Origin of the sequence: Castellaniella sp. (assembly GCF_034674885.1) — a bacterium.
Classification (GTDB): Bacteria; Pseudomonadota; Gammaproteobacteria; order Burkholderiales; family Burkholderiaceae_B; genus Castellaniella.
Window position 1 is genome coordinate 1 of the sequence record NZ_JAUCDS010000007.1, and the last position, 113,248, is coordinate 113,248.

A 113,248-nucleotide genomic window follows, 5' to 3' on the forward strand; every position below is an offset into this window, starting at 1 on the left:
GTTAACCCTAAGTGCCCTGCGGCGAAGAGACCGAACTATAGCACAGCTTTTTTGCGCCGCGCAAGTCGGGCAGAAAATAAATTTCAGGCTGATCGATCCGCCTGGACTCCGCCTCTATATAGCGATGCCTTATGTCCATATAAGGGACCGCCACGGCCCCAACTACATCAGGGGCTCGTCCGTCAGGGCGACGGGCAGTTCGGTGGTTTCCTTGATCGAGCGCAGGGCGAAACTGCTGCGGATGTCGACCACGGCCGGGTGGCGCATCAGGATATCCATTGCGAACCGCGAAAAGGCGGACAAGTCGGACACCTGCACGCGCAACAGATAATCCATATCGCCGGACATGGCATAGCACTGCGTGACTTCGGGCCAGCCCTGCACGTCCTGCGCGAAACCAGTGATTGCGCTGTGTTCTGCCCGCTGGGACTTGTCCAGGCGCACCGAGATATATGCCAGCAGGCCCAAGCCCAGACGCGCCGGCTCGACCAGCGCCACATAGCGGCGGATATAGCCCTGTTCTTCCAGGCGTTTGACACGGCGCAGGCAGGGGCTGGGCGACAGGTCGACCCGCTGGGCGAGCTCTTGGTTGCTGATGCGGCCATCCTGCTGCAGATACATCAGGAGGAGTCGATCGGTCTGGTCCAGGTCCTCGGGCGTCATGGGCTTCCGGTATGAATCAAGAATCGATGAGGTCCTCAGAATAGAGGCAGGAGGCCCGCTCTGGCAAACCGGGCCGATCCCGGGATGGACGCTTCTCTCCGGCGCACACGCGCGCCGCTTACAATTCCAGCATCTACCGGCGCACAGACCGGACCCACGGACCGATGCTCTTTCCCGCTGCGTCATGATTCTTCATTACCTGAACACCATCCGCCAGCGCAGCACACGCATGTTCATGACGATCGCCCGCATCATGGTGCCCGTCATGGTCATCGTCTATGTGGCGGACCGATTCGGCCTGGTACGGCTGGCCGGTGAAGCCCTGGCGCCGGTAATGGCGCTGCTGGGACTGCCACCGCAGGCGGGCATCATCTGGGCCACCACCATCATCACCAACATCTATGGCGGCATGGCGTCGATGGCTGCGCTGTCCGACAGCCTGCAGATGAACGTCGCCCAGGTCAGCGCGCTGGGCGCCATGATGCTGTTTGCTCACAATGTGCCGACCGAGCAATCCGTGGTGCGCCGCGCAGGCGCCAGCGCCCTGGTGACGGGCGGGCTGCGGGTGGCGGTCGGCCTGCTGTACGGCACCGCCGTCACCTGGATCTGCCAAGCCATGGGCTGGCTGCAGGATCCCGTCTCGTTTGCCTGGATGAGCCAGGATGCCGGGCTGACCCAGGGGCCGCCGGATGTCGCGACCTGGTTGCTGTCCACTGTTCAATCCCTGCTGCTGGTGCTGGTCGTGATCATCGGCATGGTGATTCTGCTGGACCTGCTGGAGCGTCTGAGAATCACGCGCCTGGTGACGCGCCTGCTGACCCCTGTGCTGCGGCTGTCGGGACTGGAAGAACGCGCGGCGCCGCTGACCACGGTAGGGGTGCTGCTGGGCCTGGCATACGGTGGCGCCCTGATCATCGAGGCTGCGGAACGCGAAGGCTTCAGTCCGCGCACGCGCCTGCTGGCCCTGTCCTGGCTGTCGCTGTGTCACGCATTGATCGAAGACACTCTGTTGATCCTGGCGCTGGGCGCCAACATCTGGGTGATCCTGGTCTGGCGCGGGCTGCTGACCCTGGGCATTCTGGCGGTGATCGCAGCGCTGACGCAGCCGCACACGCGCTGGGGCAGGCATCTGGCGGCCCGCGCGGCCAGCCCATCGCCTCCGACGGACTGATGCCGCCCCGAACATTCTTCCTGCCAAGTTTGCCCTAAACCCCTGCCTATGATGTAATCGCATGCTGATTGCCCGCACCCCTTGACAAGGAGCGCAAGGCCGGAATGGCTTTCCGATCTCGCTGCATCATCGGGACGGCGCATCGCATTCGAGGTCATCATGAACGCTGCCAATCCCGCCCGAAACCCTGATTCCATGATCCCCGTCACCGTGCTGACGGGGTTCCTGGGCGCGGGCAAAACCACGCTGCTGCGCCGCATCCTTACAGAATTCCACGGCCAGCGCATCGCCGTCATCGAAAACGAATTCGGCGAGGAAAACATCGACAACGACCTGCTGGTGCAGGACCGCGACGAGCAGATCGTCGAACTGAGCAACGGCTGCGTCTGCTGCACGGTGCGCGGCGACCTGATCCGCACCCTGAACGACCTGGCTGCCCGCCGCAAGGCCGGCGGCCCGCAGTTCGACCGCGTCATCATCGAAACCACCGGCATGGCCAACCCCGGTCCGGTGTGCCAGACCTTCTTCATGGACGACGACATTGCCGAGACCTACCGGCTGGACGCCGTCATCACCGTGGTCGACGCCAAGCACGGCATGGCCACGCTGGACCGCCAGGAAGAAGCCCAGCGTCAGGTCGGTTTCGCCGACCGCATCCTGATTTCCAAGAAAGACCTGGTCAATGAGGCCGACTACGAGGCCCTGCGCGCCCGCCTGGTGCGCATCAACCCCCGCGCCTCGATCACGCCGGTGCATTTCGGCGAAACCGACCTGAATACCCTGCTGGACGTCAGCGGCTTCGACCTGGACGCCATCCTGGACATCGACCCCGCCTTCCTGGCGGAAGAAGACGCCCATGATCATGACCATGGTCACGACCACGACCACGACCACGATCACGACCACGATCACGACGAGGACGGCCACGCCTGCGGGGCGGGCTGCACCCACGACCACCACGATCACCACCACGCCCACCACAGCGACGACATCGGCGCCTTCGTGTTCCGCTCCAACAAGGCGTTCGACCCGGAACGCCTGGAAGACTTTCTGGGCGGCATCGTCCAGGTCTACGGACCGGACCTGCTGCGCTACAAAGGCATCCTGTACATCAAGGGCATCAACCGCCGCATGGTGTTCCAGGGCGTGCACATGATGATGGGCGCCGAACCCGGTTCGCCGTGGAAAGCCAGTGAAAAACCGAATACCCGGCTGGTATTCATCGGCCGTAAACTGCCTCAAGACATCTTTACTCAGGGGCTCGAACAATGCCTGGCCTGACCGCCCACCCCACGCTGCCCCGCTGTACTTTCGGGATGCGGACGACAGGCCCCGGCACATAATAAGGAAGGACACAACATGGCTAGCAAATCCAGCACCAAATCGGCAGCCAAGACCCTGACCGAAAAGGAACTGTTGGCGATGCCTGAACGGGACTACATGAACGATGCCCAGCTCGCCTTCTTTCGGGATCGCCTGCATCAGCTCGAACATGAAATCCTGACCAATGCAGGCGCCACCACGGAAAACCTGCGCGAAACCCAGTACGTGCCGGACCCGGCCGACCGGGCCACGATCGAGGAAGAACACGCGCTGGAACTGCGTACCCGCGACCGCGAACGCAAGCTGCTGAAAAAGGTTCAGCAATCCATCGCCCGGATCGACTCCGGCGAATATGGCTGGTGCGAAGAAACCGGCGAACCCATCGGCATTCCCCGCCTGCTGGCGCGCCCCACGGCCACCTTGTCCCTGGAAGCCCAGGAACGCCGCGAAATGCGCCAGAAGCTCTACGGCGACTGACCCCGGGCGCCAGTGCGCGCCCGACACGACGGCTCCAGCCCTTACCGGCACAGGAGCCGTTTTTCTTTCATGCCCTCATCGCGCGTTGCACGCCCCTGCCTGAAAGGCGAGGCTTGAATTCCGCCGCCGCCATCCCCATCTGCAAGATCTTGGACCAAGAGACTGCCATGGAACAATTTCACGCCACCACCATCGTCTGCGTTCGCCGCGGCAATGACGTCGCCCTGGGCGGCGACGGCCAGGTCACGCTGGGCAACATCGTCATCAAGGGCACAGCCCGCAAGATCCGCCGCCTGTATCACGACAAGGTGCTGGCCGGTTTCGCCGGCGCCACGGCCGATGCCTTCACGCTGCAGGAACGCTTCGAGGCCAAGCTGGAAAAACACCAGGGCCACCTGATGCGCGCAGCCGTCGAGCTGACCCGCGACTGGCGCACCGACCGGGTGCTGCGCAGGCTGGAAGCCATGCTGATCGTCGCGGATCACGAACACACCCTGATCCTGACCGGCAACGGCGACGTCCTGGAACCGGAACACGGCATCGCCGCCATCGGTTCCGGGGGTGCCTATGCGCAATCCGCCGCCCGCGCCCTGCTGGACGCCACCGAGATGACACCGGCCGAGATCGTCAAGAAATCCCTGGAAATCGCCGGGGACCTGTGCATCTACACCAACCAGAACCACATCGTCGAAACCCTATAAGGCCCGCCATGTCCGCCACACCCATGACCCCCCGGGAAATCGTCTCGGAACTGGACAAGAACATCGTCGGCCAGGACAAGGCCAAGCGCTCCGTCGCAGTGGCCCTGCGCAACCGCTGGCGCCGCCAGCAGGTCGCCGAGCCCCTGCGCCACGAGATCGTCCCCAAGAACATCCTGATGATCGGCCCGACCGGCGTTGGCAAGACCGAAATCGCCCGCCGCCTGGCCCGCCTGGCCAACGCGCCCTTCATCAAGATCGAGGCCACGAAATTCACGGAGGTCGGCTATGTGGGCCGCGACGTGGACACCATCGTGCGCGATCTGGTGGACGTCGCCATCAAGCAGGTGCGCGAAACCGAAACGCGCCGCGTGCGCACCCAGGCCGAGGACGCCGCCGAAGACCGCATCCTGGACGCCCTGCTGCCCCCGTCGCGCAACGCCCAGGGCGAGCCCGAACGCGAGGAAACCAACACCCGCCAGGTGTTCCGCAAACGCCTGCGCGAAGGCAAGCTGGACGAGACCCAGATCGACATCGAGATCGCCCAGACGCCAGCGCACATGGAAATCATGGCGCCGCCGGGCATGGAGGAAATGACCGAGCAGCTGCGCGGCATGTTCGCCGGCATGTCGCAGGGCAAGACCAAGACCCGCAAGCTGTCAGTCAAGGAAGCATTCCGCCTGCTGACCGAAGAGGAAGCCGCCCGCCGAATCAACGAGGAAGACCTGCGCACGCAGGCCGTCACGCTGGCCGAGCAGCACGGCATCGTCTTTCTGGACGAAATCGACAAGATCGCCACGCGCCAGGAGGCCGGCGGATCCGATGTATCCCGCCAGGGCGTGCAGCGCGATCTGCTGCCGCTGGTCGAAGGCACATCCGTGAACACCAAATACGGCATGGTCCACACCGACCACATCCTGTTCATCGCCTCGGGCGCCTTTCACCTGTCGCGGCCGTCAGACCTGATCCCGGAACTGCAGGGGCGCTTTCCGATCCGGGTGGAACTGGATTCCCTGAGCACGGACGATTTCGTGCGCATCCTGAGCGCCACCGACGCATCCCTGACCAAACAATACAGCGCCCTGATGGCCACGGAAGACGTCACCCTGGAATTCACCGAGGACGGCATCCGCCGGATGGCCGAGCTGGCCTTCGAAGTCAACGAGCGTACGGAAAACATCGGCGCCCGCCGCCTGTACACCATCATGGAAAAGCTGCTGGAAGACCTGTCGTTCGAGGCGGCCAGCCCAGGATCGCAATCCGTGGTGATCGACGCCGACTACGTCAACGACAAGCTGTCGGAAACCGCCGGCAGCCAGGACCTGGCCCGCTACGTGCTGTAGCCGCCGCAGCCTTCGATCTGGCTGGCTCCGGCCCGACCACCCCGCCACGGGCTGCGCGCCCCGGCGGGGTTTTTCATTTCTTTTTCAGCGCAGTGATCTGGTATTGGCCGCTGGCGCGCTGCGCCGTGAAGTCCACTGTGTCACCCGCCGCAATACCCCGCAGCAGGGCGGGATCCAGGTGATAGACCAGGGTCATGGCGGGCAGGTCCAGTTTGCTGATCGCCCCGTGGCGGATGGCGATCTTGCCGGCGGCGGCATCGACGCGCACGACCTGGCCGCTGGCCTGGGCCTGCACCGGCTGGGCCTGGGCCGCCGCCAGGGGCGGCCAGGCCAGCGCGGCCGGCAGCACGAGGGCGCACAGGGCCGCACAGGGGCCGGCCCAGCGCAAGGCGGCCAGAAGATTCAGGATGCGCAAGGCACGAAAACGCATGGGCTACACTCCCGTTTGTTGATTCAAGCATACCGCGAAACAGAGTTCATCTTGCCCATCCCCGTCCCCGGCTACATCCTTCGGCCCGCCACCGAGTCCGACATCCCGGCCATCCACGCCCTGATGCTCGAAATGGCTGTCTTCGAGAAACTGACCGATATCTTCAAGGCCAGCCACGACAGCCTGCGCGCCAGCTTCTTTGGCCCCGAGCCCGCTGCGCGGTGCCTGGTGATCACGACGGAATCCGCCCCGGACACGGCGATCGCCTACATCATGTGGTTTCACAACTATTCCAGTTTCCTGGATCGGCGCGGCCTGTATCTGGAAGATGTCTACATCTCGCCAGCCCATCGGGGGCAAGGCCTGGGCGGCTGGGTGTTGAAGCACCTGGCGGCCATGGCGGTGGAACTGGGCTGCGGCCGATTCGAATGGGTGGTGCTGGACTGGAACCAGAACGCCATCGATTTCTACAAGCATCACGGCGGCGAGATCCTGGACGACTGGCGCGTCGTGCGCGTGACCGGCGAGGCCCTGCAGCGCCTGGCGGCGCAAGACTGAAACCAACCCAATCTTCTTGCAGGAGCCCAGCATGTCGATTCGCGTCTCCATCGTATCCACCCGCACCGGCGATGACGGCACCACCGGGCTGGGCGACAAGACCCGCGTGCCCAAGGATGCCCCGCGCATCACCGCGCTGGGCGACGTGGACGAACTGAACAGCGCCATCGGGCTGTGGCGCACCACCGGCTTGCCGGAGGACGTCGATGCCTTGCTGGGTCGCATCCAGCACGACCTGTTCGATCTGGGCGGCGAACTGTGCATCCCCGGCTGGACCGCCCTGAAGGACGAGCACGTCCTGCGCCTGGACCAGGCCCTCGCCCATTACAACGAGGCCCTGGGACCGCTGAAGGAATTCATCCTGCCTGGCGGCTGCCCCGCCGCAGCCCATGCGCACATGGCGCGCACCATCGCCCGCCGCGCGGAACGGTCCGTCGTGACGCTATCCCGTCAGGACACCGTGAACCCGCCGGTGCTGCATTACCTGAACCGCCTGTCGGACCTGTGCTTCGTGCTGGCCCGCTGGCTGAACCGCGCAACAGACATCCCAGACACGCTATGGATGAGACAGGACACGAATCAGTCCCCTGCGGACTGATTCGCGCCTGTCGAATCGGAGCGGCTTGCAAGCCGCGAGGTGGGCGATACGCCAACACGTACGGCTTGCAAGCCGCGAGGTGGACGATACGCCAACACGTACGGCTTGCAGGCCGCGAGGTGGGCGATGCGATCAACGTTGATCGTCGGAATGCACCTGCAGGGCTTCCAGAAAGCGCGACACCATGTTGTAGGCGGCGATCGTCGCCGTCAATTCCACCAATTCGGAATCCGGAAAGTGCGCCCGGACGGCATCAAAGACGGCGTCGGGCACCTGCACCGAACGCGTCATGGCATCCGCATAGGCCAGCACGGCGGCCTGGCGATCATCGAACAGGCCTGCCGGCCATTCGGTCTGCCCCAGGACATCCAGCTGATCCTGGCGCAGACCCTCGCGCAAGGCGATGGGCGCATGCTGGTCGGCCTCGTAAGGCGCGCGGTTCAAATGGGCAATGCGCATGATCACCAGTTCGCGCACAGATCCATCCAGCCCTGACTTCTGGCGGATCGCCGTCAGGTAGCCCAGCCAGCCTTCGGCTACCGGGGGACTGTGCAGCAGCATCTGGTACAGGTGCAGCACGCTGCCGCGTTCAGCGATGATGCGCTGGGCAAGGCCGGCGGCAGCGCCCTGCTGCAGGTCCGCATAAGACAATCGGGCCATGGAGGTCTCCGTGAAAATGCCGGGCACGCGGCCCGGATAGGGTAAGGTTCAGACCGGCAGGACCTGGCGCACCGTGCGGTCCAGGCGATCCACGATCTGGCCGATATCGGCCACCGTGCAGATGAAGGGCGGCGCCAACAGGACATGATCGCCGTGCACGCCGTCGATCGTGCCGCCCATGGGATACATCATCAGGCCGTTGTCCATGGCCTGCTTCTTCAGCCTGGCATGCGTTTTCAGCGCGGGATCCAGCGCGGCCTTGCTGTCCCGATCCCGCACGAATTCCACCCCGACGAACAACCCCCGGCCCCGGATGTCGCCCACGTTGGGGTGATCGGCGAAGACCTCGCGCAGCCTCGCCCGCAATTGTTCGCCCCGGGCGCGCACATTGGCCAGAAGATCGTCGCGTTCGATCACCCGCTGCACCGCCAGGGCAGCGGCGCAAGCCGTGGCGTGGCCCATGTAGGTGTGGCCGTGCTGGAAGAAGCCGCTGCCCTGCACGATGGTGTCGTATATGCGGCGGCTGGCCAGCAGGGCGCCGATGGGCTGATACCCTGCCCCCAGGCCCTTGGCGATGGTCAGGATGTCCGGCGCCACGCCATCTTCCGCGCAGGCGAACAGATGACCGGTGCGCCCCATGCCGGACATGACTTCGTCCAGAATCAGCAGCACCCCATGCCGGTCGCAGACCTGACGGATGCGTTGCAGGTAGGTCCGCACGGGCGGCACGGCGCCCGCCGTGGCCCCCACCACCGTTTCCGCCACGAAGGCCGCCACCCGCCCCGGCCCGATCTCGAGGATCATCGCGTCCAGTTCGTCGGCCAGGCGCTGGGCGTAGGCTTCTTCGGTCTCGTCGGCCCGCTGGTCGCGGTAGGCATAGCACGGCGACACGTGATGGGCCGGCGTCAGCAGCGGCAGGAACGGCTGGCGCCGCCAGGCATTGCCGCCAATGGCCAGGGCCCCCAGGGTATTGCCGTGATAGCTCTGGCGCCGCGCGATGAACTGGCTGCGATCGGTTTCTCCTCTTTCGACGAAATACTGTCGGGCCAGTTTCAAGGCGGCCTCGATCGATTCGGACCCGCCCGACACGAAATAGACGTGATCCAGATCTCCGGGCGCCCGCTGCGCGAGGAAATCCGCCAGGTCTTCGCACACCTGCGTCGTGAAGAACGAGGAATGGGCATAGGCGACCTGATCCAGCTGGGCCTTGATGGCGGCGATGATGTCCGGGTGACCATGCCCCAGGCAGGATACGGCTGCCCCGCCAGAGGCGTCCAGATAGGCGTGGCCGTCCCCGTCAAACAGGGAAACCCCCTGGCCGCGCACGGCGTGTTTCAGCGTATGCTGAGGATTCCGATGGAATACATGAGTCATATGAGGGTCTCGCGGCCCCGCAGGACCAGGCACGAAATAGATGGAATCAACAAATGTTTCTTATATCATATATCATGAAACATTCGTATGAAACCCAGGACCACTTTCCGTTGTGGATCACATCATGACTGCTCCCCATTCCCCCGACGAGCTGATCCAGCATATCCAATCGCAATTTTCGGCGCTCAGTCCCCAGTTCCAGACCGGCGCCCGTTACCTGATCGACCATCCGGCCCAGGTATCGACCCTGTCGGCGCGCAAGCTGGCCACGCTGGCAGGCGTGCAGCCCGCCACGCTGGTCCGCCTGGCCCAGCACCTGGGCTACACCGGCTGGGACGCCCTGAAATCCGTGTTCACCCGCGACCTGCAGCAACGCCCCGGCAGCTATACGGCACGCGCCCAGTCGCTGGTCGACCACCCGGAAGCCGAACTCACTGCCTGGCACAATGCCAGCCAGCAGCAATCCCGCAACCTGATGTCCCTGGAACCCGTCAACCGCAAGGCGATGGTCCAGGCCGTGGCGCAGCTGGCGCGCGCGCCCCGCATCGTGATCGCCGGCTACCGCTCGTCCTATCCGCCGGCATTCAGCCTGTGCTACCTGTGCAGCCTGTTTCGCCCGGACGTCCAGCTGCTGCACAACGCCGGCGGCACCATGAGCCTGGACCTGCACCATCTGCAGCCCACCGACGTGGTCATCCTCATCAGCTACGCGCCCTATTCGCGCGAGATCCTGCAGGTCGCCCAGGTTGCCCAGGCCTCGCACTGCACGGTGCTGGCCCTGTGCGACAGCCAGGTGGCCCCCATCGCACTGCAGGCAGACCATGTGCTGACTTTTCCGACCCAGGGGCATTCCTTCTTCCCCTCGACCGTCGCCTTGCAGGCCCTGGTCGAAATGCTGGCCCAGCAACTGCTGATCCACAGTGGCGAACGCGCCATCGCCGCCCTGTCTCAGGCTGAAGACCAGCTGCATGCCATCGGCGCCTACATCTGAACTGCCATGACATCTGATCATTCCCCGCTTTCCTGGCTGGAGGCGCACGGCTCGCACCACGAGATCGGCCTGGTCCTGGGCCGCTGGGGCGCCCGCGCCTGCCACAGCCACCTGATCCATTCCGACGCCTGGGCTCAGATCATGAGTCATCGCAACGACCCCGGGATCCCGGCGCTGCGCGCGCTGCTGCACCAGCATTTCCCCTGGATCGAACAGGAACTGGCCGGCCTGTCGCAAGGCCTGGAACTGCCGCCTGAAGACGTGTTTCTCTGGAATTGCCGGGGCGACCTCTGGGCCATGGCGCCGGACGGCTGCACCACGGTGCTGGCCCCCCAACGGCTCAGCCACAACGAAGACGGCGATCCGGGGTTTGCCGGCGCCTGCGGCCTGGCCAGGGTCCGACCCATCGACGCGCCCGCTTTCATCTCATTCCTGTACCCAGGCTCGCTGCCCGGGCATACCTTTGCCGTCAACCGCACGGGGCTGGCCATCACCGTGAACAACATCCGCGCCCGGAAAGCCCGGGCGGCGGGGCTGCCGCGCATGATGCTGACCCGCGCGCTGCTGGCCACCCAATCACCGTCTCAGGCCATCGCGCTGCTGCAGGCCCAGCCCCGCATGGGGGCCTTTCACCTGGGCATCGGCCAGGCGGGCGAGGCCGCGACATTCAGCGTGGAATTCAGCCAGGCGGCGGTGTCCGTGCGGCCCATCCGACAGGACCGGCGCCTGCATGCCAACCACGCTCTGCACGAGGCCCAGCAGGATCTGCCCCAGGTCGTTACGTCATCATCGGCCCGCCGCCAGTCGCGGGGCGAAACACTGCTGGACCAGCAGGCCGGTGCGCTGGACATCCTGCGCGACACCCAGGACGGCGCGGAACCCATTCTGCGCCTGTCCCTGGCCGACACCGACCAGGAAAACACCCTGGCAACGGCGGATATCGATCTGTCCGGAGAACAACCCCGCTGGGCCGTCTACTGCCCTGGGGGCCGGCATCCGGACTACCGATTCAATGGCCTGCGCCCGGCCGAGAGCTGACGATTACTGGACGCGGCTGACCATGTATTCGACGGCGGCGCGCAGCGCGGCGTCGTCGGCCTTGGTGCCGCCACGAGCCGGCATCGCGCCCTTGCCGTTGGTGGCTACCGTCATGATTTCGTCCATGCCGCGCGCAAGAATGGGCGCCCAGGCCTGCTTGTTGCCCAGTTTCGGCGCATTGGCCGCGCCCGTGCTGTGGCACGCGATACACGCCGTCTTGTAGAGCTTTTCACCCTGCTTCAGGGTGCCGGCATCGCTAGCCAGGGCCAGTGCGGGAAGCAGAGCCAGACTCAGGGTTGCGATACTCAGGGTCTTCAACATGTTCATCTCCGTTATTCGTTCGTCGACCGGGCCGGGCGGCCCGGCCCGTACTTCAGACAACTCTTACTTGATCGGGCTGGGAGCCTGGACCTGTTTCATCAGGTCGTCGTTCCACTTGCCTTCCACCTTCACGTGCCCCGCCGCACCCAGCTCGAAGGCTTCGATCAGGTTGTGGTTCACGTAGGCGTACACGCCCGGCTGCTTGAAGGTGTAGAGCGCTGCTCCGGCCGTACCACCCGGGATGAACCAGGTTTCCAGATTGCGTTCCGGCTTGTTGATGAACTTGCCCGTGGCCCAGACGTAGTCGCCATGGCCGCCGATCAGGTGCGGACGCGTGTCGCGGTTGGCGGACGAGTGGATGAACAGCACCGACTCGCCGACCTTGGCCTTCAGGGCGCCTTCGCCCATCAGCGCGCCGACCTTGCCGTTGAACACGATATGGCTGGGCACCAGCTTGCGCATGACTTCCACCGTATCGCCGTAGCTTTCCAGCGGCGTGTCGTAGGACTTGTACTGGCCGTTCTCATCCTTGGGGATGTACAGATCGAATTCACCGATCGTGTAGGCCTTGTCATAGGTCAGCTTCTTGCCGTTGCCATCGCTCAGGCCTTCGCGCGGCAGCACCATCAGCGTGCCGCTCATGCCGGACACGACGTGCCAGGGCACCATGCCTTCCGGGGCGCAGTGATAGATGAAGGCGCCAGTCCGATCCGCTTTGAAGCGCAGCACCGTCTGTTCGCCCGGCTTGATCTTGGTCAGCGCACCGCCGCCCAACGCCCCCGTCGACGCGTGGAAGTCGATGTTGTGTTCCAGCGTGCTTGAGGTCGGGTTGATCAGGGTCAACTGCACGTAGTCGCCTTCATGCACCACCATGGTCGGTCCCGGCATCGTGCCGTTGAAGGTCATGGCCTGCAGGGTCGTACCGTTTTCTTCATCGATGACGATTTTCTTTTCTTCGATCGTCATGGTGAATTCGACGACGCGCGGCTTGGCCGTGGTGGCCTGCTCGTGCTTCATCACGTTGGGCGGTGCGACCAGCATGGGGCGGATGTGCTCCAGCTTATCGGCAGGGTCTGCAAGCGCCACACCGCCCGCCAGCAAGGACGCCAGAGCCGTGGCTGTCATACACAGACGAAATACCTTCATATACAACTCCCTTTTTGATGTTGTCGTCTTTTTCGACGGTTCCATCTTGTCACGCTATGGGTTAACCCTTATTGCGCTGGATCAATATCGTTCAGGGAAAATTCAGGTGTCTGCAAAAAGCATTGATCTGACGCAAAAGCCGCTGCCCGGTCGGTGGCTGCCTGTCGCAGGAATGCAACAGCAACTGCCGCCGCGCCATGAGGCCTCAGAGAGCCCGGACCAGTCGGAATCCCAGATTCGCCGGCGGCAGGCCGATCGAGCAGGCGCCGTTGCGCGGGTCGCGAATGAAATCGGCCATGGCCGCGATATGCGCCCCTGCCAGGATGCGCACGCCGCAGTTCTCGCGCGGCGCCAGCGGCAGCGTGCCGACGCTGTGGCTGGCGAAACAGGTGGCCGTCCATTCCCAGACGTTGCCGCCCATGTCGTGAATGCCCAGGGCATTGGTGCCAAAATGCCCGAAGGGCTGGGCAGGCTTGACGCGACCCCGGCTGCGGGCGATCTCGCGGTCATATTCAGCCAGCCAGCGCACGGCCGGATTTTCCGGGTCCGAGGGCAAGGCGCCTTCTTCGCGGTAGCGGTCGGCGGCGGCGCGCACCCATTCGGTGTAGTCCGGCAGGCGCCAGGCCTGCCCGGTTTCCCGCGACAGCCAGGCGGCGTAGTCGCTGGCATCGGCCCAACTGACCCCGACGGCGGGCTTGTCGGCGGCATCAAGATCGCGAAAGCCCTTGTCCAGCCGCTTGCAGGCGCCGGCCTGGACGCACCGCCGGTAGTCGGCCTGACTGACCTGCCGGCGCATGATGACCTGGCCGGCCCGCACGGTGCCCTGGACGCGGGGCGCGTCCACAGGCCGGCCCTGATTCAGGAATTCCCCAGCGGCCTGATAAGTGAAGGTGCCGGCAGGGATGGGAACGACGTCGATGGCGGGCACGGCCGCCGCTGCGGCCTGCGTCAGGCCCAGCAGCGCGACACACAGGGCGGCCGGGACGCGGGCAAGGATCGGAGCTTTCGGTTTCATGGGGGCCTCTTCTGTACCCCTCTATTGGACGCGGAAGCCAGCGGGTGCGTCTTGAGGCGGATCAAGCGCGGTCCGTTTCTGCGGGAAGCAAGCTGTCCTACTTACCCCGAAACTGCGCAGGCCGCTTCTGCATGAACGCGTCAATCCCTTCGGATACGTCGTCCGTCAGCATGTTCTCTGCCATCACCCCCGCCGCGTACTCGTATGCCTGCGGCAGCGGCATACCCAGCTGCCGGTACACCATCGCCTTGCCGATACGCACCGCCAGCGGGCTCTTGGCCACAATCGCATCCACCAGCCCCGACACCGCCTGATCCAGTTGATCGTCGGGCACCGCATGGTTCACCAGCCCGCGTTCCACCGCCTGCGCCGCGCTGATGAACTGCCCCGTCACCAGCATCTCGAACGCGTTCTTCAGTGACACATTGCGCGTCAACGCCACCGCCGGCGTCGAACAGAACAAGCCTACATTGATCCCCGACACCGCGAATCTGGCCGTATCCGCCGCCACGGCCAGATCGCAGCTGGCCACCAGTTGGCAGCCGGCTGCCGTCGCCGTCCCGTGCACCCGGGCAATCACAGGCACTGGACAACCCACGATCGACTGCATCAGCCGCCCGCAGCGCGCAAACAGATCCCGGTAGTAGTCCGCATCGCCTTCGTGGGTGCGCATCTGCTTCAGATCGTGCCCCGCACAGAACGCCCGCCCCCGCGCCGCCAGCACCACGACCCGCAGCCCCGTGTCGTCTCGGCAGCCGTCGAACTGCGCCTGCAGCGCGTCCAGCATCGCCTCGGACAGCGCATTGAACTGGTCTGGCCGGTTCAGCGTCAGCGTCAGCACATCGCCGTGGCGCTCCGCCAGCACCAGCACATCAGAGGGTTCCTGCATGTTCAGTCTCCTTGGGGATGGGCCGCCTGCCAGGCCGCCGTGAACTGCCGGGCCAGGCGCTCGCCGACGTCTGTCAGATTCGCATGGATCCCGCAGGACCGCAAATCCACGGTCTGCAGCCCTGCGTAGCCGCAGGGATTGATGCCCAGGAACGGATCCAGATCCATGTCTACGTTCAGGGCGACGCCGTGATAGGCGCAACCCCGGCGGACCTTGATGCCCAGCGCGGCGATCTTGGCCAGCGCATCGCCTTGCGGATGGGTCAGCGTCGCCGGCGGGACATAGATGCCCGGGGCTCCGGGCTTGCGGCAGGCCTGCGGCAGGCCCAGGTCCGCCAGCACGTCCAGCACGGACTGTTCCAGCAAGGTCACGAATTCACGCACGAACGTCCCGCGCCGGCGCAGATCGACCAGCGTATACAGCACCACCTGTCCCGGCCCGTGGTAGGTGACCTGCCCGCCGCGATTGCAATGCACGACCGGAATCCCGTGAGGATTCAGGATATGGGATTCCAGCCCGGCCTGCCCCAGGGTATAGACGGGGGCGTGTTCCACCAGCCAGAGTTCATCGGGCGTGTCAGCCTGGCGGCTTTCGGTGAAGTCCTGCATGGACTGCCAGATCGGCACATAGGGGGCGGGACGATCCAGCCAACGCACGCGCATGCTGCTGCCTACAGGACCACCGACACCAGTTCGTGCCCGTGCAGGGCGCGGTACAGATTGTCGAGCTGTTCGCGCGAATGCACCCTCACCGTCAGGGTCAGCCCCAGGTAATTGCCGCTGGAACTGGGGCGGACTTCGATGGAGGCCGGATCGAAATCCGGATCGAAGCCCCGAACCACATCGGCCATGGCGGGCAGAAAGGCATCCAGCGCCCGCCCCATGACCTTGATCGGAAAGTCACAGGGATACTGGATCGGGGAGTCTTCCGGAGGAATGGTCGCCATGCTGCGCCCTACTGGAACATCAGGCGGACCTTGTCCACCAGGCGGCCGAAGAAGCCGGCCTCGGGCACCGAATGCATCACCAGCAGCGGCACCTGCTTCAGGGGCTTGCCGTCCAGGGACACCGCCAGGGTGCCGGCCTGATCGCCTTCGGTCAGCGGCGCCATCAGCGGCTGGGTGTAGCGGGCCTCGGTCTTGATCTGATCGGCCTGGCCGCGCGGCACAGTGACCCACAGCGGCTGGTTCACCCCCAGATCGGCGGTTTCGGTAGCGCCTTCCCAGACGCGGGCGGACACGGCCGGTTTGGTCTTGTCCAGCAGTTTGACCGTGTCGAAGTTCTTGAAGCTCCAGTTGAGCAGTTTCAGGCTGCTTTCGGTGCGGGCGGCATCGCTGGCTGCCCCCACCAGCACGGACACCACCCGACGCCCGTCGCGCAGCGCCGTCGCCACCAGGCAATAGCCCGCCGACTGGGTATGGCCGGTCTTCAGGCCATCGACGGTCGAGTCGGCCCACAGCAGGCGGTTGCGGTTGCTCTGCTTGATGTTGTTGTAGGTGAATTCCTTTTGGCTGTCGTAGTGCCGGTACTGCGGGAAACGCTGCACCAGGGCGCGCGCCAGCACGGCCAGGTCTTCGACCGTGGTCATGTGATCGGGGTCTGGCAGGCCGGTGGAATTGACGAAATGGGTATGCGTCATGCCCAGGGCCTTGGCCTGCTGGTTCATCAGCGCGGCAAACGCCGATTCGCTGCCGGCCACGGCCTCGGCCAACGCCACGGTGGCGTCATTTCCCGATTGCACCAGCATGCCCTGCAACAGGTCATCCACCGCAACGTCCGTGTTCGGGTTGATGAACATGCGGGAGCCTTCGGTTTTCCAGGCCTTTTCGGAAATATGGATTTTCTGGTCGAGCTTCAGACGGCCGGTTTCCAGCGCCTCGAAAATGACGTAGGCGGACATCAGCTTGGTCAGCGAGGCGGGCTCGACGGCGGCCTGGGGGTTCTGGGCGGCGATGATCTGTCCGCTGGTCGCGTCCAGGGTCAGCCAGGCCTTGGCGCCCAGGGCCGGTGCCGGAATGTTCGACAGCGCGCTGACGCCTTCGGCCGGCGCCGCTGCGGGCGCCTCGGTGGTTGTCGCGGCCGGCGCGGCACTCGCGGCCGACCAGGCGGCCCCCGGCACCAGCAGCGCGCAACTGAGCGCCAGCGGCGCCAGACGGAAACGGCGAAGGGTCGGCAACAGGGCAAGTGTCATGGGCATCATCGGAAAAAGGATCAAGAAAACGTGAGGCCCATTATAGGCAGCGCGCCTGACGGCTTCATGGACCGCCTCGGCGGAAATCGAGACAAAACGCAAGCAACTGAAACGTAAGCGCTCGAACCAGGGGTGCGGACAGGACCGTCAGGGCTGCGGATCGGCCAGGCCCAGCAGGCTGTCGAGCACGATCTGGCGCAGGATCAGCAGTTTGCCATGAAAGAAATGCCCGGCATCGGGCACCAGCGTCAGCGGCAACTGATGCGCGCGGGCAAAATCCATGCCCTCGGACAAGGGCACGACCTCGTCGTGTTCGCCGTGGATCATCAGGGTCGAGGCCGGCACGGCCAAGGGCCTGTAGCGAAAGCGTTCGACCGCGCATCCGATCAGCATCAGCCGCGCGGGCAACGGCAGATCCCGATCCGCCAGTTCCGCATACAATTGAGCCGCCACGGCCGAACCGAAGGAAAACCCGGCCAGCACCCACGGCCCCTGGGCCGCCTGCGGCCAATCCTGGAATACCTGTTCGACGCACGCCACCATGTCGGCGGTTTCGCCGACAGCGTGGTCGAATTCACCCTGCGAGCCGCCGACCCCTCGAAAATTCGGCCGGATCGCCAGCAGGCCCTGCTGCACGCAGGCCCGCGACACCGTGGTGACGACCTTGTTGTCGCGCGTGCCGCCATGCAGGGGGTGCGGGTGCAGGATCAGGGCCCAGCCGACAGGTGACTGTTCCGGATGGTCCACGGTATATTCAACCGTTCCCGATGCCCCTCGGAAAATCGATTGTTCCGTACGCAAACTCATGATGAACTGGTCTCTCGATCGGTGTGACTCACGCCTCATTCTACCCATATGACCGGCATATCCTCTGATTCCGCCATTCTCCTGCCAGCGCCCGACCAGATGACCAGAAAGCTGCGGGCGGCGCTGCCGTGCTTTCACCGGGTCGACTGGCTGGCGGACACCGGGTCGACCAATGCCGACCTGCTGGTGCGCGCACGCCAGGACCAGGGCTGGGTTGCACGTCCCTGGCTGCTGGGCACGCACCTGCAGACCCAGGGGCGCGGGCGCGCAGGCCGCACCTGGCAGAACAGAGTGGGCGCCAATCTGATGTTTTCCTGCGCCTTCGACGTCTTCCTGCCCGCACGGCAACTGCCTACCCTGGCGCCCCTGATCGGGCTGGCGACCTGCCAGGCGCTGCGCCGCCACCTGGGCCCCGAACACCAGGCCAGGCTGAACATGAAATGGCCCAATGACCTGCAATGGGACAACGCCAAACTGGCCGGTATCCTGATCGAATCCACCCGTTCGGGCACCGCGCAGGTCGCCGACCACCACCTGATCATCATCGGCATGGGCCTGAACCTGCTCGATGCCCGCGCCCTGTCGCAATCCCTGGACCGCAACGTGGCGGACTGGTCGGGCCTGGCGGCCCTGGACCCGCTGGCGGCCCAGGCCTCTGCGGCAACGCTGGCCGCCTGTGCCGCCCAGGCCTGGTACGAGGCCCTGAACCAGACCACGGCGCACGGTTTCGCCGACCTGCCCGCCCGCTACGCCGAGGTCGACGGCCTGGTGGGCCAGCCGCTGGACGTCATCGACAACGGCAAACTGCGGCAGACCGGCATCGCCTGCGGCATCGACACGCAAGGCCGCCTGCTGCTGCGCAGCGCCGAAGGCACCCAGGCCGTCTCGGTGGGCGAGATCTCCGTGCGGCTGCGGCGATGAAGCTGCTGATCGACGCCGGCAACACCCGAGCCAAGATCGCCTGGATGACACCCGGAGATCCCGCCGGCCGCAGCCCGGCCGCACCCCTGGATTACGCGCAACTGCCGGAACTGGCTGCCTGCCTGCCGCACCGGCCGCAACACATTCTGGGATCGAACGTCGCCGGCCCGGATATCCGCCGACGGCTGGATCAGGCCTGCCAAACGGCCTGGGGTCTGGCGATACGCTGGTGCGATGCCCACGATGGCCAGGATCTGCTGGGCAACCCCTACGCCGACGTCACCCGCCTGGGGGCGGACCGCTGGCTGGGGCTGCTGGGATTGCTGGGCACGCTGTCGACCGACCCCGGCTGGCGCTCGGGCCACCCTGCGCTGCTGGCCAGCTTCGGTACCGCCACCACCATCGACACGATCACACCGGGCATCAACACGGCACGGCCCGCCTTTCTGGGGGGGCTGATCCTGCCGGGGCCTTCGCTGATGGCCCACAGCCTGGCCCAGGGCACAGCCCAGTTGCCCCTGGGAGAAGGCCGGTGCGTGGATTTCCCGCAGGACACGCAAGACGCCATCGCCAGCGGCATCGCCGCTGCGCAGGCCGGTGCGCTGCTGCGCCAATGGCATCTGGCCCGCGACCAGGCCCAAGGCCGGGCACCGCAGGTCTTCGTCTGCGGTGGCGGCTGGCCCACGATCGGTGCGACGGTCCAGGCAGGGCTGATGCGTGCGCAGGACGGGCTGCAACTACCGCATCGCCCGCCCCGGGTGCTGGACGGCCCCGTGCTGGACGGCCTGGCCTGCCTGGCTGCAGCGCCCCGGGCGTCTGCCGCCTGACGGTTCCTGCGACACGCACCGACTCGGCGGGGGCCGGCGGGGGCCGTCCAATTGATATACTGGCCGCTGCATCGCCCGCACGGCGCCATTCCGGTCCGTCTGCCCGGCCGATGAGACCCGACCTGCTTCGAATCATGCGCTTTCTGCTGACCCTCGCCGTCGTTGCCAACCTGGCCTTGCTGGCTTACGGCCAGGGCTTTTTCGGTCCGCCGCCGGCCGAACAGGGCCGCACGCCGCGCCCCCTGTCGCAACGCGGCCAGCAAGCGCTGGTGCCCAGCGCCCCGATTCCCCCTGAATTCACACCACGATGAAACCTATCCGCAAAGCTGTCTTCCCGGTCGCTGGCCTGGGCACCCGGTTCCTGCCCGCCACCAAGGCCATGCCCAAGGAAATGCTGCCCATCGTCGACAAGCCGCTGATCCAGTACGCCGTCGAAGAAGCCCTGGCTGCCGGCATCACTGAACTGATCTTCGTCACCGGACGCAACAAGCGCGCCATCGAGGACCATTTCGACCGCGCCCCCGAACTGGAAGCGGAACTGGAAACCAAGGGCAAACAGGCGCTGCTGGACACGATCCGCACCATCCTGCCCGACCACGTGCACTGCATCTACACCCGCCAGGCACAGCCGCTGGGCCTGGGCCACGCGGTGTTGTGCGCCGCGCCCATCGTCGGCAACGAGCCCTTTGCCGTGCTGCTGGCCGACGACCTGCTGGACGCCGACACCGCCGTCACGCGCCAACTGGTGGACGCAGCCCACCAGCACGATGGCAGCGTGCTGGCCATCCAGGAAATCGACCCGCAGGACACGCGCAAATACGGCATCATCGCCGGCTCCGCCGTCGACGCCCGCAATACCCGGGTGGAACACATCGTCGAAAAACCCGCGCCGCAGGATGCACCGTCCAACCAGGCCGTGGTCGGGCGCTACGTGCTGGAACCGGAAATCTTCGATTTCCTGCGCCAGACCCAAGCCGGCGTGGGCCAGGAAATCCAGTTGACCGACGCGATTTCCGCCATGCTGCGCCATCGCCGAGTATTCGGCCACCGCTACGTTGGCGAACGCTACGACTGCGGCAGCAAGGAAGGTTTCTTCAAGGCCACGATCGCCTTGGGGGAAAAATATCACGGCCTGCGCCCATAGGGGGCTTGCCCGATCTACGCGGCGCGCTGCGCCAGCATATCCTCGATCCCGTTGATCACCCGAGCCACGGCGCCGGCATGCTGGCGCACCCAGTCACGCCCGGCCTGTCCCACCTGGGCGGCGGCCGCCGGATCATCCAGCCACTGCAGCGCCTGGCGCAGCGCCTGATCGGCGTCAGCCACCTGGGCAATGGCCCCGGCGGCCTGCGCATCCGCCACGGCCTGCTGGAAATGCGCCGTATGCGGCCCTACGATGACCGGGCAGCCCAGGGCGCTGGCCTCGATGAAATTCTGCCCGCCCAGCGGCGCGAAGCTGCCGCCCACGATCGCCACCCGGCTGCCAGCGTAATACCAGGGCATTTCGCCCAGGGTGTCACCCAGCAGCACCGTCGCCTGGCGGCAGGCCGCCAGCGCGGAACTGCCGCCGTCGCCCAGATCCAGCAGTTGCGTGCGCCGCACAAACGGCAGGCCCGCCGCCTGCAGCTGGGCGGCCGCCGAATCGAAGCGCTGGGGATGACGCGGAATCAGCAGAAACAGCAGCGGCGCGGCGGATTCTTCCCCTGTCGCGGCCGCCCGACCGAGCACCCGGCGGATCGCCTGGATGAAGGCCTGATCCTCGCCCTCGCGTGTGCTGGCGATGGCAATCACCCGGCTGCCCAGCTGAGTGGAAAACGCCCGCCCGCGCGAGGCCTTGTCCTGGTCCAGCTGAACGTCGAACTTGAAGTTGCCGGAGACACTGACCTGCCGCGCGCCGGCGCGTTCCAGACGCTGTGCATCCACCCATGATTGGGCGTAGGTGCGAGCGACTCCGCCATAGGCGCGACGCATCAGCCCGCCCAGACGCCGGGTGCGACGCAAGGCAGCGTCGGACATGCGGGCGCTGGCCAGCACCAGGGGCACGCCGGCCCCTTGGGCAGCGTGGATCAGATTGGGCCAGAGTTCGCGTTCGATCAGCACGCCCAGGGCGGGTCGATACTGCTGCATGAACCGGCGCGTGGCGCCCGGAAAATCGTAAGGCAGCCAGGCTTGCTGTAAAACGCCGCGTTCCAGTTCAGCCGCATACACGCGCTGGCCTTCCGCCCGCCCGGTGGCAGTCAGGTGTGTCAGCAGCACCCGATGGCCGCGATCCAGCAGCGCCCGGATCAGCGGCTGGGCCGCCCGCGTCTCGCCCAGGCTGACGGCATGGACCCAGATCGGCCCGGCCGCCGGCTGCGGCGCCCGGTAGCGGCCAAAGCGCGTGCCGTCGAGCACGTCCCAGCGCCCCCCCGCACGGCGTGCCCGCAATCCCATCCACGTCAGCAGCAGCGGCGACAGCAACATCAGCAGCAGGGAATAGATCCAGCGGCTCATTGCGCCGGGACCGTCCGACCCGCATCCAGGGCGGCATCGATTGCCGCCAGCACCTGCCCGGCGTCGGGTTCCTGGCCCCGCTCGCCCAGGCTGGCGGTATAGGCCGCCCCCTGCAGCGGCGTGCGCACCGGAGTGGACGCCTTGTAGATGCCGATGGTTGGGCGCCCCAGACCGGCGCTCAGGTGCGTCAGACCGCTGTCCAGGCCCACCATGATGCGCGCCCGCGCCAGCTGATCAGCCACCTGGCGCAGCCCCAGGCGCGGCAGGACCTCGGCCCCGCCGCGCCCCTGGATCAGTTCCCGGGCCCGGGCCTGTTCGGCGTCGTTGCCCGCCAGCAGGCGCAGGCCCAGGCCTTGCGCCTGCAGATGATCGAAGACCTGGCGCCAATGGCTGGCCGGCCAGAGCTTGTCGTCGCGGCTGGCCGACGGCATGATCAGGGCGACCGGGTCGATCGCCACGCCATCGGTGATGGCCTGCAGGCCGAAATCCGGCGGCCCGTCGCTGACATAGCCGAAAGTCGCCGCCGCCAACGCGCGCTGGCGGATGATGGCCGGCTGCCAGAATTCAACCCGGTGTTTGACGTCGTAGAACAGGGATGCCAGGGGTTCGCGGGCGGATTTCCAGTCCAGCCCGTGGCGCTGACCACGTGCCTGGCGCACCAGCCAGACCGACTTCAGCAGGGACTGCATGTCCAGGATGATGTCGTAGCGCCGCGATGCCAGGTCAGCCCTCAAGGCTGCCCGTTCGCGGCGCGTCTGCGCATTCCACCAATGTTTGCGCCAACGCCGATGGGCCACGGCAATGACCTCGTGCACGGCTGGATGCCAGGCAGGGATCTGGGCAAAGGATTCCTCGGCGATCCAATCGATCTGCGCGCCGGGCACGTGCCGAGCGATGTCGGAGATGGCCGGCAGCATGTGCACCAGATCCCCCAGCGAGGAGGTGCGAACGATCAGGATACGAGTTGTCATGGCGCGATTATAGGCGGCCCGCCCTGCGAATTCGCGGGCTACCCCCTGGGCATGCGGGGCTGTTATCCTTGTTGACATCCAGCCACATGGTCCCGATCCGGAGCCCCGACCCATGACCTGTTACGCCCTGGGGGATATCACCCCGCACATCGATTCTTCCGCCTTCATCGCCGCCGAGGCCACCGTGATCGGCGCCGCCACGCTGCAGGCGGGCACCAGCGTCTGGGCAGGCGCCGTGATCCGCGCCGACAACGAACCCATCACTATCGGCGAACAATCCAACATCCAGGAAGGCGCAGTGCTGCACGTCGATACCGGCAAGCCGCTGACCATCGGCCGGCAGGTCACGGTCGGCCACCAGGCCATGCTGCACGGCTGCACCATCGAAGACGGTTCCCTGATCGGCATCCAGGCCGTCGTGCTGAACGGCGCGGTCATCGGTCGCCACAGCCTGGTGGGCGCCGGGGCCCTCGTCACCGAAGGCAAGGTCTTTCCGGAACGATCCCTGATCCTGGGCGCGCCGGCGAAGGTCGCCCGCACCCTGTCGGACGAGGAAGTCGCGGCCCTGCAGCGCAGCGCGGCCGACTACGCCGCCCGCGCCGCCCGCTACAAAGAAGCCCTGCGGCCCTTGTAGGTCTTTTCTAGGCGGGCAGCAGGCGGCCATACAGCTGCTGATAGGCAGCCACCATGGCCGGGACCGAATACGCCTGCGCCACGTGGTCCCGCGCCCGCTGCGCCATGGCCTGCGCGGCATCGGCATGATCCAGCACCCAGGCGATGCGTCTGGCCAGACCGGCATCGTCGCCGGCCGGCACCAGCAGGCCACGGTCAGGATCCAGGATCTCCCGGTGGCCGCCGACATCCGTCGCGACCACGGGCAGCCCCGCCAGGCAGGCATCCAGCACGCTGGTGCCCAGGGCCTCGAATCGGGAACTGCTGACGTAGATGTCGGCCAACGCCAGGCAATCGCCCACCCGCGCCTGAAAGCCGGCGAACCGATAATGGTCCTGCAGGCCCAGTTCCTGCACCCGGGCGCGCGCCGCGTCAGCCGCCGCGCCGTCGGCGCCGCAATGCAGGCAGACGATGTCGGCATGATCCTGCCTCAGCCGGTTGACTGCTTCGATCAGCGTCAGGGGGTCTTTTTCCGGGCTGAGCGCCGCCGCCGTCACCAGGACCCGGCGCCCTTCCAGGCCGAACTGCCGGCGCAAGGCCTCGACTCCGGCCGGATCTGCATGCTGGGCTTCCACCGCGCTGGGAATCGTGACGACCGCCAACCCCAGCGCCCGGGGCGCCGCAGCGGCAGCCTGGCTGATGGCCACCAGCGCATCGGCCCGACGCCATTTCCAGCGCTGGCGCCGGGCCTTGTCCGGCGCATCGAAAGCCGTGCGCCGGGTAAAGACCAGCGCCGCGCGCAAGACAGGCCGCAAAACGGCCAACAGGCTCATGGCCTGGGCCGTCTGGGCATGGATCACGTCATAGGAACGGCGCTGCGCCAGCAGCAGCCTCACCAGCGCCAGGCTGCCGGCGCAGGGAAAGACCTGAACGCCCGCCGCCTGGGCGCGCTGCGCCAGCGGCCCACCGGCACGCGCCGCCACGGCCACCTGATGGCCGGCGGCCTGCAAGCCCTGCAGGGTGAACAGCGTCTGGCGTTCGCCGCCGCGCCAGCCTTTTTCCAGATTCAGGTGCAGGATGCGCATGAAGCGGCCCGAATCAGGCGAGCAAGCCCGGACGGCGCAGGACGCGGGTCGTCACGTCAGGCCTTGCGCACCGGCCGCTTCCAGCCCGGCACAGTCGTCTGGCGAGGCCGCGACAGCGTCAGTTGGTCGGCGGGCGCGTCACGCGTCAGCGTGGTGCCCGCGCCCAGCGTCGCACCCCGGCCAACCCGCACCGGAGCGACCAGCTGGGTGTCCGAGCCGATGAAGGCGTCGTCCTCGATGATCGTCTGGAATTTATTCACCCCGTCGTAGTTGCAGGTGATGGTGCCCGCCCCCACGTTGACCCGGTCGCCGATCACGGCATCCCCCAGGTAGGCCAGGTGATTGGCCTTGGACCCCCGCCCCAGGCGGGTTTTCTTCAGTTCGACGAAATTGCCGACGTGGGCCTCGGGGCCGACGTCGGCCCCCGGTCGCAGCCGGGCATAGGGGCCGATGCGGGCGGATTCGCCCACCTGGGCGCCTTCGATGTGGCTGTAGGCATCCAGCAGGGTCCCGGCGCCGATGTCGGCATCGCGGATCACGCAATGCGGCCCCACGCGCACCCCGTCGGCCAGCCGCACGCGGCCTTCGAAGACGCAGCCGACGTCGATGAAGACATCGCGCCCGCATACGAGTTCGCCTCGCAGGTCGAAGCGGGCCGGGTCCGCCAGGGTGACCCCCTGTTCCAGCAGGCGGCGGGCCTGTTCGCCCTGCCAGATGCGTTCCAGCTGGGCCTGCTGCACGCGGCTGTTCACACCCAGGGTTTCCCAGTGCGCGGCCGGCTGGGCATGCGCCACCGGCATGCCTTCGGCCACCGCCAGCCCGACGATGTCGGTCAGATAGTATTCGCCCTGCGCATTGCGGTTGTCGATCTGCCCCAGCCAGCGCCGCAAGGCGGCCGTGGGGGCTGCCAGGATGCCGGTATTGACCTCGGTGATGGCGCGCTCGGCGTCACTGGCGTCCTTGTGTTCGACGATGCGCTGCACGCGCCCCTGGGCGTCCCGCACGATACGCCCGTAGCCGCTGGGGTCGGCCAGCGTTTCCGTCAGCAGCGCCAGGCCCTCGCCGCGTGCCTGCAGCAAGGCCTGCAAGGTGGCCGCCTGCACCAGGGGCACGTCGCCATACAGCACCAGGCAGGTGTCGCCGGCATCGCCTTCCAGGAGATGCGGCACGGCCTGCATGACGGCATGGCCGGTGCCTTGCTGCGGCTGCTGCAGCGCGAACGTCAGGTTCTGGCCGGCATACGCCGCCTGCACGCGATCGGCGCCGTGGCCTACCACGACCACCACCCGATCGGGGTTCAGGGTGTGGGCGGCATCCAGCACGTGGCTGAGCATGGGTTGCCCGGCAATCGGGTGCAGGACTTTCGGCAGGTCGGACTGCATGCGCTTGCCCAGGCCTGCGGCCAGAATGATGATGTTCAACATAGACGGGGAATCGAAAATTGACGATGGGATTCAGGCGCCAGGCGCCATCCGGATCGGAACCGGCGGGCGCCTGGCAGGCTGGGGAATCAGGCGCGAGGCTTGCGGGTGGCCCTGCCGGCAGCCTTGCCGGCGGCCTTGCTGGTCTTGCCCGGCGATGCTGCGGAAGCGGCTGCTTTCCTGGCCGTGGCGCGGGCTGGCTTTTTGGCCGCTGCAGCCGAAGCGGCGTCGGCGGCCTCGGCCATGCTGCCCAGGCTGGCGGTGGTGGCCTCGCGCAGCTGCTCGAACTGCTGCTGCACCATATTCCACCAATCACCGGCGGCCTGCGCATAGGCCTGGCCCGCCTCATCGGCCTGGGCGCCTGCTGCAGTCTGCGCCGATTTGGCCGAGCCGGCGGATTTGGCCGATTTGGCGGCCGCGCCGGGGAATACCCCGCCGGCAAACGACTGCAGCGTCTTCAGCGTGCTGCGCTGGATCTCCATCCCCTGGATGGTATTGGCCAGCATCGTGGCATTGAGCTGCAGCCAGTTCTGCACCGTCTGCAATTCACGAATGCGGCGGTCCAGGTCTTCCAGGGACATGGCCGGCATGGCCGGGGTGTCCATGCGGCCGGCCAGGTTCTGCCAGGCCTGGCGCATCATGTCCAGGCCGGCGAACAAGGGATTGCCTGCGGCTTCGCCCTGCTGGCCGAACCCGGGCAACACAAAGGGATTGGGGGATTCCTGCGCCATGGTGGTTTACCTCCGCCGGATCGGACCGGCATCAATCAAGGGGTCAAGCATGCGGCGCGGTCAGGCGCTGCCGCAGTGAGTCCAGAATGCACAATTCGGCTTCCAGGGTAAAGGCGCCGTGCGTGATCATGTCCCAGAGTTCGGCCATGTCGACGCAGCGGAATGCCAGAACCTCGCCATCGAGATTGGCCGGCGCTGCGGCGGCATGCAGCACGCAGTCGCTGAGACACACGGTCTCGACCTGATAGCCATCGGGCAGGCGGCGATGCATGCGCAGCACGGTACGCACGGGACTGTGCCCGGCCAGCTCGGTCGGCACCAGGCCGGCTTCTTCGTGGGATTCGCGCAACAGCGCCAGCGCCGGGTCTTCGCCTGCGGCCACCAGGCCGCCGGACAACGTATCCCAGAGCCCGGGATCCGTGGATTTATCGAGTGCGCGGCGCGCCACCCACAGCCGCCCGTCCGGCGCCCAGCCGTTCAGATGCACGGCCTGCGTCAGCAGCCCCAGCGGGCGCACGGCGCCGCGTTCGATGCGCCCCAGCAGGCGGCCTTCGGCCACCACGTCCAGCAATTCGTCACGCCAGCTGCGGATGCAGCCTGCATCGCGCAACGCCAGAGCCAGACCGCGCAGCACGCCGTCCAGGCCCAGCCGGGCCGCCGGGGCCGCCGTCAGATGGGCGGCTTCGGCCTCGATGTGAACCCCGGGATGGCCGGCGATGGCGGCCAGCGCCGCAGGCCCGATCCAGCCGGCCACCCGCCCCGCGACCGTGACCGGCCGGGCGCCGATCGGCGGCAATTGCTGCGCGCGACGCACCAGCCGCGCACTGCGTGCCGACACGTCGTCCAGGGTAAATACCGCAGAGGAGGAATCCATCGAAACATTGTAGTGGAAGCTCGGAAGGGATAGGTGGAAACCCGTGGAAAGCCGCGAAAACCCATGAATCCAGACGCCCCCAGCCTGTACAAGCGGGTTCGCTTCGCTATAATCCCTTCAAGCTTATAAGGACATCGCAGGCCGCCGCAGCAACCGCTTCCAGGCCTGACGATCCGATCATGTGTGCAGGGCCCGTTCCCCCTCGTGTGTCTTTGACGAAGGTCAACCCGCCCCGAAGAACACACACAAACCAGAGGGACAACATGAAGATGGTCAGAGGGTTGTTGGGCATGATCGCGCTGTCGTGGATGACAGTCGCAACCGCGCGGGTTCAGGACATACCGGGAGGACCGGCGGTCGATCAGCTGAACGTCACTCCGGGGGTCACGCCGATCTCCCAGGAAATACACGAATTGCACTGGATGATCATGATCGTCTGTACGATCATTTTCATTGGCGTTTTTGGCGTAATGCTGTATTCCATCGTCAAACACCGGAAATCCAAAGGCTACAAGGCCGCCAAATTCGATGAAAACCTGTCCATCGAACTCACCTGGACCGTCATTCCCTTCCTGATCATCGTCGGCATGGCCATTCCGGCCACCCGCACGGTCGTCGCCATGAAGGACACCACAGGCGCCGACCTCACCATCAAGGCCACCGGCTACCAATGGAAATGGGGCTACGAATACCTCGATGGCCCGGCCACCGGCGTGCACTTCCTGTCCAATCTGTCCACGCCCCAGGACCAGATCGACGGCAAGGCCCCCAAAAGCAACACCTACCTGCTGGAAGTCGACCGCCCGCTGGTGGTGCCGGTCGACAAGAAAGTCCGCGTCGTCCTGACGGCCTCCGACGTCATCCACTCCTGGATGGTGCCCGACTTCGGCGTCAAACAGGACGCGGTGCCCGGCTATCTGCGCGACACCTGGTTCCGCGCCGAAAAGACCGGCACCTATCGCGGCCAGTGCGCCGAACTGTGCGGCAAGAACCACGCCTACATGCCCATCGTGGTCGAGGTCAAATCCGCCGAAGACTACGCCCAGTGGGTCAAGGACCAAAAGGCCGCAATGACGGCCGCCACCGAAGACCCCAACAAGACCTGGACCAAGGACGAACTCGTCGCAAAGGGCAAGGAAGTCTTCGCCGCCAACTGCGTGGCCTGCCACCAGGCCAACGGCCAGGGCATTCCGGGCACCTTCCCGGCCCTGAACGGCGACACGAAATTCGTCCTGGCCCCCATGAAGGACCAGATCCTCACCGAACTCAATGGCCATCCGGGCACCGCCATGGCGGCATTCCGCGACCAGCTCAATGATGTTCAACTGGCTGCCGTCATCACCTATACCCGTAACGCCTGGGACAACGCCGGAAAAGGCCCCGACCCTGTCGTGCAACCATCCGACGTCAAGGCCCTGCGCTGATATCCATCGCGCAACGGCATTCTCCCGAACCCTATTTTTCCGCGCCGCCCTGCGTGCGGCGCGCCCTCGAAGGAGGCATTCATGAGCAGCGTCACCGCAGACCACATCCCGCCCAGCGCGGGTCATGACGAACACGCGCACCACCACGTCCCCACCGGCTGGCGACGCTGGGTCTTCGCCACGAACCACAAAGACATCGGGACGATGTACCTGATCTTTTCGTTCTGCATGCTGCTCGAAGGCGGCACGCTGGCGCTATTGCTGCGCACGGAACTCTTCGAACCCGGCATCCAGTTCTTCCAGCCCGAACTGTTCAACCAGTTCACCACCATGCACGGGCTGATCATGATCTTCGGCGCGATCATGCCGGCCTTCGTGGGCTTCGCCAACTGGATGATCCCGCTGCAGATCGGCGCGTCCGACATGGCTTTCGCGCGCATGAACAACTTCAGCTTCTGGCTGCTGCCGGTCGGCGCCATCCTGCTGACCTCGTCGTTCTTCGTGCCGGGCGGCGCCAACGCATCCGGCTGGACCATGTACGCACCGCTGTCCCTGCAGATGGGCCCGGGCATGGACTTCGCCATCTTTGCCGTGCACATCCTGGGCGCCTCGTCCATCATGGGGGCGATCAACATCATCGTCACCATCCTGAACATGCGCGCCCCCGGCATGACGTTGATGAAGATGCCGATGTTCTGCTGGTCCTGGCTGGTCACGGCCTACCTGCTGCTGGCCGTGATGCCGGTGCTGGCCGCCGCCGTCACCATGCTGCTCACCGACCGCCACTTCGGCACCCACTTCTTCAACGCCGCCGGCGGCGGCGACCCGGTGCTGTACCAGCACGTGTTCTGGTTCTTCGGACACCCCGAGGTCTACATCATGATCCTGCCGGCCTTCGGCATCGTGTCGCAGATCATCCCCACCTTCGCCCGCAAGCGCCTGTTCGGCTATGCCTCCATGGTCTACGCCATCTGCGCCATCGCCATCCTGTCCTTCCTGGTGTGGGCGCACCACATGTTCACCACCGGCATGCCGGTCACGGCCCAGCTGTTCTTCATGTACGGCACCATGCTGATTTCCATCCCAACCGGGGTCAAGGTCTTCAACTGGACGGCCACCATGTGGCGCGGCTCCATGACCTTCGAGACCCCGATGCTGTTCGCCATCGGCTTCATCTTCGTGTTCACCATCGGCGGCTTCACCGGCCTGGTGGTGGCGGTCGCGCCGATCGACATCCAGGTCCAGGACACCTACTACGTGGTGGCGCACTTCCACTACGTGCTGGTGGCCGGATCGCTGTTCGCCCTGTTCGGCGCCGCCTATTACTGGCTGCCCAAATGGTGCGGCCACATGTACGACGAAAAACTGGGCAAGCTCCACTTCTGGAGCAGCATGATCTCGTTCAACATCGCGTTCTTCCCCATGCACTTCCTGGGGCTGGCCGGCATGCCGCGCCGCTACGCCGACTACGCCGCGCAGTTCACGACCTTCCACCAGGTGTCCACCATCGGCGCCTTCTGGTTCGGCCTGTCGCAACTGATCTTCATCTACGTGGTGGTCAAGGCCGTGCGCAGCACCGGTCCCACCGTGCCTGCCTGCCCCTGGGAAACCGCCGAAGGCCTGGAATGGACCGTGCCCTCACCGGCGCCCCATCACACCTTCGTCACCCCGCCCCAGTATGAAGGCTGACCCCCTGCCAACCACAAAACACCCGGAAATTCGCATGACCCCTGAACAACGTCGCCGCAATCGTCGCACCGGATGGCTCCTGGCCCTGTTTGCCGTCGCCATCCTGGTCTGGACCTTTGTCCGCGCCAACCTGTACGGGGTCGTCGATTGAATGGTCCGGGTAATTTTCTACGGTCAGTGCGCACCATTGCCTGGGCTTTCCTGGGTCTGCGCAAACGCTCCGGGCACGATGACGACCTGAACCGCATCGGCCCGGCGCACCTGATCGTGGCAGGCCTGCTGGGCGGGCTGATATTCGTATTGCTGCTGTTACTGGCCGTCAGGCTGGTCACGGCCTAGAGAACAACCAGAAAGAGGAGAACAACATGACAGCAGTTGCACAGACAGCGCATAGCGGCGAGGCTCCTTACTACTATGTCCCGCCTCAATCGGCCCACCCCATCCGAGGCAGCCTCTGCATGCTGGCCACGCTGGTGGGCGCGGCCCTTTGGGTCAACGGCTACGCCCTGGGCCCCTGGCTATGCGGCGCAGGCATCCTGTGCATGTTCATGGTGCTGTTCGGCTGGTTCGGCGACGCCATCCGCGAATCCGAAGGCGGGCTGAACAGCAAACGCATCGACCATTCCTACCGCTGGAGCATGACCTGGTTCATCTTTTCCGAGGTCATGTTCTTTTCCGCATTCTTCGGATCGCTGTGGTACACCCGCGACGTGTCCACCCCCTGGCTGAGCACGCTGGATTCCCAGACCTGGCTGTGGCCGCACTTCGCAGGCACCTGGCCGAACTTCGGCCCGGCCGGCACCGTGGCGCCGTTCGAATCCGTGGGCCCGTTCTGGCTGCCCACCATCAACACGGCCCTGCTGCTGACGTCCGCCGTGACCCTGACCATCGCCCACCACGCGCTGCGCGCCGCGCATCGCCAAAAAGCGATCTTCTGGCTGGCCGTCACCGTCATCCTGGGCTTTACCTTCGTCGGCTGCCAGGCCTATGAATACCACCACGCCTACACCGAACTGAACTTGCGCTTCACGTCGGGTGCCTTCGGCGCGCTGTTCTACATGCTGACGGGCTTCCACGGCTTTCACGTGATCCTGGGCGCCACCATGCTGACCGTCATCTGGTTCCGGCTGGTGCGCGGGCACTTCACCCCCGACAATCACTTCGGCTTCGAGGGCGCGGCCTGGTACTGGCACTTCGTGGACGTGGTCTGGCTGGGCCTGTACATCTTCGTCTACTGGGTCTGATCCCTGGTGGTCGGCGCCGCCGGTTTACCTCACGGTGACCGGCACGCCAGCAGGGTCGATCCACCCCAGGGCATGAGCCAGCAACAGAAACAGGAACAACAGGATCGACAGGCCCACCCGCCAGGTCAGGGCCCAGGCCATGCGGCTGCTGCGGCCGTGATCCTGCATCAGAAACACCAGCGCCGAGCCCAGGCTGGCCACAATGGCTAAAAACAGGAAGACAATCAGCACTTTCATGGATGGATCCTAGCCTTTCTATCCGTCACACTGAACCGCCACGCTCGGTGGCACAATTTTCAAACCGCCAGTCTATCTGATCCAAAGAGCCTGTTTTCGATGTTGTCGCGCCCATGATCCAGCAACGCCCCGCCTCTCGAAGAAAAACCCTGGCGACCGTCGTTTTGCTGATCCTGCTGGCCGCCGCATGCATCGCTGCCGGCCGCTGGCAGCTAAGCCGCGCCCATGATCGGGAAGCCCTCCGCGCCGCCCGCCTGGCAGGACAACAAGCCCCGGCCCTGAGGCTCACGGCCGACGCCCCCGACGGCCCGGACTGGCACCGCGCCACGGTCCAGGGACACTGGCTCAACCCTTTAACTGTACTCCTGGACAATCGCAACCTCAAAGGTCAACCCGGCCTCTGGGTCGCCACGCCGCTGGCCTTGCTGAATGCGCCCGGCACCGCCGTGCTGGTCTTGCGCGGCTGGGTCGCCCGACCACTGCCGCCGGCATCCCTGCCCGACCTGACCGCCGCCGATGGCCCCGTGGAAGTCCACGGCACGCTGTTGCACCGGGTGCCCCGCCTGTTCGACCTGGGCAGCCTGACCGGCCAGCCGAATACCGCCCTGCCGCAACCCTTCCCCGCCCCGGACGGCACGCTGCCCCGGGTGCAGAACCTGGCCCTGGACACCCTGGCCGCCGCGTCGGGCCTGACATTGCTGCCCGTGGTGCTGGAACAGGCCCCCGCCAAGGACGCCGGTCTGATCCAGGAATGGCCCGGGCCATCTGAAAACGCCAGCCAGAACTACAACTATGCCGGACAATGGTTCAGTTTCTCCGCCATTGCCCTGATCGCCGCCGCCGTCTTGCTGTGGCGCTCCCGACGGCGTTCCGCCGCCCCTCCGAAACCTGACTCCACCCACACATGACGACCGCCCCTGCCCGCCCTCGTTCCCTCACCCCGCTCATCGCGATCTTTTTGGTCGCCCTGGCGCCCGTCGTCTTTGCCCTGCTGGCCTACTATGTGCCCGCGCTGGGCCTGCGGCCTGCGGTCCAGACCCAGTACGGCCAACTGGTGGAACCCCAGCGCCCGATCCCCGCCCTGAACCTGCGCGACAGCCAGGGCCAGGCCTACGATCTGAACCAGCTCAAGGGCCAATGGCTGCTGATCAGCGTCGGGACGGGCGCCTGCCCCGAATCCTGCGTGCGCGGCCTGTTCGTGCTGCGCAATTCCCACGCCAGCCAGGGCAAGAACGTAGACCGGCTGGAACGCATCCTGTTCGTGACCGATGACGCGCCCATCGCCCCGGTGGTGGGCGAGGCCTACGTCGGCACCCACGTGCTGCGGGCCGACCCGGCCCAGCTGGCCGCATGGCTGGCCCCCGGCGCCGCCGACCCCGCAGCCGCCCTGGCCAAGGGCCTGTGGATCGTGGACCCCCTGGGCCACCTGATGATGCAGTTCCCGGACGGCGAAGACCCCGAAGGCGTGCGCGACGACATCCGCGCCCTGCTGAAAAATTCCCGGATCGGCTGAGCCCCGCGCATGCGCACCGCATCCGACCCGCCCATGCCCAGCGCCAGCGCGCCCGCGCCCCGCCGGATCCTGACCTACCGGCGTCTGGTCTTCCTGGCCTGGTTCCTGACCCTGGACCTGATCATGTTCGGCGCCTTCGTGCGCCTGACCGACTCGGGCCTGGGCTGCCCCGACTGGCCAGGCTGCTACGGCCATTTCAGCCCGCTGGGGGCCAGCGAATCCATCCAGCAGGCACTACAGGCCATGCCGTACGGTCCTGTCAGCGCCTTCCAGGCCTGGGTCGAGATGATCCACCGCTACGCCGGGGCCTTTCTGGGCATGCTGATCATCGGCTTTACCTTTCTGGCCTGGCGGCTGCGCCGGCAGCTGGCGCACAGCCCGGCGCTGTCCACCGCCGTCCTGGGCCTGGTCTGCCTGCAGGGCGCCTTCGGCGCCTGGACCGTCACCCATCGCCTGATGCCGCTGGTGGTCACCACCCACCTGGTCCTGGGCATGAGCCTGCTGGCCGTGATGACCTGGCTGGCCGCCCGCGAAAAGGCCCACGACCCGGTTCCCGCTGCGCTGGCCAGCGGGCGGCCCTGGATGGCGCTGGGGCTGGCGGTGCTGTTCCTGCAGCTCGCCCTGGGCGGCTGGGTCAGCACCAACTACGCCGCCCTGGCGTGCATGGATTTCCCCACCTGCCACGGGGCCTGGATACCGTCCATGGACTTCCAGGGCGGGTTTTCGGTGTTGCGCGGCCTGGGCAAACAGGCCAGCGGCGACCTGATTTCGCAAGACGCCCTGACCGCCATCCACTGGACTCACCGCAATTTCGCGCTGGTGGTGCTGGCCCTGCTGGGCTGCCTGGCCTGGCGCTGGCGCCAGGTCCCCGGTCTGCGCGGGCCGTCCCGTCTGCTGCTGGCGCTGCTGGCGCTGCAGCTGCTCACCGGCCTGACCACGATTTTCTTCCAATGGCCGCTGCTGATCGCCGTGATGCACAACGGCGGCGCCGCCGGCCTGGTGCTGGTCAGCGTGACCCTGCTGTGGCGCCTGGCCCAGGCAGGGAAACCCCCTAGCGGCAAGCGCCTCCAGGACGCCTAGAATTGATCCCATGACGACCGCTGCTGCTGCCCATCACCCATCCCTGCTGCGCCAATACCTGGTGCTGACCAAACCCCGAGTCACCCAACTGGCGGTCTTCTGTGCCGTCATCGGCATGTTCCTGGCCGTGCCCGGCCTGCCCGACCTGGGCCGGGTGGCCGCCGCCACGCTGGGCATCTGGCTGCTGGCCGCCGCCGCGTTTTCCGTCAATTGCCTGATCGAACGCGAAACCGACGCCCGCATGCGCCGCACAGCGCGGCGCGGCACGGCCTCGGGCCAGATCACCCCGCCCCAGGTGCTGCTGATGGCCGGGGTGCTGGGCGGGGCCGGCATGGTCATCCTGAACACCTGGGTCAACGCCCTGACCATGTGGCTGACCTTCGCCACATTCGTCGGCTACGCCCTGATCTACACCGCCATCCTGAAACCCCTGACGCCCCAGAACATCGTCATCGGCGGGTTCTCCGGCGCCATGCCGCCCGCCCTGGGCTGGGCCGCCATGGCCGACGCCGTCCCGGCCGAGGCCTGGATCCTGGTGCTGATCATCTTCATCTGGACCCCACCGCACTTCTGGGCGCTGGCCCTGTACCGCCACCACGACTACGAGGAATCCGGCCTGCCCATGCTGCCGGTCACGCACGGCCAGAACTTCACCCAGCTGCACGTGCTGCTCTACAGCATCGCCCTGTTCGCCGCATCGCTGCTGCCCTACGTGATCCGCATGAGCGGCCCGGCCTACCTGGCGGCGGCCACCGTGCTCAGCGGCTACTTCGTGTGGCAATCCTTTGTCCTATATCGAAACTATTCCGACGCACGAGCGCGTAAACTGTTCTGGTATTCGATTCTGTATCTGGCTCTGCTGTTCGCAGCGCTGTTGCTGGATCACTGGGTTGGCCTGGCATTGGGCAGCAACTGATCCGTCCCCGGAACACACGCAGCACGCATGTCAGGCGCCTACCCCCTGACCCTGTAGGAATAGCATGTCCATTTCGTTTTCCGCCGCCCGCCGCACCCTGTTGACGGGGGCCATCGCCGCCCTGCCCCTGGCCCTGATGGGCTGCAACTCCAAAGCCGCCGGCCCCCTGCCCTTCGAGGGCAACGACATCAGCGGCACCCACCTGGGGCGGGACCTGTCCATGGTCGACACCACCGGCGCCACCCGCACCCTGGCCGACTACAAGGGCAAGGTCCTGCTGGTGTTCTTCGGCTACACCCAATGCCCCGACGTCTGCCCGACCGCCATGGCGCAGGCCGCCCAGGCCCTGCAACTGCTGGGCGACCAGGCCGCGAAGGTCCAGGTCATCATGATTTCCGTCGATCCGGCCCGCGACACGCCGGCCATCCTGGGCGCCTATGTGCATGCCTTCGATCCGTCCTTCATCGGTCTGACGGGCACTCCGGAACAGCTGGACAAGACCGCGCGCTCGTTCAAGGCCTTCTACGCCAAAGAAGCCGGTCCCACGCCCGAGCAATACGCCATGAACCATTCGGCAGCGTTCTACCTGATGGACCAGGCCGGCGAGGCCCGCGCCCTGCTGGGGCCCGCGCTGACCCCCGAAGACATGGCCCACGACATCAAGCTTTTGCTGTAGTCCCATCGGCCTCATCGAGGCCCGCTTCCTGATCGGCATCCCGACCGACATCCTGACCCTCGGCGGTTGCCTCGGGTGCTGCTGGGGCCGCCGCCACAGGCGCATGCAGGTCGGGCAGCGGTTCGTGCTGCCGTTCACCCGATTCGAACTGCTGCCAGACTTCCACCGCCCGCAGGCGCTGGCGCACGATGGCGTCGATTTTCTCGCGCAAGTCGGGCAGGCGCGCCAGCAGCTTCTTGAAATCCCTTTCCTGCAGCATCAACAGGCGGCTGTAGCCCAGCGACCGCACGCGCGCCTGGAAGTCATGGTTCAAGGCCAGCGCCATTTCGCCGAAGATCTGGCCGCTGCCCAGTTCAGCCGTCGTGCCGTCCGGCAGATCCAGCACCACCGCGCCGGATGCCACGAAATACATGGCGCGACTGCGTCCGATGCGGGTGGGGATCTCCTGTCCGGGCACCACCAGCCGGGGTTTCAGCACTTTGCAGATCGCTGCCATGGTGGCCGCGTCCAGCCCCTCGAACAGGCTGACCCGCTCTACCATGGCGGCAGCACTTAGGGCGATGTCCAGGCCGTGGTGCCTTTCCAGGGCTCCCCAGCGCGTCTCCACCTGCTGGATCAGGTCGGAATAGGTCTCGCCGCTGATCAGGTTCTGCGCCAGCATGTCGCGATAACGCATGCGTTCCAGCGACCGCGCCATCCGCGCCAGGTAGGCTTCCTGCAGATGCTGCGCGTAGCTGGGGTACTGCAGCGCCATGGCCTGCAAGGCACCTTCCAGCAGGGTCAGGCGGCGCTGGTGGGCGGCGATGATGATATCCGCGACCTCGGGTCCCAGCAAGGGCTGCACGTCGGTGCGCGCGAACTGGATCAGGCGGCGCGCCACGGCCCATTTGCACATCAGGTTGGTGAAACGCTGCGCCAGTTCGCGCGCCAGCCAGAACGGCTTTCCCGTCAGGTGGTGCAGGCGCAGGGCCAGCCGCAGGGAATTGGCATAGCGCAGATCGCCTTCGATGGCAGATTCGAAACCGGCCAGACCGCCGACCCGCACCGCATCGCCCAGGCGCTCGGCGCGGGCCAACAGGGATTCTGCCGTACGCCAGTCCACCACCTGGGCCTTCAGGGTCTCGAAGAACATTTCTTCTTCCCGGCCCGCCAGGATGCCCATGCCCACGGCGACCTTCTGGTCCATGGACAACTGATGCACCTGCGCCGCATCCACGCTGGCCTGGCTGGCATCGAAGACGGCGTTCAGGCGATCCAGCACTTCCTGGCCGATATGTTCATGGCGGGCGATTTCCTCGATGCGCAGCCGCAGGGATTCCAGTTCCACCACCTGGGCCTGGTCGCGCAGCGCACGGTCCACCGGCGACAGCTGATTCAGGCCCAGCCGGGCGATCAGGGGACGCAGGGTCAGGCCGTTGACGAACAGCGTCATCAGCACGAAGCCCGTGGTCGCCACCGCGATGAACTGGCGGGCCTCGTGCGGCACGGCCGGCTGTTCCGTGACGGCCAGGGCCAGGGCCAGCGACACCGCGCCGCGCAGGCCGCCCAGCAGCATCACCGCCCGATACGAGGGGCTGACCCGGGTGCTCAGCCGCAGCCGCCCCAGCACGGGCAGCAGGCCGTAGACCATGACCGCCCGCGCGGCCAGGGTGACGATGAAGACCACCAGGATCAGGAAGACTTCCATCCAGGTGATTTCCGCCATCATGCGAGGGATCAGCATGGCGGCAAACAGGAAGATCAGGGAATTGGCCCAGAAGCCGAACTGCGCCCAGGCGCCTTCCAGCTGTTCGAAAGTCGTGGGCGACATGCGGGTGCGGCCGTTGGACCCCACGACCAGGCCGGCAATCACCGTCGCCACCACGCCGGACACGCCCAGATAGTGTTCGGCCACGTAAAAGGTCAGGTAGGCCAGGGCCACGGTCAGGGTGACTTCGGCCGCCGGCCAGCCACGCAGCCAGCGAAACAGCGCCGTTGCCAGCCGGCCCATGGCCAGGCCGGCCAGGCCGCCGCCGATGAAGCTGAGCAGGAAGCTGCCGATGACGGTGGACATGGCCAGTTCCCCGCCGCTGAACAACACGCTGAGCAGCACGGAATACAGGGCGATCGACGCCGCATCGTTGAACAGGGATTCGCCTTCGACCAGGGTGGTCAGGCGGCGCGGCGCCCCGACCTCGCGGAAGATCCCGACCACGGCCACCGGGTCCGTGGTGGCGACGATGGCCCCCAGCATCAGGCAGACCACCAGGCCATAGGGCGAAATCGCGGCCAGGGAAAAGCCCACCGCCACCGTGCACACCACCACGGCCACGATGGCCATCACCAGGATCGGGCTGATGTCGTCGAGCAACCGGCGGATGTTCATCGCCAATGCCGTCTCGAACAGCAGCACCGGCAGGAAGACGAACAGGAAGGTCTCGGAGGAGATCTCGAAGTGCTGCAGCGAATCCAGGAAATCCGCCACCACGCCCGGCGCCCAGCCGTGCACGTGGATGACCACGCCCAGCACGAAACCGACGATGGCCAGCAGTACGGAATACGGCAGGCGCAGGCGGCCTGCCAAGGGCGGCATGAAGGAAATCAGAGCCAGCAGCCCGGCCAGGCCAAAGACCAAGAGGCCTATTTTCATGGTCAAAACACATCACAATAGTCGCGTCGCCTATTATGTTACAGGCGGGCCGGACGTGTCTGAAAGAATATGTGGCCCCCACGCTGCGCCTGCGGCTTGCTGTCCACCTCGCGGCCTGCATGCCGCTCGGATTCACCAGGCACAGGCCAGTCCTCAGGACTGTCCTGTGTCCGGGCTTATCCCCCAAGGGGGCGCTTTCTGCCTTGGGGCGGCCCAGCGGCAAAAAGGCGCGCACAAAAAAAGGGATGTCATTGGAGACATCCCTTGAACATCCGCTTCGATAGGGAGGGGAAGAGGAGAAGCAGAAGCGGACGACAAGACGACGCGACCCGAAGGCCGGACGTTCGTCCATGTCATGTTAGTCCGGCGGTTCCGTCGAAAGTTCAGCCCTCGGCAGGCCTAAATCGTAACAAATGCTATCTGCGTCAGGCAGCCAGGAAATCCGGCCGCTGATCCGCCAGGGCAATCTTCAGTTTCTTCAGGGCAGCGGATTCGATCTGACGGACGCGTTCGGCCGAAATGCCGTATTCAGCGGCCAGTTCGTGCAAGGTGGCGCCGCCATCGTCGGCCAGCCAGCGGGCCTGCACGATGTGCCGAGAGCGATCGTCCAGCGCGTCCAGGGCATCGGCCAGGCCCTGGCTTTGCAGGGCATCCATGCTGCGGCGGGCCAATACCTGGGCCGGTTCCTGACTATCGTCAGCCAGCCAGGCGATGGGCGCGAAGCGGTCTTCGTCATCGGCCTGCGCATCCAGGGCGCAATCCCCGCCCGACAGGCGGACTTCCATTTCGGAGACGTCTTCCGGGCGCACGCCGAGTTCGCGGGCGATATCGGAGACCTGGTCCGGCGCCAGCGTGCGGCCGTCCGGGCGCATGCGCCGCAGATTGAAGAACAGCTTGCGCTGGGCCTTGGTGGTGGCGATTTTCACCAGACGCCAGTTGCGCACCACGTATTCATGAATTTCGGCGCGGATCCAGTGCACGGCAAAGGACACCAGGCGCACCCCGCGATCGGGGTCGAAGCGGCGCACGGCCTTCATCAGGCCGATATTGCCTTCCTGGATCAGGTCGGCGTGCGCCAGCCCGTAGCCCAGGTACTGGCGCGCGACGGACACCACCAGCCGCAGGTGGGACAGAATCAGTTCGCGGGCGGCTTCCAGGTCGTTGTCGTCGCGCAGACGGCGGCCCAGGCTGGATTCCTGGTCGATCGTCAGCATGGGCAGGCGATTGACCGCCCCGATGTAGGCATCGATGGTGCCCAGGGCCCCCGGGTTGGAAATGGCCTGCGCAAGCTGGGCCGGCGCCAACACCAGGGAAGACGAAGTGTGGCTCATGGCAAAATCCTTGGGATCATACCCAGTGATCTTAGCACTCTATGTGCCAGAGTGCTAATTTTCAGGTAACAGGGTTTAGACGGACGCCGGTCGGGAAAGTTCCCTGCGCCGGCAGCCCCGTCCTACGGCAGTTCCAGATCCGCCACCAGCGGGGCGTGATCCGAGATTTTCTTCCAGGGCGCGCCATGCAGCACCCGCGCGCGGCGCACGGCAAAGCCGCGCTGGTAGATGCGGTCCAGGCGCAGCCAGGGAAAGACCGAAGGAAAGGTTCTCGGTGGCGGTGTCAGGCGCGCGCCATGGCCCATCATCGACAGCGCGGGCGCCGATCCCACCCGCTGCCCCGGCAGCCAGAACATGCGCCGGCGCAGCTGCGCCACCCGATGGCGCAGGCGATAGATCTCATCCATCCCCTGGGGGGCGGCGGCAAAGACCTCTACCAGCCCCAATTGTTCGACGAACAGAGGGGCCAGGCGGTTGGTCCAGTCATTGAAGTCGCCGGCGATCAGCAGCGGTTCGGAATCCGGCACCAGCCGGCGGATGCGCTCGACCAGGGCCTGCACCTGGCGCGAACGGCCGCTGGCCAACAGCCCCAGATGCACCACCAGACAATGCACCGGCGTGCCTTCGACCTGCACGATCCCGTGCAGCAGACCGCGCTGTTCCAGGCGGTGATCGGAAATATCCTGGTTCTCGTGGTACAGGATGGGATAACGCGACAACAGGGCGTTGCCGTGGTCGGTCGCTATCCGCACGGCATTGCAGCCGTAGGCGGCCTGCATGTGCATGGCCGCCGCCAGGGATTCGTGCTGCGCATCCAGGCTGCCGTGGCGCTGGTTGCGCCCCTGGACTTCCTGCAGGAACAGCAGATCAGGGCGCAGGCCATAGAGCCCCAGCCGCAGGTCCGCCAGCGATTCCCGCCCACCGCTGGCCGAACGGCCCTTGTGGATGTTGTAGCTGACGACCCGCACGACTGACATGCCCCGGCCCTCCGGTGTTAGTTGGCCTCGGTCTGGCGCAGGCGGATGTGCAGTTCGCGCAGCTGCTTCTCGTCCACCGGCGACGGCGCCTGCACCAGAAGATCCTGGGCGCGCTGGGTCTTGGGGAAGGCGATCACGTCGCGGATGGATTCCGCACCCGCCATCAACGTCACCAGACGGTCCAGGCCGAAGGCCAGGCCGCCATGCGGCGGCGCGCCAAACTGCAGCGCATCGAGCAGGAAGCCGAATTTGTCGCGGGCTTCTTCTTCGTCGATCTTCAGGGCCTTGAAGACTTTGGTCTGCACGTCGGCACGGTGGATACGTTCGGACCCACCGCCCACTTCCCAGCCATTCATGACCATGTCATAGGCGCGCGCCAGGGCGCTGCCGGGATCGGTTTCCAGCAGGTCCTCGTGGCCGGCCTTGGGGCAGGTGAAGGGGTGGTGCGCCGCCGTGTAGCGGTTCTCACCCTCGTCGTATTCGAACATCGGGAAATCCACCACCCACAGCGGCTGCCAGCCAGCCTCGAACAGGCCGTTGGCGCGGCCGAATTCACTGAGGCCGATCTTCACCCGCAGGGCGCCGATGGCGTCGTTGACGATCTTGGTGCGGTCGGCGCCAAAGAAGATCAGGTCGCCGCTCTGGGCGCCGGTGCGCTCGATCAGGCCGCGCAGGGCGTCGGCGTGGATGTTCTTCACGATGGGCGATTGCAGGCCTTCAGGGATGGCCGCTGCGTCGTTGACCTTGATGTAGGCCAGGCCGCGCGCGCCGTAGATGCCCACGAACTGCGTATAGGCATCGATCTCGCTGCGCGGCAGGCTGGCGCCGCCCGGCACCCGCATGGCCACCACGCGGCAGGCCGGGTCCTTCGCCGGGCCGGCGAAGACCTTGAAGTCCACGTCCTGCATCAGATCGGCGATATCGGTGAATTCCAGTTTCACGCGCAGGTCCGGCTTATCGGACCCATAGCGGCGCATGGCCTCGGACCAGCTCATGACCGGGAATTCCGGCAGGGCGACATTCAGCACCTGGCGATAGACCTCGCGCACCATGCCTTCGAAGATCTCGCGGATCTGGACTTCGTCCAGGAAGGACGTCTCACAATCGATCTGCGTGAATTCGGGCTGGCGATCGGCGCGCAGGTCTTCGTCGCGGAAGCATTTTGTGATCTGGTAGTAGCGATCGAAACCGGCCACCATCAGCATCTGTTTGAACAGCTGCGGCGATTGCGGCAGGGCGAAGAATTCGCCGGGATTGACGCGCGAGGGCACCAGGTAGTCCCGTGCGCCCTCGGGCGTGCTGCGGGTCAGCATCGGGGTCTCGATGTCGATGAACCCCAAGGCATCCAGGTAATTGCGGGCCACCATCGACACGCGATAGCGCAGCATCAGGTTGCGCTGCATCTGCGGACGACGCAGGTCCAGCACCCGATGGGTCAGGCGCGTGGTTTCCGACAGATTGTCGTCATCGAGCTGGAACGGCGGCGTCACCGACGCATTCAGGATTTCCAGTTCGCGGCACAGGATTTCCACCTCGCCCGACAGCAGATCGGGATTGTGCGTGCCTTCGGGGCGCATCCGCACCAGACCCGTGATGCGCAGGCAGTATTCATTGCGAATGCGTTCAGCCGTAGCGAAAGCCGCCTGATTGTCAGGGTCCACCACGATCTGGGCCAGCCCCGCCCGGTCGCGCAGGTCGATGAAGATCACCCCGCCGTGATCACGGCGGCGATGGACCCAGCCGAACAGGGTGACGGTCTGGTCAAGATGAGTTTTGGACACCTCGCCGGTGTAGCAGGTACGGTTCAAGAAGAGCTCCGAGATATTTGAAAGCAATGCTGCTGATGTTCGAAATTACTGCAATGCGTCGCCAGCGGCGTCGGGGGCCGGCCGGACGGTGGGCGGCGGGGTCAGCGCGGGCGGCGCCACCACCCCCATGGACACCACGTATTTCAGGGCGGTTTCGACCGACATGTCGAGCACCTGGACATCGGCGCGCGGCATCATCAGAAAGAAGCCGGAGGTGGGGTTGGGCGTCGTCGGCACATACACGCTGATGAAATCGCCCGCCAGCAAGCCGGCGATTTCATCGCACGGCGTGCCGGTCAGGAAACCGATGGTCCAGGCGCCCTGGCGCGGATACTGCACCAGAATGGCCTGGCGAAACGCCTGGCCATTGGGCGCGAACACCGTGTCGCTGACCTGCTTGACCGAATTATAAATGGAGCGCACCAGCGGAATGCGCCCCAGGAGCGATTCCCAGCGCGAGAGGATGGCGCGGCCGATGAAATTGGCGCAGAACAGGCCGGTGAGCAGGATGACGACCAGCACCAGCACCAGTTCGAAACCGGGGATGGCCACGCCAAACAGGACTTCCGGCGACAGGAACGACGGCACCAGGGAATCCAGGGTGCGCCCCAGCGTCATCAGCACCCAGACGGTGATTACCAGCGGCAGCCAGATCAGCAGGCCGGTGATGAAATAGCGCTTGAAAAATCGCATGAATGACAAGACTGGCGTCAACCCGGCGCGGTGGCCGGCGTGGCACTACCGGAAGTGGCCGGGCTCGGCGAAGGCGCGCTCGGCGTCCCGCTGCTGGCAGCATTGCCGGCCGCGCTGCCAGACCCGGCATCGGACGACGCCGGGTTGGCCGATCCCAGCACCCCTTCGGAATGCGAACCGGATTTGCCACCCCGGAAGTCGGTTTCATACCAACCCGAGCCCTTCAGGCGAAAGCCTGCCGCCGTGACCTGTTTTTCATAGGTCGACTGGCCGCAGGACGGGCACACCGTCAGGCGCGGGTCGGACATTTTCTGCAGCACGTCCTGCTGATGACCGCAGTGGCTGCAACGATAGACATAAATCGGCACAACATGGTCCTGAAAATCTGAACTGCCTGGATTTTAGTCCTTTTAGCGCAGACCGCCCGAATCCGCAGATGCGCGCGGCGCGGCGACTCGTTCTGAGTTCCCCTAACTAAAAGCATTGGGTAGCAGGAACAGCACGGCCGCCACCAGCGTGGGCACGGCCGCCGCCCCCAGCAGCCTCAGCGGCGAAATCGTGCCGTCGCCAAAGCAGCCCTTGAGGATCGAGAACCCGGCCGGATTGGGCGCATTGGCAATCACGGTCAGCCCGCCGCCCGTCACGGCGCCGGCCACCAGCATGTAGCGCCAGAGTTCGTTGGTGCCTTCCACCAGAGAACCCAGATAGGTCAGGGCCGCGTTGTCGGTCACGGCGGTCAGGGCCGTGGAGCCCAGGTACAACACGAAGGGCGAGAGCCCCGCCAGCAGATCCTGCAGCCACCATTGCTGCAAGCCGCCCAGCACCACCAGCCCGGCCAGGAAGAAGCCCACCATCAGGCCTTCGCGCAGCAGCAGCGGCGACTGATGGCGTTTATAGGCATGGGCGTAGCCGATGAACAGCACCAGCAGCGCCAGGAAGATCTTGATGTGGTGCGAGGCCAGCACCACCCCGATCAGGAACAGCACGTGCACGGCCATCACCATCCGCGACACCGGTTCGCGGGATTCCCGGCCCGTGGCATGCCCCAGTTCGCCATTGAGCAGGAACGGGCGGCATAGCCAGGTCAGGACCAGGCCGTTGATCAGCACGGCGGTGACGGCGCGCCAACCGAAATGCGTGGCCATGAAGGCCGTGTCCCAGCCGAAGGTCTGGGCGACCATCAGCACGGGCGGCGCCGCATAGGCCGTCAGCACCCCACCGATGGAGACATTGACGAACAGCACGCCGACCGTCAGGTATTTGAAGCCATCCTGTCCCGGGCGGCGGAAATACGCATCGCGCAGCAGCAGGGCAGCCAGCGTCATGGCGGCCGGTTCCGTGATCAGCGAGCCCGACAGCGGCACCATCGTCATGATGACGCAGAACCGGGCCAGTTCGTTGCGCACCGGCAGCACCCGCGCCAAACCATCCACCCCCATGTGCACCAGTTCGATGATGGGCCGGCTGGCCGCCACCACCATGATGACGAACACGAAGGCCGGTTCGGTGAAGTTGCGCGTATCGAGGTATTCGACGGCGCCGTGGACACCCAGCGTCAGCGCCATCCAGACGAACAGCGCACAGGCCCACACGCCGAAGACGGCCTCGACTTCGGACAGCAAGTGCCATAGGCCGGCATGCCGCCCGCCTTGATTGGCCAGGCGCGCGAAAACCGGCACGGAAAACGTGTGAATGATGGCAATGGCAAACAGTATGCTGGCCACGACCTCGGTGTGACTGACCATATCCGGGTCCAAGAAAATGGGCTGAACAAAAGGCCTGAGCCGTATTCGGAGAACGGCGGCGCAGGCCTGCGGAAGCTTCAGATCAGGCGCCGCCCAGAATCAGACGAGCACCCTTTTCGGCAATCATGATGGTCGGCGAATTGGTATTGCCCGAGGTGATCACCGGCATGATGGATGCATCGATCACCCGCAGGTTTTCCAGCCCTCGGACACGCAGTTCGGGGTCGACCACCGCCAACGGATCGACGCCCATTTTACATGTCCCCACCGGATGGAAAATCGTAGTGCCGATATCGCCTGCTGCAGCCTCGAGGGCTTCCTGGGTCTGAATGGCGTCTCCGGGCAGGTATTCCTGCGGTTGATAGGAGGCCAGGGCGGGCTGCGCCATGATGCGCCGCGTCAGGCGCAACGCATCGGCCGCCACGGCGCGGTCCTCGGGGGTCTGCAGGTAATTGCAGAGGATGTCGGGATGGTCCGCCACATTGGGCGACGTCACGCGCACATAGCCCCGGCTGCTGGGTTGCAGGTTGCACACCGACGCCGTCATGGCCGGGAAACGGTGCAGCGGGTCGCCGAATTTATCCAGCGACAGCGGCTGCACGTGATATTCCAGATTGGCGCGCGGCCGGGAAGGATCGGACCGGGCAAAGGCCCCCAGCTGCGAAGGCGCCATGGACAGCGGCCCGCGACGCAGCAGCGCATATTGCAGACCCATCCAGGCCTTGCCCCACCAGGCATTGGCCAGCGCGTTCAGGGTCAGGCCTTTTTTCAGGCGGTAGATCATGCGCAGCTGCAGGTGATCCTGCAGGTTTTCGCCCACACCCGGCAGGTCGTGAACCAGCGGAATCCCCAGGTGGCGCAGGCGGTCGGCCGGCCCGACCCCGGAGACCTGCAGCAACTGCGGCGAGCCGATGGCCCCCGCTGCCAGGATCAGTTCGCGATGCGCCACGGCGTGACGGCGCAGGCCGTCCTGGACGAAGGCGACCCCGGTGGCGCGGCGCCCGGAAAATTCGATGCGCTCGACGCAGGCGCCGGTCAGCACCTGCAGATTGGCCCGCCCCATCACGGGATGCAGGAAGGCCTTGGCTGCGTTCCAGCGCACGCCTCGGCGCTGATTGACCTCGAAATAATTGCAGCCGGCGTTATCGCCCCGATTGAAATCGTCCGTGCGTTCGATGCCGGCCTGGGCTGCGGCGTCTCGGAAGGCATCCAGAACGGCCCAGCGCAGGCGCTGGGATTCCACCCGCCAGGTGCCCGATGCGCCGTGGAATTCGCTGGCCCCGGCGTGATGGTCTTCCACGTCGCGAAACAGCGGCAGCACGTCGCGCCAGGCCCAGCCGGGGTTGCCCAGGGATTCCCAGTGATCGTAGTCGGCCGCCTGCCCGCGCAGGTACAACATGCCGTTGATGGAGGAAGACCCCCCCAGCACCCGGCCGCGCGGATACCCCAGGGATCGATAATTCAGGCCCGGGTCGGGCTGGGTGTGATAGCACCAGTCGGTGCGCGGATTACCGATGCAGTACAGGTAGCCGACGGGGATGTGGATCCAGCGCCAGTCGTCCGGGCCGCCGGCCTCGATCAGCAGGACGCGGTGCTGCTGCGACAGACGATTGGCCAGCAGGCAGCCGGCAGAGCCGGCTCCGACGATGACGTAATCGAATTCCAGTTGTGTTTCAGCGGGGGTGCTGCCTGCCATCGGCTGTCTCCTGGGGCCTGGAAGCAGCCCCTGATCTTTTCAGGCCAGTCTAGCCGCAATTACGCGCGGACGCCAAGAAACCCCTCTGCCGCGATGGGGATACCCCCCGCCAGGCCCCCGCCTACACCGGCAGGATGGTCCCGGCCAGGCCGGCCACGATCAGCAGCACGCCTACCTGCATGTTGGAACGGAAGATGCGCAGCCCGCGTTCGGGGTGGCGCACGTCGAAGACCGTCATCTGCCAGACGAAATGACCGGCGATGACCGCCATGACCACGTAGTACGGCCAATCCATCCCCATGCCCCAGCCAGCCGCCGTCCAGAGAACGGCCGTGACGGCGTAGAACCCGCCGATCCAGGCCCGGCCCTGGTCGCCGAACCGCATGGCCACGGACTTCAGGCCCAGCATGCGGTCATCGCGCAGGTCGATGTAGGCATAGACGGCGTCATAGCCGATCTGCCAGAGCACCGCCCCCACCCACATGGCCACGCCATACCAGGGCAGGACGTCCCGGGTATCGGTCCAGGCCATCAGCATGCCCCAGTTGAAGGCCATGCCCAGCACGGCCTGGGGCCAGTAGGTAAAGCGCTTGCACAGGGGGTAGATCACCACCAGCGGCACCAGCGCCAGGGCCAGCCAGCGACTGTAGGCATTGATGGCCAGCAGCAGCGCGGCGCTGACCAGCAGCTGCGCGGCGGCGAACCACAGGGCGGCCCGCAGCGTCAGCTGGCCGCTGGTCAGCGGCCGGAAGCGGGTGCGTTCCACCTGATGGTCGAAATCGCGGTCGAAAATGTCGTTGAACGTGCAGCCCACGCCGCGCATCAGCAGGGCGCCCAGCGAAAAGATGATCAGCCGCCACACGGTGGGCCAGCCGTCGGCGGCCTGCACCAGGGCTGCCAGCGCCGGCAGCAACGTCAGCCAGGTGCCAACCGGGCGATCCAGTCGGCACAGCCGCGCATAGGGCCCCCAGGCGGCCGGCAGCCAATGCGCCACCCAGTCGTCATGCCGCATGTCGGACAGATCCGGCGCCGACGTGGCTGGATCCGCACCCGGACGGCCGGAGGCGCCTTGCCCGGCGTCCGGCGACCGATCCACCATATCAGCGCCCCCCGGCCGGGCCGATCAATTCGCCCAATACCTGGACGCCGGCGCGGATGCGGTCTTCAGGCACCGTGACGAAGCTGAGCCGCAGCGTGTTGGTCGGCGCCTGCACGCCAGCGTAGAACGGTGCGCCCGGCACGAACGCGACGTTGCGGGCAATGGCCCGCTGCAGCAATTCGGCCGTGTCGATGCCCTCGCGCAGCGTGACCCAGATGAACATGCCGCCCTGCGGCCGCGTCCAGCGGGCGTCGGCCGGAAAGTGCTGCTGCAGGGCATCGAGCATGTAGCCGCACTGGCGTTGATACAGGGCGCGGACCTTGGGCAGATGCTGCTGAAGGAACCCGCCGCGCACGGTTTCGTAGACCGCCATCTGGGTGACGGTGGCCGTGTGCAGATCGGTGGCCTGCTTGATCTGCACGAGTTTGCTGATGATGTCGCGTGGCGCCACCACATAGCCCAGGCGCATGCCCGGCGCCAGCACCTTGGAGAACGTGCCCAGGCGGATCACGGTCGCCCCCACGGCGCGACCCAGTTCCAGCAGGCTGGGCTGGGGCTCGCCGGCGTAGCGCAGTTCACCATAGGGATCGTCTTCGATGACGGGCAGGCCCAGCGCCGCGCAGCGTTCGACCAGCGCCTGGCGACGAGCGTGGTCCAGCGTCAGGCCGGTCGGATTCTGGAAGTTGGGCAGCGCGTAGATGAAGCGCGCGCCACGGCACAGAGCGGCATCCAGGGCCTCGGGAATCAGGCCGCCCTCGTCGGTGGGCACGGACTGGAACTGCGGTTCGAACAGGGAAAACGACTGCAGGGCGCCCAGGTAACTGGGGGCCTCGACCAAGACTTTCGAACCCGGATCGATGAACAGTTTGCCCAGCATGTCCAGGGCCTGCTGAGAACCGGAGACGATCAGGACTTCTTCGGGATCAATCCGGGTGCCGGCGCGAGACAGGTCCTGCGCCACCCACTCGCGCAGGGGCGTATAGCCTTCGGTGCGGCCGTACTGCAGCGCCGTGGCGCCCTGATCGGCCAGGACGCGGTCGAACGCAGCCCGCAATTGCGCAATGGGGAAGCCCTCGGGCGAAGGCAGGCCGCCGGCGAAGGAGATGACTTCGGGGCGTTCGGTGATCTTGAGGATTTCGCGAATGGCCGAACTGGTAAGTTGCCTGGCGCGTTGTGAAAAAACAGCGGGGGTGGAAGTCAGCGTGTCCATGATGAAAGCCCGAATGAAGGCCTGCCTTGTGAGCCGGCCGATTGGCATGTGCCGATCAACCCGGATCGACGGGCGGCCGGCGCGGATGACGGGGTTTTCCGACGGTGGAAAACCCCAAGCTGCCTATATTAGAACAATTGCCCCTTCCCGTTAGGGGAATTGCCCGGCCGTGTGGCTGCTCCGGCCTAAGCCACGGCCGGCAATCGAGTGCGCCGGCCGATGTGGGCCAGGGCTTCTTCGACCTGATCGATCAGCACCAGGCACAGGTCGCCGGGCTCCAGGGCGTCCAGCGCCGTATCGATCGCCAGGAACTCGCCATGGATTTCCTGCGTGCGGCTGACGCGCCGGGCGCCTGACAGGCCCTGGCGCAACAGCGCCAGGACCTCGCCATCCTGGCGGCCGCGCTGGCACTGGTCCTGGTACAGAATCACGGTGTCGAACACTTCTCCCAGGATCTCCGTCTGGCGGCGGATATCCTGATCGCGCCGGTCCCCCGCCCCGCTGATGACGACGGTGCGCCGCTTGGCCGGCAACGCTTCCACCGCATCGACCAGGGCCAGCATCGCATCGGGGTTGTGACCGTAATCGGCGATGACCATGGCCCCCCGGTAGTCGAACACATTGAAGCGCCCCGGCACAGTGGCCGCATCATTGACAAAGGACGCCAGCCCCGCCTGGATCTGCACCCAATCCAGGCCCAGCGCCCAGGCGGCCGCAGCAGCAGCCATGGCATTTTCCACCTGGAACGGCAAAGACCCGCCGCGCGTCAGCGGCACGGCCGACAGCTGGATACGGGTCTCGGTGCCGCCCTGCGAGAACACCAGATCACCCTGGTCCACGAACACCACCCGTCCACCCTGGGCGCGATGCGTCTCGATCAGGGGGTGGCGAGCATCGCGGGCGAAATACGTGACCTGCCCCTGGCAGCTGGCGGCCATGCGGGCGACGACGGGGTCCTGGGCATTGAGCACCGCCATGCCCGCAGGCGAGACGTTTTCGACGATCACGCGCTTGACCACCGCCAGGTCTTCCACGGTGCGGATATAGTTCAGGCCCAGATGGTCGCCGATGCCGATATTGGTCACCACCGCCACGTCGCAGCGATCGAACCCCAGGCCTTCGCGCAGAATGCCGCCCCGGGCCGTCTCGAACACCGCCATGTCCACATCCGGATGCAGCAGCACGTTGCGGGCGCTGCGCGGCCCGCTGCAATCCCCGGTGTCGATACGCCGGGCGCCGACGTAGACCCCGTCGGAATTCGTCATGCCCACGCACACCCCCGGCCGGGCGCACAGATGCGCCAACAGCCGCACGGTCGTAGTCTTGCCATTGGTGCCCGTGACCGCCACCACCGGGATGCGGCCATCGTCACCGGGCGCGTACAGCGTATCCACCATGGCAGAGCCCACGTCACGTCCGGTGCCGTAGGACGGTGTCAAGTGCATGCGCAGCCCCGGCGCGGCATTGACCTCGACGATGCAGCCGGTTTCCGGCGTCAGGGGCCGATAGACGTCCTGCGCCACCAGATCGATGCCGCAGACATCCAGCCCCACCATGCTCGCGGCCATCACGGCGCTGGCCGCCAATTCCGGATGGACCTGCTCGGTCACATCCGTCGCGGTCCCGCCGGTACTGAGATTGGCATTGTTGCGCAACACCACGCACACGCCCTGGGCCGGCACGGAATCCGCCCGATAGCCCTGGCCGGCCAGCGTGTTCAGCGCCGTCTCATCCAGCTGGATGCGGGTCAGCGATGTGCCGTGGCCTTCGCCGCGCAAAGGATCCTGATTGATCAGATCCACCAGCTGATTGATGCTGAGGACGCCATCGCCCACGACCTGCGGGGGATCCCGGCGCGCCGCCGCGACCAGGCGGTCGCCCACGACCAGCAGGCGGAAGTCATGGCCGGGGAAATAGCGTTCCACGATCACGCTGGAACCATGTTCGCGGGCCACCGCGTAGGCCGCCAGCACTTGTTCCCGGCCCTGCACATTGCAGGCCACGCCCTTGCCCTGGTTGCCGTCCTGCGGCTTGACCACCACGGCCCCCCCGATCTCCTGGGCGGCCTGCCAGGCGTCATCGGCATCGGCCACCACGCGGCCCTGGGGTACGGACACGCCAGCTGCGGCCAGCAGCGATTTGGTCAGCGCCTTGTCCTGGGCGATGGCCTCGCCGATGGCGCTGCTGGCATCGGTTTCCGCCGCCTGGATGCGGCGCTGGCGACGCCCCCAGCCGAACTGCACCAGGCTGCCATCGGTCAGGCGACGATAGGGAATGCCGCGCCGCACGGCTGCCTGCACGATGGCGCCGGTGCTGGGCCCCAGTCGCACGTCTTCGTACAGGGACTTCAACTGCGCGACGGCATCCGCCAGATCAAAAGGCTGATCCTGCAGGGCCGCCTGGCACAACACGCAGGCCAGGTCGAAGGCCAGCCGGCCGACGGATTCCTCGGCATACTCGATCACGACCTGGTATTCGCCTGGATCCTGGGTCGCCGCCGTGCGGCAGAACGCCACCGGGCAGCCGGCCACCGCCTGCAGGCTCAGCGCCGCCCCCGCCAGCACATGAGCCAGGGAATGACCGGCTGCCGACCCGGCCGGGCGCTGGATGTCGATATCGGGAAAACGCACGCGCAGGCGCGTCTCGAACGCATCCAGATCGTCGATCACGCACTCGCTGGCGGCGCAGGACACGATGGCCTCGATCGCCGTCTGGCGGCACCACACGTTCGGCCCGCGCAGGGCGCGGATACGGGAGACTTCCATCTTCGATTACCTCGCAACCCAGGTGCGCAGTCCGACCCGGATGTGTTCGATGTCCAGGCCCAGCGCCCAGACGGCCCCAAGAGCGGCCAGCACGCTGGCCAGATCGTCGCGCAATGGCGCCACGGCTGGATCCGACAGGTCCGCCACCGTGATTTCCACGCCCTTTTCCACCAGCACCAGGCTGTCGTCGTGAGCAAAGACCGCCCGTTTGCCCTGGGCCAGGTGCGCCTTCAGGGCGTCGCTGCCGGCTTGCAGGCCATACAGGGTGACACCGCCGTCGCACAGCGGCGCCAGGCCGGCTGCCAGCGGGTCGTCGGCATTGAGCACCGCCATCCCGCCCGCCAGCACCACGTCCACCTGGGTGCGGAAAACGCGCTGCAGATGTTCCGGTTCTTCCATGTGGAATTCCGGCCAGGTCAGGCTGGGGTCGATGCCCGTCACCACACCGACCTGGCATCGGTCGTAGGCCAGGCCTTCGCCCAGGATCATGCGCCCGCCGTTTTCCAGCACTGCGTAGTCGACTACCCGGTTCAGCAGCAGGCGGCGCCCGGCATCCCAGTGCGCGGCATCCGTGGCCGCGACCTGCTGATGGCCCAGGAAGAGACCGTCGGCCGATGCCTGGCCCACGACCTTGCCCGTCAGCTGCAACAGGTGGGCGACCAGGCGCACCACCGGCGTCAGCCCCCGGCTGCCGCTGACTCCCACCACCGGAATACGCCCGTCTTCCGGTACCGGAAACAGATAGTCGATAACGGCCTGCCCCACCGGACGCGGCTGCCCTCGGGCGGGCTTCAGGTGCATCAGCAGGCCGGGGCCGGCATTGACCTCGACGACGGCCCCGCGCTGTTCAGCCAGCGGCCGGGAAATGTCGCGCGTGACCAGGTCGATGCCGGCAATGTCCAGGCCCACCACCCGCGCCGCCAGGGACACCAGTTCCGCCACATCCGGATGCACGGCGTCCGTGATGTCGATCGACACGTTGCCGCTGCGCTGGATCATGACGGCGCGGCCCCGTTCGGGCACAGCATCACCGCTCAGGCCCTGGCGGTCGAGTTCCAGCCGCGCGGCCGAATCCAGGCGCACTACGTTCAGGGGATGGTCCTCGTCGCGCCCGCGCCGGGGATCGGAATTCAGTTGGGACTCGATCAGTTGCAGCACGGTGGACGCGCCGTCGCCCACCACCATGGCGGCCTCGCCCCGGGCGGCGGCCACGAGCTTGCCGCCGACCACCAGCAGGCGGTGCTCGTCGCCCTCGATGAAGCGTTCCACCATCACGCTGCTGCCTTCGTCCACGGCCACGGCGTAGGCCGCCCGGATCTGGTCCTGCGTGGTCAGGCAGGTGAAGACGCCCCGGCCATGATTGCCGTCGGACGGCTTGACCACCACGGGCAGACCGATGTCCTGGGCGGCTTCCCAGGCGTCGTCGGCGTCGGCCACCAGACGGCCCTCGGGCACCGGCACGCCGCAGGCCTGCAACAGCTGGCGGGTCAGGTCCTTGTCGCGTGAAATGCCTTCGGCAATGGCGCTGGTACGGCTGGTTTCGGCCGTCCAGATGCGGCGCTGGCGGGCGCCATGGCCCAGTTGCAGAAGATTCGCGTCGCTCAGGCGGATGGCCGGAATGTCACGGTCGTCGGCGGCATCCACGATGCAGGCCGTGCTGGGCCCCAGGCCCAGGGATTCCGCCATGTCCTTCAGGCGATCCACGGCGCCGGCCACGTCGTAGGGCCGGTCTTCGATGGCGGCCATCACCAGATCGCGGGCGGCATACAGGGCCTCGCACGTCAGGGGCTCGTACCAGGCGCGCACGATGACCTTGTAGACGCCGCGCAGCGACGTTTCCCGTGCCCGCCCCAGGCCGCCGGGCATGCCGGCCAGGCTCTGCAATTCCAGGGTGACGTGTTCCAGGATATGCGCCGGCCAGGTGCCTTCGCGCACGCGATGCAGGAATCCGCCGCGCTCGCCGATGCTGCAACGGTGCTCGATCAGCGTGGGCAGCCAGGCGCTCAGGCGTTCGTAGAACCCGGGAATGACGTTGGAGGGATAGTCTTCCAGATCGTGGATGTCCACGACCGCTTCGATGACGGGGCGATAGGCCCAAATGTTTGGCCCCCGCAGATACACCATATTGAGAATCTCAATATTCTTGTTTTCCATGAACGAACCATGTCGAAAGGATGGGCCGGGGGGCCGAGCGCCGCCGGGCTCAGGCGTCTTGAACACACGCCTGCCGGACAACGGCACACATCATAATCTTGCGCCGTTTCGCCGCACAGAAAAACTATTGACGATTGTGACGCGGGCGCAACGGTATGCGCATGTTCACCCCGATTCCGATCTATATTCCTGCTGTCCGACAGATCTTCCGATCCCCTCCCAATCCACCATCCATGCAGGGTCCCACTCTTGAATTCTCGGCGGCCGACGTCTGCCCGCCCGGCCTGCCCGACGCATGGCGCGACACGCTCGCGGCACAGTTGGCGGCGGACGAACACGCGCTGGGCTGGCTGTCGCTGAACCTGGACGGCCAATTGCAGTACGCCGACAGCCTGCTGGTCCTGACCGACCGGCGCTGGCTGTACTGCGGCGCCGATACGCAGTCCTGCCGATCCTGGCCGCTGCGCTCCGACCTGCACCTGAAGCTGCAGGATCACGCCGGCGTGGGCAGCCTGGAACTGGTGGACGAACACGCCCGCCTGGCGCGCTGGCGCTACACGCTGGACCGCCACGCCCAGGCGCTGCAGCTGCAGGCGCGCCACGACTCCCTGCGCCAGCCCTCGGGCGATCTGCCGCCCGAGCCCTCCGCAGGCATCCCCGCCAAAGACGCGCAGCCGCCGCGCACCAGTTCGCTGTTTCGCCTGTGGCGTTTTGCCCGCCCCTACCGCCGGCAACTGGGCATCGGGCTGGTCCTGACGCTGATTTCCACCGGCGCATCGCTGGTGCCGCCATACCTGACCATGCCGCTGATGGACGACGTGCTGATCCCATTCCAGAACGGCGAACCGATCCACTGGGACCTGGTGACGCTGTACCTCAGCGGCCTGCTGGCCTCGTCCCTGGTCGCCTGGGGCCTGGGCTGGGGGCGCAGCGCCATCCTGGCCTGGGTCAGCGAACGCATCGGCGCCGACCTGCGCACCACCACCTACCAGCACCTGCAGCAGCTGTCGCTGCAATATTTCGGTGGCAAGCGCACGGGCGACCTGATGGCCCGCATCGGATCGGAATCCGACCGCATCTGCCTGTTCCTGTCGCTGCACCTGCTGGATTTCTTCACCGATATCCTGATGATCGTCATGACGGCGGCCATCCTGATGTCCATCGATCCCTGGCTGGCGCTGGCGACCCTGGCGCCGCTGCCCATCATCCTGTGGATGATCCACTGGGTGCGCGATCGCCTGCGCCACGGTTTCGAGAAAGCCGACCGCGTCTGGTCGGAAATCACCAACGTGCTGGCCGACACCATCCCCGGCATCCGCGTGGTCAAGGCCTTCGCCCAGGAAAAGCGCGAGGTCGCGCGCTTTCGCGAGGCCAACGACCGCAACCTGGCGATCAACGACCGGGTCAACGCCCTGTGGTCGCTGTTCACGCCCACCGTCACGCTGCTGACGGAACTGGGCCTGCTGGTGGTCTGGGTATTCGGCATCTGGCTGGTATCGCGCCAGGCCATCACGGTCGGGGTCCTGACGGCGTTCCTGGCCTACATCAGCCGGTTCTACGTGCGCCTGGATTCCATGAGCCGCATCGTGTCCGTCACCCAGCGGGCGGCGGCTGGCGCGAAACGCATCTTCGACATTCTGGATCATGTGTCCAGCGTGCCCGAGCCAGCCGACCCACGGCCCATGGACCAGATCCGGGGACGCATCGAGCTGAGCCGCATCGGTTTTCGCTATGGCAACCGCAGCGTGATCCAGGACCTGAGCCTGGACATCGCGCCGGGCGAGATGGTCGGCCTGGTGGGCCACAGCGGGTCCGGCAAGAGCACGCTGGTCAACCTGATCTGCCGTTTCTACGACGTATCCCAGGGCGCCATCCGCCTGGACGGCATCGACATCCGCCAGTACGCGATCAGCGACTACCGGCGCCACATCGGCCTGGTGCTGCAGGAACCGTTCCTGTTCTACGGCAGCGTGGCCGAGAACATCGCCTACGGCCGCCCCGATGCCAGCCGCGCGGACATCATCGCCGCCGCCCGCGCCGCCCACGCGCATGAATTCATCCTGCGCCTGCCGCACGGCTACGATTCGCTGGTGGGCGAACGGGGCCAGGCGCTGTCGGGGGGCGAACGCCAGCGCATTTCCATCGCCCGCGCCATCCTGATCGACCCGCCGATCCTGATCCTGGACGAGGCGACCTCGTCGGTGGACACCGCCACCGAAAACGAGATCCAGAAGGCCCTGGACAATCTGGTGAAGGGCCGCACCACGATTTCCATCGCGCACCGCCTGAGCACGCTGCGCGAGGCCGACCGCCTGGTCGTGATGGATAGCGGGCGCATCGTCGAAATCGGCCGCCACGACGAACTGCTGGCCCGCGAAGGCGCCTATGCGCGGCTGTACCAGGCGCAGCTGCAGGGCACGCTGCCGCCGTCACGCCCTGTCGAACACCCTGCCCACGAGGCCGATGATGATTCCGATTCCTGAGCACGGCACGCCACCCGCGCCCGATGGCCTGGACGCGGGCGGCAGTCCCGCATCGGGCCCGGACGAGGACGTGCCACGCGCAGCGCCCTTCACCCTGTCGCGGGACAATTTCGGCCGCCTGCTGCTGTCGCGCGCCGGCCAGCTGGACGTGGTCGTCACCCCCGTGCGCAGCTTTCCGATCAGCGCCCCGGACGAGAGCATTTCCCTGGTGGATGCTCAGGCCCAGGAACAGGCCTGGGTGGACCGCCTGCAGGACCTGCCCGACGGCCCGCAACGCCTGATCGCCGAAGACCTGGCCCAAAGGGATTTCAAGCCCGTCATCCTGCACATCCTGCGGGCGTCGACCTGGGCGACGCCCAGCCGCTGGGATATCGTCACGGATCGCGGCGCCGCCGTGCTGACCCTGAAAAGCGAGGACGACATCCGCCGCCTGTCCGCCAGCACCCTATTGATCGCCGACGCCTGCGGCGTGCATTTCCTGATCCGCGACCTGGCGGCGCTGGACCGCGCCAGCCGTAAGATCCTGGATCGGTTCCTGTAGCGCCAGAGGCCGGCTGGTCAAAGAAAGGTCAGCCTTTCCACCAAGTCGCGAAAGTAGCGAACCGACCATATCTCCAAGACCCGTGGGTCCGGCACAAAGGTCTCGACGTCCCGCCGCGCCTGATCTACATCCAGAGTCTCGACACGCGCCAACAACAAACGCAGCAAATCATCCCGCGTCATCTGCAAACCCTGCCAATCGCCGCTTTGCCGAGCGCGGTGCTCCAGGTGGATCAGATTCAACGGCGTCGCATTGCGTACATACCATTCCAGATCGAACCAATCTCGCCCCTTGACCCGATTTTTCCAACGCCGGAACAAGACGGCATGGAGTTTGCCCGCATACAGATCAGGCAAGGCATAACACTTCACGTAAAACGAATAGGGCTGCACCAGAAGCCGTTCTTGCGTCGAGAACCCCATAGGCGGATCCGTATCCACTTCGAACTTGATCTTCAGTGCCCGCTGCCCCGGGACACGCACATCGTAAATGCTGGTTCCCTGCTTTAGAAAAGCAGATACCACCGCAGATTCGACGACCTTGTCACGCGCCGTGATCTCCACATCGAACCCAAACGCCGAGAACTCCTCGCGCAATGCCGAGAAGTAGGGTTGCAAAGAGAACCCTGCCGTCGAGGCCAGCAGTGAAAAGTCCAGGTCCTCGGAAAACCTGGGCAAACCGTAAAAGATGCGCAGACAGGTGCCGCCGTAGAACGCAGCCTTTTCAAAGAAGCCAGCCCGTTGCAGGCCGGCAAGCGCAATTTCCTGCATCACCTCGCGCAGAGCGTGATCACGGTCTTGGGCCGGATACCGTTCAAGCATCTGTTCGATGACTCTCATTGCATGGCCTCCAGCATGCCCAGCAAGGCGGCCATCTGCGCGGGCTTATGCCCCGAGCTTGCATATCCGCGAACGACATCCAGATCCAGGCCCAACAAGGCTTCGCCATCAATGCGCAGATCGTCCAGGACGAACCGCCGCATGCCGTCCCGGGTCGTGACGCGCAAATACCGGGTCAACAACACTTTGTCGCACAGCGCCTTGGCGGGCGATGCAATCAAAAAGGTCTCTCGGTCGGACTCGCGAACCTGCTCGATGCCCAACGCATAGATGCCAGCCGGTAGCCGCGTATAGGAAAACCGCCCGAAATCGTTGTCGATGACCCGACTGCGCCGCATGCAGACCGATGTCAGTTCGCGCACACGTTCCGGAATCAACCCATGCCAGGCCAGGGCATAGTCCAGGGACACACAGGAGGGGCCATACAAGCGATTGGCCAAGAGAGGCAGGCACAGCCCATTGCCCGACAGGTCCTGGCCCCGCACATATAAGCCCCTCTTCAATGACACCAGCACGCCCTGGCGCAGCCAATCCGCAATCTTGTCATTGGGACGCCGATAGTCGGCAAGCAATGACAACAAGGTGTCATGGCTGAACGGCACTCTGGCGAAAGAGGCAAGCTGAGCTTCACTCATAGAAGTAAATTTTGCATGAATAATCGGATTATATCCGATTGTCCAATCAAAAATTACAAATTCAACCCGAAGGTCTCGGGGCGCACGCAGCGCACGGCTTCGCGGGACGCGTCGATGCAGCCGCCCTGGTCGTAGACACCCGCCGGGTCGCGCAGGCGCACCATGCGATCGAGCACCTGGTTCGTCGCCAAGGGGTCGGCCAGGGTCTCGGCCACGCAGGCCTCGACGATGGATTCATCCATCCATGCGCGGGGAGCGGACGCGCCGTCCGGCGCATCCTGGCGCAATCCGTGCCGCCAGTGGTAGATCTCGACGCATTTGTAGGTCAGGGTGTAGGGTTGATCGGGCTTCCAGAAATTGGTGAACCGCCCCTGACCCAGGTAGAACACCCAGGACCCCTCGTAGCCCTCGACGCTGGCGGACGGTTCGTGCGGGTTGCGAAACCACAGGCGATCGCCCGGCACGTAATAGCGGGGCGGCAGCGGCGCCTGCAGCGATCCGTATTCATGCAGGAAGGCATCATGAAACGCACCGGACTGGATCGCCTTGCGCTGCCACTGGGCCTGCAAGGCGGCCAGCGCAGCCGGATTGCTGGCCTGCAGTTCCCGCGCCAACGCCAGCAGCAGCACATATTCGGTCGCCCGGTAGCAGGAAAACGAATACAGGCGCCCGGACACATCCGGCCACAGCGTCTGTTCCAGCGAGGGGATCAGATCATGCCCCGGCAGCAGGATGAAACCGGTCGACTCCGACCAGCGCCAGCAATCCGGGCGTTCGGCCTGTTCCGTGTCGAAGGCCAGCACCGTGCGCCGTCCGGCCTGCACGATGAAACGCCGCAAGCGCACGGCGGACTGCCATTCGTCCAGGCTGGGAAAATCGAAGGGGATGGGGGACAGCAACAGCGCCGCCAGGATCTCGGCATCCAGATCCCGATCGCTGTCGTCAGGGGCCAGTTGCAGCACCGGCGCCAGGCCGGCAGTGTCCAGGCCAGGCGATTGCGGCAACGACAGGCGAAACCGCAGCCAGGGTCCCTCGTCGTCGACGCTGGAATCCTGAGTGACCCGGCCGCCCAGGCCGTGTTCCGACAGCCAACGCCAGCAACGGGCCTGGTCTTCTTCGGACCACGCGCCGCGAATGCGGACACCGGCCATCTCGCCAGCGAAATCCAGGACCGCAACCGAGGCAGCCTGGGCAGTCGGAACAGACATCGGCATGATCCCACCTGAGGGGAAAAATCCAGTGGACGATTCTACTGCCGAAAGATACGGGCAGCCGCCTTACTGGCCCAGCGCCTTGCTGATTTTCTTATCGGTGTTGTATTGGCTGAGCGCATACACCGCCCAGATCGCCGCCGGGATCCAGCCAATCAGCGTGAGCTGCAGGATCAGGCAGATGATCCCCGACAGGGGACGGCCGATGGTGAAGAAAGCCAGCCAGGGCAACAGCAGGGCGATGAGCAGGCGCATGACGCAATCCGGTGATGGTTGAAAGCCGGTATTTTAGAGTGTTTCGGCGCCAAGTCGTTCGCGCCGGGCCGCCGACGGCGGGCGCCGCATACCGCGACGCCCGCCAGGGCTCCCGCGTCAGGTTTCGTCCTGCACGATCGCCGTCGGGCCGTTGGTCTTGACCGATTCGATGCCCTTGTCCCGCGCGGCGGCGGTGGTGTACATCTCGCTGCTGCCGATGATCTCGCCGTTGGCCGCAGTCAGGTTGAAATAATGCGATCCGTCCTTCGCCGTCAGCCGCCCGTAGCGCGCGTCGCTGGGGGAATTCTTGCGAACGGATTCGATGCCTGTCTGGGCAGAGGCCTTGCTGGCATACCGCTGGCTGGTCAAGATCACCTGGTGATTGCCGGCCCTGAGATTGAACAGGAACTTGTCACCGCTGGACTTCAGGATGTATTCACCACTCATGGTTTTGACTCCAAGTCGTGCAGGCGCAGGATACGCCCGCCAGGGGATATCGCCCGGAAACTATACCGCGAAAGCAGGACAGGCCTGACGGACCCCGATACACTGAGGCGCACGTCCGGCCTGATCTCGCCCCGTTTCCCATGCACATCCTGACTCAAAGCCTGTTGTCCTTCGTCCTGTTGCTGGCCCTGGCCTGGGGGCTGGCCGTGCTATGGATCCAGGCGCCGGGCGGGCACGGGCTGCGGCTGATCTGGATGGCGCTCTGGGCGGCCAGCGTGCTCGGCGGGCTGGCTTCAGTCTGGGTCCAGCACCGCTACGCCGTGCCGGCCCGGTGGGCGCTGGCCGCAGCCGCCGCGATCCTGGCCATCTGGTGGATCAGCCTGGCGCCATCGAACCAGCGGGATTGGGCCGACGACGTGGCCCACAGCCTGACAGGCAGCACCCAGGGGTCCATCGTCACGCTGCACAACATCCGCAATTTCGACTGGCGCAGCGAGACGGACTACACCGTCCGCTGGCAGGACGCATCCTACGACCTGGAAACCCTGCAATCCGTGGACATGGCGCTGTCCTACTGGATGGGGCCGGCCATCGCCCACACCCTGGTGTCCTTCGGCTTTGCCGACGGGCGCCACCTGGTGTTTTCCGTGGAAATCCGCAAGGAACGCGACGAGTCCTTTTCCACCGTCGGCGGTTTTTTCAAGCAGTTCGAACGCAGCATCATCGCTGCGGAAGAACGCGACATCCTGTATGTACGCGCCGGCCCGCGCGGCGAACAGGTCTTCCTGTACCCCATCCAGATGCCCCAGGCCGCGATGCGCCAACTATTTCTGGCCTACGTGAACAGCGCCAACCGCCTGGCCAAGGCCCCGAAGTTCTACAACACCGTGACGGCCAACTGCACGACCCTGGTCTACGACATGGTCCGGCCCATCGTGCCCGGCCTGCCCATGGACATCCGCCTGATCCTGTCAGGGTACCTGCCGGAATACCTGTACCGGCATGGGGGGCTGGATACCAGCCAGCCGCTGGATGTCCTGCACACCCAGGCAGACATCACGCAGCGCGCGGCGCAGGCCGGGCCGGTGGCGGATTTTTCACGGCGTGTGCGCTGACGTTGCACGAATACAGCGCAGAACCGTCCTGACTGCCCCCATCGCAAATATCAAAAGCATGTACGAAGCAACAATCAGACAGCCTCACTCTGATTCCAATAGATCAATGCACGCCAGAGGCGATTCAGGGCTGAGCAAAGCCAAGGCAAGGTTTGCTCTCGCCACCAGTTCTCTGGGTCTGCGATCCTGTACATAATGCCCATGCGTAATACGATCCATGCCAGCCCCCACCAATTTAGAACACACGATCTTCGCGGAATAACTCTTTGACACTTACCCCTCGGCGCGACTCTTCCATGGATTCCGGCGCCGCGCTGCCCTTGACCCAAAGCAGGGGAATGCGTTTCAACGGCTTCCCTGTCGCGATCAGCGCCCGAGAAGCAAACCGATCAGATTCGCTTCGTGCCACCTGTACCGCCCCCAAGGCATCCCCGGCCCGGACTCGCAGGATTACTGCCGCAGGAGAACGCACCCCCGCAGTGTCAAAGCCATATTGGTGCAGCCAGGCAGTCACAGCCGCCCCCTTCAGCCAAAGGGCGGGTATCCCATTGGGTAGCGCCGGGGCAGCACTGAACGCCAGCAGGACTTCAAAATCGCGAGGAGAGCTAGCTGCCATTTCCGCTTGCAGCGCATCACACAGACGGGCCAAAGAAACTGTCCTCTCGCCATCGAGCCACGATTTTATGAACCCATGCAAATATTTGGCGGAAAACCCGACATCCAGAAGATGAGTTGCAACGCTTCGTGCAAAGTACTCTACGGCGAACCTGCCTTCATCGACTGCCCGACCGACCCGACTGATATAGTCGACTTTCACATGTTCAGACAGCTCCCGGATACTGAAATGAGCAACGCCATCAGGCCTAGGAATCTGTTGAATCTGTTGTCGGAGAAATTGCTTTTCCGCATCGGTAAACGCAGGGTCTCTGCCAATACGCCTCTGGAGTGAACTGGCCATCCGCCTGACTGATGCTTCACTAAGGAGCCCCTGTCTCATGGCCGCACATGCTTCGTACAGTTCTTCCATGGCCAACACAACACCGATTCCCCACAGGGACCGATACCAAGGAGTCCTCTCTGATAGAAACTCCAGGAGCCTTACCGCCGCAAATCGTTCATGAGGATTGACAAAATCGGGCATGCATCCTACCATCAGTTATCGGTCGCTGTTGTTTCTGTGACCCCCCGGCTAAGCGGGGCACGACCTGGGCGGAAGCGGCTTTATCAGCCTAATCCAACCGGCTCACGCCCCCTCCCATTAAAGGCCCTGCAGATGCAGGGCCTTTATCTTTCCAGTATCGCCTTTTCCTGTTCCAGACGGCTCATTCTAGGCGCAGGCAGCGGCCGATCCAACCGCACCAGGCCAATAACGTCACCCCGACCCGTCCCACACCGCCAGTAACCCAGCGTCAGCAGGAACGGGACCTGTCCGCCGGAGCGAAAGACCTAGCGATAATGACCGCCTTCAGGGTGCGGCTGCCGCCCCAGTGCATCGATCAGAGCCTGGATGGGGTCATGTTGACTCGGCACGGTTGATTACCAACAAAAATGGGAAAATGAATTGGAGTTCACCTAGTTTATCTCGGTGATGCAACAGCCCATACTGTTTCCAACAGAGCAGGACGTGATTCACCTAGCGGAAAACCCGCAGCACACTGCCCAGTCACCTACTTGAACTGAAGGAAACCATCATGAAAGTCGCCACTGCCGCCTCTATCGCCATTCTGTCCCTGGGCCTTGCCTCCGCCGGCATCGCGCAAGCCGACGAAGCCAACTATCCGGAAATCGTGACGCCCAGCACCCAGAGCCGTGCCGAAGTCGTCCAAGCGCTGCGGTTGGCCCAGTCGCAAGGCCTGGTCACCGTGGGTGAACACGGCAACTACCCGCAGCTGCAGGCCGACGATCAGGCCTTAACCCGCGCCCAGGTCCTAAAGGAACTGGACCAAGCCAAGAGCGCTGGCCTGGTGAGCATCGGGGAAAGCAGCCAGTATCCCCAAGCCCTGTAATCCGCGTTTCAAGACCCCGGTCCCAGCCTGCCGCATGAGAGTGCGGCGGGCTTTTCTTGCTTGCGCGATACCCGCTACTGCATGAATATCACGGATACATGACATTGCTAAATAATTGTCATATTATCAGGACATGGATGCTCTCTTGTTACTCACCCGCCTGGGTACTCAGATTCGGCAGATGCGTACACGCCGCGGCCTGACCCAGGCTGCACTGGCACAACGTGCCGGCCTGACCCGCCAAAAGCTTATCGAAATCGAACATGGCGCCGACAGCGTCGGCGCCGGTTACTACGCCCGAGCCATTGCGGCCCTGGGGGCGGAACTACACATCGAACCCGCCCGCATGCCCACTCTGGAAGAACTGAAGGATATCTTTCCATGAATGCCGACCCGCTACGCCATGGCGCGCGACTTTGCTGCAAAACTAGATATCGACCAGCCCGTGGAACAGATCCGGCACATCCTGGGAGCGATCGATTTGGTGCTATCCAGCCATCCGGACCTCGTGGACGCGGCCCCCGAGATCGGCCACGCCATCCGCAGCAGCGCACAGCTGCTGGAAAACGCGTTTCAAGGCCCCGGCCCCAAGCCTGCAGCATGAGAACAGGCGCCGTCAGCCGTCAGCCTCGTCCAGATGGAATTTGTGCATGATGCGGTGCGCGATCGGCGCCAGCATCACGCCCAGGGTTGCCATCACCACCAGGCCGACGAAAAACCCGTAGGCGGCCGAAAAGATCTTGCCGGCTGATGAATCCGGCATCACGTAGGTGCCAATGCCGCCGATGACAAAGGCCGCGTTCATCAGGGCATCATGCCAGTCATGGTCGCCGAACCACCGATGGCCCAGCGCACCCAGCAACAGGGTGGCGCCGACCAACAACAGGGCATAGACCGCGTGCATGGCCATCCGGCGGCGGAACCGCGCGGGATGCAGCAAGGGCTGGTTGCGGGATTCGTACATGGGGCCTCTCTTTTTCATGGGGTGGACCGAGGTTCCTTTTCTGGTGCTGCCCCTATGCGTGCTGATCCTCACCGTCCTGGAAGACCTCACCCAGGGTGGCGGCGTCCACAAAGTTCAGCGACCAGGCCCCCAGTTGCTCAGTTGTGGCGGTGCGAACACGCTGCTCGATCTCTTCGGAGACCAGACCAAAGCGGCGTTGAAGCTGACGCAGCAGAAGGTCGGCCTGGCCTTCTGCACGGCCTTCCTGCCGTCCTTCCTGACGCCAATGCTGCGCCCAGATGCCGGGTTTTTCAGCGATCATCATATCGAGCTCCTGTAATGAATTGACTGGCGGCAGCTGCCGCGCAGGGCTATCGTCGCCCCGAGCGACGTACTGCAGCCAGGCGGTGAGGCTGCGATTGAGTTCTTCGTGGCCAGGGCCACGCGCCACGTCCATCAAAGTGTGCAATAAATCACGCCATTGCTCAACATTCCGGCTCCTGCCCAGGCGCAACATCAGGGCGGCCAGGTTGCGGTCGGGCAGCTGCGCGCCCTCCAGCAGCTTGCGTTCATGCACCAACAGGTAGCGCATCTGCGGCTGATACGGGGCTAGGTCGGCTGGGCGTGCACACGTGCTCAGGCCTTCAAAAATCCTGCATCATGACTGACGCCAACCCGATGCCCGATCAGGATCCGCACCCATGACAACACCCTACATACCAATCTGGGCCAGAGATTTGCCACTGCTACTGGCCGAAGTCTACGCCAAGATGAAGTCGCCCTGCCCAGCACCCGAAAAGCGGCTGATCGATCTGGCGGAATGGGTGATGAGGCTGCCAAGCAGGCAGCCTCGCACGGTCCACGTATCCCGCACCCTGAGAAAAAAGATTCTGACGCCTTATGAAAGCGCAGGAGTCCACAGGATCACCAAAGCCTTGGCCCACGGCAGGGATCTACGTCCATTTCTCGGCAGACGCACACTGGCGATACGTGACAGAGATCGCGATGCAAAAGGAAAGCCAAGCAACCACGATCTGTTTTTTTCGGCCTGGAGGCTGCTGCATTTCCATCTGAGGGCAGACTTTACCAATCGCGGCAACCATGTCGCCAGAACGCGCCGGATAATGATCGCGTACCTCACCGACAACGACGCCTACCTGCTGGATGTCGCCGCACACGGGAAAGGTAATGCCGATGTCTGGGGAAAAGAATGTTTCCTGGAGACCCTGGCACAGGACTGGCCGGATATCTTCACGCCTCTGGAAATAAAAGGCGTCGTAGGCGCCAACCGCGAAGGGCCTCTTGAGCCGATGCAACACATCCAGCTCAGAGAGGCCGGCCTCACGACCTTCATCCAACTCAATGGCCGCGTCTACGCGGCCCCAGGGCTGGGTATCGCAACAGACCGAACACCTATAGCAGCTGTACAGACAGCGGCGCGGATACAGCGAGAACTGGCATCTATAGAAGAACAATTCCAGAACCAGTTCCCAGATACGGATGCCACACTCTTCGTCAACAACGACGCCTCCGTCGGCTTTTTCGACCCCGGCAAGAATGCAGCCTACAGCTACCTTTCTGGACGAACCAAAGACAGCCTGACGTCAAAATTCTTCCACCGCCTTCTGGAAGAAAGCGGCATCCTGGCCGGGACCGCTGAAGAGACCATATGGGTTCCCCCGGGAACGTCATAAAGTTCGGCCCCTATCGCAGGCCACGGTTCTTCACAGATGCCTGAGATTGAACGTGCCATACGCCGTGAGATCCAGGAGATCAAACAGCCGAATGGTTGGCACCCCAAAGGCAGCCGCCGCATCCGGTAGCTTGACGTCTCTTCGCCCCTCGGGGGTGCCCACCTCGTTGGTCACGATGGTGTACTCATTACCGAAGTTCGCGGCATAAGCCACCAGCCATGCATCTGCTGCATTCGCCCTGAGAAATTTCTGCAGCCCGGCTGGCCGATAGGCAGGCAGCCTATTCAGTGCCCAATTCGATATCTCGCCGAACTTCCCCATCAGCCCTTTTGTCTCCAAGAAGAAGCCTGCGAGTTCCTTTTTCTTTGCCCACTGGACCAAATGGTCATCATCGTCCCCCTGGAGCAACTCATCGCGAACCTTGTCGATACTGCAAATTACATCTGCAGCATGACTGTCATCCAGCCACCGCCAAAAAGCCTCACAAAACCCGGGCTTGTAGTGAACGCTTTTCGCAGCGATCAACACATCGGAATCAAGCAGGTAACGCATGATTTCTTTGGTAGAGGGTGGCTATTCTTGCCGGTGCCACATTCAATAGCCTGCCCGCTTCCCTAAAGGAAACCATCCCCGACATGGCGAGCGAGGAAACCCTTGCGGTGAATTTCTTGCTGTTTCTAACATTCACGGTGCGGTAAAAATCGCCACCCCCATCAGCGCGGGCATGTCTTCGGCTGTCTTCATAGACCTGCTCATATATCTGGCGCGACACCAGATTCAGGTCCCAGGCACGGCGGGCAACCACTAATTCGCTGACACGAAAACGCAGTCTCCCTGCGGCAATAATCTGGACAAGAGACTGTCTGGGATCCTGAGTGGCCCAAAACTCTCTGAAGAGGGCTTGTGGCACCAGCACTTCGGCAGCAATGGCATTGCACTGCGCCTCGCGTGCATTACGGGTACCTGGCTTCACGTCCGAAATTCCGGAATCACCCAGCCAGACATGTGCCAATTCATGCACCAAGGTAAAGACCCATGCGGCCGGAGCATCGGCACCATTCACGAAAACCACCGGCACCAGGGGATCGGACAAAACAAACCCGCGGAACTCACCGACGGAAAGCGGACGGTGTGTATTGTTACCCACAACGCCATTTTTGAAAACCAAGATGCCAATGCTCTCACATCGCTCCACAAGCAAGGCATACAGATCATTGGGCGACTGCAAATGCAGCCGATCTTGCTCATTCAAACGAAGTGTTCGACGAATATCATCCGCAATTCCCTGGACATTGGCATCATCATCGGAAAACCTTCCAACGACCTCCAGCGGTGCCGCTCCGATGCCTTCCAAATAGTCCCGATACCAATCCTGCTTGTACTGGACATCATCGAATACATCGAAGAAATCCTTGCTCAGGGGCGTAGCGCCCTGCACCGTCCTGAAGTCGGCCACATCGGCCTGCCGGGGACGAGGGGGTTCCTTCATGAACAAGTAGCCCAGGGGAATCTTCGCAATCCGAGCAAACTTTTCAGCCTGAGGCTCGGTCAGGCGGCCTTGCAAGATGTCATCTACGCTATGCCTGCTCAGCTTCTCAGCGAGCGCAACCAGACTCAGGCCAGCTTCGGCTGCGGCCCAGTCAAGAACCGGAGGAGAAAGTTGGAGCTTGGACATGGCTAGTGCTCATCAGAAGAATCTTCATGTTACCCGTTCCCTGGGCTCATATGGTCTTTGCATGTGGCAAATGTGACCATCGCCACCCATCATCAAATACAAGCCCCCTACTGCTCCAAAATCCCCGCCAGTGCTCCAACTGCGTGAAAGAGCGTGTCCTTGTGGCTTTCCTCGTTCAGTTGAACGAAGACCTCGTGCAGCGGCCGCATGGCCCACCAGAGCCAGGTTCCGTCCTTGATGGCGTGGACGGATTCCCAGGTGGGCACATAGGCATCCGCTGCAGGATCCCGTGTATTGAGCTCCACCTGGTATTCGCCATGCGCGCAGCGCAGCCGGCAGCAGCGCAGGAAACGGCTGGGCAGGTTGTGACCCTTGGGGTCCGCCGCGCCCGCGTTCACGGACACCAGCACGATTTCCCCAAAGATCCGTACCTGGTCTTCGACGTCGACCAGCAGCTGCTTGTTCCAGGTCGTCCGGTATTTGACCTCGACCAACTGCTTGCTGGTCTGCTGCCGATCCATGACCGTGAAGTCGGGCAGCCGGCTGATCGCCTCGGGATACGCGAGCGCCGCGTATTCCAGGCTGCTCAGGCAGGACAATTCTCGCAGCACCTTTTCAATGCCGCTGTCGATCACCCGGTACTGAGCATCTTCCAGAATCGCTCGCACGATGCCCTCGGTCATTTCTTTCTTGATGCGGCTGTAGAAGGGCATGCTCATGGGGAGGGGGCTGTAGGTGTTGGGAACACTTGATGGTACCGGAACCAGCCCGGTCACTGCCCCTTGCAGAGCAAGGCAAACACCTCGAAATCCTTCCGAGAGTATGCGCCATCCTTGAGTTCCATCGCCTCGCCGTTTTTCAACCGCTTATGCTTGACCCAGACCTCGAGAACGTCCCATGCCGAGGCGAATGTCGGTCCCCACATGGCAATGAAATGCTCTTGGGAAATCAAGCCCGCATTGGCCATATACGACAGGCGCTGCATCTCGATGCTGACCTTGTTGGCCGAGTCGATCAATTCCTGCGACCAATGAGAGACGAAATCGTCGGCGTGCCGGATTTCCTCCAGGCTACCGTATGCCTTCGCAGCCCCCGATACCCGACCACCACGCTGACGATCAGGACGATATTCAACAGGACCATCAGCAGGTCGCTGACAGCGGAAACACCCTGCCAATCGAAGTGGGTCAGATCGACTTTGAGAGCCTCGAAGAAGGAATTCATGATAAACACTTTGGGGTAACGGCGGCCCGACAGACTGGACACGCATTCGGGGCAACATGACACCCTCATCAGAGGCGGCTGAACTCATCGGGCGCAGGACGGAAGATACATTAGGAATCCTGTTTTTACAAATAACAATGCCCGCTCTCGCCGCGTACAATGCTGCCAATTCCCAGACGGAGAGCCGCATGAATGCCAGATCGACAGCTCGCGCCATCCCCTTGCTTGCCACTGCAGGGGTGTTCATTTTCTTTGCCGCGATGTTCGCCGTACCGTCGGGGTATTCCTATGGCGGCGCGCTGCTGCTGCTGGCCAGCCTGATCTGGCTGGCTGGGCGCCCAGCACTGACGCGGCTGACCGTCACTGACCGATGGATGATCGCAGTATTGCTACTCTACTTTGCCATCCCATCGGCCATGACGGTGTGGCTGAACAACAATCTGAACGAAATCGATCAATATTCCCGCGCCCTGCTGGCCATCCCAATCTTTCTGCTGCTCCTGCATGTTCCTGTCAAACCCGCCAACATATGGGCCGCAATCCTGATCGGGGTGACCCTGTCGGCTCCGCTGGCCTGGTGGCAGATCCACGTCCTGCATATGGGCCGCGCGGCAGGCTTCCTGAATGTCATACATTTCAGCAACCTGACACTGGTATTTTCCATCTACTGTGTCGCAGGCCTGTACTGGGCCGGCACGCAGGGCCGCCATGTACGTCTCTGGCAAGCAGGCTTCTTGCTGGCCACCATCTGCGGGCTGTACAGCGTGATCGTAGGCGGCAGCCGAGCCAGCTGGGTAGCGCTGCCGCCCGTGGCCGTCGTGTTCCTGGTCGCCTTTCTGAACCGCCGCAATATCGGCCGTCTGGCCCTGGCAGCCACTATCGGCGCCGTAGTCATCATCGGCCTATTTGCCCTGCCCAACAGCACGCTGCAGACGCGCTACGAACAGGCGGTGCAGGATGTCACCCGTTACCAGGAAGACCAGCCAGACAGTTCGGTTGGCGCACGCTTCGAGATGTGGCGCGGCGCTCTGCACAATCTACGGCAGCGCCCTATCGAGGGCTGGAATCTGCAATCCTACACACAGGGCCTGGAAAGCCAAATCACGCAGGGTGAATTGTCTCCTGTCGCTCTGGCCTTCAACAACAACCTGCACAACAACTTCATCCAGGCCTGGGTCTTTACCGGGCTGCCCGGCCTGCTGGCCCTGCTGGCGCTATATGGCCTGCCGCTATGGCACTTCGCGCGACAGCTGCGAACGTCCGAGATGACCGTGCGGGTACTTGCGTTTTGCGGCACCAGCACCGTCGTGGCCTATTTGTGCTTCAGCCTCAGCCAAGTCATCCTGAACCGCAACAACGGGATCATGTTTTATCTGCTGGCTATTGCCATCCTGTGGGGGGCGATGAGCAGGGCTCGCTGTCAGGCATCCCCTGGGTGATCACTTCGCAGCGGTGATGAAACCCATGCTCGCGTGTCGAATCTGTAAAGCGTTACGCGGCGTATTGGTCATTGCTCTTGCTCAGTACGCCCCATCCCGCTTGAGAACAGCAGAAACTGTCTTGAACAAAATCACGATATCGTTCCAGATGGACCAGTTCTTGACATACCATGCATCAAAGTAGACTCGCGTCTCGTAATCCACATCGCTGCGGCCACTGACCTGCCAAAGACCAGTGATACCCGGTTTGGCCATTTTGTAGTAGCTGACATACTTGCCATAGAATTTAAGTTCCGCCTCGACCACCGGCCTGGGTCCGACCAGGCTCATGTCCCCCCGAAACACGTTCCATAACTGGGGCAATTCATCCAGGCTGGTGCGCCGGATGAACCGGCCCAACATAGTGATTCTGGGATCGTCCTTAAGTTTGAAGTTGCTTTCCCATTCGGCACGGGCGATGGGGTCGCGTTCCAGCAATTGTTGCAACACCTCGTCGGCATTCAGCACCATCGAGCGAAACTTAAGACAGGGGAAAATGCGCCCTTGGTAACCGACCCGCATATGGCCGTACAGAGGCGAACCGCCATCACGACCGATTTTCCACCATAGCCAGCCCAGCAAAGGCGATAGCACCAGCAACAAAGCAGCCGAACCGAGAATATCAAACCCGCGCTTCAAAGCCCTGGACGTGCGTTTCTGCAGATTCTCTCGGATATGCAGAATCATCACATCATGGCTGAATATGAACGACACATCCGTGCTGTTCAAAGGAATACCCCGAATTGCCGGCACCACAGATACCGCCCGGCAATTATTTTCAGTCGTCAGCCTGATCCAATCGTCCCGCAGATCTTCCTGGCCATATTCCAGTGCCAGAACGTACTGCGTGTCCCCGGGCTCTGTACGGGCCCAGAGATCCGACTCCGTCGACAGCAACTCCACACCATCAACGGGCGCTGCTGTTTCCGCACCGACCCCATAGAAATACTGGATATCGAATCCCATGGATCGTTCATAGGTCAGCGCGCAATACGCGTCCAGCGCATTGGGACCCGCACCGATGATGACGCACTGCTTATGCCAGAGCCCCAGTCGCACCAACAGCCGGCGCACCGCGCTGCGTTCCAGCAACAACAGCACAAAAGTAAACCCCCATGCCAACACCCACGCGTAGCGCGATACGGGCCATTTCAAAAACCCCATCACCGCCAATTCAGCCATCCCGGCAAAGAAAATCGCCAGGAAGAAATCCCGCACGACTGACCAGGAGGGCTTACGGTAGACATAATGCCCCCGCCAGGCCAAGAACCAGAGCAAACAGGCACTGGCCAACAGCACATGCAGCAGGGCATAACCGCGTAGAAACCAGGGAGGCATATACACCTGCCAATCCCCCATGACCCACTGCAGCATGAGCGCAGCCCCCAACGGCCCAAGCACAAACATCATGCCATCCGCCAGTAACATGATCATACGAATCGCAGCCCTGGAAGAAGCAGAGTGAATCGCAGCTGCCGGTCGCAGCGGAGTATGTTGCATATTCTGTACCTGGAGTTGCCGCCGCAAAGCGACGGGTCAATTTTTTTGATGTTCGTGCTTGCGCAGCCGCTTGGCCAGAGCCTGGCGCACATAGCCCCCCATCAACCCACAACTTCTGGGCCAAGAGAGGGACAATTCATGCCGATAGATATGCCACTGCCAGCCCGCGTTGCGCATCAGATTGGCAGAGCGCGATGCCTCCTGAATCCGATAGACCGCCATCGGTTCAGCCACCGGGATTCTATGGCCACAAGAAACACGGCGCAATGCCTGCAACCAGAATAGAAAGTCCTCGTGGCCGATCTCACGAAAACGGACATCGTTCACTACATCCCTGTGCAACATACCGGTCATGATGGCGATAACGCTGCCCCTCAACATCCTGTCATAGGTCACGGCTGCCGGAGGGACGACGGTATTGATCAGGCCGTGTGCGCCCCAGCGTTGGTACGCGGTATAGCTCAGCAGCGCTTTGGATGTTTTCATGAAGTCCAGTTGAATAGACAGCTTATCCGTCATCCACCAATCGTCCGCGTCCAAGAACGTTATGTACTGCCCTTCAGCTTTGTCCAGAGCATGATTTCTAGCCGCCGCAACACCCAGGTTATTCGGGTGGTGAAATATCCTGATCCGTGAATCCTGCCTAGCCCAGGCATGCGCGAGATCCAGCGTGTTGTCAGGCGAGCCATCCACAACCAGCAGAAGTTCCCAATCCTCGCAGGATTGCGTCACGATTGACCGTACCGACTGATCCAGGGTCTGCGCAGCCTTATATGCAGGCATCACGATAGATACGACAGGCCTCATAAAATCACGCCCCTTATTCCAGGAACGAAAGCCACTGGCGCGGCGCCGAAGACAGTATATTCAATGCATTAGGAGCAACGCCATACACAAGCATGATCAGCCCACCCGCCAATCGATTACGAATATTATCATTCAGCAGCAGCGCCGCCATCAAGATGCCTTCTATCAAAAAATAGAACACTGCCACACGGGAAAAAATCTCGCCAGAGAACGAGAGCGGAAAGAGTATCAAATACAGATAAAACCTGAATCCAGCCAGCACCCTTGCCTTGGCAGGTAAACTTTCAGGCCGCATCAGGCGTTCAGAAATCACAAATAGAAATGACAGCGCAATAAATTTTACCATCGGGTCCGTTCTATAACTTCCCCAATCAATAGATGTATCACCATATACACTGCCATATTTCGATACATAAAAATACAGCACCACCCCGAACCCAAGTGCCGAATAAAAAAATATCTTACGCGAAAACCTGATTCTTACGATGCTTTCTGACAAACGATTATCCACAACAGCAAACAGTATGGAAATCGCCAAAAAAAGCCCCGAAAATCTATGTGTTGCCAAACACAACGCACAAAGCAGCAACGCCCATGCCCACCGACCACGCAAACCAGCCAGAAAGGCAAGCAAAAGAAAACACAGCGACACCCCCTGCCTGATTCCATTTTGCGACGCAAGAACATAGTACAAGGATGCCGCCATGAATATTATTATGAACTTATACTCAAAGTTCGAATCAATCATCCTTACCGAGACAACCATCAGCATCAGGATAAGCACCTGCCAGAAATGCAATATCTGAACCGCGCTCAAGCCCAGCCTGGACAGACCAACTGAAACCCATTCAAAGAATGGCTCTACCGGATGACCCACAATCTTTGGATCCAAACTGTCAAAGTAATCAAGATAGAAATTCAGATCGAAAGTGGGCGATTTACGATAGACGATCAAGACACACGCAACACCCGCAACAAACAACACACTGGCAGTAAGCCGCCTACGCTGGATCCACGCACAGGAAGCCAGCAACATATGAAGAAAAATCCATGCAGCTACTGTCATGAACTAAAGATCTCGGAAAATCACGTGTTTCCTTCTAAGAAAGGGCCTTATTATATATTTCAGGATCGTCTTTCTATACACCCATGACAACACGTGTTTCGGGTCTTTATAGATGGATTTTAAATACTCAAATTTTGCAACCGCCCGACCGGCCTCCAGAGTGCTATGTACAGAGATTTCCGGATGAGCACAGCACGCAGGTGACAACACCTTTATTGCACCGCCGGCACCCCCAGTCAGTACAGACCATTGATCGGCGACAGTCACGATCTTTTCCGAGCCAAGAATTGCATTGGCCAAGTCATGGCTGATGTAGTAGGCATATGCTCCCCAGGCTTCCTCGGAAAATTTCTGATTTACGTCCAGCAGGCGCGCTCCCGTTCCCAGAGAAACCCCGCCTGAATTCAGCAGCAAGGCATCCATGCCTTTTTTTGAAGAGACCCCCAGGTGAACAGCCACTTGCCTACTACGGAATAGTTCACCATGTTCCATGAACCATTGACACACATAAGCGAACCCGTCACCGACGATGACGTCATCTTCCAGCACAACAGCACCGGGAAGATTTTTTTTCAATATTTCCCTATAGATCTGTCTATGGGAGAAGGCACAGGCGATTTCCACATCCGTCATGTGGCGATGGATATTGCCATACACCTTCTTTCCATCAACAAGATCTTGAATATGATCGTGCTCTTTCGCATTCAACGCATCGATGAAGCTGAATTCCACGCCCAAGGCATCAAGACGCCTTTGTATTTTTAATCTCCGGTCCGCAGCATCATACAGAGAAACAATATAGATCATTTTCCCCGCCTCAAGGCATCACCACCACGGAATCTCAAATAATTATTTATTTTCCATGAATTTTTTATCAATCTAATAAACAATATAGCCGATTGCAATATAAAATTATGGCCCACAAGGCATTGGATTCTATAGCTCTCCAGCATACATCCCAGCGAATCCGCTCCACTGGCACCGCCTAAAAAATATCTACCAGAAATAAAGTCACATTGCCGGACCCTCCCCCGACCATGAATAACTTTCAATATAAACAACTGATCTGCTGCGATAGGAAATTTATTACTATAATATCCATATGCCTCGTGCGCTGATTTTCTGATCGCCAGACCGACTGCGTGCCCACTAACATAGGCGAACGGCCCATACAGCCACTCCAATGGGAACCGACGCACACCGGCAGGCGAGCCATTTATCTCGATTTTTGCAGTCACCAGATCTGCTTCTGACTCCTGACAAGCGCTTTTATATTGACCCACAGCATCCGGGAACAACTCATCATCCGCCCCCACCACCAGGTAATAATCGCCCTCAGCCATCTTCACAGCACGATTCAGGGCATCATAGATACCAAAATCCGGCCGTGAATCCACGCGGACGTTCAGCGCCTGTCCGGCCTCTTCCAGCAAGGCCAGCGTTCCGTCCGTGGATGCGCCATCGGCCACGACCCATTCGAAATCCTGATCGGTCTGCGCCTGCAGAGACGCAATCAAACGCGGCAGAACTTCTGCCGCGTTGTAAGTTGCCGTGATGATCGAGAACTTGATCTTATGCCCTGCCATATCGGTCCTCCAGGCGCACGATGTCGTCTTCGCCCAGGTAGGTCCCGGACTGCACTTCGATCAGTTCCAGCGGGATGACCCCGGGGTTTTCCAGGCAGTGCACCTGGCCGATCGGGATGTAGGTGGATTCATTTTCCGTGACCAGATAGGTCTTGTCGCCGTTCGTGACGCGGGCCGTGCCGCTGACGACCACCCAGTGCTCCGCCCGATGGTGATGTTTCTGCACCGACAGTTTGGCGCCGGGTTTGACGGTGATCTTCTTGACCTGATAACGGTCCCCGCTGCCGATGCAATCGTAGACGCCCCAGGGCCGGTACGCGTCCCGGTGCTGGACATGTTCGGTGCGCCCGCCATCGCGCAGTTGTTCGACGATCCGTTTCACATTCTGCACCTGATCCCTATGCGCAACCAGCACCGCGTCCTTTGTCTCTACAATCACCAGGTTCTGAATGCCTACGGCGGCCACCAGCCGGTGTTCCGCGTGGATCAAGGAACCCTGCACCTGATCGGTCAGCACGTCGCCCCGCAGGCAGTTGCCGTCGCCATCGCAATCCAGCACGTCGCCCAATGCAGCCCAGGCCCCCAGATCATTCCAGCCGGCGTCCAGGGCAACCATTGCAGCATCGCGGGTGTGCTCCATGACGGCATAGTCGATGGAATCCGAAGGGCATCGGCCAAAGGCATCGGCATCGACCCTCACGAAATCCAGGTCCTGCGCGGCACCCGCCAGCGCGGCCCGGCAGGCGGCCAACATATCGGGGCGGCACTGCCCCAATTCGCGCAGGTAGCGGCTGGCCTTGAACAGGAACATGCCGCTGTTCCAGTAATACCGGCCTGTGGACAGGTATTCGGCTGCCCGTCGGGCATCCGGTTTTTCCACGAACTGGGCCACCTGCCATCCAGTCCCGGTGGGATCGCCACGCTCGATATAGCCGTACCCGGTCTCGGGCCTGTCCGGCACAATACCGAAAGTCACCAGGCGCCCATCCGCCGCCAGCTCACAGGCTTGCCGTATTGCCCGGTGGAACGCCGGGACGTCGGCGATCACATGGTCGGCCGCCAGAACCAGCAACAACGGGTCGTCACCCTGTGCCGTGGCCTGCAGCGCCGCCAGCGCGATGGCAGGCGCCGTGTTGCGGCCAACAGGTTCCAGCAGAATCGTCGAATCCGCCCGGCCGATCTGGCGTAATTGTTCCGCCGCCAGGAATCGATGCTGTTCATTGCAGATGACGATGGGCGCCAGACAATCCGTGCCATCCAGACGCTGGATCGTCTGCTGCAACATGGTCTGCGGCCCGAGCAACGGCAAGAACTGTTTGGGTTTGTGTTCGCGCGACAAGGGCCACAAACGGGTCCCCGACCCGCCCGCGAGCACGACAGGCAAGATAGATGTCATTGATCAATCCGTTCAAACGGCCCGCACTTCATCCACATGCGCGACATACCACGCATAGGTATCGGCCAGGCCTTGCTTCAGCGGGATTTCCGCCTGCCACCCCAGGGCCTGCAGGCGGGACACGTCCAGCAGTTTACGCGGCGTGCCGTCCGGCTGGCTGGGATCAAAGGCAATCGCGCCCCGATAGCCGACGACATCGGCGATCAGGGCCGCCAGTTCGCGGATGGTAACGTCCTGCCCGCAGCCGACGTTGATGTGCGACAACATGGGGCTGACCTGCCCCGCCCAGACATCGGGCGCCAGTTCCATCACATGCACGCTGGCGGCGGCCATGTCGTCCACATGCAAAAATTCCCGGCGGGGGTTGCCGCTGCCCCAGACGGCGACCTGGGCATCGCCCTGTGCCTTCGCCTGATGGAACCGCCGCATCAATGCCGGAATCACATGACTGTTCTGCGCATGGAAATTGTCCCCCGGACCATACAGGTTGGTGGGCATGACGCTGCGATAGTCCCGCCCATGCTGCCGGTTGTAGGATTCGCACAGCTTGATGCCGGCGATCTTCGCAATCGCGTAGGGCTCATTGGTGGATTCCAGCACGCCGGTCAGCAGGGCGTCTTCGCGCATAGGCTGCGTTGCCAGACGGGGGTAGATACAGGACGACCCCAGAAACAGCAATTTCTGCACCCCATGATCGTGCGCCGCCTGAACCACGTTCGCCTGGATCATCAGGTTGTCGTAGATGAAATCCGCCGGGTAGGTATTATTGGCATGAATGCCCCCCACCCGAGCCGCCGCCAGATAGACCTGATCGACCGCATGGGCGGCGAAAAACCCGCACACCGCCTGCTGATCCAGCAAGTCCAACTGGTCGCGGCCCGCCGTCAGGACGTTCTGATACCCCAGGGCGCGCAGCCGACGCACAATCGCCGACCCCACCATGCCCCGATGGCCTGCCACAAAAATCGTTTCCTGTCTGCTGCTTGCCATTGAATCAGTTTTCCCGAGACACCCGCACGTCGTAACCATGGGTCTTCAACAGCGCATGCCGACGCGCATCTTCCAGATCGTGCGCGACCATTTCCTGGACCATTTGGTCCAGGCTGATCTCGGGCACCCAGCCCAGCTTTTCCCGAGCCTTGGTCGGGTCGCCCAACAGCGTTTCGACTTCCGTCGGGCGGAAGTAACGCGGGTCCACCGCCACGATCACATCCCCCGGACACACGGCAGGCGCGGCATCGCCCGTGACAGATTCCACGACCCCCTGTTCGTCCACCCCCACGCCCTCGAACCGCAGCGTCATCCCCAGTTGCGCAGCGGCCTTGCGAATGAAGTCACGCACCGAATACTGAACCCCAGTGGCGATCACGAAATCGTCCGGCTGGTCCTGCTGCAGCATCAACCATTGCATCCGCACGTAGTCATGCGCATGCCCCCAGTCGCGCAAGGCATCCATATTGCCCATGTACAGGCATTTATCCAGCCCCTGGGCGATGTTGGCCAACCCCCGGGTGATCTTGCGCGTGACAAAGGTTTCCCCACGCCGGGGGGATTCATGATTGAACAAGATGCCGTTACAGGCATACAGCCCATAGGCCTCGCGATAGTTCACTGTAATCCAGTAGGCATACAGTTTCGCCACCGCATAGGGGCTGCGCGGGTAGAACGGCGTGGTTTCCCGCTGTGGGGTTTCCTGCACCAGGCCATACAATTCTGACGTAGACGCCTGGTAGAAACGCGTCTTTTTTTCCAGGCCCAGGAAACGGATGCCCTCCAAGAGCCGCAGCGTGCCCAATGCATCGACATCCGCCGTATATTCCGGCGATTCAAAGCTGACAGCCACGTGTGATTGTGCTGCCAGATTGTAGACCTCGTCCGGCTGGACCTCCGCCAAGATACGGATCAGGTTAGACGAATCCGACAGATCGCCATAATGCAGGACCAGTTTGCGATTGGATTCGTGCGGGTCCTGGTACAGGTGGTCGATTCTTTGGGTATTCAAGGAAGAAGACCGGCGTTTGATGCCGTGGACTTCATAGCCATTTTCTAGCAGAAATTCGGCCAGGTAGGAGCCGTCTTGGCCTGTTATACCAGTGACCAACGCTTTTTTCTTCATGCAAAACCTTCTATTTCAACAAGACCGAGCCACCTAAGAAATCCACGAATCGATAGTCTGCTCATAAACATTCAAATATTGCGGGACAACTGCGGCCGGGCTCCAACGATTTACCGCCCGGTCCCTGGCGGCGAGGCACATTCTTGAATACCTATCATCATCCTCTAGAACCCAGCGAATACCATTCGCCAGATCCGAGGAATCATACGCAGCAGCAAGGTAACCAGTCACCTGATGCTCAACCACGTCCGGCAAACCGGCAACATCAAATGCGACTACAGGGCAACCGCAACTGTGGGCTTCGGTGCCAGATTGCGGCAGGTTTTCTTGGCGAGAGGGCACGACCATCACATCTGCCGCACTATATACCAAGTTCAGCGTAACATCATCATGCAAGTGTCCCAACCAATGAACAGGCATACCCACGCACGGGGAATCAGCTGGCTTGCTTTGACCAAAAACGACACACTCAATTCCACTTATCGTCGAACTCAATTCAAGCAATGCAGAATGCAGCAGATCCCAACCTTTGTTAGGATCTCTCCCCCCCCCCATCGCTCCGAATAAAACTAATGGTATATCTGGCGGCAAATTCAACAATGACCGCGCAGTTTTCTTCGGCACAGGACGAAATCGACTCGTATCCAACACGTTGGGAACGACAAATACAGGCCAATCCTTCATCAGAGAGCTTTGTCGAATGCACCTAGCCAACCAATTACTGGGTGCTATCAGTGGAATAGGACGTCGCCAGGTCCGCTTTTTCCACATCCAAATCAGCCGATCAAAGTCAACACCTGGACGGTCGGCCAAATTTTTCAAGTGAGGGTAGCCATTTCTCCACCGAGCGACTGGCGAGTCCGGGGCAAGATGTTCCGCTCCACAAAATGGCCACATATCATGCAGAGTCCACACACATGGACGATCGATTTCACCAAGTTGGCCTATCGATACAGAGCCGCCTCCTAACCAATGCAGATTAATAACGTCCGCAGAGCCCACAGACTTTCTCTTCAATAGGGTCGAAGGCAGGAAATTTAATGACCTATACGCCGAAAGATTCGAATTATTAATCTTACATAAGAATTGGTCAATAACAGGCCTAACAGCAGCGACGGCCTTCTCGATTCTCCCAGAAGGCCCGCATACCCCTAGCTCATCTGTGTGCTTTACGGCGACCTGCATAATGCTTGAGAAACCAGACTCCTGCAATGCCATATGAAGCCGAAAGGCTGCACGCGCGGCCCCACCCCCACTGTCGCTCGCAGAAACATGGCAGATTTTCATTCTGATACGATACGTCCCAACATGGCGCGTTTAACAGATTTTTTAAAAAATGAGTGCCAAGTAAAATTATTACTGACACAAACCCCAGGAAGAGAATTTAGACAGGCTAGATGTTGTCGATATAAATTCCCAAATTTCGTCGTAGCAGTTTTGAACCCCATGTTACCGGCGTTTGTCAAAAACAATGCCCGATGAATCACGCGACAAGCTTCACCTTTTCAGATAGGTTCCGATGCATTTTTCTCGATTCCACGATGCCGTGCTGATATGTTCCCAGTTGCGCACCGAACGGCTACACCAGCGAGCAGGGTGAGCTGTAGGTGGACATGACGTCGCTCCTATCACCCCTTAAATTTAGGGCTTCAGAGGACCGAACATCCATTGCGACCGAGGGGGCGCAGGAAATGAAGGAATTATCGTAACATTGAACATCTGATTCTTGCTCGGCGCACGATATTGGCCATAAATCCGTAAAGCGATGAAATCCATCTTGTTGATCGATTCTTAATCAATATAGACTTAACATAACTCTTATACGTAATTCTGTATACATTTACGTCCAGCCAGGTCTCTCTGATAGGGCTTAACGCAATTATCGGCGGATGGCTCAGAGGAAAAGACATTTCCTCTAAAGAAAGGCGAAATATCGGATGATCATCATTCTTAGTGTGGGTCGCATTATCTCCAATCCCGACATTTATAACCAAATTCTTAGTTGGGAGTATGGACAAACCCCGCTGTGCCCAACAAGAGAAGGTCCATCTATACGCCCATGAACTGAAATCCTTATCTTCATATGCCTTATCAAATATAGATTTCCAGTAACTGGCAAATACTTTCCCACCAGACCCAATCGAAAGTAGCCAATCTGAATTCCGCAAACTCGGCCAGTTGGCCATATCCCTATCGTAATGCTTCCAGGCTCTTTTCCATGTCGCCCAACCAGACGTCTGGTTGTATTTTGTAAAAATATAGCTATATTGAAAATCCTTATTGGAGAAATAATTCTGGCCACCTATCCCCATTACCCTCTCATCATGCCTGTATTTCTCCAGCATTTCCTTGCAAAAAGAAAAGAAAGTCAGATCTGGAACGCAGTCATCCTCCAGAATTATTCCAGATTCCTCATTCTCAAAAAACCAATCTATGGCACCACTTACTGCTTTTCGACAACCAAGATTATCCTCCCGAAACAATACCTCTATACCACCTTTCCAATTTGAGGTTAACACCTTTTCTTTGATCGCATTAACTGCGAAAACATCGTTATGATTTCCCAATCTAGGACCATCACAAGAAACATATATTTTCCTAGGCCCCACCGATTTCAACAAAGAAAGAAGTCTCTCCGCACAATCTACTCGATTGAACAACAAAAGCAGAACAGGCACCTCTGGTGAAAAATCAGACGACATCATTTATCCAGAAAATTTCTATAGTGAGTAAAAGAACATCATTTACTAAATAATTGCAAAAATTCCGCACCAAACATTTCCGAGAAATATTTTTCACCGGCCTACACCAGGTCGTCAAGGAATAAATACAATTCAAATTAATTCACTTCCACCTTTGGATATTTAATACCAAGGAAATCAAAAGTCCGGCGACCGGAGAAAATCAGATTGATATCATATCTCTTCATTGAAACAAGCTCCCTACCCTCAGCCTTGAGCACCAGCCGCATACATCTCATATATATAGAAATCAGCAAATGACCCACTCTCATCATCTTCGCAATAAGGAAATTTATTGCCTATTCTCAAAATTAACTTCCAGTTGCTTCGGTTTTGGTTCACCCATGAGGTGAAAATCCTATGCCTCACATGCCTCGCATCAACAACATTATCATTATTACTGGAATATATGATAACGAATTTTTTTGATGAATCAAATAACCTGGCCATATAGCTATCAAACACCTCATCCTCCACAAGATGGTATATAACATCTAGCGAGAGGGTTAAATCAGATGTCTGGCCGGAGTACTCGCCGTCCAAGAGGAATTTCTTGGATTCATCACCATCGAATTTCCGTGAACACAAAGACAATGCTACTTCACTAACATCAAATCCTATATATTTTGGGTATATAGCATATGATAGCTGATTGCCATCTCCGCACCCAAACTCAATGACACTATCAATATGATTTTCCAAGACGAATTTATTTATTATCTCTGCCTTGAATTTTGCTAGACCCCCATACGAACCGCATCCAGAATTCCCCCCAGATGAATATCTTTTTTTCCAATAATCAGAGGATCCTTGAAACGAATCAACAATAAAGAAACGCTCATACATTAGTTTTAATAAATAGCCAAATAACGGTATTTTTTTTACGATTCTTTTTATTTGTCTCATAGAAACTCTCCGAACAGCTATTGGTCATTGATACGATGAGTGGACTTTCAGCGCAGCTATGTACAAATGCTCCGAACTATAGTTCCTGAAGGACATTGGGTTTGCCACATCCCCATGTCAGAGCAGAACTCAAAAAAACTGCACCATATGGTGCTTTTACGAGGGGGTTTTTGGAGTCATTATGTACCACCTTTGTACCGCACGCCTCCCCTCAGAGCAAATTAGCCACCGATCATCATCTCTATAGTTTTCCAATTCTTTAAAGCCCGATAGATCCCTAGAACCAACCGTTATTTCTCGTATGCTGAAGTACTCCACTGCACGGCGCTTCAAATCCAACAAAAGATCATCTCCATTCTCAAGCAACATCTCATGAAGCTCGACAATTATTGTCGACTTCCGAAAGGCATGTAAAACACTTCTGTCCAGCAAAGAAAACTCAGCCCCTTCGATATCAACCATTAAGACGCAAGATCTCAAAACGTCTTCGGGTAAATCCTTATAAAAATCATTAGTGGCAAGTCCTCGAACCTCGACCTTTTTATCCGACACATCATTTAGGACACAGGCTTGCCTGATTAGCGATCGACCATGCTCACTTTGCTCGTAACAGTATGATTTTTCAAACAAGCCAGAGACAACTACACCAATTCCATAATAACCATCAGCGGCACCCAAATCTACAAAATATTCATATTCGTGCCGCTCAGACAAAGTTGTCAAAGTTTCCAGAACTTCCTTTTCATATATTCCAAGCAGCATCCCTGCTCGATCCCCTCCTCCCCACCAGGAGTCATCTGTAAACCTTAGCCCTTGAAATGGACCATATCCAACGGTGCCAGAAAAATGATCATTTATCACCCTGGATAAATAAAGTCTTTTCTGAATTATGGCGTGATTTACCCTTTCTATATAAATATCCCTAAACTTGGGATCAACCGTATAAAGGTCTGGGAGATAACAACCTGAAAATCTCCGGCCAATATTGACAGCAACCTTCCCCAGGAAAGGAATTGATTTTATCATTTTCTTAAAATATCTAATCATGATACCTATCCAAATGCCCTTACCTACTTACGGGGTCTAAATCACTTAATGGGAAATCCATACGCCTCTATTAGTTTATGACACGCTGAATCATTGCTCACATCACCTGTTGTATTCTCTATCCAGAGAGCCTTCTCCTGGCTGCCCCTCCAAACCAGGAATTTTTTTGAGCCCGCTAAAATACGAATTACCGATCCATTCAGACGAACCATCCAATACAACCAAAAATCGTCAGCTGTTGGGCATAGTGAAAGGAAGGCAGTGCTATCCGTAACTCTTGCATCAAAAACCTCGGGGGCGTACAAAACGCCACCAACGCCTGTCTGAAACGCCAAAGGGGATTGCAGCTCCCTTGATATGTCACCCTCCCATTCCTTGTAAGGCAATGGATAACCTGACGGATTAAGCCTAATTTTATGCCCTCTATGACAAATCACACCTACCGGATTCTCTATATACGAACGAACCAACCTAGATAGCCAATCCGGCTCATAGTACACATCATCATCTGCTGTCACTATGAATTCTCTCGGCACAGCATTTATCATGGGAATAATTTTCTTATATGACCTTATATCCTCGCACCCCAATATCTCAAGTCCATATTTTTTAAGTTTATTAACCTTATTTGGTATGAGATGAATATCATTCTTCGCTATCCACAGAACAATCCGATCTGGACTTGTTCTTTGCGTTAACAAGGATATCAACGTTAGATGCAATGTATTAAACCTAGGTGGATATGACGTCAACGATATATTTAGTTTTTTTGATAAACCATGATTCGGATTTATTTTTTTTATCCTCCTTAAAGACAGAAAACACTGAAACAACTCTAATCGTAATTTTCTATATATCACGACCAGGGCTTTTAGTAAATTAAAAATTTTTGGGCAAGCTGCCAGAGCAGCCTTGATTGCTGTTATATGCTGTCTCAAGATCAAGATCCACCCAACGAACCAATCTGCCACGGTTGGCAGCCACATAATCACAAATCACGATCCATAGGGACAATATCAGTCGCGCCTAGACGGACCTTCGATTGGCCTATATGTCCGTTTTTCAACTCAAAAATGCTATCGCATTGATTTAAAGTTGATAAGCGATGCGCGACGATCAAAAGCGTGACACGTCCTTTTAATCTAGCGATAGCATCCATCACTGCTGCTTCTGTTTCATTATCTAATGCACTAGTAGCTTCGTCAAAAATTATCACTTCAGCCTGTTTGTACAATGCGCGGGCAATGCCTATACGCTGCCTTTGACCGCCTGACAATCGAACGCCTCGTTCTCCTACCTTAGTCTCATACCCTTCTTCTAATGCCTCTATATACGACGATATTTGGGCCTGCTGCGCGGCCAACAGGGCACGAGCTCTGTCTATTTTATCCGCCGGCACCCCAAAGGCAATATTTTCGATTATGGAAGCATCCGTTAAATAAATGGATTGTGGAACATGTGCTATGAGGCGTTGCCATGCCTTGCGATTTTTTTTATTTAATTCAACTCCATCAATCAATATTCGACCACCCGTCGGCACAAGAAGCCCCATTAGCACGTCCAGCAACGTGCTTTTCCCGCTGCCGGTAGCTCCGATAAATCCAACACAACTGCCGTGTTGGATTCTGAAATTCAATTTACTTAATATCAGGGGAGACCCTTGAGCATAATTGAAATCAACATCACATATATCTATAGAAGACTTATATGGTAATGCAATCCCACGGGCATCTCGCGGCTCCATATTAACAGGTTGATTGAGCAACTTAAGTGCATCATGCATTGACTCGCGCCCACTACGCAATTGCACGATGGAAACATACGCCTGCTGCAACACCGGCAACAAGCGCTGCGCCCCCAAAGCAAGCACGCCCAACAGGGTTATAACACTCGCCATGCTCCCTTCTTGCTTTGATAATATATAGGCAAGTATGGCGATAAACGACATCCCTAGTGCCTCCACTGCATACCTTGGAAAACCACCTATAATTGCGCTGCCAGCCTGTGCACGCCTTAACGGAATATCTGCCATCCGGTATTGTTTGCAGTATATTTCTTGAGTTCCATCAATCAAAACATCCCGTATACCTCCTAAACCCTCTTGTAGAACTTTAACCACTTGATTGGATTCGGTGGATATTTCTTTACTATAGAAAGCAAGGCGTCTACGTGTAATAAGAATTGTCAGCAGATAGATCGCACCAAACCCCAGAAAAGCAATAGAGGAGACCAGGGGGTCCACTGCCAACAGTGCAGTCATAATTGCGATTAATATTACGACACTACTTGACAAAACCAGGATAGGATTTAAAAAATAAGTTATTATTAGTCCAATTTTGGTCGTCACACCGCTAATGATTTCGCTACTATTGCGTGACAAATGTACGGAATATGGTTGATATAATGTTCTTCTGTACACTTGATAACTGAGATCTGCTCCTATAGAAAATGACACTCTTGTTTGCACGTACAATAAGAGCAAACGCATGCCGCCAGCCAATACCACAGCGAAAACAAAAATCATGGTGATTGGAAAAAGAAGATCTTCTGGAGAGCCGATCTGCAGCCACTTAAAAAATGGCTGCAACTCTTGATACGCGAATATTTTCTCTGGTTGAGTTAAAGCACCCAAAAAAGGAAGCACAGCACCGAGGCTTAAAACATCTGCAAAGGACGTCAACACCATTAAGCAGAATAGCAAAAACAGCTGTCGCTTGCGTCGAACCGTCAAATGCGACCAAAATCCTTTGATTAAATTTCCCAAGCTCATGACCCTTCTACTTCTTGACGCAACTGCTCAATTTCATGTTTCAAAATCTCATATTCTCGCATTTTTCTTTTTAAGAAATCCCTGGTTAACTCTGCTTTAGCTACGATCCCTGCCGGAGTCAGCAGATAGGCGTAGCCCAGCTTGCTGTCGCTGTTGCGAAAGTTCTGCATTTTGATCAATCCCTTGTCCAACAAGGCGCGCATGCAGTAGTTGGTCTTGCCCAGGCTGATGCCCAGGGCGTGGGACAGTTCGCGCTGGCTAAGCGCCGGATCAGTTTCCAGCAGGCGCAGCACTTTCAGGTGGCTTTCTTCGTAGACGCCGTTGCTCATTTTTGAAGGAGGCGGGGGCAACTGTGGTGGGGCTTCGGGCACGCTACCGCCGTGCTGTGACACGGTCAGCAAGCGCTTTTCATCTGTTCAAGGCGTGAACGCGATCATAACGCCTATTGCCCCTGTCAGCCAAGATTGGCATCTCGGTGCGACCCCACGCGTGGCCAGACAGACAGGAAGTTCAGTCTGACGCAGGTGATCCTGGGCCGCAACAACGGCGCGATATTCTTCGTGATCTCGCTGGCGATCTGGTGGGCGGTGATGCGGCAGGAAGAGGCCGCCGCATCTACCCACCGGCAGCCTGCCGGGACAATTTGATCCTGCCCATATGACACACAAGAGCATCGGCAATACATCACAGCCATCGAGGAAATAGCAGGCAATGACCAAAGATCCGGGAAAGCCTTCCCTGACCGGCTGGTGATCATCTTGAACACGCCTGGCGGCGTGGTTGAGGCAGTCGAGAAAATGGTTGAAGTCACGCGGGCCAATTTCACGGAAGTATTTTTCGCAGTCCCCGGCGCAGCCATGTCTGCTGGAACTATCTTCTGCATGTCTGGCGACAAGATTTACATGGACTACACGTCGTCCCTTGGCCCCATTGATCCGCAATTAAGCCTCGGGCCGGAAGAAATGGTACCGGCGCTGGGATACATCGACAAGGTCGAAGAGTTCATCGAGAAATCGCGTGTCGGCACACTGACGCAGGCTGAACTGATCATGCTGCAACGGCTGGATCTTGCCAACCTGCGAAGATACGAGCAAGCCAGGACTTTGTCCGTCAGTCTCCTGAAGGAATGGCTGGTGAAATATAAATTCAAGGATTGGGTGACCCACAGGACCACAAACCCTGGCAGCGCGGTGACGATAGAGGAAAAGCAGGCACGTGCAGAGCAGATCGCCACCGATCTGAGCGACAACAAGAAATGGCATTCTCATGGGCGAATGATCGGGATCAAGAAGGTGCAGGACATGCTACGATTAGAAGTCGAAGACTACACAAACGATCAATCTCTTCGCTTCTGTCTAAGATCCTACGGCGACCTTCTGACCGAATTTGTAACACAGCAGCGAACTCCCTGCTTTATCCACCATGCCAAAAAGGTGATCTCATGAGAATCGTAGAGCAATTCAACGAGACCGTAGACCGAGAACTGGCAAGGCTGCCCAAAGACCAGGAAGTCCTGATGGAACACGCAATGGCGCAGTTTGATGCGCTGGTCAGGTCCGGGGCTATTCAACCAGAACGCTACAAGCTGGAACCCATCGGCACTATTTCCCTGGATCGACGCCCCCAAACCCTGTAGCGGCACGATCCGCCTGCTTGTCCCCCCAAAGGCCTGACCTCGATATCCGAGATCAGGCCTTGTGTTTTATACCGCAGCGATTTCCTGGTCAGTACGCGGAGCGCGACTTCCCATCCAGCGCCACACTCACCCCCAGCCAAACCCCGTGCTGCATCTGCCCCCCGCCATGCTGGCCGGTATAGACCAGGGTGACAGAGGCCCGCTGGCTGACAGGCGCCTGCACGCCGACATCCAGCTGCAGGGCATGCCGGGCATAGGGCAGCCCTGTGGCATCAGACGACACACCCGGGTCCGCCCGGTAGGCCTGGGGGCTGTGCAGGACGCGCCCGCCCCACAGGCTGCGTACACCAGCCTGGGCGAACATCCGGGCATCGCCATGCGGGGCGGGCCAGCGGCGTTCCGCCCGGATGCCCAGCTGGGTCAGCCAGCGCCGGTCGGTCTGCGCGCCCAGTGCGACGGCGGCCATGCCGCCGTTTTCCTCGGCCGCCGGCCGCCGCAGGTGCAGCCAGGCGATGCGGGCCCAGGGGGTGATGGCCCAGTCCCCCACGGGCAGGGGCTGCGTGGGGCGAGCATCCGCCCACAGCTGGGTCAGGACGGCGCGGGCGCGGCTGGACAGGGCCGATTCTGCCGGGTCGGCCTGGCGGCTGATGCGCGCGCGATGGTGAGACTGGGCGGCGCCCAGGGCCAGCGTGACGGACGGGTTACGGTACTGGGCGGCCAGGCCCAGGTGCGCAGCGCGGTCGCGCAGGTGGTAGGTGCCGTCGTTCGTCGCGGCAGTGGGCCGCGTGTGCTGGCGGCTGTCCTGCCAGCCGGCAAAGGCGGCCATGTGCCAGTTCGGCCCCACGGGGCTGCTGACGCCCAGTTGCAGGCCCCCGATGTCGCGATCGTCCCCCGGCAGGCCGGCCTGGCCGGGCCGCTCGGTATTGGCCGCCCAGGTTTGCGCCCAGGCCTGGCCGCTGCCGGTGTAGGTCAGGGCAGATTCCCGCAAAAAGCGGCTGTCGTCCAGCAAGGCGCTGCGCCAGCTGGAATCTGCGCTGTTCAGGCCCCGGGCGTTGTAGCGCAAGGTCAGGCTGACGGTCTGCGAGCCATAGCCCAGGACGGGGTCCAGGTAGCGCACGGGGCTGTGTACCCTGGCGAACCGGCCGGCGCCGCTGCTGATGCCCACCGCCGTCATGGCGGCGGGGTCGGACGCCGCGATGGGCGTGTAGTCCAGGCCGCCGTCCGCCTGCACGAGGTCGTAGCGGGTATTCGGCGCCCATTGCCCGGGGATGGGGTCCAGCCACAAATCGCCCGCCAGGCGGATGGTGCCCCAGGATTGCAGGGCGGGTTCGCCCAGGCCGACAGGCAGGCGGGTCTGGGCGCTGTCGGCCAGCCGCAGGCTGTTGCCGAACCACAGGGCGCCCGGGGCGTCGGGCGATCCCGGCCGCAGATGGCCGGCGACCAGGGCGTCCAGGATCAGGCCGGTGCCCGACAGGACGGTACCCGGGCGGGCATGGATGGCGCCGAACCAGAACTGGCCCATGCCCAGGCCGCCCTGACCAATCTGCAGACCGCCCTGGCGCAGGTCCAGGGCATGATCGGGGGCAAAGCCCGACCCCAGCAGCCGCAGGGTGCCGGCGCCGTCCTTGACCAGCGGGGTGTTGTCGGCGTTGATGCGGCCCTGCCAGGTGGCCGTGCCCTGCTCGACCCGCAGGATGGCGGCCGGGTCGCCGGACGCGGCCGGGGTGATGCCCCAGGCCCCCGGCACCAGGGATGCGACGTCGGCAAAAGACCGCGCCTGCAGGTCTTGATGGATGATGACGCCATCGGCCAGATCCAGGCGGGTGCCGCCGGCCATGTCCAGGGTGTTGGTGACGGCCCCCAGGGCCTGGCTGGATTGCAGCCCCAGGCTGCCCTGCAGCAGCGCGGTGTTGCCGCGATAGCTGTTGGCGCCCGACAGGGCCAGGTGGCCGTCGCCCAGTTTCAGCAGCAAGGCCGGCGAGTGGCTGCCGGGAACGCCTGGATCTTCGCAGGTGTTCTGGCCCGGGCCTGCCGGGGTGCAGATGGCGCCTCGGATCTCCAGGGTCTGGCCGGTCGCGACGTCAAAACCGCTGTCCCGGTCCAGCAGCAGCGGGCGGGTGATGGTGGCCAGGGCTTGGCCGCCGGGTGGCCGGGTCAGTGCCCCGGACAAAGAAAAAGGCGCCGGGGACGAATCCCACGGTGCCAGTAACGGAGCGGACAACGGCTGCGGCGGCGCGAGTGCCTGTGCGGTGGTCGGCGGCGGCAGGCCCAGGCAGGCGCAAAGAATCGCAGTCTGTCGGATTGACATGCTTGTCTCCTGTAAGAGTTGTCAGTCACGGAATGTGACTGGGCTCTTTTGCCAGGAGACACGTGTTGTTTCAATTGGTAGTAATGCCCTTGAATTTGTCGCAGAAGATGGCTGCGAGAACTGGCAGGGCGACTGGGACTAATCTGGCACAGATTAGAACAACTCCGGCACTGCCACCTACAGTGGCGCAATCTGCCCGAATTCGACCTGGACGGTCTGGGGACGGCCCAGGATGTTCAACAGCAGGGTGACGCGGTCTTTGGAGACGGCCTGCACCAGGGCCTGGATGCCGGCCAGGGGGGAATCCTGGATCTGCACCGGCATGCCGGGCTGAAATGGGCTGATCTGGTCCATCTGCGCGGTTTCGCGCAGGGTTTCGGCCTGGCGAATGGTCTGCACGGCGGCGTCGGCCAGGGTGGCGGGTTGGGGGCCGAACATCACCAGGCGGCTGACCCCGACGGTGGAACGCACGACCGACAGCGATTGCGTGGACCGCGTGGGGCGCAGGAACAGGTAGCGGGGGAACATGGGTTCGTGGGCGGTCAACCCAGGTGCGGCCGACGCGGCGGTCGCAGGCGCCCCTGGCTGCGCGGCGCCAGCGGCCGGCGCACGCTGGGCCCCTGCGCGCGGCTTTTTGAAGACCTTGAACAGCGGCAGGTAGACCTCGAAATCCTGGCGCTGCAGCTGTTCCCGCGCCATGGATTCCTGGCGGGGTTTGGTGTGGGCGACGTACCAGAGGCCTAGAGAACTGGACATGACGGACCTTTTAGACTACCAATCTAGGTATTTTTTGATCAGCAAAAAATTATGACAACGGGCTCCTCAAGGTCATTGAGAAGCCCGCTGGAAGAAGACCGGCGCTGTATTCGTTCGAGCCCCTGATGAAACTCGTGCGAGTCTAGGCAGAAATGCCTGGCTAAGCAACCCGCCCAGGTCAGGCTTCCGCGTGCTTGGCGGCCTCGACGGCGCCTTTGGTGTCGTGCGGGGCGCCGTTGAAGAACACGTTCAGCAGCACGGCCGACAGGGACGTCAGCAGGATGCCGGACTCGATCAGGGGGTGGATGGCGTGCGGCATCCACTGGCGGAAGTTCGGCGCGACCACGGGGATCATGCCCATGCCGATGGAAATCGCCACGATCATGGCGTTGTTGCGGTTCTTGACGAAATCCACGCCGCCCAGGATGCGGATGCCGGTGGCCGTGACCATGCCGAACATGACGATGCCCGCGCCGCCCAGCACGACGGTAGGCAGGGATTCAACCAGGGCGGCCAGTTTCGGCAGCAGGCCCAGCACCAGCAGGATGACGCCGCTGGCTACGCAGACAAAGCGGCTGCGTACGCCGGTGACGGCCACCAGCCCGACGTTCTGCGAGAAGCTGGAATACGGGAAGGTATTGAAGATGCCGCCGATCAGGGTGCCCAGGCCGTCGGTGCGCAGGCCGCGCGCCAGGTCTTTCTGGTGGATCTTTTTACCCGTCATGTCGGACAGTGCCAGGAACATGCCGGTGGACTCGATCAGGATGACGATCATGACCAGGGTCATGGTCAGGATCATCCAGAAATCGAATTTCGGCATGCCGAAATGAAAGGGCATGACGACGTCCACCCAGGCGGCCTTGGCGACCTTGTCGAAATTCATGATGCCCATGGCGGTGGTGATGATCGCCCCGATCACGATGCCCAGCAGCACGGCGATGTTGCCCAGAAAACCCTTGCAGAATTTGGCGATCAGCAGGATGGAAACCAGCACGATGGCGGCCACGCCCACGCCGGTCAGGTCGGCGTATTTGGGATTGGGCACGGTCGGCAGGATGGACAGGCCCTGCGGGACCGCCGCCAGCGGCGAGCCGGGCGCGGATGCCGCAACCTGGGCGCTTTTCAGCCAGGCGGCGTAGCTGGGGTCGACGATCGACGGCGCGGTGGGGCCGAAGGGGTTGCCGAAGATCCAGTTGATGCCCACGCGCATCAGGGTGATGCCGATGATGGCGATGATGGTGCCGGTGACGACCGGCGGGAAAAAGCGCAGCAGCCGGCTGATCCACGGCGCGATGATGATGGTGATGATCCCCGCCGCGATGATGGTGCCAAACAGCAGCTGGGCGCCCTCGTGCCCGGGATTGCTGGCGGCGATGTGGATCATGGGGCCCACGGGGGCGAAACTGACACCCATGATGACGGGCAGTTTGATGCCGAACCATTGGGTGGCGCCCAGCGACTGGATGATGGTGGCCAGGCCGCAGGCGAACAGGTCGGCGGCGATCAGCAGGGATACCTCGTGGGCATCCAGGTTCAGGGCGCGGCCGATGATCAGCGGCACGGCGACCGCGCCTGCATACATGACCAGCACGTGCTGCAGACCCAGCGCGGTCAGTTTGCCCATCGGCAGTATTTCATCGACCGGGGCGACGGAATTGCTCATGGTTGTCTCCAGATTCTGATAGGCCTGTCGCGCGCGGCGTTCTGATCTGCGCTCGGGTCGGACAGTTCCGATCAATGTACCGGAGGCCCCTGCGGGGGGCTATAAGAAAAGCGCCATAAGGTGCTTTGAGATTCGCGCATAATTCCGGGATAACCCTGGGGTTCCCGGTTCCAAAAGCGGGCCTGTGCCCGCTGTCCAGGGAAAACACCTATGCGTGAGCCGTGGGGCGGTCTCGCATAGAATAGCCGTATCCGACAACCAGGAAACACGACATGCGCCGCCAGGCCCAGGCCACCGAGACCGCTGCGCGGGCGATGCCCGCCTATCAGCGCATCAAGGACTATGTCCTGCAGCAGATTCGCGGCGGCATCTGGACGGAAGGCGAACTGATCCCCACCGAACTGGCGCTATGCAAGCAATTCGGCGTGTCGCGCATGACGGTGCACCGCGCGCTGCGCGAGCTGACGGCAGACCAGGTGCTGCTGCGCTACCAGGGATCGGGCACGTATGTGGCGCCCGCAAAAATCCCGTCCACCCTGATCGAGATCCGCAGCATCGCGCAGGACATCCGCGACCGGGGGCATCGACATTCCTGCCATGTCCTGCTGCTGGAAAAAAGCAAGGTGACCACCACTCAGGCGCAGCGTTTTCACCTGCCGGTGGGGGCGCCGCTGTTTCATTCCATCATCGTGCACTACGAAAACGCGGAACCCATCCAGCTGGAGGACCGCGTGGTCGACGCCCGGCGCCTGCCCGACTATCTGCAGCAGGACTGGTCGCAGACGACCCCCAATGAATACCTGATGCACGCGGCGCCCGCCCCCACCGGGCGCTACACGATCGAGGTCAAGCTGCCCCCGCAGAACGTGGCCGCGCCACTGGACATCCCCCTGGAACAGCCCTGCCTGGTGCTGGATCGCACGACGTTTTCCGGCGGGGTGTTCGCCTCGCAGGCGGTGATGTGGTACCCCGGCAACCGCTACAAACTGGCGGGGCAGGCCTAGGGGCGACAGGGACTCAGGCCCCGGCCCTTCAAGTAATCGCGCGCCAGGTCCAGGAAGGCCTGCGCCAAGACCCCCAGGGGCAGGTCGACCGCGCTGGCCAGCACGATTTTCTGGGGCGGCGGCGCATCCCGCAAAGCACGGCACGCCAGGGGGCTGCCATCGTAGGCCAGATCGCCTGCCGGGCGGGTCACCAGAATCGAAACCCCGTGCCCATTGGCCACCAGGGCACGGACCATTTCAAAGGACCCGACTTCCGCGACGACCTGCGGCCTCACCCCCGCATGGCTGAACAAGGACAGGAAGTACTCCCGGCTATGGGGCGGATTGATCAGGATGAAGGGATACCGCGCCAGGTCCGCCACCGACACATCGGGCTGCACGGCCAAGGGATGCCCGGCAGGCAGCACGGCATAGGGCAGGCTGGCGCCGACATCATGCAAACGGATCCGTTCACCCGCCAGGCTGGTGTCGTAGACCAGCGCCAGTTCCAGGGCGCCATCGGCCACCTGATCCAGCAGATCGGCGATATGCCCCTCGTGGGGCCGCAGCCGCACATCCGGGTAATGCTGCTGGAATGCCTTCATCAGGGCCGGAAACACCAAAGGCCCCAGCGTATCGAAACAGCCCACGGCCAGTTCCCCGCGGATGCTTCGTTCCGTCCGCTGTTCCAGGGAATGGGCCTCGCGCAGCAGGCGCAGGGCCTGGCGGAAACGCTGTTCGCCTTCCGTCGTCAGCTGCAGGCCGCGCGCATGCCGCCGCACGAACAGAGAGACATCCCAGCTCGCCTCGAGTTCGCGGATGGCATGGGAGATCGACGGCTGCGACACATTCAGGGCGCGCGCGGCCTGCAGCGTGCCGCCGTGCCGGGCGACCGCAACGAAGTATTCCAGCTGCCGGATTGAAAATTGAATCATTAAATTCTATTCAATCAATTAATTTTTAATGTTTTAAATTATACAAATGCGCTCTTACCATATCTCCGAAGCCGGGTGACGGACATCGCCACCCTGCGGCCCGGACGCACGACTCGCCATCACGACGGAGACACGAGATGCTGCAAAACACCGATTCTGGCGCAGGACCCTTGCACGGCCTGCGCGTGCTGGATTTCACGCGGGTGCTGTCCGGTCCGTTTTGCACCGCGCTGCTGGGCGACCTGGGCGCGCACATCATCAAAGTAGAGCCCCCCCAAGGCGACGACTACCGCGCGATCGGTCCGATGCGCGACGGACACAGCGCCCTGTTCAGCGTCGTCAACCGGAACAAGCAAAGCCTGGTGCTGGACTTGAAACAGCCCGAGGCGGTGGCGCTGGTGCACCAGCTGGCGGCCGAGGTCGACATCGTGGTCGAGAATTTCCGGCCCGGGGTGGCGGACAAGCTGGGCATCGGCTACGGCCAGCTCAGCGCGCTGAACCCCCGCCTGATCTACACCAGCATTTCCGGCTTCGGGCAGAACGGGCCCGCCGCGCGCCGGCCCGCCTATGACATCGTCATCCAGGCCATGAGCGGCATCATGGAATCCACCGGGTTCCCGGACGGGCCACCCACACTGGTCGGGGAAGCCATCACCGACGTGCTCAGTGGCCTGTTCGCATCCTGGGGCACGCTGGCAGCCCTGATCGGCCGTGACCGCAGCGGCCAGGGCACCCACGTGGATGCGGCCATGTTCGACGCCACCCTGTCGTTCACCGTCACCGCCGTCGCGCGCTACCTGTTCACCGGCAAGGACGCCCGGCGCGTGGGCAACAGGCACCCGCTCTCCGCCCCTTTCGGCGCGTATCGGGCCAAAGACGGCCATTTCGTCCTGGCCATCCTGAACAACAAGCTGTTCGCGCAGTTCGCCCAGGTCATCGACCGCGACGACCTGGCGCAAGACCCCCGCTTCGCCAGCGACGAACAACGTTCGCAGCACGAACCGCTGCTGCGGGCCGCCATCGAATCCTGGGCGGCCGACCTGACCGTATCCGATGTGGTCGAGCGTTTCGAGAAAGGCGCCATCCCCGCCGCACCGATCTGGACGGTGCGCCAGGCGCTGGACAGCGACCAGGCGCGGTACCGCCAGTTGCTGCAGGACACGGATGATCCGCGCCTGCCCGGCCTGCGGCTGCCGCGTCAACCGATCCAGTTTTCAGCGTGGGAAAACACGCCGGCACGCCCGGCTCCGGACCTGGGGGCCGACACCGACGCAATCCTGCACGGCCTGCTGGGCCTGGGACTGGACAAGATCGCCGCATTGCGCGACCTGGGCGTCTTCGGGCGCCAAACCCCTCTTGAACACACAGGAGATCCATCATGAATCCGCGTTTGGGCGTCCATGAGGACGATCTGGAAATCGCCGCCGCCATCGGCCGCTATGCGGCCGCCGAGCTCGCCCCTCGGGCGGCCGAGCTGGACGAGCAGGCCCGATCCGCCACGTGTCACGTGCGCGGCCTCTCGGAGCTGGGCGTCATGGGCATGAACCTGCCCGAGCGCTGGGGCGGCGCGGGGATCAGCCCCACGGCGCTGGTCCTGTCCATCGCCGAAATCGCCCGCAGCTGCGCCGCGACTTCGTCCATGATCGGCGCCCACTACCTGGCCACCGATTCGATCCTGATCGGGGCGGACGACGACTTGCGCGCGCAATACCTGCCCCGGGCGGCCCGGGGCGACATCCTGGGCGCATTCGCCCTGACCGAACCCCGGGCAGGATCCAACCCAGCGGACATGAGCACATGGGCCCACCGGGAAGGCGACCAATACCACCTGAGCGGGGTCAAGCACTTCATCTCGAACGCCGGCGAGGCCGACTTCATCGTGGTCTACGCCAAAACCGACCCGCAGGCCGGCAGCCGGGGCATCAGCGCCTTCGTCGTGGACAAGGACACCCCCGGCCTGCAGGTCTCCCAGCCGGAAAGGCTGATGGGCATCCGGGGCGGCCATGCCTTCGAAGTCGCGCTGGACTGCCGGGTGCCGGCAAGCCGGCGGCTGGGCGAGGAAGGCAGCGGATTTCGCACCGCCATGAAAGTGCTGGACAACAGCCGCCTGGACGTCGCCGCCACCAGCCTGGGCATCGCGCAAGCAGCCCTGGACGCGGCCGTGTCCTGGGCGCGGGAACGCCTGATCGGCGGCCAGCCCCTGGCCGACAAACAGGGGATCCAGTGGATGCTGGCCGACATGAAGCTGCGCCTGGAGGCCGCCTGGGCGCTAACGCTGCAGGCCACCCACAAGCGCGGGCTGGGCGAACGGTTTTCCATGGAATCCGCCATGGCGAAACTGTATGCCTCGGAAGCGGTCGGCTTCATCACCGACCGCGCTTTGCAGATCCACGGCGGCTACGGCTACACGCGCGACATGCCGCTGGAGCGCTATGCGCGCGATGCCCGCATTCTGCGCATCTACGAAGGTTCGTCCGAGATCCAGCGCACTATCATCGCGCGCCAGATGCTGGCGGAATAGCCGGTCCGCCGCCTGGGACTTACCCTTAATTCGGCTTGATCCACACGCGTGCCGGGCTCTCTGCGATTGACACCCCACCGCTAATGTATATACTTTTTATCGGGCCGCAAGAAGCCCTGTTGCGACACAGATCCACTATTATTTCCGGCATCAGGGCACACCCCGCTGCCCTGCCGATCGAGGAGCCACACCATGCGCATCACCCCGACACTCAAATGGCTGTTGGCCAGCAGTTGCCTGGCCGCCGCATCGTTCACCCTGCCCGCCCAGGCAGACCAGTTGGCCGACGTGCAAAAGGCCGGCGAACTGGTCATCGGCACTGAAATGCAGTTCGCGCCGTTCGACTTCCTGAAGGACGGCAAGCAGGAAGGCTTCAACAAGGAATTCTTCGCCGAAGTCGGCAAATCCCTGGGCGTGAAGATCCGCTTCATCGACCTGCCCTGGGCCAGCGTGCTGCCGGGCCTGGATGCGAAGAAATTCGACATGGTGGGCGGCCCGCTGAACGTCACCAAGGCGCGCAAGGAACGCTATCACTTCACCCTGCCCATCGCCGACGGCACGGTGGCATTCCTGAAGAGCGCCAAAAACAAGGACTTCACCAAACCCGAACAGGTGGCGGGCAAGATCATCGGCAGCCAGCGCGGCTCGTCGCAGCTGGCGCAGACCAAGGCCTATGCCGAAACCCTGAAGCCGGTGCCTGAAATCCGCGAATACGTGGACTTCAACCAGGCCTACGCCGACCTGGCCAACGGGCGCATCATGGCCGTGGGGCATTCGATCACCAATATCGCCGTGGCGGCAAAGGAACGCCCCGACACGTTCGCGGTGGTGCAGCCCAGCATCGGGAAGAAGGTCTACTTCGCCTTCATGGGGCATAAGGGCGCCGACAGCGATTCGCTGATCACCGCCATCGACAAGGTCATCCTGGACATGCACAAGGACGGCCGCCTGAAGGCGCTGCAGGTGAAATGGTTCGGCATGGAAATGCCCGTGCCCACCGAAGACTTCGTCCCGAACGTCTGATCGGCTCGTTTCCAGCCTGTCGCATCGGGTGGCTGCCTGGCCGCTGCCCGATCGCTGCGGGGCCCAGGCCCCGCTTTTCTTTGGAAGCCCCGCATGTTCGATGCCAGCACCTTCATGCAAGCCCTGCCTCTGATCCTGAAGGCCTCGCAGATGACGATCTTCGTCTCTGCGATCGGGCTGATGCTGGGGTTCGTGATCGCCATCCTGGTCGTCACCGCCTGCCTGTCGCCGTCGGCCTGGATCCGGCGCTGCGGCAATTTCTATACCTTCCTGTTTCGCGGGGTGCCGCTGCTGGTGCAGCTGATGCTGGCTTACTATTTCCTGCCCACCCTGGGGATCAACGTGTCGCCGCTGACGGCCGCCATCGCCGCCATTTCGCTGTGCGAGGGCGCCTACCTGGGCGAGATCCTGCGCGGCGGCTTCCTGGGCATCCCGCGCGGGCAGATCGAGGCCGCGCAGATGGTGGGCCTGTCGCCCGTGCACACGCTGGTCCGCATCGAAATCCCCCAGGCGCTGAAACTGACCACGCCGTCGCTGATCAATGAAATGATCCTGCTGATCAAGGCGTCCGCCCTGATTTCCGTCGTGGGGGTGGCGGAAATCACCCGCACGGCGCAGAACGTCGCGGCCAGCACCTTCCGGCCGCTGGAAGCCTACCTGATCGCCGGCCTGGCCTACATGCTGATCAACGGCGTGCTGTCGATCGTGGGCCACTACGCCGAACAGCGCTTCGGGAGAGCCTGATGTCTGTGGACTTTTCCCTGATTTCGCAATACAGCGGCCAGATCCTGGACGGTTTCGGCGTCACGATCGCCAGCTGGATCGGCGCCGTGGCCCTGGGCATGGCGGTGGGATTCGTGATCGCCGTGCTGCAATTGTTCACGGGCCGCTGGGTGCGGGCGGTGCTGCGGGTCTACATCGAGGTCCTGCGCACCACGCCATTCCTGGTGCAGCTGTTCATCCTGTACTACGGCGGGCCGAATTTCGGCGTATCGCTGTCGGCGATGGACGCGGGCATCGTGTCGCTGGCGCTGTACGGCAGCGCCTATTTCGCCGAGATCTTCCGTTCCGGCTTTCTGTCGGTGCCCAACGGCCAGGTCGAGGCCGCAGACTGCCTGGGCCTGTCGCGCATCAGCACCATCTGGCGCGTGCAGCTGCCGCAGATGCTGGTGATCATCACGCCGGCCCTGATCAACATGATCATCATCCTCAGCAAGGAAACGTCCGTGCTGTCCATCATCACGGTGCCCGAACTGACGGCCGTGCTGACACAGATCGGATCCGAACAATTCATCTACGTCGAAACCACCCTGGTGCTGTGCGTGTGCTACCTGATCCTGGTCGCCATCACGCAGAAACTGGGCGGCTGGGCCGAACTGAAGGCCAGCCGCTATCTGCAGCGCTGATTGACGGAATCCCGCATGACGACACTCCCCACGAATCCCCCAGACGGCGGCGACTTGCTGATCCAGACCCGGGACATCACCAAACGCTATGGCGACAACCAGGTGCTCAACGGCATTTCCCTGGGGGTGCGCAAATCCGAGGTCATCTGCATCATCGGGCCGTCGGGATCGGGCAAGAGCACGCTGCTGCGTTCCCTGGCCTTCCTGGAACAGTATGATTCCGGCGACGTGCTGATCGAGGGCCGGCTGCTGGGCTACGTGGACCAGGACGGCACGCGGCGCAAGGCCACGTCCGCCGAGGTCAAGGACGTGCGCCGCCATGTAGGCATGGTGTTCCAGCATTTCAACCTGTGGCCGCACATGACGGCCCTGGGCAATGTGGCCGAGGCCCTGATCCGGGTGAAGAAACTGCCGCGCAGCCAGGCACACGACAAGGCCCGCGCCATGCTGGCCAAGGTCGGCCTGGCGGACAAGGCCGACAGCTACCCGATCCGCCTGTCGGGGGGCCAGCAGCAGCGCGTGGCCATCGCCCGCGCCCTGGCGATGGAACCGCACATCATGCTGTTCGACGAACCGACGTCCGCCCTGGACCCGGAACTGGTGGGCGAGGTGCTGCAGGTCATGAAGAACCTGGCGCGCGACGGCATGACCATGGTGGTCGTGACCCACGAAATGGGCTTTGCCGCCCAGGTGGCCGACCGGGTGCTGTTCATCGACCAGGGAAAAATCGCCGCCAGCGGGCCGCCGGCGGAACTGTTCCGCCACGTGCAGCACGAACGGCTGAAACAATTCCTGCAGAACTACCTGGACCGCAACGCGTTCTGGGAACAATAGGCCGCCCGCGCGGCCAAGCAATCACACAGGGCGCAGATCTCATGTTTGCTCACATCCCCTCATTTGCCGGCGACCCGATTTTCGAACTGGGCAATGCCTGCCGCCGCGACCCCCGCGCCGACAAGGTCAACCTGACAGTCGGTCTGTATTACGACGAGGACGGCCGCATCCCGGTACTGCAATGCGTCCGGCAGGCCGAAGCCCTGCTGGCGCAACAGGAACGGCCGCGCACCTACCTGCCCATCGAGGGCCTGGAATCCTACCGCCTGGCTGTGCAGCAGCTGGTGCTGGGCGCCGACAGCCCCGCGCTGAGCGAGCAGCGGGCAGCAACGATCCAGAGCGTGGGCGGCACCGGGGCCTTGAAGGTCGGCGCGGATTTCCTGCACAGCGCCTATCCCGACAGCGCCGTCTGGATCAGCGATCCGGCCTGGGACAATCATTTCGCCATTTTTTCCGGCGCAGGCATCGCCACGCACCGCTACCCCTACTACGATCCCGCCACCCACGCGGTGCGCTTCGACGCGATGATGGACGTTCTGGCGACGCTGCCGGCCCGCAGCATCGTGCTGCTGCACCCCTGCTGCCACAATCCCAGCGGCGCGGACCTGACGGCCGAGCAGTGGGGCGCGCTGATCGCCCTGATGCAGCGCCAGGGCCTGATCCCCTTCCTGGACCTGGCTTACCAGGGATTCGGCAGCGGCCTGGACGAAGACGCGCTGGCCGTGCGCCTGCTGGCCGAATCCGGCATGGCGTACCTGGTGGCGAATTCTTTTTCCAAGAACTTTTCCTTTTACGGCGAACGCTGCGGGGGGCTGTCGGTGGTGTGCGAGCAGGCGGGCCACGTGCCGGCCGTGCTGGGCCAGTTGATCGCCATCGTGCGGCGCATCTATTCCAACCCGCCCGTGCATGGCGCGCAGGTCATCGCCCAGGTTCTGGGCGATCCTGCGCTGAACCGGCTGTGGCGCGACGAGGTCGCCGCAATGCGCGCCCGCATCCGGTCCATGCGCGGCCAGGTGGTAGAGCAACTGGCCGGCAAGGCACCGGATTACCCCGCCCGTTATCTGCTGGCGCACCAGGGCATGTTCAGCCTGACGGGCCTGCGGCCCGAGCAGATCCTGATGCTGCGCGAACGCCATGCCGTCTATCTGCTGGATTCGGGGCGCATCTGCCTGCCGGGCCTGAACACCCGGAACGTCGGCCGGTTCACCGACGCCCTGGCCGACGTGCTGATGCGGACTGCGCCGCAGGCCCAAGCGCCCGCTATGCCCGCTATGTTCGATACTCCCGCTATGCCCGATACGATCGAGGCGCTGATGCGGACCGTGTCGTGCCTGCGGCCGGGCGCCGATGACGTCGCCCGCTACCTGCAGGACGACAGCGGCCTGAAGGCCGATGCTCCGCCGTACTGCATCCTGCGCCCGCGCAGCACGGACGAGGTCGCCGCCATCGTGCGGGCCTGCCGGCGCGAGGGCCGCAATCTGACGATCCAGGGTGGGCGCACCGGCCTGGCGGGCGGCGCCGTGCCGGATGCGGGCGACGTCGTGCTGTCGCTGGAACTGATGGACCGGATCGAACGCCTGGACGCCGTCAGCGGCACGGCGACGGTGCAGGCCGGCATGGTGCTGGAAAACCTGTGCGCCGCCGTCGAAGCCCAGGGCTGGTATTTCCCCATGGACTGCGGGGCGCGGGCGTCCTGCCAGATCGGCGGCAACGTCGCCACCAACGTCGGCGGCAATCGTGTGCTGCGCTACGGCACCATGCGCGAACTGGTGCTGGGGCTGGAAGTCGTGCGTGCCGACGGGACGGTGCTGACCATGATGAACCAGGGCCTGAAGAACAACACCGGCCTGGATCTGAAGCATCTGTTCATCGGCACGGAAGGCACGCTGGGCGTCGTCACGCGGGCCGTGCTGCGGCTGTTCCCCAAGCCCGAACGACGCCACAGCGCCCTGGTGGGACTGGCCGGCTTCGATCAGCTGGCGGCGCTGCTGAAGGCCGCACGCGGGCGGCTGGCGACCTTGTCCTCATTTGAAGTGATGTGGCGCGAATACCTGCAGGCGGCCGCCACGGTGACGCAGCGGGCGGAACCTTTCGACGGGGCCTGCCCGATCTGCGTGCTGCTGGAAGTGGAATCCTTCGCGGGCAGTGACGGTCATGCGGCCGGTGCGGATGGGGCTGATGCCCCGGACAGCGACGCTGCCGGCGACCGCGCCCGGACCGACTTGCACCGCTTCCTGGAAGACTGCCTGGACAACGGCCTGGTGCTGGACGCCATCCTGCCGCAAAGCCAGGAACAGGCCGCCCAGCTGTGGCGGCTGCGCGATGCGATCGGCGAGATCCTGCACACCATGGCCCCCTACGTGGCCTTCGACATCGGCATCCCGCTGGCCCTGCTGCCGGACTTCATCGCCCGCACGCAGCAGGCCCTGGCGTCCCGCTGGCCGGCGGCGCAGCGGCTGCTGTTCGGCCACCTGGGCGACGGCAACCTGCACCTGTCCACCGGCCCCTACGCGCACGACGATCTGGAGGCGGTCGAATCCCTGGTCTACCGGGAAGTCGAGCGGGTAGGCGGCAGCATTTCCGCCGAGCACGGCATCGGGCGCATCAAGAAGCCCTTTCTGCATCACAGCCGCAGCGCGCCGGAGCGCGAACTGATGGTGGAAATCCGGCGATTGCTGGACCCGCAGGCAGGGCTGAACCCGGGCCGGATCGTGACCCTCTGACAGCGGGCGCGCCAGCCCCCTTCGCTGGGCCTCGATGCCGGGCCAATTTGTATAGACATTTACGCCAAACAGATATACATTCAAGCTTGATATTTCCCGTACAGGAGCAGACCGTGTCCCATTCCCAAGCAGACGATCCGCGTTACGACGCCAGCCGCGAAATCCACGCCCCCACCGGATCGCAACTGCACTGCCGCAACTGGACGATCGAGGCGGCCTATCGCATGATCCAGAACAATCTGGATCCGGCCGTGGCGGAAAACCCCAAGCATCTGGTGGTGTACGGCGGCATCGGCCGCGCGGCGCGCAACTGGGCCTGCTACGACGCCATCCTGGACAGCCTGCGCAATCTGGGCGAAGACGAGACCCTGCTGGTGCAGTCGGGCAAACCAGTCGGGGTCTTCAAGACCCACGCGGACGCGCCGCGCGTGCTGCTGGCCAATTCCAACCTGGTGCCCAAATGGGCCACCTGGGAAAAGTTCAACGAACTGGACCAGGCCGGGCTGTTCATGTACGGCCAGATGACGGCCGGCAGCTGGATCTACATCGGCAGCCAGGGCATCGTGCAGGGCACGTATGAAACCTTTGCCGAGGCCGCGCGCCAGCACTTCGGCGGGTCCTTCGCGGGCCGCTGGATCGTGACGGCGGGCCTGGGCGGCATGGGCGGGGCGCAGCCGCTGGCGGCGACGTTTGCCGGGGCGTGCTCGCTGACCATCGAATGCCAGCAGTCGCACATCGACTTCCGCCTGCGCACCCGCTACCTGGACAAACAGGCACGCGACCTGGACGAGGCGCTGGCCATGATTGCCGAACACACGAGCCGCAAGGAAGCGGTGTCCATCGGCCTGCTGGGCAATGCAGCCGACGTGCTGCCGGAACTGGCCCGCCGCGCCCAGACGGGCGGCCCGCGCCCCGACCTGGTCACGGACCAGACTTCCGCCCACGATCTGATCCACGGCTACCTGCCCTCGGGCTGGACGGTGGAACGGTGGCAGGCCGCCCAGCGCGACCCGGCCCAGCATGTGCGGCTGCGGGCCGAGGCCGCCCAATCCTGCGCCCGCCACGTGCAGGCCATGCTGGACCTGCACGCCCTGGGCATCCCCACGGTGGATTACGGCAACAACATCCGCCAGGTGGCCTACGACGAGGGCATCACCGACGCCTTCGACTTCCCTGGTTTCGTGCCGGCCTACATCCGGCCGCTGTTCTGCGAGGGCAAAGGCCCCTTTCGCTGGGTGGCGCTGTCGGGCGACCCGGAAGACATCTACGCCACCGACCACAAACTGAAGGAACTGTTTCCCGACAATCACCACATGATCCAGTGGCTGGACATGGCGCGCGATCGTATTGCCTTCCAGGGGCTGCCGGCGCGCATCTGCTGGCTGGGGCTGGGCGAGCGCCATCGCGCCGGGCTGGCCTTCAACGAGATGGTGCGCACAGGCGAACTGAAGGCCCCCATCGTGATCGGCCGCGACCATCTGGACACGGGGTCGGTGGCCAGCCCCAACCGCGAAACGGAAGCCATGCGCGACGGCACGGACGCGGTGTCCGACTGGCCGCTGCTGAACGCCTTGCTGAACACGGCGGGCGGCGCCAGCTGGGTGTCGCTGCACCACGGCGGCGGGGTCGGCATGGGCTACAGCCAGCACGCCGGCATGGTGATCGTGGCCGACGGCACGGAGGCCGCCGCCCGCCGCCTGGAACGCGTGCTGATCAACGACTGCGGCAGCGGCGTGATGCGCCATGCCGACGCAGGCTACGACCTGGCGATCCGGACGGCGCGGGACTTCGGCCTGAAACTGCCGATGATCCCCTGAACACCATCCGCCCCCCTGTTTCTTCAAGAGAGACCGTATGACGACCACATTGACCTTGCAGCCCGGGGAACTCGATCTGGATACCCTGCGCCAGATCTGGCAGGGAGACGTGCAACTGGCGCTGCCCGGACAAGCCGTGCGCGACATGGATGCCTCGGCCGCTGTCGTGCAGGCCATCATCGACCGAGGCGACCCGGCCTACGGCATCAACACGGGGTTCGGCAAGCTGGCGCAGACGCGCATTCCCGATGACCAGCTGCAGACCCTGCAACGCAACCTGATCCTGTCGCATTCCGTGGGCGTGGGCGCCCCCCTGGACGTACGCGTCGCGCGGCTGCTGATGGCGATGAAGGTCGCCAGTCTGGCGCGGGGCTATTCGGGCATCCGATCCAGCGTGGTGCGCACCCTGCTGCAGGTCTTCAATGCCGGCCTGATCCCGCACATTCCGGAAAAGGGTTCGGTGGGCGCATCCGGCGATCTGGCGCCGCTGTCGCACATGACCCTGGCGCTGTTGGGCGAAGGCCGCATTCTGTGCGAAGGCCAATGGCTGCCGGCCCAGGAGGCGCTGGCGCGGGCCGGCATCGCGCCCATCCACCTGGCCGCCAAGGAAGGCCTGGCGCTGATCAACGGCACGCAGGTATCCACCGCGCTGGCGCTGCACGGGCTGTTCCTGGCAGAACATCTGTTCGACAGCGCCGTGCTGGCAGGCGCGCTCAGCGTGGACGCCGCCAAGGGCAGCGATGCGCCCTTCGACCCGCGCGTGCATGAAATCCGTGGACAACCGGGGCAGATCGAAGTCGCCCGCCGCTACCGCGCGCTCTTGGCGGGCAGCGCGATCCGGGCTTCGCACCTGGTGTCGGACAACAAGGTCCAGGACCCCTACAGCCTGCGCTGCCAGCCCCAGGTGATGGGCGCCATCCACGATCTGATGGACCAGGCCGCGCGCACGCTGTTGATCGAGGCCAATGCCGTGACGGACAATCCGCTGGTCTTTCCTGGGCGCGACGGGCAGCCGGACCAGGTGATCTCAGGCGGGAACTTCCATGCCGAACCGGTGGCGTTCGCCGCCGACATCCTGGCGCTGGCCATCGCCGAGATCGGCGGCCTGGCCGAACGCCGCGTGGCGTTGTTGATCGACGCCAGTATTTCCGGCCTGCCGCCGTTCCTGGTGCCCGAACCCGGACTGAATTCCGGTTTCATGATTGCGCACGTGACGGCCGCCGCGCTGGCGTCGGAAAACAAGTCGCTGGCGCACCCGGGCAGCGTGGACAGCCTGCCCACGTCGGCCAACCAGGAAGACCACGTCAGCATGGCAACGTTCGCCGCCCGGCGGCTGGCCGACATGGCGCGCAACACGGCGCACATTGTCGGCATCGAACTGCTGTGCGCGGCCCAGGGCATCGATTTCCACGCGCCCCTGACCACGTCCGCCCCCCTGCAGGCGCTGCACCAGCGGATCCGCCGGGATGTGCCCTTCTATGATCGCGACCGCCTGCTGGCCCCCGACCTGGACATCATCGGCCGCCGGGTGCTGGAAGGCAGCTATCGGGTGGACTGGAAGGCGATGCTGCCCTGACGCACGGACATCCGGCAGCGCGGCAGGCCCATCCAGTAGGCCAGTTCGGCCGGGCTGTCGATGTCCCAGACCACGAAATCGGCGGGGTGGCCCACGGCCAGGCGGCCGCTGACCCCCGGTGCCCCCAGGGCATCGGCGGCATGGCGGGTGACGCCATCCAGGGCTTCGGCCACCGTCATCCTGAACAAAGTGCAGGCCATGTTCATCATCAGCAGCAGCGATGTGGCCGGCGAGGTGCCGGGATTGCAGTCGGTGGCCAGCGCCATGGGCACCCCGTGGCGGCGCAGCAGGTCGATGGGCGGCTGGTGCGTATCCCGCAGAAAATAATAGGCGCCCGGCAGCAGCACGGCGACCATGCCCGCCTGGCGCATGGCCTGCACGCCGGCTTCGTCCAGCCATTCCAGGTGGTCGGCCGACAACGCCCCGTAGCGGGCGGCCAGGGCAGCACCCCCCATCAGGGACAACTGTTCTGCATGCATTTTCACGGCCAGGCCGCGCTGCGTGGCAGCCTGCAGGACGCGTTCGGACTGCGCCAGGCTAAAGCCGATGTTCTCGCAGAACACGTCCACCGCGTCGACCAGGCCTTCGTCGTGCAGGGCCGGCAGCATGACGTCGCAGACCAGATCGATGTAGTCGTCGGCCCGCCCCGCGTATTCCGGCGGCAGGGCGTGCGCCCCCAGGAAGGTGGTGCGCACCGTGACGGGGCGAGCATCCCCCAGGCGCCGGGCGACGCGCAGCATCTTGCGTTCAGCGGCCAGGTCCAGGCCATAGCCGGATTTGATTTCGATGGCGGTCACGCCTTCGGCCCGCAGGGCATCCAGCCGCGCCAGCGCCTGTTGGAACAGGGTGTCTTCATCGGCTGCCCGCGTGGCGCGCACGCTGGACACGATGCCCCCGCCCTGGCGGGCGATGTCCTCGTAGCTGGCGCCAGCCAGACGCAGCGCGAATTCGTCGGCCCGCTGGCCGCCATGCACCAGGTGTGTGTGGCAGTCGACCAGGCCGGGCGTGACCAGGGCGCCGCCCAGGTCGTGCTGCTGCGCGGCCCGGAAGCCGGCGGGCGCCCCGCCCGCATTGCCCAGCCAGGCGATGCGCTCGCCCTCGACCGCCAGGTCGCACAACGGCACCGGCCCGGACTGCCAGCCTGGCGGCACGATGCGCAGGTTCTTCCACAAGACGCGGCCGGGCGACCGGACGCCGGTTTCCTGAATGGATGACATGCGGGATGTTCCTCGTCCTGAACTTGTATAGACAATGTGGGAATTATGCCTGCGCAGCACCGCCGCCACAAGGGAACAGGCTGCGGCGCCATGGAAGCCGCCGCAGCCTACTCACCCGCCCGCCGCAATCTATGCGGCGCTGCCCAGCGCCCGCTGCAGCGCCGCCAGCGCGGCGGCCAGCATCAGCACGGCTGCCGAGGCGGCCAGGCCCACGGACAGCGAACCGTAATGGTCGCTGAGCCAGCCGCAGGCGACCGGGCCGATCACCTGGCCGGCGGCGAACAGGCTGGTCGCGACGGCCATGGTGCCGCCCCAGGCGGGCGGCGGCAGGTTCGCCTTGACGAAATGCGTGACCGACGAGGGCACGATCCCCACGCTGACCCCCACCAGCACGGCCGAGGCCATGATGCCCGCCACGCCGTTCAGGGCCAGAGGCAAGGCGGCCCCCAGCACCAGGACCAGCAGCGCGGCCGACATCACGCGGCCATCCCGGCTGCGGGCGAGCAGCCCGCGCCACAACACGGCTGCCGACAAGCTGGCCAGGCCCAACGCCATCCACATTGCCGACACCAGGGTCGTCAACTGGCCCGAGTCACCGCCCTGCTGCCGCACCCAGGCGATCATGAAAGTCATGTAGGCGATGTAGCCCAGCCCGAAGACGAAATACGCCAGATAAACAGCCGAGCAATCGCGCCACCGGCCACTGGCTGCCAGATGTCGGGACGAGGGTTCCGGGATGCCGCCGCTGGCGCGGATGGCGGGGATGCAGAGCAGCAGGCAGACCGCGCCGACCAGCAGCCACGCCTGGGGCCACACCACGGAACCGTAGACATGAAACAGCCAGGGCAGGACGGCGCCCCCCGCCATCAGGCCGAAACCGATGCCGCAGCCAAAGAAAATCACGATGGCCCGCGCGCCCAGCGCGCCCGCCAGGACGCCCCCGCAGACAAATGCGCCCGCGCCACCCAGGCCCGCCAGGAAACGCCAGATGGCCAGCCACGCGAGGTCATGAGTCAGTCCGGTGCCGAATACCGCCGCTGCAGTCAGCAGCGTCCCCCAGGCAAAAAGCCGCCGATTGCCCAGCCGGCCCACGGCGAAAATCGCCAGCAAGGCGCCCAGCAGATATCCCAGGCCGTTGACGGTATTCAGCCAGCCCGCCTGGGCATACGTCAGCGCCAGGTCCGTCTTCATGGCGGGCAGGATGAGCGCGTAGTCAAAGCGCGCGAAGCCGACGGAAATCGCGGCTGCGCTGGATAGCGCCCACGCCCGGGCCAGGTCGCCGGCGGGAGGCTGGGCCACGGCCGTTTCGGCGCCGGGCGAAACGAGAATCGAAGAATCGCGCGTCATGATGCCCCCTTTGCGGTCCGGTCCGGCCCTGGCCGCGCGGCGGATTCCCGCGCGGCGATCAGCACGCCAACGGCCTGGCACGCCGCATCGACGGCGGCAGCGGTGTAGTTCAACTGGGCGGCTGCGACTGCCCCATCCCACAGCAGCTGGCACTGGAGGCCGAAACCTGCGGCATCCGGCCACCCGGCGTCATCCGCGATGCGCGCAAACCCATCCGCCATCCGCTGCTTGTGCTGCGCCGACAGCACGGCCCCGGGGTGGCTCGGATCCGCCAGTTCCACGGCGGCATTGATGAACACGCAGCCCCGGAACGCATCCGCGCCGACGAGATCGCGCAGATAGCCGAACGCGGCCATTACCTTGTCGCGCGGTGAATGCGCAGCTTCCATGACGGCCTGCATGGCCTGGCGGCGCTCGGCCATGCGCCGTTCCAGGACCGCGACAATCACGTCGTTCTTGGAGGCAAAGTGGTGATAGAGCGTCATGCGGGCGATGCCGCTGGCGCCGATGATCTCGTTGATGCCCACGTGATTGATGCCCTTTCTGTAGAACAGATCGGACGCGCACGCGAGAATGCGGTCTCGGGCGGCGGGCTGGGATGCGGAGGGACGAGGCATGATGACGACCTTTGGAAACATCCGCGCAGATCAGGCAATGCTGCGCGTATCGATATATATATAGACCGGTCTGTATAGTAATACTTCCGAGCGGATGCTTGTCAAGCGCTTCATCACGGGCCCGCACTGGCGGACCCCGACGAACACCGCGCTGCGCGAAGGGCTGCATGGTCGCCAGAAGACCTGTCCAGCCACATGGTTCTCAGCAGAAATCCCGGGATTCAGGATCCAGCCCGGACAGGGCCTGCGCCAGCAGGTCGCTGCGATCCACCAACCGTCTGGCGATCAGGTGATGGACGCTGCCGTCGGTCTGCCAGATGCCGTAGACGGCCAGCAAAGGCGCGCCCAGGGCCTCGCGGCGGTACTGTTTGAAGATGTCCGGCCAGAGGATGACGTTGACCGGCCCGGTTTCGTCTTCCAGGGTCATGAAGACCACGCCTTTGGCGGTCTGCGGGCGCTGGCGCACGGTGACCAGGCCGCAGGCGCGAGCCAACTGGCGGTTGCGCAGATCCGCCAGCTGGGCGGCGGACAAGAGGCGATCCGCCTGCAGGCGTTCGCGCAGCAGGGCGACGGGATGGCGACCCAGCGTCAAGCCCAGGGCGCGATAATCGGTGGCGATGGCCTGCCCTTCCGTGGGGCGCGGCAAGACAGGATCGGCGTCGTCCCGGGCGGTGCCGCGCAACAGGTCACGATCCGGCACGGCGGCGGCTGCCTGCCACAAGGCTGCGCGGCGGTTGTCGCCAGCCAGCGCGCTCAGGGCGTTCGCCTGCGCTAGCACCTGCAGGTCATGGCGATCCAGTTGCGCCCGATGCGCCAGGTCGGCCACATCCGCAAATGGTTGCCCGGATCGGGCCCGGGCGATGCGTTCGGCTGCAGGCTGTCGCATGCCCGTGATGCGGGAAAAACCCAGGCGCACGGCGGTTGAAGCCGCGACGGCGGATCGCGCCGAAGCGATGGGCGGCATGCCCTGCGGCCGCGCATCTTCCAGCGTGCTGTCCCACTGGCTGACGGCCACGTCGACCGGCAGCACGATGACCCCGCGCCGGCGGGCATCCTGCACCAGTTGCGCGGGGGTATAGAAGCCCATGGGCTGGCTATTGAGCAGGGCCGTCAGGAAGACGGCCGGCTCGTGGCAGCGCAGCCAGGCGCTGGCATAGGCCAGCAAGGCGAAGCTGGCGGCATGGCTTTCGGGAAAGCCATATTCGCCGAACCCCCGGATCTGGGCGAAGATATCCTCGGCAAAGGCCGGGTCGTACCCATTGGCCAGCATGCCGCCGACCAGACGATCATGGTGGATGTCGATATTGCCGTGCCGCTTCCAGGCGGCCATGGCGCGGCGCAACTGATCGGCCTCGCCGGCGGAATAGCCGGCGGCCAGCATGGCGACCTGCATGACCTGTTCCTGGAAGATCGGCACCCCCAGGGTGCGCGCCAGCGCCTCTGCCAGGGCTGCCGAAGGAAAGGTGACGGGTTCCTGTTTGTTGCGGCGGCGCAGATAGGGGTGGACCATGCCGCCTTGCATGGGGCCGGGACGCACGATGGCGATCTCGATCACCAGGTCGTAGAAGCACTGCGGGCGCAGGCGCGGCAACATGGCCATCTGGGCGCGGGATTCGACCTGGAACACGCCGATGGCGTCGCCTCGGCACAGCATGTCGTAGGTCGCGGGATCTTCCGGCGGGATGTCCTGCAGGCCGAACGGCCGCCCCCGTTTCGCCGACATCAGGTTCAGGGCGCGATGCAGCATGCTCAACATGCCCAGGGCCAGGATGTCGATCTTCAGCAGCCCCAGGGCCTCGATGTCGTCCTTGTCCCACTGGATGACGGTGCGACCTTCCATGGCGGCATTTTCCACCGGCACCAAGCGGGTCAGCGGCCCCCGGCTGATGACGAAACCACCGGAATGCTGCGACAGATGGCGCGGATACCCCAGCAACTGGGTAGCCAATGCCGCCCACTGTCGGTGCCGCCGGGCCTGCGCCGACAGATCGGCCGTGTCACGGATGGCTGCGCCTGTTTCCGTGCCTGGACCGGTGCTCTCTCCCACGTCCAACCCGACGTCGATCAGGCGCTGCAGGAAATCCCCATGGCCGTCGAAGCGCCGATAACGGCGGGTCACGTCGTCGATCACGTCGAGCGACACGCCCAGCGCCTTGCCCGCATCCCGCAAGGCGCCGCGTGTGCGATACGTGGCCACTGCCGCCGTCAGCGCGGCGCGATGCCGGCCGTATTTTTGGTAGAGATACTGCATGACTTCTTCGCGGCGCTGATGCTCGAAATCCACATCGATGTCGGGCGGCTCGTTGCGTTCCTTGCTGATGAAACGCTCGAACAGCAGCTTGGATCGCGCCGGATCGACCTCGGTGATGCCCAGGCAATAGCACACGGCCGAGTTGGCGGCGGACCCCCGCCCCTGGCACAGGATGTCGCGCGACCGCGCGTACTGGACGACGTCGTAGACCGTCAGGAAATAAGGCTCGTAGCGCAGTTCCGCAATCAGCTGCAGTTCGTGTTCGATCTGCCTCAGGATATCGGGTGGAATCCCCTGGGGAAAGCGACGCTGCGCGCCTTTCAGGGTTTCCTGGCGCAGATGGGTGGCGGGGCTGAGGCCGGCCGGCACCAGTTCTTCGGGATATTCGTAGCGCAGCTGATCCAGCGAAAAATGACAGCCCTGCGCCAGGCGCACGGTTTCTGCCAAGGCCTCGGCTGGATACAGCCTGCCCAGGCGCAGGCGGCTGCGCAGGTGGCGTTCGGCATTGGGCTGCAGGGCATAGCCGCAGTCATGCACGGTCTTGCCCAGGCGGATGGCGGTCAGCAGGTCCTGCAGCGGCTTGCGCGACCGCGCGTGCATCAGCGGCCAGCCAGTGGCTACCAGGGGCACGTCGTGCCGCG

110 protein-coding genes and 2 pseudogenes (1 of these 112 cut by a window edge) are annotated in these 113,248 nt (G+C 63.0%); 45 read left to right on the forward strand and 67 right to left on the reverse strand.

Annotation, left to right across the window (positions count from 1 at the left end):
* Positions 1–162: 162 nt before the first annotated feature.
* Complete coding sequence (locus tag VDP74_RS05975) at positions 163–663, reverse strand: Lrp/AsnC family transcriptional regulator (RefSeq protein ID WP_322998719.1); 501 nt, start codon at positions 661–663, stop codon at positions 163–165.
* Positions 664–847: 184 nt separating this feature from the next.
* On the opposite strand from VDP74_RS05975, the gene VDP74_RS05980 reads away from it, so the two are divergent.
* The 5 genes from VDP74_RS05980 (at position 848) to hslU (ending at position 5,675) form a co-directional block, all read left to right on the forward strand.
* A complete protein-coding gene (locus VDP74_RS05980; RefSeq protein ID WP_322998720.1) occupies positions 848–1,834 on the forward strand; it encodes a nucleoside recognition domain-containing protein in 987 nt (328 codons plus the stop codon).
* A gap of 159 nt (positions 1,835–1,993) precedes the next feature.
* Positions 1,994–3,115, forward strand: coding sequence for a GTP-binding protein (locus tag VDP74_RS05985; RefSeq protein WP_322998721.1), 1,122 nt, complete (start codon positions 1,994–1,996; stop codon positions 3,113–3,115).
* A 78-nt stretch (positions 3,116–3,193) separates the two neighbouring features.
* Positions 3,194–3,634 carry an RNA polymerase-binding protein DksA gene (gene dksA / locus VDP74_RS05990; RefSeq protein WP_322998722.1) on the forward strand — a complete coding sequence of 147 codons (441 nt, stop codon included), beginning with the start codon at positions 3,194–3,196 and terminating at the stop codon, positions 3,632–3,634.
* A 167-nt stretch (positions 3,635–3,801) separates the two neighbouring features.
* The gene (hslV, locus tag VDP74_RS05995; RefSeq protein ID WP_322998723.1) at positions 3,802–4,335 is read left to right on the forward strand and encodes an ATP-dependent protease subunit HslV; all 534 of its coding nucleotides are present in this window, start codon (positions 3,802–3,804) and stop codon (positions 4,333–4,335) included.
* An 8-nt stretch (positions 4,336–4,343) separates the two neighbouring features.
* Positions 4,344–5,675 carry an ATP-dependent protease ATPase subunit HslU gene (gene hslU, locus VDP74_RS06000; RefSeq protein ID WP_322998724.1) on the forward strand — a complete coding sequence of 444 codons (1,332 nt, stop codon included), beginning with the start codon at positions 4,344–4,346 and terminating at the stop codon, positions 5,673–5,675.
* Positions 5,676–5,748: 73 nt separating this feature from the next.
* On the opposite strand, the gene VDP74_RS06005 is transcribed toward hslU, so the two are convergent.
* Entirely contained in the window at positions 5,749–6,105 is a 357-nt protein-coding gene (locus VDP74_RS06005; RefSeq protein ID WP_322998725.1) for a copper-binding protein, read from the reverse strand.
* Positions 6,106–6,228: 123 nt separating this feature from the next.
* On the opposite strand from VDP74_RS06005, the gene VDP74_RS06010 reads away from it, so the two are divergent.
* Both VDP74_RS06010 and VDP74_RS06015 read left to right on the forward strand, forming a co-directional pair.
* Positions 6,229–6,663, forward strand: a complete 435-nt coding sequence (locus VDP74_RS06010; protein ID WP_322998829.1) for a GNAT family N-acetyltransferase — start codon at positions 6,229–6,231, stop codon at positions 6,661–6,663.
* A 31-nt stretch (positions 6,664–6,694) separates the two neighbouring features.
* Entirely contained in the window at positions 6,695–7,261 is a 567-nt protein-coding gene (locus tag VDP74_RS06015; RefSeq protein ID WP_322998726.1) for a cob(I)yrinic acid a,c-diamide adenosyltransferase, read from the forward strand.
* A gap of 132 nt (positions 7,262–7,393) precedes the next feature.
* Here VDP74_RS06015 and VDP74_RS06020 read toward each other — a convergent pair whose 3' ends face one another.
* Both VDP74_RS06020 and VDP74_RS06025 read right to left on the reverse strand, forming a co-directional pair.
* Positions 7,394–7,921 carry a carboxymuconolactone decarboxylase family protein gene (locus VDP74_RS06020; RefSeq protein ID WP_322998727.1) on the reverse strand — a complete coding sequence of 176 codons (528 nt, stop codon included), beginning with the start codon at positions 7,919–7,921 and terminating at the stop codon, positions 7,394–7,396.
* A gap of 48 nt (positions 7,922–7,969) precedes the next feature.
* Entirely contained in the window at positions 7,970–9,295 is a 1,326-nt protein-coding gene (locus VDP74_RS06025) for an aspartate aminotransferase family protein (protein WP_322998728.1), read from the reverse strand.
* A gap of 124 nt (positions 9,296–9,419) precedes the next feature.
* On the opposite strand from VDP74_RS06025, the gene VDP74_RS06030 reads away from it, so the two are divergent.
* Complete coding sequence (locus tag VDP74_RS06030) at positions 9,420–10,286, forward strand: MurR/RpiR family transcriptional regulator (RefSeq protein ID WP_322998729.1); 867 nt, start codon at positions 9,420–9,422, stop codon at positions 10,284–10,286.
* Positions 10,287–10,292: 6 nt separating this feature from the next.
* Positions 10,293–11,324, forward strand: coding sequence for a C45 family peptidase (locus tag VDP74_RS06035; protein WP_322998730.1), 1,032 nt, complete (start codon positions 10,293–10,295; stop codon positions 11,322–11,324).
* A gap of 3 nt (positions 11,325–11,327) precedes the next feature.
* On the opposite strand, the gene VDP74_RS06040 is transcribed toward VDP74_RS06035, so the two are convergent.
* The 8 genes from VDP74_RS06040 to VDP74_RS06075 all read right to left on the reverse strand — a co-directional run bounded on the left by VDP74_RS06040 (position 11,328) and on the right by VDP74_RS06075 (position 17,692).
* Complete coding sequence (locus tag VDP74_RS06040) at positions 11,328–11,645, reverse strand: c-type cytochrome (protein ID WP_322998731.1); 318 nt, start codon at positions 11,643–11,645, stop codon at positions 11,328–11,330.
* Positions 11,646–11,708: 63 nt separating this feature from the next.
* Complete coding sequence (nirK, locus tag VDP74_RS06045; protein WP_322998732.1) at positions 11,709–12,770, reverse strand: copper-containing nitrite reductase; 1,062 nt, start codon at positions 12,768–12,770, stop codon at positions 11,709–11,711.
* 226 nt (positions 12,771–12,996) lie between these two features.
* Entirely contained in the window at positions 12,997–13,806 is an 810-nt protein-coding gene (locus VDP74_RS06050) for a formylglycine-generating enzyme family protein (RefSeq protein WP_322998733.1), read from the reverse strand.
* A 97-nt stretch (positions 13,807–13,903) separates the two neighbouring features.
* A complete protein-coding gene (locus VDP74_RS06055) occupies positions 13,904–14,695 on the reverse strand; it encodes an enoyl-CoA hydratase (protein WP_322998734.1) in 792 nt (263 codons plus the stop codon).
* A 2-nt stretch (positions 14,696–14,697) separates the two neighbouring features.
* Entirely contained in the window at positions 14,698–15,357 is a 660-nt protein-coding gene (gene lipB, locus VDP74_RS06060) for a lipoyl(octanoyl) transferase LipB (RefSeq protein ID WP_322998735.1), read from the reverse strand.
* 8 nt (positions 15,358–15,365) lie between these two features.
* The gene (locus tag VDP74_RS06065) at positions 15,366–15,641 is read right to left on the reverse strand and encodes a DUF493 family protein (RefSeq protein ID WP_322998736.1); all 276 of its coding nucleotides are present in this window, start codon (positions 15,639–15,641) and stop codon (positions 15,366–15,368) included.
* Positions 15,642–15,649: 8 nt separating this feature from the next.
* Positions 15,650–16,870, reverse strand: coding sequence for a D-alanyl-D-alanine carboxypeptidase family protein (locus VDP74_RS06070; protein ID WP_416232944.1), 1,221 nt, complete (start codon positions 16,868–16,870; stop codon positions 15,650–15,652).
* A 162-nt stretch (positions 16,871–17,032) separates the two neighbouring features.
* A complete protein-coding gene (locus VDP74_RS06075; RefSeq protein WP_322998738.1) occupies positions 17,033–17,692 on the reverse strand; it encodes an alpha/beta hydrolase in 660 nt (219 codons plus the stop codon).
* A 99-nt stretch (positions 17,693–17,791) separates the two neighbouring features.
* Between VDP74_RS06075 and VDP74_RS06080 the strand changes: the two genes are divergently transcribed.
* The 4 genes from VDP74_RS06080 (at position 17,792) to galU (ending at position 20,584) form a co-directional block, all read left to right on the forward strand.
* Positions 17,792–18,613, forward strand: a complete 822-nt coding sequence (locus VDP74_RS06080; RefSeq protein ID WP_322998739.1) for a biotin--[acetyl-CoA-carboxylase] ligase — start codon at positions 17,792–17,794, stop codon at positions 18,611–18,613.
* On the forward strand, positions 18,610–19,440 hold the full coding sequence (locus VDP74_RS06085; RefSeq protein WP_322998740.1) for a type III pantothenate kinase: 831 nt from the start codon (positions 18,610–18,612) through the stop codon (positions 19,438–19,440). Before VDP74_RS06080 ends, VDP74_RS06085 begins: the two co-directional genes overlap by 4 nt.
* A gap of 134 nt (positions 19,441–19,574) precedes the next feature.
* Positions 19,575–19,751 (forward strand): hypothetical protein, encoded by a 177-nt coding sequence (locus VDP74_RS06090; RefSeq protein ID WP_322998741.1) that lies wholly within the window; start codon positions 19,575–19,577, stop codon positions 19,749–19,751.
* Positions 19,748–20,584 carry a UTP--glucose-1-phosphate uridylyltransferase GalU gene (galU, locus tag VDP74_RS06095; protein WP_322998742.1) on the forward strand — a complete coding sequence of 279 codons (837 nt, stop codon included), beginning with the start codon at positions 19,748–19,750 and terminating at the stop codon, positions 20,582–20,584. Before VDP74_RS06090 ends, galU begins: the two co-directional genes overlap by 4 nt.
* A 14-nt stretch (positions 20,585–20,598) precedes the next feature.
* Here galU and VDP74_RS06100 read toward each other — a convergent pair whose 3' ends face one another.
* Both VDP74_RS06100 and waaC read right to left on the reverse strand, forming a co-directional pair.
* Positions 20,599–21,933 carry a 3-deoxy-D-manno-octulosonic acid transferase gene (locus VDP74_RS06100; RefSeq protein WP_322998743.1) on the reverse strand — a complete coding sequence of 445 codons (1,335 nt, stop codon included), beginning with the start codon at positions 21,931–21,933 and terminating at the stop codon, positions 20,599–20,601.
* Positions 21,930–22,904 (reverse strand): lipopolysaccharide heptosyltransferase I, encoded by a 975-nt coding sequence (gene waaC, locus VDP74_RS06105; RefSeq protein WP_322998744.1) that lies wholly within the window; start codon positions 22,902–22,904, stop codon positions 21,930–21,932. The genes VDP74_RS06100 and waaC overlap by 4 nt, the downstream gene beginning before the upstream one ends.
* Before the next feature lie 112 nt (positions 22,905–23,016).
* Between waaC and VDP74_RS06110 the strand changes: the two genes are divergently transcribed.
* On the forward strand, positions 23,017–23,538 hold the full coding sequence (locus VDP74_RS06110) for a gamma carbonic anhydrase family protein (RefSeq protein ID WP_322998745.1): 522 nt from the start codon (positions 23,017–23,019) through the stop codon (positions 23,536–23,538).
* 7 nt (positions 23,539–23,545) lie between these two features.
* Here VDP74_RS06110 and VDP74_RS06115 read toward each other — a convergent pair whose 3' ends face one another.
* The 4 genes from VDP74_RS06115 to VDP74_RS06130 form a co-directional block, all read right to left on the reverse strand.
* Positions 23,546–24,601, reverse strand: coding sequence for a glycosyltransferase (locus VDP74_RS06115; protein ID WP_322998746.1), 1,056 nt, complete (start codon positions 24,599–24,601; stop codon positions 23,546–23,548).
* A gap of 56 nt (positions 24,602–24,657) precedes the next feature.
* Positions 24,658–26,025, reverse strand: coding sequence for a bifunctional UDP-N-acetylglucosamine diphosphorylase/glucosamine-1-phosphate N-acetyltransferase GlmU (gene glmU / locus VDP74_RS06120; protein WP_322998747.1), 1,368 nt, complete (start codon positions 26,023–26,025; stop codon positions 24,658–24,660).
* Positions 26,026–26,111: 86 nt separating this feature from the next.
* Positions 26,112–26,753 (reverse strand): PhaM family polyhydroxyalkanoate granule multifunctional regulatory protein, encoded by a 642-nt coding sequence (locus VDP74_RS06125; protein ID WP_322998748.1) that lies wholly within the window; start codon positions 26,751–26,753, stop codon positions 26,112–26,114.
* 43 nt (positions 26,754–26,796) lie between these two features.
* Positions 26,797–27,627: an NUDIX hydrolase gene (locus tag VDP74_RS06130; RefSeq protein WP_322998749.1), complete on the reverse strand. Its 831-nt coding sequence runs from the start codon at positions 27,625–27,627 to the stop codon at positions 26,797–26,799.
* 263 nt (positions 27,628–27,890) lie between these two features.
* Here VDP74_RS06130 and coxB point away from each other — a divergent pair, with 263 nt between their 5' ends.
* The 5 genes from coxB to VDP74_RS06155 all read left to right on the forward strand — a co-directional run bounded on the left by coxB (position 27,891) and on the right by VDP74_RS06155 (position 31,984).
* Complete coding sequence (gene coxB, locus VDP74_RS06135; RefSeq protein WP_322998750.1) at positions 27,891–29,051, forward strand: cytochrome c oxidase subunit II; 1,161 nt, start codon at positions 27,891–27,893, stop codon at positions 29,049–29,051.
* 81 nt (positions 29,052–29,132) lie between these two features.
* Positions 29,133–30,740, forward strand: coding sequence for a cytochrome c oxidase subunit I (gene ctaD / locus VDP74_RS06140; RefSeq protein WP_322998751.1), 1,608 nt, complete (start codon positions 29,133–29,135; stop codon positions 30,738–30,740).
* Between the two features lie 34 nt (positions 30,741–30,774).
* The gene (locus VDP74_RS06145) at positions 30,775–30,891 is read left to right on the forward strand and encodes a cytochrome oxidase small assembly protein (RefSeq protein WP_298019274.1); all 117 of its coding nucleotides are present in this window, start codon (positions 30,775–30,777) and stop codon (positions 30,889–30,891) included.
* A 26-nt stretch (positions 30,892–30,917) separates the two neighbouring features.
* Positions 30,918–31,079, forward strand: coding sequence for a DUF2970 domain-containing protein (locus VDP74_RS06150; RefSeq protein WP_322998752.1), 162 nt, complete (start codon positions 30,918–30,920; stop codon positions 31,077–31,079).
* Positions 31,080–31,105: 26 nt separating this feature from the next.
* A complete protein-coding gene (locus VDP74_RS06155) occupies positions 31,106–31,984 on the forward strand; it encodes a cytochrome c oxidase subunit 3 (RefSeq protein ID WP_322998753.1) in 879 nt (292 codons plus the stop codon).
* Positions 31,985–32,008: 24 nt separating this feature from the next.
* On the opposite strand, the gene VDP74_RS06160 is transcribed toward VDP74_RS06155, so the two are convergent.
* Positions 32,009–32,221: a twin transmembrane helix small protein gene (locus VDP74_RS06160; RefSeq protein ID WP_322998754.1), complete on the reverse strand. Its 213-nt coding sequence runs from the start codon at positions 32,219–32,221 to the stop codon at positions 32,009–32,011.
* A 113-nt stretch (positions 32,222–32,334) separates the two neighbouring features.
* Here VDP74_RS06160 and VDP74_RS06165 point away from each other — a divergent pair, with 113 nt between their 5' ends.
* The 5 genes from VDP74_RS06165 (at position 32,335) to VDP74_RS06185 (ending at position 36,406) form a co-directional block, all read left to right on the forward strand.
* Complete coding sequence (locus VDP74_RS06165; protein WP_322998755.1) at positions 32,335–33,129, forward strand: SURF1 family protein; 795 nt, start codon at positions 32,335–32,337, stop codon at positions 33,127–33,129.
* On the forward strand, positions 33,126–33,734 hold the full coding sequence (locus VDP74_RS06170) for a hypothetical protein (RefSeq protein WP_322998756.1): 609 nt from the start codon (positions 33,126–33,128) through the stop codon (positions 33,732–33,734). The genes VDP74_RS06165 and VDP74_RS06170 overlap by 4 nt, the downstream gene beginning before the upstream one ends.
* 33 nt (positions 33,735–33,767) lie before the next feature.
* Positions 33,768–34,814: a COX15/CtaA family protein gene (locus tag VDP74_RS06175; RefSeq protein WP_322998830.1), complete on the forward strand. Its 1,047-nt coding sequence runs from the start codon at positions 33,768–33,770 to the stop codon at positions 34,812–34,814.
* A 10-nt stretch (positions 34,815–34,824) separates the two neighbouring features.
* Entirely contained in the window at positions 34,825–35,730 is a 906-nt protein-coding gene (cyoE, locus tag VDP74_RS06180; protein ID WP_322998757.1) for a heme o synthase, read from the forward strand.
* A gap of 64 nt (positions 35,731–35,794) precedes the next feature.
* On the forward strand, positions 35,795–36,406 hold the full coding sequence (locus VDP74_RS06185; RefSeq protein WP_322998758.1) for an SCO family protein: 612 nt from the start codon (positions 35,795–35,797) through the stop codon (positions 36,404–36,406).
* On the opposite strand, the gene VDP74_RS06190 is transcribed toward VDP74_RS06185, so the two are convergent.
* From VDP74_RS06190 to cphA (VDP74_RS06245), 12 genes and pseudogenes are all read right to left on the reverse strand, one after another.
* Positions 36,390–39,035 carry a cation:proton antiporter gene (locus VDP74_RS06190; RefSeq protein WP_322998759.1) on the reverse strand — a complete coding sequence of 882 codons (2,646 nt, stop codon included), beginning with the start codon at positions 39,033–39,035 and terminating at the stop codon, positions 36,390–36,392. The two genes, VDP74_RS06185 and VDP74_RS06190, sit on opposite strands and share 17 nt — an antisense overlap.
* Before the next feature lie 425 nt (positions 39,036–39,460).
* Positions 39,461–40,366, reverse strand: coding sequence for an RNA polymerase sigma factor RpoH (gene rpoH, locus VDP74_RS06195; RefSeq protein WP_322998760.1), 906 nt, complete (start codon positions 40,364–40,366; stop codon positions 39,461–39,463).
* Between the two features lie 122 nt (positions 40,367–40,488).
* Entirely contained in the window at positions 40,489–41,343 is an 855-nt protein-coding gene (locus VDP74_RS06200) for an endonuclease/exonuclease/phosphatase family protein (RefSeq protein WP_322998761.1), read from the reverse strand.
* A gap of 17 nt (positions 41,344–41,360) precedes the next feature.
* Positions 41,361–43,151 carry an aspartate--tRNA ligase gene (gene aspS, locus VDP74_RS06205; RefSeq protein ID WP_322998762.1) on the reverse strand — a complete coding sequence of 597 codons (1,791 nt, stop codon included), beginning with the start codon at positions 43,149–43,151 and terminating at the stop codon, positions 41,361–41,363.
* A gap of 45 nt (positions 43,152–43,196) precedes the next feature.
* Positions 43,197–43,844: a DUF502 domain-containing protein gene (locus VDP74_RS06210; protein ID WP_322998763.1), complete on the reverse strand. Its 648-nt coding sequence runs from the start codon at positions 43,842–43,844 to the stop codon at positions 43,197–43,199.
* 17 nt (positions 43,845–43,861) lie between these two features.
* Positions 43,862–44,212, reverse strand: coding sequence for an FmdB family zinc ribbon protein (locus tag VDP74_RS06215; RefSeq protein WP_322998764.1), 351 nt, complete (start codon positions 44,210–44,212; stop codon positions 43,862–43,864).
* Positions 44,213–44,314: 102 nt separating this feature from the next.
* Positions 44,315–45,589: a putative Na+/H+ antiporter gene (locus VDP74_RS06220; protein WP_322998765.1), complete on the reverse strand. Its 1,275-nt coding sequence runs from the start codon at positions 45,587–45,589 to the stop codon at positions 44,315–44,317.
* Positions 45,590–45,671: 82 nt separating this feature from the next.
* The gene (locus VDP74_RS06225; protein ID WP_322998766.1) at positions 45,672–47,285 is read right to left on the reverse strand and encodes a GMC family oxidoreductase; all 1,614 of its coding nucleotides are present in this window, start codon (positions 47,283–47,285) and stop codon (positions 45,672–45,674) included.
* Positions 47,286–47,406: 121 nt separating this feature from the next.
* Positions 47,407–48,384: a 4-hydroxybenzoate octaprenyltransferase gene (gene ubiA / locus VDP74_RS06230; RefSeq protein ID WP_416232943.1), complete on the reverse strand. Its 978-nt coding sequence runs from the start codon at positions 48,382–48,384 to the stop codon at positions 47,407–47,409.
* Position 48,385: 1 nt separating this feature from the next.
* Positions 48,386–49,594 carry a PLP-dependent aminotransferase family protein gene (locus tag VDP74_RS06235; protein ID WP_322998767.1) on the reverse strand — a complete coding sequence of 403 codons (1,209 nt, stop codon included), beginning with the start codon at positions 49,592–49,594 and terminating at the stop codon, positions 48,386–48,388.
* 185 nt (positions 49,595–49,779) lie between these two features.
* On the reverse strand, positions 49,780–52,359 hold the full coding sequence (gene cphA / locus VDP74_RS06240) for a cyanophycin synthetase (protein WP_322998768.1): 2,580 nt from the start codon (positions 52,357–52,359) through the stop codon (positions 49,780–49,782).
* Positions 52,360–52,377: 18 nt separating this feature from the next.
* A pseudogene (cphA, locus tag VDP74_RS06245) lies at positions 52,378–54,513 on the reverse strand (cyanophycin synthetase); the annotation flags it as partial.
* A 233-nt stretch (positions 54,514–54,746) separates the two neighbouring features.
* On the opposite strand from cphA (VDP74_RS06245), the gene VDP74_RS06250 reads away from it, so the two are divergent.
* Both VDP74_RS06250 and VDP74_RS06255 read left to right on the forward strand, forming a co-directional pair.
* On the forward strand, positions 54,747–56,996 hold the full coding sequence (locus VDP74_RS06250) for an ABC transporter ATP-binding protein (protein ID WP_322998769.1): 2,250 nt from the start codon (positions 54,747–54,749) through the stop codon (positions 56,994–56,996).
* Positions 56,980–57,537 (forward strand): DUF1854 domain-containing protein, encoded by a 558-nt coding sequence (locus VDP74_RS06255; protein ID WP_322998770.1) that lies wholly within the window; start codon positions 56,980–56,982, stop codon positions 57,535–57,537. Before VDP74_RS06250 ends, VDP74_RS06255 begins: the two co-directional genes overlap by 17 nt.
* A 17-nt stretch (positions 57,538–57,554) precedes the next feature.
* Here VDP74_RS06255 and VDP74_RS06260 read toward each other — a convergent pair whose 3' ends face one another.
* From VDP74_RS06260 to VDP74_RS06280, 5 genes are all read right to left on the reverse strand, one after another.
* Entirely contained in the window at positions 57,555–58,376 is an 822-nt protein-coding gene (locus VDP74_RS06260; RefSeq protein WP_322998771.1) for a nucleotidyl transferase AbiEii/AbiGii toxin family protein, read from the reverse strand.
* Positions 58,373–59,011 (reverse strand): hypothetical protein, encoded by a 639-nt coding sequence (locus VDP74_RS06265; RefSeq protein ID WP_322998772.1) that lies wholly within the window; start codon positions 59,009–59,011, stop codon positions 58,373–58,375. The genes VDP74_RS06260 and VDP74_RS06265 overlap by 4 nt, the downstream gene beginning before the upstream one ends.
* A gap of 53 nt (positions 59,012–59,064) precedes the next feature.
* A complete protein-coding gene (locus VDP74_RS06270; protein ID WP_322998773.1) occupies positions 59,065–60,219 on the reverse strand; it encodes a hypothetical protein in 1,155 nt (384 codons plus the stop codon).
* A 69-nt stretch (positions 60,220–60,288) separates the two neighbouring features.
* Positions 60,289–60,477 (reverse strand): YqaE/Pmp3 family membrane protein, encoded by a 189-nt coding sequence (locus VDP74_RS06275; RefSeq protein ID WP_322998774.1) that lies wholly within the window; start codon positions 60,475–60,477, stop codon positions 60,289–60,291.
* A gap of 117 nt (positions 60,478–60,594) precedes the next feature.
* On the reverse strand, positions 60,595–60,924 hold the full coding sequence (locus tag VDP74_RS06280; protein WP_322998775.1) for a YegP family protein: 330 nt from the start codon (positions 60,922–60,924) through the stop codon (positions 60,595–60,597).
* 140 nt (positions 60,925–61,064) lie between these two features.
* Between VDP74_RS06280 and VDP74_RS06285 the strand changes: the two genes are divergently transcribed.
* Positions 61,065–62,039 carry a DUF4105 domain-containing protein gene (locus VDP74_RS06285; protein ID WP_322998776.1) on the forward strand — a complete coding sequence of 325 codons (975 nt, stop codon included), beginning with the start codon at positions 61,065–61,067 and terminating at the stop codon, positions 62,037–62,039.
* Between the two features lie 235 nt (positions 62,040–62,274).
* On the opposite strand, the gene VDP74_RS06290 is transcribed toward VDP74_RS06285, so the two are convergent.
* Positions 62,275–63,066: a hypothetical protein gene (locus VDP74_RS06290; protein WP_322998777.1), complete on the reverse strand. Its 792-nt coding sequence runs from the start codon at positions 63,064–63,066 to the stop codon at positions 62,275–62,277.
* A 664-nt stretch (positions 63,067–63,730) separates the two neighbouring features.
* Between VDP74_RS06290 and VDP74_RS06295 the strand changes: the two genes are divergently transcribed.
* The 3 genes from VDP74_RS06295 to VDP74_RS06305 all read left to right on the forward strand — a co-directional run bounded on the left by VDP74_RS06295 (position 63,731) and on the right by VDP74_RS06305 (position 64,649).
* The gene (locus tag VDP74_RS06295) at positions 63,731–64,045 is read left to right on the forward strand and encodes a DUF4148 domain-containing protein (RefSeq protein ID WP_322998778.1); all 315 of its coding nucleotides are present in this window, start codon (positions 63,731–63,733) and stop codon (positions 64,043–64,045) included.
* A gap of 133 nt (positions 64,046–64,178) precedes the next feature.
* Positions 64,179–64,430, forward strand: a complete 252-nt coding sequence (locus VDP74_RS06300; protein ID WP_322998779.1) for a helix-turn-helix domain-containing protein — start codon at positions 64,179–64,181, stop codon at positions 64,428–64,430.
* Positions 64,431–64,649 (forward strand): hypothetical protein, encoded by a 219-nt coding sequence (locus VDP74_RS06305; RefSeq protein ID WP_322998780.1) that lies wholly within the window; start codon positions 64,431–64,433, stop codon positions 64,647–64,649. It begins immediately after the preceding gene.
* 12 nt (positions 64,650–64,661) lie between these two features.
* On the opposite strand, the gene VDP74_RS06310 is transcribed toward VDP74_RS06305, so the two are convergent.
* A complete protein-coding gene (locus VDP74_RS06310) occupies positions 64,662–65,027 on the reverse strand; it encodes a two pore domain potassium channel family protein (protein WP_322998781.1) in 366 nt (121 codons plus the stop codon).
* 34 nt (positions 65,028–65,061) lie between these two features.
* Entirely contained in the window at positions 65,062–65,580 is a 519-nt protein-coding gene (locus VDP74_RS06315) for a DUF4351 domain-containing protein (RefSeq protein ID WP_322998782.1), read from the reverse strand.
* A gap of 109 nt (positions 65,581–65,689) precedes the next feature.
* Here VDP74_RS06315 and VDP74_RS06320 point away from each other — a divergent pair, with 109 nt between their 5' ends.
* The gene (locus VDP74_RS06320) at positions 65,690–66,682 is read left to right on the forward strand and encodes a hypothetical protein (RefSeq protein WP_322998783.1); all 993 of its coding nucleotides are present in this window, start codon (positions 65,690–65,692) and stop codon (positions 66,680–66,682) included.
* 30 nt (positions 66,683–66,712) lie between these two features.
* On the opposite strand, the gene VDP74_RS06325 is transcribed toward VDP74_RS06320, so the two are convergent.
* From VDP74_RS06325 to VDP74_RS06345, 5 genes are all read right to left on the reverse strand, one after another.
* Positions 66,713–67,234 (reverse strand): DUF4411 family protein, encoded by a 522-nt coding sequence (locus VDP74_RS06325; RefSeq protein ID WP_322998784.1) that lies wholly within the window; start codon positions 67,232–67,234, stop codon positions 66,713–66,715.
* The gene (locus tag VDP74_RS06330) at positions 67,218–68,357 is read right to left on the reverse strand and encodes an ImmA/IrrE family metallo-endopeptidase (RefSeq protein WP_322998785.1); all 1,140 of its coding nucleotides are present in this window, start codon (positions 68,355–68,357) and stop codon (positions 67,218–67,220) included. Before VDP74_RS06330 ends, VDP74_RS06325 begins: the two co-directional genes overlap by 17 nt.
* Before the next feature lie 107 nt (positions 68,358–68,464).
* The gene (locus VDP74_RS06335; protein ID WP_322998786.1) at positions 68,465–69,076 is read right to left on the reverse strand and encodes a hypothetical protein; all 612 of its coding nucleotides are present in this window, start codon (positions 69,074–69,076) and stop codon (positions 68,465–68,467) included.
* 53 nt (positions 69,077–69,129) lie between these two features.
* A complete protein-coding gene (locus VDP74_RS06340; RefSeq protein ID WP_322998787.1) occupies positions 69,130–69,375 on the reverse strand; it encodes a hypothetical protein in 246 nt (81 codons plus the stop codon).
* Positions 69,372–69,581 carry a hypothetical protein gene (locus VDP74_RS06345; protein WP_322998788.1) on the reverse strand — a complete coding sequence of 70 codons (210 nt, stop codon included), beginning with the start codon at positions 69,579–69,581 and terminating at the stop codon, positions 69,372–69,374. Before VDP74_RS06345 ends, VDP74_RS06340 begins: the two co-directional genes overlap by 4 nt.
* A gap of 188 nt (positions 69,582–69,769) precedes the next feature.
* Here VDP74_RS06345 and VDP74_RS06350 point away from each other — a divergent pair, with 188 nt between their 5' ends.
* On the forward strand, positions 69,770–71,020 hold the full coding sequence (locus VDP74_RS06350) for an O-antigen ligase family protein (RefSeq protein ID WP_322998789.1): 1,251 nt from the start codon (positions 69,770–69,772) through the stop codon (positions 71,018–71,020).
* 81 nt (positions 71,021–71,101) lie between these two features.
* On the opposite strand, the gene wbaP is transcribed toward VDP74_RS06350, so the two are convergent.
* From wbaP to VDP74_RS06425, 15 genes are all read right to left on the reverse strand, one after another.
* Positions 71,102–72,493: an undecaprenyl-phosphate galactose phosphotransferase WbaP gene (gene wbaP, locus VDP74_RS06355; RefSeq protein WP_322998790.1), complete on the reverse strand. Its 1,392-nt coding sequence runs from the start codon at positions 72,491–72,493 to the stop codon at positions 71,102–71,104.
* Between the two features lie 102 nt (positions 72,494–72,595).
* Positions 72,596–73,366, reverse strand: a complete 771-nt coding sequence (locus VDP74_RS06360; RefSeq protein WP_322998791.1) for a glycosyltransferase family 2 protein — start codon at positions 73,364–73,366, stop codon at positions 72,596–72,598.
* A gap of 13 nt (positions 73,367–73,379) precedes the next feature.
* Positions 73,380–74,432 carry an EpsG family protein gene (locus VDP74_RS06365; protein ID WP_322998792.1) on the reverse strand — a complete coding sequence of 351 codons (1,053 nt, stop codon included), beginning with the start codon at positions 74,430–74,432 and terminating at the stop codon, positions 73,380–73,382.
* A gap of 3 nt (positions 74,433–74,435) precedes the next feature.
* Positions 74,436–75,239, reverse strand: coding sequence for a glycosyltransferase family 25 protein (locus VDP74_RS06370; protein ID WP_322998793.1), 804 nt, complete (start codon positions 75,237–75,239; stop codon positions 74,436–74,438).
* On the reverse strand, positions 75,236–76,018 hold the full coding sequence (locus VDP74_RS06375) for a glycosyltransferase (protein WP_322998794.1): 783 nt from the start codon (positions 76,016–76,018) through the stop codon (positions 75,236–75,238). Before VDP74_RS06375 ends, VDP74_RS06370 begins: the two co-directional genes overlap by 4 nt.
* A complete protein-coding gene (locus tag VDP74_RS06380; RefSeq protein ID WP_322998795.1) occupies positions 76,005–77,414 on the reverse strand; it encodes a mannose-1-phosphate guanylyltransferase/mannose-6-phosphate isomerase in 1,410 nt (469 codons plus the stop codon). Before VDP74_RS06380 ends, VDP74_RS06375 begins: the two co-directional genes overlap by 14 nt.
* Before the next feature lie 12 nt (positions 77,415–77,426).
* Positions 77,427–78,404: a GDP-L-fucose synthase gene (gene fcl / locus VDP74_RS06385; protein WP_322998796.1), complete on the reverse strand. Its 978-nt coding sequence runs from the start codon at positions 78,402–78,404 to the stop codon at positions 77,427–77,429.
* A gap of 4 nt (positions 78,405–78,408) precedes the next feature.
* Complete coding sequence (gmd, locus tag VDP74_RS06390) at positions 78,409–79,530, reverse strand: GDP-mannose 4,6-dehydratase (protein WP_322998797.1); 1,122 nt, start codon at positions 79,528–79,530, stop codon at positions 78,409–78,411.
* A gap of 33 nt (positions 79,531–79,563) precedes the next feature.
* Complete coding sequence (locus VDP74_RS06395) at positions 79,564–80,817, reverse strand: glycosyltransferase (RefSeq protein ID WP_322998798.1); 1,254 nt, start codon at positions 80,815–80,817, stop codon at positions 79,564–79,566.
* A gap of 413 nt (positions 80,818–81,230) precedes the next feature.
* A complete protein-coding gene (locus tag VDP74_RS06400) occupies positions 81,231–82,232 on the reverse strand; it encodes a hypothetical protein (protein ID WP_322998799.1) in 1,002 nt (333 codons plus the stop codon).
* A gap of 246 nt (positions 82,233–82,478) precedes the next feature.
* Positions 82,479–83,177: a hypothetical protein gene (locus VDP74_RS06405; protein ID WP_322998800.1), complete on the reverse strand. Its 699-nt coding sequence runs from the start codon at positions 83,175–83,177 to the stop codon at positions 82,479–82,481.
* Between the two features lie 156 nt (positions 83,178–83,333).
* Positions 83,334–84,224 carry a hypothetical protein gene (locus VDP74_RS06410; RefSeq protein ID WP_322998801.1) on the reverse strand — a complete coding sequence of 297 codons (891 nt, stop codon included), beginning with the start codon at positions 84,222–84,224 and terminating at the stop codon, positions 83,334–83,336.
* 41 nt (positions 84,225–84,265) lie between these two features.
* The gene (locus VDP74_RS06415; RefSeq protein ID WP_322998802.1) at positions 84,266–85,162 is read right to left on the reverse strand and encodes a glycosyltransferase; all 897 of its coding nucleotides are present in this window, start codon (positions 85,160–85,162) and stop codon (positions 84,266–84,268) included.
* Between the two features lie 50 nt (positions 85,163–85,212).
* A complete protein-coding gene (locus VDP74_RS06420; protein WP_322998803.1) occupies positions 85,213–86,994 on the reverse strand; it encodes an ABC transporter ATP-binding protein in 1,782 nt (593 codons plus the stop codon).
* A complete protein-coding gene (locus VDP74_RS06425) occupies positions 86,991–87,386 on the reverse strand; it encodes a MarR family EPS-associated transcriptional regulator (RefSeq protein ID WP_322998832.1) in 396 nt (131 codons plus the stop codon). Before VDP74_RS06425 ends, VDP74_RS06420 begins: the two co-directional genes overlap by 4 nt.
* Before the next feature lie 366 nt (positions 87,387–87,752).
* Between VDP74_RS06425 and VDP74_RS06430 the strand changes: the two genes are divergently transcribed.
* Positions 87,753–88,439 (forward strand): SDH family Clp fold serine proteinase, encoded by a 687-nt coding sequence (locus tag VDP74_RS06430; protein ID WP_322998804.1) that lies wholly within the window; start codon positions 87,753–87,755, stop codon positions 88,437–88,439.
* On the forward strand, positions 88,436–88,630 hold the full coding sequence (locus tag VDP74_RS06435; RefSeq protein WP_322998805.1) for a hypothetical protein: 195 nt from the start codon (positions 88,436–88,438) through the stop codon (positions 88,628–88,630). The genes VDP74_RS06430 and VDP74_RS06435 overlap by 4 nt, the downstream gene beginning before the upstream one ends.
* An 88-nt stretch (positions 88,631–88,718) precedes the next feature.
* Here the strand turns inward: VDP74_RS06435 and VDP74_RS06440 are convergent, their stop codons facing one another.
* The 3 genes from VDP74_RS06440 to VDP74_RS06450 form a co-directional block, all read right to left on the reverse strand.
* Entirely contained in the window at positions 88,719–90,938 is a 2,220-nt protein-coding gene (locus VDP74_RS06440) for an autotransporter outer membrane beta-barrel domain-containing protein (RefSeq protein ID WP_322998806.1), read from the reverse strand.
* Positions 90,939–91,115: 177 nt separating this feature from the next.
* The gene (gene nusG / locus VDP74_RS06445; RefSeq protein WP_322998807.1) at positions 91,116–91,694 is read right to left on the reverse strand and encodes a transcription termination/antitermination protein NusG; all 579 of its coding nucleotides are present in this window, start codon (positions 91,692–91,694) and stop codon (positions 91,116–91,118) included.
* 178 nt (positions 91,695–91,872) lie between these two features.
* The gene (locus VDP74_RS06450) at positions 91,873–93,357 is read right to left on the reverse strand and encodes a nucleobase:cation symporter-2 family protein (RefSeq protein ID WP_322998808.1); all 1,485 of its coding nucleotides are present in this window, start codon (positions 93,355–93,357) and stop codon (positions 91,873–91,875) included.
* 272 nt (positions 93,358–93,629) lie between these two features.
* On the opposite strand from VDP74_RS06450, the gene hutC reads away from it, so the two are divergent.
* Positions 93,630–94,361, forward strand: a complete 732-nt coding sequence (gene hutC, locus VDP74_RS06455; RefSeq protein WP_322998809.1) for a histidine utilization repressor — start codon at positions 93,630–93,632, stop codon at positions 94,359–94,361.
* Here the strand turns inward: hutC and VDP74_RS06460 are convergent.
* Positions 94,358–95,275, reverse strand: a complete 918-nt coding sequence (locus VDP74_RS06460) for a LysR family transcriptional regulator (protein WP_322998810.1) — start codon at positions 95,273–95,275, stop codon at positions 94,358–94,360. The genes hutC and VDP74_RS06460 overlap by 4 nt on opposite strands.
* Before the next feature lie 137 nt (positions 95,276–95,412).
* Here VDP74_RS06460 and VDP74_RS06465 point away from each other — a divergent pair, with 137 nt between their 5' ends.
* From VDP74_RS06465 to hutH, 10 genes and pseudogenes are all read left to right on the forward strand, one after another.
* A complete protein-coding gene (locus VDP74_RS06465; protein ID WP_322998811.1) occupies positions 95,413–96,657 on the forward strand; it encodes a CoA transferase in 1,245 nt (414 codons plus the stop codon).
* Complete coding sequence (locus VDP74_RS06470) at positions 96,654–97,796, forward strand: acyl-CoA dehydrogenase family protein (RefSeq protein ID WP_322998812.1); 1,143 nt, start codon at positions 96,654–96,656, stop codon at positions 97,794–97,796. Before VDP74_RS06465 ends, VDP74_RS06470 begins: the two co-directional genes overlap by 4 nt.
* A 192-nt stretch (positions 97,797–97,988) precedes the next feature.
* On the forward strand, positions 97,989–98,819 hold the full coding sequence (locus VDP74_RS06475) for a transporter substrate-binding domain-containing protein (protein WP_322998813.1): 831 nt from the start codon (positions 97,989–97,991) through the stop codon (positions 98,817–98,819).
* Positions 98,820–98,912: 93 nt separating this feature from the next.
* The gene (locus tag VDP74_RS06480; RefSeq protein ID WP_322998814.1) at positions 98,913–99,563 is read left to right on the forward strand and encodes an amino acid ABC transporter permease; all 651 of its coding nucleotides are present in this window, start codon (positions 98,913–98,915) and stop codon (positions 99,561–99,563) included.
* Entirely contained in the window at positions 99,560–100,225 is a 666-nt protein-coding gene (locus VDP74_RS06485) for an amino acid ABC transporter permease (protein WP_416232945.1), read from the forward strand. The genes VDP74_RS06480 and VDP74_RS06485 overlap by 4 nt, the downstream gene beginning before the upstream one ends.
* Before the next feature lie 15 nt (positions 100,226–100,240).
* Positions 100,241–101,059, forward strand: coding sequence for an amino acid ABC transporter ATP-binding protein (locus tag VDP74_RS06490; protein ID WP_322998816.1), 819 nt, complete (start codon positions 100,241–100,243; stop codon positions 101,057–101,059).
* 41 nt (positions 101,060–101,100) lie between these two features.
* Positions 101,101–102,294 (forward strand): annotated as a pseudogene (locus VDP74_RS06495) (aromatic amino acid transaminase); the annotation flags it as partial.
* 78 nt (positions 102,295–102,372) lie between these two features.
* Complete coding sequence (locus VDP74_RS06500) at positions 102,373–103,782, forward strand: FAD-binding oxidoreductase (protein ID WP_322998833.1); 1,410 nt, start codon at positions 102,373–102,375, stop codon at positions 103,780–103,782.
* A 113-nt stretch (positions 103,783–103,895) separates the two neighbouring features.
* A complete protein-coding gene (hutU, locus tag VDP74_RS06505) occupies positions 103,896–105,599 on the forward strand; it encodes a urocanate hydratase (protein ID WP_322998817.1) in 1,704 nt (567 codons plus the stop codon).
* A gap of 37 nt (positions 105,600–105,636) precedes the next feature.
* Positions 105,637–107,175, forward strand: coding sequence for a histidine ammonia-lyase (gene hutH / locus VDP74_RS06510; RefSeq protein WP_322998818.1), 1,539 nt, complete (start codon positions 105,637–105,639; stop codon positions 107,173–107,175).
* Here the strand turns inward: hutH and hutI are convergent.
* The 4 genes from hutI to VDP74_RS06530 form a co-directional block, all read right to left on the reverse strand.
* Complete coding sequence (hutI, locus tag VDP74_RS06515; protein WP_322998819.1) at positions 107,142–108,392, reverse strand: imidazolonepropionase; 1,251 nt, start codon at positions 108,390–108,392, stop codon at positions 107,142–107,144. The genes hutH and hutI overlap by 34 nt on opposite strands.
* 129 nt (positions 108,393–108,521) lie before the next feature.
* Entirely contained in the window at positions 108,522–109,739 is a 1,218-nt protein-coding gene (locus VDP74_RS06520; RefSeq protein ID WP_322998820.1) for a YbfB/YjiJ family MFS transporter, read from the reverse strand.
* On the reverse strand, positions 109,736–110,356 hold the full coding sequence (locus tag VDP74_RS06525) for a TetR/AcrR family transcriptional regulator (RefSeq protein WP_322998821.1): 621 nt from the start codon (positions 110,354–110,356) through the stop codon (positions 109,736–109,738). The genes VDP74_RS06520 and VDP74_RS06525 overlap by 4 nt, the downstream gene beginning before the upstream one ends.
* Positions 110,357–110,558: 202 nt before the next feature.
* On the reverse strand, positions 110,559–113,248 hold the 3' portion of the coding sequence (locus tag VDP74_RS06530; RefSeq protein ID WP_322998822.1) for an error-prone DNA polymerase. 739 nt of this gene lie beyond the right edge of the window; 2,690 of the gene's 3,429 nt are visible here — the last part of the coding sequence; its start codon lies off the right edge, out of view; its stop codon occupies positions 110,559–110,561.

Excerpts from the sequence above, each read along its gene's own strand:
- cphA (WP_322998768.1), bottom strand. The coding sequence starts at position 52,359 with ATGGAAGTCTCCCGTATCCGCGCCCTGCGCGGGCCGAACGTGTGGTGC.
- VDP74_RS06370 (WP_322998793.1), bottom strand. The coding sequence starts at position 75,239 with ATGATCTATATTGTTTCTCTGTATGATGCTGCGGACCGGAGATTAAAA.
- VDP74_RS06365 (WP_322998792.1), bottom strand. The coding sequence starts at position 74,432 with ATGACAGTAGCTGCATGGATTTTTCTTCATATGTTGCTGGCTTCCTGT.
- VDP74_RS06115 (WP_322998746.1), bottom strand. The coding sequence starts at position 24,601 with ATGCGCATCCTGCACCTGAATCTGGAAAAAGGCTGGCGCGGCGGCGAA.
- VDP74_RS06275 (WP_322998774.1), bottom strand. The coding sequence starts at position 60,477 with ATGCGCCTGCTCATCGCCCTGCTGTTGCCCTGGCTGGCTTTCTTCACC.
- VDP74_RS06395 (WP_322998798.1), bottom strand. The coding sequence starts at position 80,817 with ATGAAAATCTGCCATGTTTCTGCGAGCGACAGTGGGGGTGGGGCCGCG.
- hutC (WP_322998809.1), top strand. The coding sequence starts at position 93,630 with ATGCGCCGCCAGGCCCAGGCCACCGAGACCGCTGCGCGGGCGATGCCC.
- VDP74_RS06450 (WP_322998808.1), bottom strand. The coding sequence starts at position 93,357 with ATGAGCAATTCCGTCGCCCCGGTCGATGAAATACTGCCGATGGGCAAA.
- VDP74_RS06030 (WP_322998729.1), top strand. The coding sequence starts at position 9,420 with ATGACTGCTCCCCATTCCCCCGACGAGCTGATCCAGCATATCCAATCG.
- VDP74_RS06210 (WP_322998763.1), bottom strand. The coding sequence starts at position 43,844 with ATGCGATTTTTCAAGCGCTATTTCATCACCGGCCTGCTGATCTGGCTG.
- VDP74_RS06475 (WP_322998813.1), top strand. The coding sequence starts at position 97,989 with ATGCGCATCACCCCGACACTCAAATGGCTGTTGGCCAGCAGTTGCCTG.
- VDP74_RS06200 (WP_322998761.1), bottom strand. The coding sequence starts at position 41,343 with ATGTCAGTCGTGCGGGTCGTCAGCTACAACATCCACAAGGGCCGTTCG.
- VDP74_RS06335 (WP_322998786.1), bottom strand. The coding sequence starts at position 69,076 with ATGAGCATGCCCTTCTACAGCCGCATCAAGAAAGAAATGACCGAGGGC.
- VDP74_RS06130 (WP_322998749.1), bottom strand. The coding sequence starts at position 27,627 with ATGGATTCCTCCTCTGCGGTATTTACCCTGGACGACGTGTCGGCACGC.
- VDP74_RS06265 (WP_322998772.1), bottom strand. The coding sequence starts at position 59,011 with ATGAGTGAAGCTCAGCTTGCCTCTTTCGCCAGAGTGCCGTTCAGCCAT.
- VDP74_RS06290 (WP_322998777.1), bottom strand. The coding sequence starts at position 63,066 with ATGGAAGAACTGTACGAAGCATGTGCGGCCATGAGACAGGGGCTCCTT.
- cyoE (WP_322998757.1), top strand. The coding sequence starts at position 34,825 with ATGACGACCGCTGCTGCTGCCCATCACCCATCCCTGCTGCGCCAATAC.
- VDP74_RS06440 (WP_322998806.1), bottom strand. The coding sequence starts at position 90,938 with ATGTCAATCCGACAGACTGCGATTCTTTGCGCCTGCCTGGGCCTGCCG.
- VDP74_RS06035 (WP_322998730.1), top strand. The coding sequence starts at position 10,293 with ATGACATCTGATCATTCCCCGCTTTCCTGGCTGGAGGCGCACGGCTCG.
- VDP74_RS06075 (WP_322998738.1), bottom strand. The coding sequence starts at position 17,692 with ATGAGTTTGCGTACGGAACAATCGATTTTCCGAGGGGCATCGGGAACG.
- VDP74_RS06345 (WP_322998788.1), bottom strand. The coding sequence starts at position 69,581 with ATGAATTCCTTCTTCGAGGCTCTCAAAGTCGATCTGACCCACTTCGAT.
- VDP74_RS06310 (WP_322998781.1), bottom strand. The coding sequence starts at position 65,027 with ATGAAAAAGAGAGGCCCCATGTACGAATCCCGCAACCAGCCCTTGCTG.
- VDP74_RS06315 (WP_322998782.1), bottom strand. The coding sequence starts at position 65,580 with ATGCGCTACCTGTTGGTGCATGAACGCAAGCTGCTGGAGGGCGCGCAG.
- VDP74_RS06165 (WP_322998755.1), top strand. The coding sequence starts at position 32,335 with ATGATCCAGCAACGCCCCGCCTCTCGAAGAAAAACCCTGGCGACCGTC.
- VDP74_RS06040 (WP_322998731.1), bottom strand. The coding sequence starts at position 11,645 with ATGTTGAAGACCCTGAGTATCGCAACCCTGAGTCTGGCTCTGCTTCCC.
- VDP74_RS06010 (WP_322998829.1), top strand. The coding sequence starts at position 6,229 with ATGCTCGAAATGGCTGTCTTCGAGAAACTGACCGATATCTTCAAGGCC.
- VDP74_RS06350 (WP_322998789.1), top strand. The coding sequence starts at position 69,770 with ATGAATGCCAGATCGACAGCTCGCGCCATCCCCTTGCTTGCCACTGCA.
- VDP74_RS06325 (WP_322998784.1), bottom strand. The coding sequence starts at position 67,234 with ATGCGTTACCTGCTTGATTCCGATGTGTTGATCGCTGCGAAAAGCGTT.
- VDP74_RS06100 (WP_322998743.1), bottom strand. The coding sequence starts at position 21,933 with ATGAGCCGCTGGATCTATTCCCTGCTGCTGATGTTGCTGTCGCCGCTG.
- wbaP (WP_322998790.1), bottom strand. The coding sequence starts at position 72,493 with ATGATCATGTTACTGGCGGATGGCATGATGTTTGTGCTTGGGCCGTTG.
- galU (WP_322998742.1), top strand. The coding sequence starts at position 19,748 with ATGAAACCTATCCGCAAAGCTGTCTTCCCGGTCGCTGGCCTGGGCACC.
- fcl (WP_322998796.1), bottom strand. The coding sequence starts at position 78,404 with ATGGCAAGCAGCAGACAGGAAACGATTTTTGTGGCAGGCCATCGGGGC.
- coxB (WP_322998750.1), top strand. The coding sequence starts at position 27,891 with ATGAAGATGGTCAGAGGGTTGTTGGGCATGATCGCGCTGTCGTGGATG.
- rpoH (WP_322998760.1), bottom strand. The coding sequence starts at position 40,366 with ATGAGCCACACTTCGTCTTCCCTGGTGTTGGCGCCGGCCCAGCTTGCG.
- VDP74_RS06185 (WP_322998758.1), top strand. The coding sequence starts at position 35,795 with ATGTCCATTTCGTTTTCCGCCGCCCGCCGCACCCTGTTGACGGGGGCC.
- VDP74_RS06400 (WP_322998799.1), bottom strand. The coding sequence starts at position 82,232 with ATGTCGTCTGATTTTTCACCAGAGGTGCCTGTTCTGCTTTTGTTGTTC.
- dksA (WP_322998722.1), top strand. The coding sequence starts at position 3,194 with ATGGCTAGCAAATCCAGCACCAAATCGGCAGCCAAGACCCTGACCGAA.
- VDP74_RS06330 (WP_322998785.1), bottom strand. The coding sequence starts at position 68,357 with ATGTCCAAGCTCCAACTTTCTCCTCCGGTTCTTGACTGGGCCGCAGCC.
- nusG (WP_322998807.1), bottom strand. The coding sequence starts at position 91,694 with ATGTCCAGTTCTCTAGGCCTCTGGTACGTCGCCCACACCAAACCCCGC.
- gmd (WP_322998797.1), bottom strand. The coding sequence starts at position 79,530 with ATGAAGAAAAAAGCGTTGGTCACTGGTATAACAGGCCAAGACGGCTCC.
- VDP74_RS06285 (WP_322998776.1), top strand. The coding sequence starts at position 61,065 with ATGCACATCCTGACTCAAAGCCTGTTGTCCTTCGTCCTGTTGCTGGCC.
- VDP74_RS06255 (WP_322998770.1), top strand. The coding sequence starts at position 56,980 with ATGATTCCGATTCCTGAGCACGGCACGCCACCCGCGCCCGATGGCCTG.
- VDP74_RS06410 (WP_322998801.1), bottom strand. The coding sequence starts at position 84,224 with ATGATTAGATATTTTAAGAAAATGATAAAATCAATTCCTTTCCTGGGG.
- glmU (WP_322998747.1), bottom strand. The coding sequence starts at position 26,025 with ATGTTGAACATCATCATTCTGGCCGCAGGCCTGGGCAAGCGCATGCAG.
- VDP74_RS06110 (WP_322998745.1), top strand. The coding sequence starts at position 23,017 with ATGACCTGTTACGCCCTGGGGGATATCACCCCGCACATCGATTCTTCC.
- VDP74_RS06460 (WP_322998810.1), bottom strand. The coding sequence starts at position 95,275 with ATGATTCAATTTTCAATCCGGCAGCTGGAATACTTCGTTGCGGTCGCC.
- VDP74_RS06020 (WP_322998727.1), bottom strand. The coding sequence starts at position 7,921 with ATGGCCCGATTGTCTTATGCGGACCTGCAGCAGGGCGCTGCCGCCGGC.
- waaC (WP_322998744.1), bottom strand. The coding sequence starts at position 22,904 with ATGACAACTCGTATCCTGATCGTTCGCACCTCCTCGCTGGGGGATCTG.
- VDP74_RS06490 (WP_322998816.1), top strand. The coding sequence starts at position 100,241 with ATGACGACACTCCCCACGAATCCCCCAGACGGCGGCGACTTGCTGATC.
- VDP74_RS06320 (WP_322998783.1), top strand. The coding sequence starts at position 65,690 with ATGACAACACCCTACATACCAATCTGGGCCAGAGATTTGCCACTGCTA.
- VDP74_RS06465 (WP_322998811.1), top strand. The coding sequence starts at position 95,413 with ATGCTGCAAAACACCGATTCTGGCGCAGGACCCTTGCACGGCCTGCGC.
- VDP74_RS06305 (WP_322998780.1), top strand. The coding sequence starts at position 64,431 with ATGCCGACCCGCTACGCCATGGCGCGCGACTTTGCTGCAAAACTAGAT.
- VDP74_RS06420 (WP_322998803.1), bottom strand. The coding sequence starts at position 86,994 with ATGAGCTTGGGAAATTTAATCAAAGGATTTTGGTCGCATTTGACGGTT.
- hslV (WP_322998723.1), top strand. The coding sequence starts at position 3,802 with ATGGAACAATTTCACGCCACCACCATCGTCTGCGTTCGCCGCGGCAAT.
- VDP74_RS06435 (WP_322998805.1), top strand. The coding sequence starts at position 88,436 with ATGAGAATCGTAGAGCAATTCAACGAGACCGTAGACCGAGAACTGGCA.
- VDP74_RS05985 (WP_322998721.1), top strand. The coding sequence starts at position 1,994 with ATGAACGCTGCCAATCCCGCCCGAAACCCTGATTCCATGATCCCCGTC.
- VDP74_RS06525 (WP_322998821.1), bottom strand. The coding sequence starts at position 110,356 with ATGCCTCGTCCCTCCGCATCCCAGCCCGCCGCCCGAGACCGCATTCTC.
- VDP74_RS06170 (WP_322998756.1), top strand. The coding sequence starts at position 33,126 with ATGACGACCGCCCCTGCCCGCCCTCGTTCCCTCACCCCGCTCATCGCG.
- VDP74_RS06190 (WP_322998759.1), bottom strand. The coding sequence starts at position 39,035 with ATGAAAATAGGCCTCTTGGTCTTTGGCCTGGCCGGGCTGCTGGCTCTG.
- hslU (WP_322998724.1), top strand. The coding sequence starts at position 4,344 with ATGTCCGCCACACCCATGACCCCCCGGGAAATCGTCTCGGAACTGGAC.
- lipB (WP_322998735.1), bottom strand. The coding sequence starts at position 15,357 with ATGCGCGTGCGTTGGCTGGATCGTCCCGCCCCCTATGTGCCGATCTGG.
- VDP74_RS06280 (WP_322998775.1), bottom strand. The coding sequence starts at position 60,924 with ATGAGTGGTGAATACATCCTGAAGTCCAGCGGTGACAAGTTCCTGTTC.
- VDP74_RS06380 (WP_322998795.1), bottom strand. The coding sequence starts at position 77,414 with ATGACATCTATCTTGCCTGTCGTGCTCGCGGGCGGGTCGGGGACCCGT.
- VDP74_RS06175 (WP_322998830.1), top strand. The coding sequence starts at position 33,768 with ATGCCCAGCGCCAGCGCGCCCGCGCCCCGCCGGATCCTGACCTACCGG.
- VDP74_RS06260 (WP_322998771.1), bottom strand. The coding sequence starts at position 58,376 with ATGAGAGTCATCGAACAGATGCTTGAACGGTATCCGGCCCAAGACCGT.
- ubiA (WP_416232943.1), bottom strand. The coding sequence starts at position 48,384 with ATGGTGGATCGGTCGCCGGACGCCGGGCAAGGCGCCTCCGGCCGTCCG.
- VDP74_RS06090 (WP_322998741.1), top strand. The coding sequence starts at position 19,575 with ATGCGCTTTCTGCTGACCCTCGCCGTCGTTGCCAACCTGGCCTTGCTG.
- VDP74_RS06125 (WP_322998748.1), bottom strand. The coding sequence starts at position 26,753 with ATGGCGCAGGAATCCCCCAATCCCTTTGTGTTGCCCGGGTTCGGCCAG.
- VDP74_RS06225 (WP_322998766.1), bottom strand. The coding sequence starts at position 47,285 with ATGGCAGGCAGCACCCCCGCTGAAACACAACTGGAATTCGATTACGTC.
- nirK (WP_322998732.1), bottom strand. The coding sequence starts at position 12,770 with ATGACAGCCACGGCTCTGGCGTCCTTGCTGGCGGGCGGTGTGGCGCTT.
- VDP74_RS06025 (WP_322998728.1), bottom strand. The coding sequence starts at position 9,295 with ATGACTCATGTATTCCATCGGAATCCTCAGCATACGCTGAAACACGCC.
- VDP74_RS06405 (WP_322998800.1), bottom strand. The coding sequence starts at position 83,177 with ATGAGACAAATAAAAAGAATCGTAAAAAAAATACCGTTATTTGGCTAT.
- VDP74_RS06300 (WP_322998779.1), top strand. The coding sequence starts at position 64,179 with ATGGATGCTCTCTTGTTACTCACCCGCCTGGGTACTCAGATTCGGCAG.
- hutH (WP_322998818.1), top strand. The coding sequence starts at position 105,637 with ATGACGACCACATTGACCTTGCAGCCCGGGGAACTCGATCTGGATACC.
- VDP74_RS05980 (WP_322998720.1), top strand. The coding sequence starts at position 848 with ATGATTCTTCATTACCTGAACACCATCCGCCAGCGCAGCACACGCATG.
- VDP74_RS06295 (WP_322998778.1), top strand. The coding sequence starts at position 63,731 with ATGAAAGTCGCCACTGCCGCCTCTATCGCCATTCTGTCCCTGGGCCTT.
- VDP74_RS06235 (WP_322998767.1), bottom strand. The coding sequence starts at position 49,594 with ATGGACACGCTGACTTCCACCCCCGCTGTTTTTTCACAACGCGCCAGG.
- VDP74_RS06065 (WP_322998736.1), bottom strand. The coding sequence starts at position 15,641 with ATGGCGACCATTCCTCCGGAAGACTCCCCGATCCAGTATCCCTGTGAC.
- VDP74_RS06155 (WP_322998753.1), top strand. The coding sequence starts at position 31,106 with ATGACAGCAGTTGCACAGACAGCGCATAGCGGCGAGGCTCCTTACTAC.
- VDP74_RS06520 (WP_322998820.1), bottom strand. The coding sequence starts at position 109,739 with ATGACGCGCGATTCTTCGATTCTCGTTTCGCCCGGCGCCGAAACGGCC.
- VDP74_RS06055 (WP_322998734.1), bottom strand. The coding sequence starts at position 14,695 with ATGCAGGAACCCTCTGATGTGCTGGTGCTGGCGGAGCGCCACGGCGAT.
- VDP74_RS06270 (WP_322998773.1), bottom strand. The coding sequence starts at position 60,219 with ATGTCTGTTCCGACTGCCCAGGCTGCCTCGGTTGCGGTCCTGGATTTC.
- VDP74_RS06080 (WP_322998739.1), top strand. The coding sequence starts at position 17,792 with ATGACCAGAAAGCTGCGGGCGGCGCTGCCGTGCTTTCACCGGGTCGAC.
- VDP74_RS05975 (WP_322998719.1), bottom strand. The coding sequence starts at position 663 with ATGACGCCCGAGGACCTGGACCAGACCGATCGACTCCTCCTGATGTAT.
- VDP74_RS06005 (WP_322998725.1), bottom strand. The coding sequence starts at position 6,105 with ATGCGTTTTCGTGCCTTGCGCATCCTGAATCTTCTGGCCGCCTTGCGC.
- ctaD (WP_322998751.1), top strand. The coding sequence starts at position 29,133 with ATGAGCAGCGTCACCGCAGACCACATCCCGCCCAGCGCGGGTCATGAC.
- VDP74_RS06220 (WP_322998765.1), bottom strand. The coding sequence starts at position 45,589 with ATGGTCAGTCACACCGAGGTCGTGGCCAGCATACTGTTTGCCATTGCC.
- VDP74_RS06015 (WP_322998726.1), top strand. The coding sequence starts at position 6,695 with ATGTCGATTCGCGTCTCCATCGTATCCACCCGCACCGGCGATGACGGC.
- VDP74_RS06375 (WP_322998794.1), bottom strand. The coding sequence starts at position 76,018 with ATGGCAGGGCATAAGATCAAGTTCTCGATCATCACGGCAACTTACAAC.
- hutI (WP_322998819.1), bottom strand. The coding sequence starts at position 108,392 with ATGTCATCCATTCAGGAAACCGGCGTCCGGTCGCCCGGCCGCGTCTTG.
- VDP74_RS06160 (WP_322998754.1), bottom strand. The coding sequence starts at position 32,221 with ATGAAAGTGCTGATTGTCTTCCTGTTTTTAGCCATTGTGGCCAGCCTG.
- VDP74_RS06250 (WP_322998769.1), top strand. The coding sequence starts at position 54,747 with ATGCAGGGTCCCACTCTTGAATTCTCGGCGGCCGACGTCTGCCCGCCC.
- VDP74_RS06050 (WP_322998733.1), bottom strand. The coding sequence starts at position 13,806 with ATGAAACCGAAAGCTCCGATCCTTGCCCGCGTCCCGGCCGCCCTGTGT.
- VDP74_RS06500 (WP_322998833.1), top strand. The coding sequence starts at position 102,373 with ATGCGGACCGTGTCGTGCCTGCGGCCGGGCGCCGATGACGTCGCCCGC.
- VDP74_RS06145 (WP_298019274.1), top strand. The coding sequence starts at position 30,775 with ATGACCCCTGAACAACGTCGCCGCAATCGTCGCACCGGATGGCTCCTG.
- VDP74_RS06360 (WP_322998791.1), bottom strand. The coding sequence starts at position 73,366 with ATGAGGCCTGTCGTATCTATCGTGATGCCTGCATATAAGGCTGCGCAG.
- VDP74_RS06480 (WP_322998814.1), top strand. The coding sequence starts at position 98,913 with ATGTTCGATGCCAGCACCTTCATGCAAGCCCTGCCTCTGATCCTGAAG.
- VDP74_RS06470 (WP_322998812.1), top strand. The coding sequence starts at position 96,654 with ATGAATCCGCGTTTGGGCGTCCATGAGGACGATCTGGAAATCGCCGCC.
- VDP74_RS06085 (WP_322998740.1), top strand. The coding sequence starts at position 18,610 with ATGAAGCTGCTGATCGACGCCGGCAACACCCGAGCCAAGATCGCCTGG.